Genomic DNA, 115343 nt, shown 5'->3' on the forward strand with positions numbered 1-115343 from the left:
CTACGTTTATTCCCGTGCACACATCGAAGCCCAGTATCTGGCCTTCGCCGATGCTCTGGCCGGCATGCCGCACCTGGTATGTTTCGCCGTAAAGGCCAACTCCAACCTCGGTGTACTCAACGCCCTGGCACGCCTGGGTGCCGGCTTTGACATCGTTTCCGGTGGTGAGCTCGAACGCGTGCTGGCCGCTGGCGGCAGCGCCGACAAGATCGTTTTTTCCGGCGTCGGCAAGACCCGTGAAGACATGCGCCGCGCCCTGGAAGTGGGGGTGCACTGCTTCAACGTCGAATCGACCGATGAGCTGGAGCGCCTGCAACTGGTCGCCGCCGAGATGGGTGTCCGCGCGCCGATCTCTTTGCGCGTGAACCCGGACGTTGATGCTGGCACGCACCCGTACATTTCCACCGGTCTCAAGGAAAACAAGTTCGGCATCGCCATTGCCGACGCCGAGGATGTGTACGTACGCGCGGCCCAACTGCCGAACCTGGAAGTGCTGGGCGTGGATTGCCACATCGGCTCGCAACTGACCACCCTCGAACCTTTCATCGATGCCCTCGACCGCCTGCTGGCGCTGGTCGACCGCCTCAGCGATTGCGGCATCTACCTGCGTCACATCGACCTGGGCGGCGGCGTCGGCGTGCGCTACCGCGACGAGGAGCCGCCGCTGGTGGCCGACTACGTCAAGGCGGTGCGTGAACGCCTCGACGGTCGCGACCTGGCCCTGATGTTCGAGCCGGGCCGCTACATCGTTGCCAATGCCGGCGTGCTGTTGACCCGGGTCGAATACCTCAAGCACACCGAGCACAAGGATTTCGCCATCGTCGATGCGGCGATGAACGACCTGATCCGCCCGGCGCTGTACCAGGCCTGGATGGACGTCACCGCGGTGCGCCCTCGCGCTACCGCCGCCCGCAGCTACGATATTGTCGGCCCTATCTGCGAAACCGGCGACTTCCTGGCCAAGGGTCGGGAGCTGGCGCTGGAAGAAGGCGATCTGCTGGCCGTGCATTCGGCCGGGGCCTACGGGTTTGTCATGAGTTCCAACTACAACACTCGCGGCCGCTGCGCCGAAGTGCTGGTGGACGGTGATCAGGCGTTTGAAGTGCGTCGCCGCGAGACGGTAGCCGAGTTGTTTGCCGGCGAAAGCCTGCTGCCGGAGTAAAACCATGCTGCTGCGTTTTACCAAGATGCACGGCCTGGGCAACGACTTCATGGTCCTCGACCTGGTCAGCCAGCACGCGCACATCCTGCCCAAGCATGCCAAACAATGGGGCGACCGGCACACCGGTATCGGTTTCGACCAGTTGCTGATCGTCGAGGCGCCCAACAACCCGGACGTGGACTTCCGTTACCGGATCTTCAATGCCGATGGTTCGGAAGTCGAGCAGTGCGGCAACGGCGCCCGCTGCTTCGCCCGATTCGTGCTGGACAAGCGCCTGACCGCCAAACGGCAGATTCGCGTCGAGACTAAAAGCGGCATCATCGAACTGGATGTGCGCAACGACGGCCAGATCGGCGTCAACATGGGCGCCCCGCGCCTGGCACCGAAGGACATTCCGTTCGAAGCGCCGGCCCAGGCCTTGAGCTATCAGTTGGAGGTCGACGGCACCACGGTGGAACTGGCGGCAGTATCCATGGGCAACCCCCATGCCGTCTTGCGAGTCAACGATATCAACAGCGCGCCAGTGCATGAGCTGGGGCCGAAGATCGAAAATCATCCGCGCTTCCCCGCGCGGGTGAATGTCGGTTTCCTGCAGGTCATCGATCGCCACCGTGCGCAATTGCGCGTCTGGGAACGCGGTGCCGGGGAAACCCAGGCGTGCGGCACCGGCGCCTGCGCGGCGGCAGTCGCCGCGATCAGTCAGGGATGGATGGATTCGCCTTTACTGATCGACCTGCCCGGTGGACGCTTGTCCATCGAATGGGCAGGCCCCGGCCAACCGGTGCTGATGACCGGCCCGGCAGTACGCGTATACGAAGGACAAGTTCGTCTTTGAGTGAGTCAAACCCATGACCGACAAGCCACAGGTTCCAGCCCCGCAGCCCGACGAATCCCCCAGCCATCCGGACGCCGCAGCCGTGGCCGCGTACCTGGAGGCTCACCCGGACTTCTTCGTCGAGCATGAAGAACTGCTGGCGACGATGCGCATCCCCCACCGCCGCGGCGACACGGTGTCGCTGGTCGAGCATCAGATGAAGATTCTGCGCGAGCGCAACATCGAAATGCGCCATCGTCTTTCGCACCTGATGGACGTAGCCCGGGATAACGATCGGCTCTTCGACAAGACCCGTCGCTTGATCCTGGCGCTCATGGATGCCAACACCCTCGAAGACCTGGTGATGAGTGTCGAAGACAGTCTGCGCCAGGATTTCCAGGTGCCTTTTGTCAGCCTGATCCTCTTTGGCGATAACGCCATGCCAGTGGGGCGCTGGGTAACCCACGCCGATGCACAGACAGCCATCGGCGGCTTGCTCACGGAGAACAAGAGCGTCAGCGGCAGCCTGCGCGAACATGAGCTGGACTTCCTCTTCGGCGAAGAACAGCGCAAGCAGATCGGCTCCACCGCTGTCGTCGCCATCGCCCACCAGGGCGTACATGGCGTGCTGGCCATTGCCAGTCGTGATCCGCAACACTACAAAAGCTCGGTGGGCACGTTGTTTTTAAGCTACATCGCCGAAGTCACCGGCCGGGTCCTGCCGCGCATGACTGGTTCACTGCGCTCGGTACGCTGATGATGGAACGGCAGCTGGACGCCTACTGCGAACACCTGCGCAGTGAGCGCCAGGTGTCGCCCCACACGCTGTCGGCCTATCGCCGCGACCTGGAAAAAGTATTGGCCTGGTGCCAGAAGCAAAACATCGGCAGTTGGGCAGCCTTGGACATCCAGCGCCTGCGCAGCCTGGTCGCCCGCCTTCATCAACAAGGGCAATCTTCCCGCAGCCTGGCGCGACTGTTGTCAGCAGTGCGAGGCCTGTACCACTACCTCAACCGCGAAGGGCTGTGCGATCACGACCCCGCCACCGGCCTGGCACCGCCCAAGGGCGAACGCCGGCTGCCCAAGACCCTGGACACCGACCGGGCCCTGCAATTGCTGGAAGGCGCCGTCGAGGATGACTTCCTGGCGCGACGGGACCAGGCGATTCTCGAATTGTTCTATTCCTCCGGCCTGCGGCTTTCCGAACTGACGGGGCTCAACCTGGATCAACTGGACTTGGCCGACGGCATGGTCCAGGTGCTGGGCAAGGGCAGCAAGACACGTTTGCTGCCTGTTGGCCGCAAAGCCCGTGAGGCCCTGGAGCTGTGGCTGCCGTTGCGGGCGCTGACCAACCCGGCCGACGACGCGGTATTTGTCAGCCAGCAAGGCCGGCGCCTCGGTCCGCGGGCGATCCAGGTGCGGGTCAAGGCCGCCGGTGAACGCGAGCTGGGACAGAACCTGCACCCCCACATGCTCAGGCATTCCTTCGCCAGCCATCTGCTGGAGTCTTCCCAGGACCTGCGCGCCGTCCAGGAACTGCTCGGCCACTCGGACATCAAGACCACACAGATCTATACCCACCTGGACTTCCAGCACCTGGCGACGGTCTATGACAGTGCCCACCCCAGGGCCAAACGAATCAAGGGCGACGAATCATGACCATCGAGCTCATCACTTTCGACCTCGACGACACCCTATGGGACACCGCCCCGGTGATCGCCAGTGCCGAGGCCGTCTTACGCCAGTGGCTGACCGACAACGCCGCGAACCTGGGCAGCGTGCCGGTGGAGCATCTTTTTACCATTCGCGAGCAAGTGTTGCGCGAAGAGCCCGGCCTGAAGCACCGCATCAGTGCACTGCGCCGACGAGTGCTGTTCCGTGCCTTGCAGGACGCCGGTTATGACCAGTGGCAAGCCTCGGAGCTGGCGGACGAAGCGTTCGAAACATTCCTGCACGCCCGTCACCAATTGGAAATCTTTCCCGAGGTGCAGCCTACCCTGGAAATTCTGGCCAACCATTTCGCCCTCGGCGTGGTCACCAATGGCAACGCCGATGTACGTCGCCTGGGACTGGCGGATTATTTCAAGTTCGCCCTGTGCGCCGAGGACATCGGCATCGCCAAGCCTGACGCCCGGCTGTTCCACGAAGCCTTGCAACGCGGCGGCGCCACGGCGCAAACCGCCGTGCACATTGGCGATCATCCGGGTGACGACATCGCCGGCGCCCAACAGGCCGGCTTGCGGGCAATCTGGTTCAATCCGGCGGGTAAAACCTGGGATGCCGAGCATGTACCGGATGCAGAGATTCGCAGCCTGACCGAGCTGCCGGGGTTGCTGGCGGGGTGGCATAGCCAACCCTGAACCGCCTGTTTTGTGGCCACCAGAACTCAAATTGTGGGAGCGAGCCACGGCGCCTGGCCTGAAGATTTTTATAGCCCATGAAAAAGCCCGCAGCGACGGCGGGCTTTTTCAGCAAGCAAGAAGCAGATGCTCAGATCGGGCGGCTGCCGTACTTGTTGTCCGGTTTCTTGGGCGGATCCGCAACAACGTTGGCCTCCACTTCCTGCACTTTACCGCCTCGGGCCAGGAACTCCTCCATGGCCTTGGCGAGCGCATCACGCTCCTTGTTCTTGGCCTCTACGCTCGGCAACTCGTCGACCGAAACCGCCGCCTTGGCCTTGCCTTTGGCGGTTGGCGCCGGTACATCGGCCCCATCGTCGTCGGCGACGTCTTCAGCCGCCGCTTCCAGGCCTTCTTCGGTCTCGTCTTCGTCACCTACTTCGAGGTCGTCGTTTTCCAGATCATCGTCGCTCATGTTCTACCTCATGACTTGCGAAAAGCAGATTAGTTATAGCCCAGCTTCGCCGTCTGTCGAAGGCTGCCAGAAAAAATTCAACATCCGCCGGCAATCAGCGGTTACTCCCCATCACCGTACAAAGTGGCGAGGACTTTACGAGCACCGCCATGATCACGGTGCTCGCCCAGATAAACACCTTGCCAGGTACCCAATGCCAACCGTCCCGCCGTGACCGGCAGACTAAGCTGACACCCCAGCACGCTGGCCTTGAAGTGCGCCGGGAGGTCGTCCAGGCCTTCGTCGTTGTGCTCATAATCGGCGGTTCCTTGTGGGATCAGCCGATTGAAAAATCGTTCGAAGTCTCGACGCACCGCCGGATCGGCGTTCTCGTTGATGGTCAACGAGGCCGAGGTATGCTGCAGCCACAGATGCAACAGACCGACACGACATGCCCGGAGTTCAGGCAGGCCGGCGAGCAACTCGTCCGTTACCAGATGAAAGCCCCGAGGCCTTGCCCGCAGGGTTATCAGCGTCTGTTGCCACATACAGATCTCCGCACGTTCGGCGCGCATTCTAGCGCGCTCTGGGAAAAAACAAAGGGCCTAATACGCCTGCTTTGGTGTAAGCCGATGGCGGTAGAAAAACCCATGTCGCGTACATAACAAAAGACGTCGGAAAAACCGGTACATCCTGTGAGCAATGACAAACTCCAGACAAAAAAATGCCCGGCGAACCGGGCATTTTTTTTATTGCGTGTACTTACAGATTGTAGCCACGCTCGTTGTGCTGGGCCAGGTCCAGGCCGACCGCTTCTTCTTCCTCGGAGACACGCAGACCCATGACGGCGTCCAGGACCTTGAGGATGATGAAGGTGACGATCGCGGTGTAGATCACCGTGAAGCCTACACCCTTGAGCTGAATCCACACTTGCGCGCCGATATCAGTCACGGTGCCGAAGCCACCCAGGGCCGGCGCTGCGAACACACCGGTCAGGATCGCACCCAGGATACCGCCGATGCCGTGCACGCCGAAGGCGTCCAGGGAGTCGTCATAGCCCATTTTGCGCTTGAGGGTAGTGGCGCAGAAGAAGCACACCACGCCCGCCGCCAAACCGATGACCAGGGCGCCCATCGGGCCCACGGTGCCGGCAGCCGGAGTAATCGCCACCAGACCCGCCACCACACCCGAGGCAATGCCCAGTGCGCTTGGCTTACCGTGGGTGATCCACTCGGCGAACATCCAGCCCAACGCCGCAGCAGCGGTTGCAATCTGGGTAACCAGCATTGCCATACCGGCGGTGCCGTTGGCCGCGATGGCGGAACCGGCGTTGAAGCCGAACCAGCCTACCCACAGCATGGCCGCACCCATCAAGGTGTAACCCAGGTTATGCGGTGCCATCGGGGTAGTCGGGAAGCCCTTGCGCTTACCCAGTACCAGGCACGCCACCAGGCCAGCAATACCGGCGTTGATGTGCACCACGGTGCCGCCAGCGAAGTCCAGCACACCCCAGTCCCACATCAGGCCGCCGTTGCCGGACCAGACCATGTGCGCAATCGGTGCATACACCAGGGTGAACCACACGGCCATGAAGATCAGCATGGCGGAGAACTTCATCCGCTCGGCGAACGCGCCGACGATCAGGGCCGGGGTGATGATGGCGAACGTCATCTGGAAGGTGATGAACACCGCTTCAGGGAACAGGCCAGTCAGGCTACTAGGCGTGAGGCCCGCCAGGAATGCCTTGTTCAGACCGCCGACGAACGAATTGAAGTTGACGACGCCCTGCTCCATCCCCGTGGTGTCGAACGCAATGCTGTAGCCATAAATGACCCACAGGATGCTGATCAGACCGGTAATGGCAAAGCATTGCATCATCACGGAAAGAATGTTTTTCGACCGAACCATACCGCCGTAGAACAGCGCCAGGCCGGGAATAGTCATGAACAGTACAAGAATTGTGGCAGTGAGCATCCAGGCAGTGTCGCCGGAGTTCAGGACTGGGGCTGCCGCTTCTTCTGCCATGGCCAGGCCAGGCGTTACGAAGGACAACAGGGCTCCTAGCCCTGCGAATTTACGCAGAGTCATATTGTTTTCTCCTGGGGCGTTGGGTTTGGCGGCTTAGATAGCGTCGGTATCGGTTTCGCCGGTACGGATGCGAATAGCCTGTTCCAGATTGACCACAAATATCTTGCCGTCACCAATCTTGCCGGTATTGGCAGCCTTGGTGATCGCCTCGATAACCCGGTCCAGATCCTTGTCGTCAATGGCGACATCGATCTTCACCTTGGGCAGGAAATCAACCACGTATTCCGCGCCGCGATACAGCTCGGTGTGACCTTTCTGCCGACCGAAGCCTTTGACCTCAGTAACGGTAATGCCCTGCACGCCGATTTCGGACAGCGACTCGCGCACGTCGTCCAACTTGAACGGCTTGATGATGGCAGTGACTAGCTTCATGAAACTTTCTCCCGAATTGGTGGACTTGCCCCAGGAAAACAAACCCGACTCAAGTCTAAGCGCAGTGCCTGGCTTTGTAACGCATCGTCGGCCCAAGTTGCCCGACCGGTGCCAGCTAACCACTCTGACGAAGCTCCCCGCCTCGCCGGCTGCACTGCATTCGTCACAGCGACTGCATCAGTGCATGGGTCATCAGCCACTAAGCAGAAACCTTGCCATCTGTGCCCAAACCTTCTGATTTCAGTCTCTTACCCACTGTGCCGGCTCGCGCCGCACCCCGAACAGGAACAATACGCACAACAACAGTGCGGCGATGCCCGGTCCAGTGCGCGAAAAGCGTGCACTCCTTGCTCGCCAATTGAATATAGACGCTGCGTGATACACTGCCCTCATCGTTTTCAGGACACCTGCCATGCTTGCGCCCAAAGACCTCCTCGACGCCCTCAGCGGCCACGCCTCCCGCCTGTTGAGCGGCGACACACCCCTGCCCAAAAGCGAAATCGAAAGCCAGTTCAAGGCCCTGCTACAAAGCGGGTTCAGCAAGCTGGATCTGGTCAGCCGGGAAGAATTCGACAGTCAGATGGTCGTACTGGCCCGGACCCGGGCGCGGTTGGAGAGCCTGGAGGCGAAGGTGGCGGAGTTGGAGGCGAAGATAAATCCTCCTACCGAATAAAATCCCCAGCAGGAGCTGCTGAAAGCTGCGATTTTTTGTCTCGCTCCCCTGCAACGCTTTTTTGCCGAGACCTCAAGCCGACTAGGTCAGCCACTCGCGGCTCGCTGAGATTGACCTTGGGCCAGCGCAAGCGGCAACTCCAGGGTAAAGAGCGCGCCCTTGCCCGGCCCCGCGCTCTGCACTGTCAGCTCGCCGCCCATCTCATGCGCAGCCAGAATGCAACTGTGCAGTCCAAAGCCGTGACCGTCGGCGCGTGACAATGACCAGTACGACCTGCACCTCCCGCAACTCGTCATTGACCTCGACAGTTGCTGTGGGCAGGGGATCTTAAGAGCCGCAAAGAGAATGGCAGGGTGAAGGTCCTGCGCAGATGCAGGGCTATACGGAACGTCTCGCAAAGTTGGCGTTCCAGTGCACAAGGCGTAGGTATTCTGGTGGTGCCGGGGAGGTCCCCATCCCCCGTTCAAATGATCATGTACGGCAAGCTAAACAAGATGCCTTCAAGTGGCCTATCGCCATTGCATTTTTACACTGTCGTGCTATACACCACGGGTGAACGTACTGCTTGCTATTGAACACAGGTTTACGATCATGCTTCAAACTACATGGAAGCACGGGTAGTGGACTAATGCTAGTCGACCCTACGAGTCTGGTAGCGTTTGGAACGTCAAAAAAGTAATCACGGAGATTCAATGACTCTACCTGACGATTTTTCCCCTGATAAGTATTTAGAGTTACACCCCGATGTGCTGAAGGCTGGATTAGATCCAGCGCTGCATTATTTGAAGTTCGGCATACCGGAAGGACGAGCGTACAAGGGTGACGCACGTTACGTTGAAAAAAAATACAATCCATTACATCCGAAACTTGCCGAGACCTATAATCACGATGGTCTAGCGTCCATACACAACCATGACTTCATGATTGATCCCGCATTCAGGGCCGCCTATGGTCGGGGCGTAGCTGCCGTCGGTATGGATTACAAGTGGTTCTGGAGAGTTCATGTTGGGCTTTGGGCCGCGAGATCTGCTGCGAAACTCACAGGCGACTTCGTGGAGTGCGGTGTCAATCGTGGATTTCTAAGTTCCGCTATTATGTATGACCTGGACTGGAACAATACCAACAGAGTCTTTTATCTCTTAGACACTTTTGCTGGCATCGATGAGCGTTATCTCTCAGATGAAGAACGGGAGGGTGGTGTGTATGAGCGTAACTGCAGAGAGATAACCTCTGGTTTCTATACAACCAACCTCGATTCAGTGAAACAAAACTTTGCAGAGTGGCCAAGAGCAACCATTATTCAGGGCAGCATTCCTGACACCCTCCCCCAAATCGATTCGACCCAGATTGCATTCCTGCACATTGACTTGAATTGCACGATTCCTGAAGTGGCTGCTATTGATTACCTGTGGGAACGCCTGGTACCGAATGCCTTTATTTTGTTGGATGATTACGCCTATTTTGGCTATCAGCCGCAAAAAGAAGGCATGGATCAGTGGGCCAAAAAAATGAATTTGTCGATTTTGAGTTTACCTACCGGTCAAGGTCTGTTGATCAAGCCTTGAGCTCGTACGAAGGCTGCCCCCTTACACCTCACCGGCACGTTTCCGACGCCAAGGTTAAGGGGGGCAGTTTTTCTGCGCGTCGTTCATTCGTAACATTCGGTCCATATTTGCCGGCTACATCCCCACGCTAACTCGCCATACCACTACTACCCTTTCAAAACCGCAGGACGCGGTTTTTGCCCCCACCAAAGGAACCATTCATGTCTCTGGCCATTGTCCATAGCCGCGCCCAAGTGGGTGTGGAAGCGCCTGCCGTTACCGTTGAAGTCCATCTGGCCAATGGCTTGCCATCGCTGACGATGGTCGGCTTGCCTGAAGCGGCGGTGAAGGAAAGCAAGGACAGGGTACGCAGCGCGATCATCAATTCGGGCCTGAATTTCCCGGCGCGGCGCATCACGCTGAACCTGGCGCCGGCGGATCTGCCCAAGGACGGCGGGCGGTTCGACCTGGCGATTGCCCTGGGGATCCTGGCGGCCAGCGTACAGGTGCCGACCCTGATGCTGGACGATGTGGAATGTCTCGGGGAGTTGGCGTTGTCCGGCGCGGTGCGCCCGGTGCGCGGTGTGTTGCCCGCGGCGCTGGCGGCGCGCAAGGCCGGGCGTACGCTGCTGGTGCCGCGAGCGAATGCCGAGGAAGCCTGTCTGGCATCGGGGCTGCAGGTGATCGCGGTGGATCATCTGCTTGAAGCGGTAGCCCACTTCAATGGCCATACCCCGGTGGTGCCTTATGTTTCCAACGGGCTGCTCTCGGCGAGCAAGCCCTATCCTGACCTGAATGAAGTACAAGGCCAGGTCGGGGCCAAGCGCGCATTGCTGATCGCCGCTGCGGGAGCCCATAACCTGTTGTTCAGCGGACCACCAGGCACCGGCAAGACACTGCTCGCAAGCCGTTTACCGGGGTTGTTGCCGCCACTGGCTGAAAGTGAAGCCCTGGAGGTCGCCGCGATTCAGTCGGTCGCCAGTTGCGTACCGTTGAGCCATTGGCCGCAGCGCCCGTTTCGTCAACCGCATCACTCGGCGTCCGGCCCGGCGCTGGTGGGTGGCGGCTCAAAGCCGCAACCGGGAGAGATCACCCTCGCCCACCATGGCGTGCTGTTTCTCGATGAACTGCCGGAGTTCGACCGCAAGGTTCTTGAGGTCTTGAGGGAGCCGCTGGAATCGGGCCACATCGTGGTTTCGCGCGCTCGTGACCGGGTGCGCTTTCCGGCGCGTTTCCAGTTGGTGGCGGCGATGAATCCCTGCCCCTGTGGATACCTTGGCGAGACCAGTGGCCGATGCTCGTGTACGCCGGACATGGTGCAGCGCTACCGCAATAAACTCTCCGGCCCCTTACTGGACCGCATCGACCTGCACCTGACCGTCGCCCGGGAAGCCACGGCGTTGAGCCCAAAAAGCGAATCCGGTGCGGATACGGCTACCGTAGCCGAGCAAGTGGCCGAGGCCCGCGAACGCCAGCAAAAGCGCCAGGGCTGTGCCAACGCGTTCCTGGATCTGCCGGGTTTGCGTCGGCATTGCAAGTTATCCACAACCGATGAAACCTGGCTGGAAACCGCCTGCGAACGACTGACCCTGTCGCTGCGAGCTGCCCACCGCCTGCTCAAGGTCGCCCGTACGCTAGCGGACCTTGAGCAAGCGGATCGAATCAGTCGGGAGCACTTGGCCGAAGCATTGCAATACCGGCCCGCCACGCCCTGATGGGCATCATGGCTTGCTCAGGTCCACCAGCGGCGTATTTCGTACTTCGGTTTGCTGGGCGCCCTGGATTTCATCGATACGTTTGAGGGCTTTATCCACGGCACCTTTATCCGCCAACAGGCTGTAGTGGATCTGGAACTGCTTGTGCTCTTTTGGCGCGATGGTGGGCACCAGGCCCAGTGGCCGTTGATACCGGCGGTTATAGGAAAAACTGGTGCCCGGCTCCAGCCCGGTCACGTAACCCTGACCTTGGGTATCGGTGTTTTTCCACAGGGAGAACACGGGGAGCGTGCCGGTGTTGAAGCCCACCGATACACCGAGGCTACCGGCCTTGTTGTGCAGCACGGTGAGGGTGTCGCCCTTGGCATCGGCATAAGGCACGACGTTGTAGACGGTTTCGTCGTAGTCCTTGGTTGGCCCTCGGTAGGTTTGCCAATCCGCCAGATCGCCCTTGGCCTTGTCGTTGAACGGCGAGACCTGCTTGACCGGCGCCGCGAAGCGAGCCCCCTGCTCCAGGAACGGTGTACTGAAATTGCTGTGGTAAAGCGCTTGGTATTCCTTCGGATAGTCGCCGTTGTTGGTCAGCGTGTCCTTGAGTGCGAAGCTCACGCTGCCGGGCTCGGTCAGCAGTTCGGTTTGTACCGAGAAATCGACTTTCTTGAAGGCTTGCTCCTTCAGCTCGCCCCGCAGAGTAATCGCATAAGGCGGTTTTTCATCGATGTGCAGCGTCACTTTGTTGGCCGGGATGTTGGCGGCGCGGCCATGCAGCGTCAGCAGCTCGCCGTTGTCCATGCCGGGATGGCCGACCCATTCGTAGCCACAGCGGGTCACCAGCTCGTTGAAACCTTCGAGCCAGCCCAGTCCGCCGCGACCATTGAGCTCAATGAACGACGGATTGACCACTTCCTTGACCGGCGAATCCCAGCCCATACGCACTTCACCGACCGAGGCCTGCAGCACGTTCATGCCCCGTGTTGGGACGACCGAGAGCTTCATCGTGCCGTTGTCGATATCGACGATGCTGACGCCTTCCTGCCGACCGCCATGCAGGGTGCGCATTGTCACGGAAAAGGGCTTGTCGGTTTTCACGCCTAGCTGCTGGCTGGTGATTTTCCAGGGCTGAGCGGCTTTATCGGTGTCGAGCAGGACGTAATCCCAGGCCATGGCGTGGGACGTAGCGCCCAGGGCGCTGAGGGCAATGACAAGTTTGAGCGGAGTCATAAGGGCAGCCTTTTCTTGGAGTTGTGCGGTTTTTATAGACTTGAAGAAACGTTTCAGCAAGCTTAAAAACAGCGATAACCTTGAAAAACGCAAACGCCCGTTCGCCGCCAAGCCTCTGTGGGAGCGAGCCTGCTCGCGATAGCGGTGGGTCAGTGGCGGGGATGTCGGCTATGCCGACGCCTTCGCGAGCAGGCTCGCTCCCACACTGATCGGGGGCTGGCCGCAAAATCTTCGTTCGCCGCCAAGTCCCTGTGGGAGCGAGCCTGTTCGCGATAGCGGTGGGTCAGTGGCGGGGATGTCGGCTATGCCGACGCCTTCGCGAGCAAGCTCGCTCCCACACTGGTCGGGGATGGCCGCAAAATCTTCGTTCGCCGCCAAGCCCCTGTGGGAGCGAGCCTGCTCGCGATAGCGGTGGGTCAGTGGCGGGGATGTTGGCTATGCCGACGCCTTCGCGAGCAAGCCCGCTCCCACACTGGTCGGGGATGGCCGCAAAATCTTCGTTCGCCGCCAGCTTCTGTGGGAGCGAGCCTGCTCGCGATAGCGGTGGGTCAGTGGCGGGGATGTCGGCTATGCCGACGCCTTCGCGAGCAGGCTCGCTCCCACACTGGTCAGGGATGGCCGCAAAATCTTCGTTCGCCGCCAAGCCCCTGTAGGAGCGAGCCTGCTCGCGATAGCGGTGGGTCAGTGGCGGGGATGTTGGCTATGCCGACGCCTTCGCGAGCAAGCTCGCTCCCACACTGATCGGGGGATGGCCGCAAAACCTTCGTTCGCCGCCAAGCCCCTGTGGGAGCGAGCCTGCTCGCGATAGCGGTGGGTCAGTGGCGGGGATGTCGGCTATGCCGACGCCTTCGCGAGCAGGCTCGCTCCCACACTGGTCGGGGATGGCCGCAAAATCTTCGTTCGCCGCCAAGCCCCTGTGGGAGCGAGCCTGCTCGCGATAGCGGAGGGTCAGTGGCGGGGATGTTGGCTATGCCACTGTTGTCGCGAGCAAGCTCGCTCCCAGAGGGATCTGGGGTGAACTTGCTCGCGATGAGTCTGCAGGACGCCTCAGCGGAACCGGTCAACCTCTTTGCGCAGGTCCTGCGCCAGTTTTTCCAGTTCCTTGGCGGTGATCGCCAGGTTCGAGACCACTTCGCGCTGTTCGCTGTTGGCCATGGCGATGCTTTGCAGGTTGCTGCTGAGCAGGGTCGCGGTGCTGCTTTGCTCCTGAGTGGCGGTGGTGATCGCCGCGAATTGCTGGCCTGCCGAACGGCTTTGCTCGTCGATGCGCGCCAGGGCCGAGGCCACATTGGCATTGCGCGACAAGCCTTCTTGCATCAACAAGTTGCCTTTCTCCATCGTACTGATGGCGTTACCGGTTTCCTGCTGGATGCTATTGATCATGCCGGAAATTTCGTCAGTGGCCTGACGGGTACGGGACGCCAGGCTACGAACTTCGTCAGCCACTACGGCAAAGCCCCGACCCTGCTCACCCGCACGGGCGGCTTCGATGGCCGCGTTGAGCGCCAGCAGGTTGGTCTGCTCGGCGATCGAGGTGATCACCCCGACGATGCCGCCGATTTCCTGGGAGCGCTGGCCCAAGGTGTTGATGACCGTGGCAGTGCTGTTCAGTGCGCCAGCAATTTGCTCCAGCGACGAGGATGCTTCATCCATCGACGTACGACCGATGCGGGTTTGCTGGGCGTTATCCTGGGCCAGGCGTTCGGTATTGCCCATGTTATCGGCGATGTTCAACGAGGTCGCGCTGAACTCTTCCACTGCGCCAGCCATGCTGGTGATTTCGCCGGACTGCTGCTCCATGCCCTCATAGGCCCCGCTGGACAACCCGGACAGGGCCTGGGCGCGGCTGTTGACCTCTTGCGAGGCCTTGCGGATATGTTCGACCATGGTCGACAGGGCCTGGCTCATCTGGTTGAAGGCACGGGCCAACTGACCGATTTCGTCGTGGCTCGACACATTCAGACGCACGCTCAGGTCGCCGGCGCCCAGCGCCTCGGCCTGGCGCACCAGATCGCCCAGCGGGGCCAGTTTGCTGCGCAGCAGCCACACCGCCGAGCCCACGGCCAGCAACATGGCCAGCAAGCTGCCGATAGCCAGTTGCGTACCGACACTCCAGGTCACGGCGCGAATCTCGGCTTTCGGCATGCTCGCCACCACCGCCCACGGACCGTCCTCGAACGGCACGGCAACGCTGTAGAAATCTTCAGCGGTATCGCTCCAGAACACACCTTTGCCTGGCTTCTTGACCAACTCCTTGATGGTCCCGGTCGCCTTCTCCAGCGCCTGCACACCCGCTGGCGGAACCAACCATTTGTTTTGCTCATCCAGTACCGCCAGCGAACCGGTCTGACCGATACGGAAGCGCTTGAGGTTCTCGAACTGGGCGTTCTGTGCGTCGGTGTAATCGAATCCCACATACAACACGGCAATGATCTTACCGCTGCTATCGCGTACGGGGGTGTACTGCGACATGTAGAAGCGCCCGAAAAGCAGGGCCCGCCCAATGTAGCTCTGCCCACTCATGACCGGGGCATAAGCCGGGCCGGCACGGTCGAGCAAGGTGCCGATGGCCCGCGTACCGTCCTGCTTGGTCAAGGAAGTGCTCACGCGGATGAAATCGTCGCCGCTGCGCACGAACACCGTCGCCACCCCGGCGGTCGTCTGCTTGAAGTCATCAACTTCCTTGAAGTTGTTGTTCAGCACTTCGCTACCCAGTCTCAGGGTTGGAGCCTGCACGCCTGCCACCGCGACCGGCTCATCCGGGTGCACGCTCAGGCCCACGCTGAAGCGTTTATCGAACAGCCCGCTCAGACGCTGCGTGCTTTCACGCAGGGTGCCATGAAACGTATTGAGCTGGTCGGCCATCAGGCGCGCTTCGCTGGCCAGGTGTTCTTCACGGGTCGCGAGGTTGGCGGAGTCCAGCGAGCGCAAGGCAAAGACGGTGCTGCCGGAGATCACGATCGCCAGTATCACGGCAAGGGCGAGGCCCAGCTGTGAGGCGATTCGGGCACGAGGTTGAGACATGACGGCTCCTGGCCAAGTGACCGGATCATCCTGATCACGTCGCACACTCGGCAATTTTATTCGGGTGATATGTAGGCAGTCCCTTTCTAATACGAAAGTACTACTTCCACACATTCGGCGGCGAAACCGAATACTTGAGCGCTTTGGAAGGAATAATGCCAAGTGGCTAGCACGGGAGCTTCAACGATTCAGCCCAGACGCTTTACGTCGGGTAATTGCATGGCCTTCACTTCGCCCTGGAGAAAATCGCTCAGACGGCGCAAACGTTCACCTCCTGGACGGGTTTTCGGCCAGACGAGGTAATAGTGCTCGCCGCTGGCGACGGCGGTAGGCCATGGCAGGCTCAAGCGCCCTTGGGCCACGTCCTCGGCCACCATCAACAGGTCACCCATGGACACGCCGTAGCCGCGCGCCGCCGCGATCATGCCCAGTTCCAGCGTATCGAACACCTGCCCGCCCTTGAGCGAGACCTGATCGGACAGACCCATGCGCGAAAGCCAGTTGCGCCAATCACGACGGTCCGGCGTGGGATGCAGCAATTCTGCGCTGGCCAACCGCGCCACATCCCAGGGCTGGTCGTTCAACAGGTTCGGTGCACCTACCGGGATCAGCTCCTCGGGAAACAGCAAGCTTGCCTCCCAGTCGCTAGGAAAATGCCCGTTGCCCAGCAATACCGCGCAATCGAAAGGCTCGGTGTTGAAGTCCACTGAATCGACGTCCATCCAGGCGCTGGTCAGTTGCACTTCATTGCCGGGCTGAAGATGCCGGAAGCGACTCAGGCGCGCCAACAGCCAACGCATGGTCAGCGTGGACGGCGCCTTCATGCGCAGGATGCCATCTTCGCCATGCAAGGTATGGCAGGCCCGCTCCAGCGCCATGAACCCCTCACGCACGCCTGGCAGCAGCAACCGCGCCGCTTCGGTCAACTGCAGGTTGCGACCACTGCGCTGGAACAGCCGGCAGGCAAAGTGCTCTTCGAGTGTACGAATATGCCGACTGACGGCACTTTGAGTAATCGACAGTTCTTCGGCCGCCCGGGTGAACGAGCTGTATCGCGCCGCCGCTTCGAATGCCCGCAACGCATAAAGAGGAGGGAGACGACGAGACATCGGGAAAAGCTCCTATGGCGATATTTACGCACCCTATCAGAAAGCTCTCAGCATGAGTTTTAATCATGCCAGTGATCGCTTTTATCCTTTTGTGCAAACCGCTGAGAGCGCCGAGAATCGCCGTTTTACAGCCTTGTTTGAACATGGAGTGTGATGATCATGCGGCATCCGGTGCGAATCGAACTGTGGGCTATCCTGCGGCTGGCAGGGCCGTTGATTGCCTCGCAGTTGGCGCACATGCTGATGGTCCTGACCGACACCCTGATGATGGCGCGCCTGAGTCCCGAGGCCCTGGCAGGCGGCGGGCTCGGAGCGGCGACCTATTCATTCGTGTCGATTTTCTGCATCGGTGTGATCGCCGCAGTGGGCACATTGGTGGCGATTCGGCAGGGTGCCGGTGATGTCGAAGGCGCCACCCGACTGACTCAGGCCGGGTTGTGGCTGGCCTGGTTGATGGGGTTGGTGGCCGGGCTCCTGTTGTGGAACCTCAAGCCGGTACTGTTGCTGTTCGGCCAGACCGAAACCAATGTCCTGGCCGCCGGCCAGTTCCTGCTGGTGCTGCCATTCGCCCTGCCCGGCTATCTGAGTTTCATGGCCCTGCGCGGCTTTACCAGCGCCATTGGCCGGGCTACCCCAGTGATGGTGATCAGTCTCGGCGGCACGGTGGCCAACTTCCTGCTCAATTACGCACTGATCACCGGCATGTTCGGCCTGCCAAAACTGGGCCTGATGGGAATCGGCCTGGTCACGGCCATCGTCGCCAACTGCATGGCTCTGGCCCTGGCCTGGCATATTCACCGGCATCAAGCCTACCGCGCTTATCCGTTGCTCAATGGTCTGTCGCGGCCCAATCGCCAGTACCTCAAGGAACTGTGGCGCCTGGGTCTGCCCATTGGCGGCACTTACGCAGTGGAAGTCGGGCTGTTCGCGTTCGCCGCGCTGTGCATCGGCACCATGGGCAGCACGCCATTGGCAGCGCACCAGATCGCTCTGCAGATTGTCTCGGTGGCATTCATGGTCCCGGCGGGAATGTCATATGCGATCACCATGCGCATCGGCCAGCACTATGGCGCCGGGCAACTGCTGATGGCACGGCTGGCCGGTCGGGTCGGAATTGGCTTCGGCGCAGCGGTCATGCTGGCGTTCGCGATGGTGTTCTGGTTGCTGCCAAACCCATTGGTCGGCTTGTTCCTGGACCACGACGATCCGGCGTTTCGCGGAGTAATCGAGCTGGCGGTGAGCCTGTTGGCGGTAGCGGCGTGGTTCGAGCTGTTCGACGGTGCGCAAACCATTGCCATGGGCTGTATCCGTGGGCTCAAGGACGCCAAGACCACCTTCCTGGTGGGCCTGGGCTGTTATTGGCTGATTGGCGCACCGGCGGCATGGTGGATGGCCTTCCATCTGCACTGGGGCCCGACCGGCGTCTGGTGGGGCCTGGCCCTTGGCCTGGCCTGCGCGGCAGTGAGCCTGACCCTGGCATTTGAGTGGAAGATGAAGCGAATGATCCGCAGTGAGCCTCTGCGGCACCAGGGCTTTGAAACTGTCCAGGCCGACTGAAATCCCATGCGGGAGCAGGCTCGCTCCCACAAGGCTTGGTGTCAGCCGATTTCCAGCACCGACTGCTGGCTGCCGTCAAACGTCAGGTATTCCACCAGCTCCGCCAGGGGCAACGGCTTGCTGATCAAAAAGCCCTGCACCTGGTCGCAGCCGTAACCGCGCAGCAAATCCAGTTGCTCCCGGGTTTCCACGCCCTCGGCCACCACTTCCAGGTTGAGGTTGTGGGCCAGGTTGATCATCGCATGGACCAATTTGCGATTTTCCTCGCGCTGCTCCATGCCACCCACGAAGCTCTTGTCGATCTTGAGCAAGGCGATGGGCAGGCTGTTGAGGTGCACGAACGAGGAGAAGCCGGTGCCGAAATCGTCCAGGGAAAAGCGCACCCCCAGGCGACCCAGGGCGTCCATGGTCTGCTTGACCAGTTCGCTGCGGCGCATGACGGCGGTTTCGGTGAGTTCGAATTCCAACCACTGCGCCTCGACACCGCGTTCGGCGATCAGGCGGCTCAGGGTCGGCAGCAACTGGCTGTCCTGGAACTGCCGGAACGACAGGTTGACCGCCATGTGCAGGGGCGCCAATCCCCTTTCACGCAGCGCCTGCATGTCCCGCAATGCCCGGGAAATCACCCAGTAGCCCAGCGGTACGATCAGCCCGCTCTGTTCGGCCAGTGGCACGAACTCACTGGGTGGCAACAGCCCGCGTTCGTTATGACGCCAGCGCACCAGGGCTTCGAGGCCGACGATGGTGCCGCCATCGAGGCTCAGCCGGGGTTGGTAATGCAACTCCAGCTCGTCGCGCCGCAGCGCCCGCCGCAACTCGCTCTCCAGGTCGGCGAGGCTGCGGGCGTTACGATTGATGCGTTCGTTGAAGATATGAAAGGTGCAGCCCTGGGTGCTCTTGGCCTGCTGCATGGCGATATGGGCGTGCCACATCAGCGGGTCCGCGCCGGCCTGAGCGCGAGCGTGGGCGATCCCCAGGCTGCAACCGATCAGCAGGCTTTCGCCATCGACCCAATAGGGTTCGGCCATGGCTTCGGTGATGCGCTCGGCCATCCACTCAGCCCGCTGAGGCGCCCTGCGGGTGTCGATCAGCAGCGCAAATTCGTCGCTGCCCAAGCGCGCCAGTTGATCGCCGGCTTCGAGCGAACCTTTGAGCCTCGACACTACTTGCAGGATCAAACGGTCACCGGCCTGGTGGCCGAGGGCATCGTTGGCATGACGGAAGTTATCCAGATCCAGATGCCCGAGCGCCAGGCCACGGCCTTCGTTCTCAGCCAGGCGCGCTGCCAGCAGGGTTTGGAAGCCCTGGCGATTGGCGATGCCGGTCAGCGGATCCTGTTCGGCAAGCCGCTGCAGCGTGTTTTCCAGCACTCCGCGCTCGCGCACATGGCGCAGGCAACGGCGCAGAGTGGCGCCATCGAGCACATCACGTACCAGCCAATCGCTGACACCATCAGGTGCAGTGGTGGGCTCGTGCTCGAGCAACAGGACCGTCGGCAAACGGCAACGACCGGGTGCCGGCTGCAACGCCGCGACGGTCAGCAGCACCGCGTTGTGGTTGTCTTCGAACAGGCTGCTGACCGACTCCCAGCTCGGGGCACTGATCAACACGACCGACGGCCCCATGGGGGCCAGGCACTCGCGCAAAATCGCTGACCATACCGGCTCTTCGGCCAATAGCAGCAAACGCAAGGGTTCGACAGACGTTGACAAGCTGACTCCCTAGACTCTGCAAGGTAATAGGCGCAGGGCATTATGACCTGCTGACCGCTAATGACCAATGCCAATGGTTCTCAAACACTTGCTTCAGACGGCTTTTCTTACCCTCGAAGCCGAACGCTGGACGCCCATTCGCCCCACATCCTGCGTGAAAGTAACAAAAGCGGCAAATGACAATGCAGTGTTGCGTCACAAGTCGGACAGAGCAGCACAATTCTGTGAGCCTGTTAAAATGCCGGCCCATTTCGCAAACGACTCCCTGACCCTGTCATGTCCCGACTCAATCCCCGGCAGCAAGAAGCCGTGAACTATGTCGGCGGCCCACTTTTGGTGCTCGCCGGTGCAGGCTCCGGCAAGACCAGTGTGATCACCCGCAAGATCGCGCACCTGATCCAGAACTGCGGTATCCGCGCCCAGTACATCGTCGCCATGACCTTCACCAACAAAGCCGCCCGGGAAATGAAAGAGCGGGTCGGCGGCCTGCTGCGCGCCGGTGAGGGCCGTGGCCTGACGGTCTGCACTTTCCACAACCTGGGCCTGAACATCATCCGCAAGGAACATGCACGGCTGGGCTACAAGCCGGGTTTCTCGATTTTCGACGAGACCGATGTCAAGGCGCTGATGACCGACATCATGCAAAAGGAATATTCGGGCGACGACGGCGTGGACGAGATCAAGAACATGATCGGCGCCTGGAAAAACGACCTGATCCTGCCGCCCCAAGCCTTGGAAAACGCCCGCAATCCCAAGGAGCAGACCGCCGCCATCGTGTACGCCCATTACCAGCGCACGCTCAAGGCGTTCAACGCGGTGGACTTCGACGACCTGATCCTGCTGCCGGTCAAGCTGTTCCAGGACCACGCCGACATCCTCGAGAAATGGCAGAACAAGGTCCGCTACCTGCTGGTGGATGAATACCAGGACACCAATGCCAGCCAGTATCTGCTGGTGAAGCTGCTGATCGGCATCCGCAACCAGTTCACCGTGGTGGGCGACGACGACCAGTCGATCTACGCCTGGCGTGGTGCGCGGCCGGAAAACCTGATGTTGCTCAAGGAAGACTACCCGTCGCTCAAAGTGGTGATGCTGGAGCAGAACTACCGCTCCACCAGCCGCATCCTGCGCTGCGCCAACGTGCTGATCTCCAACAACCCCCACGAGTTCGAAAAGCAACTGTGGAGCGAGATGGGCCACGGCGACGAGATCCGCGTGATTCGCTGCCGCAACGAAGACGCCGAAGCCGAGCGCGTGGCCATGGAAATCCTCAGCCTGCACCTGCGCACCGACCGACCGTACAGCGACTTCGCCATCCTGTATCGCGGTAACTACCAGGCCAAGCTGATCGAGCTGAAATTGCAGCATCACCAGATCCCCTATCGCCTGTCGGGGGGCAACAGCTTCTTCGGCCGTCAGGAAGTAAAGGACCTGATGGCTTATTTCCGCCTGATCGTGAACCCGGACGACGACAACGCCTTCTTGCGAGTGATCAACGTCCCACGCCGGGAAATCGGCTCGACCACCCTGGAAAAACTCGGCAACTACGCCACCGAGCGCAAAATCTCGATGTACGCCGCCACCGACGAAATCGGCCTGGGCGAGCATCTGGACAGCCGCTTCACCGACCGTCTGGCGCGCTTCAAGCGCTTCATGGACAAGGTGCGCGAACAGTGCGCCGGCGAAGACCCGATCTCGGCGCTGCGCAGCATGGTCATGGACATCGACTACGAGAACTGGCTGCGTACCAACAGCTCCAGTGACAAGGCCGCGGACTACCGCATGGGCAACGTCTGGTTCTTGATCGAGGCGTTGAAAAACACTCTGGAAAAGGACGAAGACGGCGACATGACCGTCGAGGACGCCATCGGCAAACTCGTGCTGCGGGACATGCTCGAACGCCAGCAGGAAGAGGAAGACGGCGCCGAAGGCGTGCAGATGATGACCCTTCACGCCTCCAAGGGCCTGGAATTCCCCTACGTGTTCATCATGGGCATGGAAGAAGAAATCCTGCCCCACCGCTCCAGCATCGAAGCCGACACCATCGAAGAAGAACGGCGCCTGGCCTACGTCGGTATTACCCGCGCACGTCAGACGCTGGCCTTTACCTTCGCCGCCAAGCGCAAGCAATACGGCGAGGTGATCGACTGCGCCCCGAGCCGCTTCCTCGATGAGCTGCCGCCGGACGACTTGGCCTGGGAAGGCAATGACGACACACCGACCGAGGTCAAGGCCGTTCGCGGCAATAGCGCCCTGGCCGATATACGAGCGATGCTCAAGCGCTAGAATCGACTACTTTTTACCGAACTTTTTACCAAATCCAGGGGCGCCGAAGGCGTCATTAAAGGAGGCTTGATGGAAGCCCTGCACCAGAAAATTCGTGAACACGGCATCGTACTTTCCGATCAGGTTCTGAAAGTCGATGCTTTTCTGAACCACCAGATCGACCCGCAATTGATGAAGCTGATCGGCGACGAATTTGCCGCGCTGTTCAAGGACTCGGGCATCACTAAAATCGTTACCATCGAAGCCTCGGGAATTGCCCCGGCGATCATGACCGGCCTGAACCTGGGCGTTCCGGTGATTTTCGCCCGCAAGCAACACTCTCTGACCCTGACGGAGAACCTGTTGTCCGCGACCGTGTATTCGTTCACAAAAAAGACCGAAAGCACCGTGGCCATCAGCCCGCGCCACCTGACCAGCAGCGACCGGGTACTGATCATTGATGACTTCCTGGCCAACGGCAAAGCCTCCCAGGCGCTGATCTCCATCATCAAGCAGGCCGGCGCCACCGTGGCAGGCTTGGGGATCGTGATCGAGAAATCGTTCCAGGGTGGACGTGCGGAGCTGGATGCCCAAGGCTATCGCGTTGAATCGTTGGCCCGGGTGCAATCGCTGGCCGGTGGTGTCGTGACCTTTATCGAATAATCGCCCTGCATCCCTGTGGGAGCGAGCCTGCTCGCGATGAGGCCGGCACATCCAACACCAATGTTGACTGACAGTCCGCCATCGCGAGCAGGCTCGCTCCCACAGGGGCTTTGAAGTGGCCGTTAAGGCGCGGTGATCTTGAGACCAGCGAGCAACAAGCGCTGGCCCAGCTCTTCTTTCAGCCCTTCGGGGCTCGCCAACTGCATCCGCTCCAAATGCTCGGGAAACTCCGACGGCGGCGGCGCATCCAGCGCAGCCTTGCCCAGCTCCAGCATTTCGGTGAGTTTGAACTTGCTCTTGAGCCAGTTCAGCGCCCGCAACAGGTCCCGCTCCACCCCGTCGAAATCGCTGCCCAGCGGATACTCCGGGAACAAATTAGGATGCCGTGCCTGGATGGCCTGCAAGCGTTCCGAGGTGTTCTCGGCGAAGCGCGGATCGAGGCGAAAATCCTTCGGCAACTTGCCGGCATTTTGCGCCTGCTCGATCAGCTCCGGCTGGAAGCGTGAGTCGCTGATGTTCAGCAGCGCCTCGATCACCGCGGCATCAGTCTTGCCCCGCAGGTCAGCGATACCGTATTCAGTCACCACGATGTCTCGCAAGTGTCGGGGAATGGTGCAATGGCCGTATTCCCAGACGATGTTCGAACTGATCTCGCCCCCCGCCTCGCGCCAACTGCGCAGAAGCAGAATGGAGCGCCCGCCCTCCAGCGCATGGCCCTGGGCAACGAAGTTGTACTGCCCGCCGACGCCGCTGAGTACGCGACCATCTTCCAGTTGGTCCGCCACCCCGGCGCCCAGCAAGGTCATGGTGAAAACCGTGTTGATAAAACGTGCATCGAGTCGCTGCAGGCGCTTGAGTCTTTCCTGGCCGTACAGCTCGTTGATGTAACTGATGCGGGTCATGTTGAATTCGAGGCGCCGACTCTGGGGCAACTCGCGCAAGCGTTCGTAAAAACTGCGAGGGCCGAGGAAGAATCCGCCATGGATGCAGATGCCATCGGGTTGCGCCGCCTCGTCGAGGGTGCCGGCGTTGGCTCGTTCCTGGGTCGGCTCGTCGGGATAGACCCTGCGCCGGATAATTCCGGCCTCTGCCAGCACCAGCAAGCCGTTGACGAACATTTCGCTGCAACCGTACAACCCTTTGGCAAAGGGTTCGACCCCGCCCTCACGCTCGATCAACTGCGCCCACTGGCTGAGATTCAGCTCCGCCAGCAACGCCTGGTAAGCGGCATTGTCGGCTTGACGCGCCAGCAGCGCCGCCGTCAACGCATCGCCCATGGAGCCGATGCCGATCTGCAACGTACCGCCGTCACGCACCAGGGCACTGGCGTGCAGGCCGATCATATGATCCTGAAACCCCACCGGCATGTTCGGCGTGGAAAACAGCGTGTGGCTGTCCTTTTCGTCGATCAACAGGTCGAACGTGTCGATGCCGACTTCCGCATCACCGGGCATGTAGGGCAGATCACTGTGAACCTGGCCCACCATGAGGATGGTCTCCCCCGCCGCACGCCGCTTGGCGACCATCGGCAACAGGTCGAGGGTGATGTCCGGGTTGCAACTCAGGCTCAGGCGGTCAGGATGCTGCGCATCACTGGCCACCAGTTGCGCGATCAGGTTCAAGCCAGCGGCATTGATGTCCCGCGCGGCGTGGCTGTAGTTGCTGCTGACGTAATCCTGCTGGGCCGACTCGCTGTGCAACAGGCTGCCCGGTTGCAGGAAGAATTGCTGGACGTGGATGTTGGCCGGCAGGCTGTCACGGTGCAGATCGGCCAGGTAATCCAGTTCCGGATAATCGCCAAAGACCCGTTCGATAAAGGGCTCGAGAAAGCGCTTCTGCAAACCATCGCCCAGATTGGGTCGGCCCAGGCTCAGAGCGGTGTAGATGGTCAGTTGTCGCTCAGGCAGTTGCGCGATACGCCGGTACAGGGCGTTGGCGAACAGATTGGGTTTGCCCAACCCCAGGGGCATCCCCAGATGAATGTGCGCTGGCAGGCGCGCGAGTACGTCATCCACCGCCTGTTCGATTGAACACAACTGCACCATCCGACCCTCCGGGACATTCCATGAATGTGGGTTGGACCGAGCTTGCCGGGTCTTGGTTGCGATGAACAGCCTTTGTAAAACCACCGGGCACAAAAAAGCCGCTCGTAAGCGGCTTTCTTGTGGAAGATGCTGGCTATTACAGACCCGACATCTCTTTGATCGCGCCCATGAGCTCTTCATCCGAGCAATCGGCGCAGGTGCCTTTAGGCGGCATGGCGTTGATGCCAGTGATCGCCTTGGCCAGGATGCCGTCGAGGCCGCCCTGATGATCGGCGCGCTCTTTCCAGGCAGCCGTGTCGCCGATTTTCGGAGCGCCCAGCAGGCCGGTGCCGTGGCAAGCATTGCAGTGTTTTGCAATAACATCCTTCGGCGTCTTGGCTCCACCGCCGCCAGCCGAAGCCACGACCTCCATGCCCTTGCATTCCTGCCCCTGAACGCAGACCTGGCCGACCGGTTCAAGGCGCTTGGCGATTTCGTCGTTGGGCGCTGCTTGGACACTGGCTGCCCATAGGGCCAATACGGTTGCTGGTGCAGCCAGCATTTTCATAATTAGATTCACGCGTACACCCTCAATGGTGGCTAGTCACGCCTGCGGCCACGGTTTGCAGGCGGGCGCAAGTATAGCGGGAAGGCCGTCACACTGAAACAACCCCAAAGTCGCAAGGGTCTTGTTTGTCATGACAGCTCATCCTTCGGGCGCCTTTGCCGTCCGGGCACGGCGCCTCTTTTCCTAGAAATTGGCCGGTGTGGCTGCGCTGATCAGTCGCGCCGGCGCATCGAACGGATTACGGAAACGGTGTGGCTTGGTGCTCTCGAAATAGTAGCTATCGCCCGCTTCGAGTACGAAGGTTTCGGCGCCGACCACCAACTCCAGCCGCCCTTCCACTAGAATCCCGGTCTCTTCGCCCTCATGGGTAAGCATCTCGTCACCGGTATCGGCGCCAGGCGGGTAGATCTCGTTGAGAAAGGCAATCGCCCGGCTGGGGTGCGCCCGGCCCACCAGTTTCATGGTGACGGCACCGTCGGAAATGTCGATCAGTTCATTGGCTTTGTAGACGATCTGAGTCGGTTTCTCCTGCAGAATTTCTTCGGAGAAAAACTCGACCATGGACATGGGAATCCCGCCAAGGACCTTACGCAGCGAGCTGATCGAGGGGCTGACGCTGTTTTTCTCGATCATCGAAATGGTGCTGTTGGTGACGCCCGCGCGCTTGGCGAGTTCACGCTGGGAAAGGCCTTTGAGTTTACGAATGGATTGCAGTCGTTCACCGACGTCCAATGCTGGAGCCTCCAGGGAATCAGGTTGTGTGGAAAGTGAGCGTTATCATGGCGACAGCGTTCAGTATTTACAACACTTTGACCTCAATCCCGTGCGGTGAAGCGACTTTCGGTAGATTGCGCTTTGCGTCAGCCCCCGGAATAGAGCCGTGGAACCCGGCGCAGGTTGCAGAAAATCTGATAAGGAATCGTGCCGGCCGCCTTCGCGACATCACTGGCCAGGATAGTCTTGCCCCACAGCTCCACGGTCGAACCGAGCCCGGCGTTGGGGATATTCGTCAAGTCGACACACAGCATGTCCATGGAGACCCGACCGACCAGTTGACTAGGCTGCCCGTGCACCAGCACCGGCGTACCGTTCGGCGCCTGGCGCGGGTAACCGTCGGCGTATCCCATGGCAACCACGCCGACCCGCGTCGGTTGCGCGGTGACAAAACGGGCGCCATACCCCACCGGCTCGCCGGCGGGCAATTCACGCACGCTGATGATCTTGGACTCCAGAGTCATGACCGGCTGCAGCCGCGCAGCGACGGCGTTGGCTTCCTCGAAGGGGGTCGCACCGTACAGCATGATGCCTGGCCGCACCCAGTCGCTTGGTATCTGCGGCCAACCCAGCACTGCCGGGGAGTTGCGCAAACTGATCTGCGCCGCCAGCCCCTGGCGGGCCGCCTCGAACACGGCCAGTTGCTCGGTGCTGCTGGGATCGTGCAGTTCATCGGCGCGGGCGAAATGGCTCATCAACACGATCTTCGCCACCTTGCCGCTGGCCAGCAGTCGACGATAGGCCGCCTGATAATCCGCCGGATGCAGCCCCACCCGATGCATCCCCGAGTCGAGCTTGAGCCAGACCGTAATCGGCTTGCTCAGGGTCGCGTTTTCAATCGCTTCGAGCTGCCACAACGAATGCACCACACACCAGAAATCGTGTTCGACGATCAGCGACAGTTCATCGGCCTCGAAGAATCCTTCCAGCAGCAAGACCGGCCCACGAATCCCGCCGGCCCGCAGTTCCAGCGCTTCTTCGATGCAAGCCACGGCAAACCCATCGGCCGTGTCCTGCAAAGCCTCGGCGCAGCGCACTGCGCCGTGCCCATAGGCATCGGCCTTGATCACCGCAAGAGCTTTGGCCCCCGTCACTTCGCGGGCCAATTGGTAGTTGTGACGTAAGGCTTGAAGGTCGATCAGAGCACGGGCAGGACGCATGGCGGCAGGCTTCTAGGCGGACTAGGTAAAAAAAACGGCGCTGGCTGACGGCATGAACCACCAACAGCACCGCAAGAGGGATCGTTTTCCGGGTTTAGGGCAGCGCTGCCACGACGGACAGCTCCACCAGGATTTCCGGTTCGCACAGTTTGGCTTGCACAGTGGCCCGGGCCGGCGCGACGCCCTTGGGCAGCCATTTGTCCCAGATCGCGTTCATGCCTTCGAAATGGGCGTCGATGTCTTTCAGGTAAATCGTCACCGACAACAGATGATTTTTGTCGGTCCCGGCCAGGTCCAGCAAACGCTCGATATTGGCCAGGGTTTCACGGGTCTGCTGTTCGATACCGGCACTCATGTCGTCACCAACCTGCCCGGCCAGGTAAACAGTGCCGTTGTGCAGGACGACCTGACTCATGCGGTCATTGGTGAGCTGGCGCTGGATTGACATGTTTTGCAGACTCCTGGTGTTTACTGCCATAACGGGAAATATCGAGGCCTTCGGCGCTGATCTGTGGTTTTTTCTTCGCCATCAGGTCCGCTAGCAAGCGCCCGGAACCACAGGCCATGGTCCAACCGAGGGTGCCATGGCCGGTGTTCAGGAACAGGTTCTTGAACGGGGTGGCGCCCACGATCGGTGTGCCATCCGGAGTGGTCGGACGCAGACCGGTCCAGAAACTGGCCTGGGCCAGATCGCCGCCCTGAGGATAAAGGTCGTTGACGATCATCTCCAGGGTTTCCCGCCGACGCGGGTTGAGAGACAGGTCGAAACCGGCAATTTCAGCCATGCCGCCCACTCGGATGCGGTTATCGAACCGGGTAATCGCGACCTTGTAGGTTTCGTCGAGAATGGTCGAGGTCGGAGCCATCGCCGGATTGGTGATCGGCACCGTCAGGGAATAACCCTTGAGCGGATACACCGGTGCACGAATGCCCAGCGGTTTGAGCAATTGCGGTGAGTAACTGCCCAGGGCCAGGACGTAGCGGTCGGCGGTTTCCAGCTTGCCGTCGATCCAGACGCCGTTGATGCGATCACCGGCGTAGTCCAGGCGCTGGATATCCTGGCCAAAGCGGAATTCCACACCGAGTTTCACGGCCATTTGCGCCAGACGCGTGGTAAACATCTGACAGTCGCCAGTCTGGTCATTGGGCAGACGCAAGGCTCCGGCCAGGATGTCGGTGACATTGGCCAATGCCGGCTCGACGCGGGCAATGCCTTCACGGTCCAGCACTTCGAAGGGCACACCGGACTCTTTCAGCACGGCGATGTCTTTGGCCGCACCATCAACCTGAGCCTGGGTACGGAACAATTGAGTGGTCCCCAGACTGCGGCCTTCGTAGGCAATCCCGGTTTCGGCGCGCAGTTCGTCGAGGCAGTCGCGGCTGTACTCGGACAGGCGCACCATGCGCTCCTTGTTCACGGCATAACGATTGGCGGTGCAGTTGCGCAGCATCTGCGCCATCCACAGGTACTGGTCGATGTCAGCGGTGGCTTTGATCGCCAGCGGTGCGTGGCGCTGCAACAGCCACTTGATGGCCTTGAGTGGCACACCTGGTGCGGCCCACGGCGAGGCATAACCCGGCGACACCTGGCCGGCATTGGCAAAACTGGTTTCCATGGCTGGCGCCGGCTGACGATCAACCACCACGACTTCAAACCCGGCACGGGCCAGGTAGTAAGCACTGACGGTACCGATGACGCCGCTACCTAAAACCAGAACGCGCATGTTGAAGCCCTCATCGCGGATAACCGCTGACGTTTTGTTGTACAGACCGTAATGTGCGCAGTTTAGAAAAGATCAGGCAGTGCTTTTCACTATATAAATGCCTATATTTGGCGAGAATTCTCGGCAAAAACCCTTTTCATGGAGGAGCATCACCTGTGCGGACCAACACTCAGACCAAACGTGAGCTGGACAAGATCGACCGCAACATCCTGCGCATCCTCCAGGCGGATGGACGGATTTCCTTTACGGAGCTTGGGGAAAAGGTCGGCCTCTCCACCACGCCCTGCACCGAGCGGGTTCGTCGCCTGGAGCGCGAGGGAATCATCATGGGCTACAACGCCCGGCTCAATCCGCAGCATCTGAAGGGAAGTCTGCTGGTGTTCGTCGAAATCAGCCTCGACTACAAATCCGGCGACACCTTTGAAGAATTCCGGCGCGCGGTGCTGAAATTGCCTCACGTGCTCGAATGCCATCTGGTGTCAGGCGACTTTGACTATCTGGTGAAAGCGCGGATTTCCGAGATGGCTTCGTACCGCAAGCTGCTGGGCGACATCCTGCTCAAGCTGCCCCACGTGCGCGAATCCAAGAGCTACATCGTGATGGAAGAAGTGAAGGAGAGCTTGAACCTGCCGATTCCGGATTGAGGGGCGTTCTTGGCTACACCAATACCTGCCGGGTGCTGGCCATATATTCGTGAATCTGCTTCTCGACCCGCGGATGAATCAGTTCCACCGGCCGCCGGCCATTGGGACACGGCAAGGTCGCCGTGGTGCCGAACAACCGGCAGATCAGCGGCCGCTCGTCATAGACTGTGCAGCCATTGGGTCCCAAGTGCACACAGTCGAGCGCTTCCATGGCCGCGTCCTGTTCGGCGCGAGTCTTGCGTGGCAAGCGGGCCATTTCCTCAGGCGAGGTGGTCACTGGCCCGCAGCAGTCATGGCAGCCCGGTACGCACTCGAACGAGGGAATCTGTTGGCGCAGCGTGCGGATTTTTTGACTGTTGCAGCTCATCGAAGCGGCTACCGAGACGGGACAAGGCAGGATTCTGCACGAAAAGCCCTGTCCCAGACAGCGCCAACCGACCGGTGTTGCCCATGGACGAATCCCCGGCTTATGCTCCGTAAAATTTCTCAAACACAATAATCAGGATTACGCACATGAACGCCCGTGTTCAGCAACCTGTCCCGAGCCATTCGCACGCCGCCTCTTACTACGCCGCCAGCAGCTTGCCGCAACCGGATCATCCGCTGCTGCAGGGCGAGCTGGTGGCGGATGTCTGCGTGGTAGGCGGTGGGTTCTCGGGGTTGAACACAGCGATCGAACTGGCCGAGCGCGGCATGAGCGTAGTGCTGCTGGAAGCGCACAAGATCGGCTGGGGGGCCAGCGGGCGCAACGGCGGTCAACTGATTCGCGGCGTCGGTCATGGCCTCGATCAGTTCGCCCCGGTCATCGGTGCCGACGGCGTACGCCAGATGAAGCTCATGGGCCTTGAGGCGGTGGAAATCGTCCGTCAACGGGTCGAGCGCTTTCAGATCCACTGCGACCTCACCTGGGGTTATTGCGACCTCGCCAACAAGCCAGGCGACCTGGAAGGTTTCGCTGAGGACGCCGAAGAGCTGCGCAGCCTGGGGTATCGCCATCAGACCCGGCTGCTGCAAGCCCACGAAATGCACAGTGTGGTGGGTTCGGATCGCTACGTCGGCGGCCTGATCGACATGGGCTCGGGCCATTTGCATCCGCTGAACCTGGCCCTGGGCGAAGCCTGCGCCGCGCAGCAACTGGGGGTCCGGCTGTTCGAGCAATCGGCGGTCACGCGCATTGATTACGGCCCGGAAGTGAAGGTGCACACCCAACAGGGCGCGGTCCGGGCCAAGACCCTGGTGCTGGGCTGCAACGCCTACCTCAATGGGCTCAACCCGGAACTCAGTGGCAAGGTCCTGCCCGCCGGCAGCTACATCATCGCCACTGAACCTTTGAGCGAGGCTCAGGCCCAGGCGTTGTTGCCGCAGAACATGGCGGTCTGTGATCAACGGGTGGCGCTGGATTACTACCGGCTTTCCGCGGATCGACGCTTACTGTTCGGCGGAGCCTGCCATTACTCGGGTCGTGACCCGCAAGACATTGGCGCGTACATGCGTCCGAAAATGCTCAAGGTGTTCCCGCAACTGGCGCAGGTGAAAATCGACTTTCAATGGGGCGGGATGATCGGCATCGGCGCCAACCGCTTGCCGCAGATCGGTCGACTCAAGGATCAGCCCAACGTGTACTACGCCCAGGCCTACTCCGGCCACGGAGTGAATGCCACGCACCTGGCCGGCAAGCTGTTGGCCGAAGCCATCAGTGGGCAACAGAGTGGTGGTTTCGATCTGTTCGCCCAGGTGCCGCACATGACCTTCCCGGGCGGAAAGCATCTGCGCTCGCCACTGTTGGCACTGGGGATGCTGTGGCATCGGTTGAAAGAGTTGGTTTAAAGCGCCCAGCGCTACTGGTGACGCTATCGCGGGCACGCCTTGCTCGCACAGATTGAGAGAGGGCTGTAAGAGCAAGGCGTGCCCGCGATAGCAGTTTCAGGCCCGGTACCGCTTCAAAGCCGCCAGAACGGCTTCAAGCCCTCCTCCCGCGCCTGCTCTCGGCTCAGCCCGATATCACGCAACTGTTCCGGTGTGAGCTCCAACAAGGCCTTGCGTGTATGCAGACGACGCCAGAACAGGGCCCAGCGGCTCAGGCTGGACGGGGCACTGTGCAACATCGCATTGCGTAGCTCCTTTTCCTGCCCCGCCGCCAGTTCCTGGCTGTGTAACGTCAGCCGCACATCGCTCAAGCCGTTCATTTTGATCGCTCCTGTTTACTTGGGTAGCCAGAGCTTTCATGATGCGCGGACGGCCATAATCAATACAGATTCAAACAATGTGTTTTCCATGCATACAGATTGCGGCTTTTCGACACTGAATTGTCTTTTTCCGCCGCAACTGTATTGGTTACCGTTGTCCACTTCATCGAGAGCGCGCCATGACCCTTTATGTGAACCTCGCCGAATTGCTCGGCACCCGCATCGAACAGGGCTTCTATCGTCCCGGCGACCGGCTGCCGTCAGTGCGCGCGCTGAGCATGGAGCACGGTGTCAGCCTGAGTACGGTGCAGCAGGCCTATCGCGTGCTGGAGGACAGCGGGCTGGCGATGCCAAAACCCAAATCAGGGTATTTCGTACCGGCCAGCCGTGAACTGCCGGACCTGCCGGTAGTGGGTCGCCCAGCCCAACGACCGGTGGACATCTCCCAATGGGACCAGGTGCTGGAGCTGATACGCTCGGTACCACGCAAAGACGTGGTGCAACTGGGCCGAGGCATGCCGGATATCAACTCGCCGACCATGAAACCGCTGTTGCGCAGCCTCGCGCAGATCAGCCGCCGGCAAGACATGCCGGGCCTTTATTACGACAACATCTACGGCAACCTCGCGCTGCGCGAACAGATCGCTCGCCTGTCGCTGGACTCGGGTTGCAAACTGGGAGCCGGCGACCTGATCGTCACCACGGGCTGTCACGAAGCGCTGTCGGTCAGCATCCGCGCCACCTGTGAACAAGGCGATATCGTCGCGGTGGACTCCCCCAGCTTTCACGGCGCCATGCAAACCCTCAAGGGCCTGGGCATGAAGGCCCTGGAAATCCCCACCGATCCGCTGACCGGCATCAGCCTGGAGGCCCTGGAGCTGGCGCTGGAACAGTGGCCCATCAAGGCCATACAGTTGACGCCCAGTTGTAACAACCCGCTAGGCTACATCATGCCCGAGGCCAACAAACGCGCGTTGCTGACCTTGGCGCAGCGCTTCGACGTGGCGATTATCGAGGACGATGTGTATGGAGAACTGGCCTACACCTACCCGCGGCCCCGCACGATCAAATCCTTCGACGACGATGGCCGCGTCCTGCTCTGCAGTTCTTTTTCCAAGACACTGGCACCGGGTTTGCGAGTGGGCTGGGTCGCACCCGGCCGCTATCTGGAACGGGTGCTGCACATGAAATACATCAGCACCGGCTCCACCGCACCGCAACCGCAGATAGCCATTGCGGAGTTTCTCAAGGGCGGGCATTTCGAACCGCATTTGCGGCGGATGCGCAGCCAATACCAACGCAATCGCGACGTCATGATCGACTGGGTCAGCCGCTATTTTCCAGCGGGTACTCGCGCCAGCCGCCCGCGCGGCAGCTTTATGCTCTGGGTCGAACTCCCCGAAGGCTTCGATACACTCAAGCTTAATCGGGTCCTGCATGACCAGGGCGTGCAGGTGGCGGTCGGCAGCATATTTTCCGCCTCGGGCAAGTACCGCAATTGCCTGCGCATGAACTACGCTGCCAAACCAACGGCACAGATCGAGGACGCCGTCCGCAAGGTCGGCGCCGCGGCCATTGCGTTGTTGAACGAAACCCGACTCGACGCCGTCTGAGCTTTACTCAGGGAAGCAGCACCCACAAGCCGATCAACGCAAACAAGCGGAACGAGCCTACGTGAGACCCAGACCCATCCTGCCTGTGCTCCTGCTAGTCGCCTCGCTGCTGGGCGGCTGTGCCAGTTTTGACATCACCCGCGAACCTTCCCAGGCGCTCCCGGCAACCGAATCTTCGTTCGGACGCTCGGTACAGGCCCAGGCCGCTCCACACGAGGGACGCTCGGGTTTCCGCCTGCTATCTGACAGTACCGACGCCTTCTCCGCCCGGGCCGAGTTGATCCGCAACGCCCAAAGCAGCCTGGATTTGCAGTACTACATCGTTCATGACGGCATCAGCACGCGAATGCTGGTGGATGAATTGCTCAAAGCCGCCGACCGCGGCGTACGCGTGCGCATTCTGCTGGATGACACCACCAGCGATGGCCAGGATCAGATCATCGCGACCCTCGCCGCTCATCCGCGGATCCAGATACGCCTGTTCAACCCACTTCATCTGGGGCGCGCCACCGGGGTAACCCGCAGCCTCGGGCGGCTGCTCAACCTCTCATTGCAACACCGGCGCATGCACAACAAGCTCTGGCTGGCGGACAACAGCATGGCCATCGTCGGCGGTCGCAATCTGGGGGATGAATATTTCGACGCCGAACCCAACCTGAACTTCACCGACATCGACCTGCTTGGCGTTGGGCCGGTGGCCGAACAATTGGGGCACAGCTTCGACCAATACTGGAACAGCGCCCTGAGCAAACCCATCGAACAATTCCTGTCCCGTCGACCAACCCCCAAGGATCTGGCCAACAGCCGCCTGCGCCTGCAAGAGTCACTGGAGCAGACGCACAAGGAAAATCACGCGCTTTACCAGCAGTTGACCTCCTACCGGACCCAACCGCGCCTGGACATCTGGCGCAGGCAATTGATCTGGGCCTGGAACCAGGCGCTGTGGGATGCACCCAGCAAAGTCCTGGCCAGGGATGAGCCTGACCCGCAGTTGTTGCTGACCACGCAATTGGGCCCGGAGCTGACGGGGGTCAGTGAAGAACTGATCATGATTTCGGCCTACTTCGTGCCCGGCCAGCCAGGGTTGGTCTACCTGACCAGCCGGGCCGATGCCGGAGTGGCGGTGAGTCTTTTGACCAACTCCCTGGAGGCCACCGACGTACCGGCGGTGCACGGCGGTTACGCGCCGTATCGCAGGGCTTTGCTGCAACATGGGGTGCGGCTGTACGAATTGCGTCGCCAGCCCGGGGACACGGGTGGCAGCCCCCATTTGTTCTACAGCAAGTCCTACGGCGAATCGGACTCCAGCCTGCATAGCAAGGCGATCATCTTCGACCGGAAGAAATCCTTCATCGGCTCGTTCAATTTCGATCCGCGTTCAGTGCTGTGGAACACTGAAGTGGGGGTCTTGGTCGACAGTCCCGAACTCGCCGGCCAAGTGCGCGAACTGGCCTTGCAGGGCATGGCACCGGCCCTGAGTTACCAGGCCCGCCTGAAGGACGGGAAGCTGATATGGACCACCGAAGACAACGGCCAACTGCATGACCTGGACCGCGAACCCGGCAGTTGGTGGCGCCGCTTCAACGCCTGGTTCGCCACCACCGTTGGGCTGGAGCGAATGCTGTAGAAGCCCCGGGTTCAGCACGTTTCCCAAGGCTTCACTTTGTTCAGGCAGGTTGCGTGGCGCCAAACGCCCCTTGGCGCAACAACAGAACCACCAAGCCGAAGGCTCCCGCGGCCATGAACAAGGGCAGCGCATGCCCACTGATCCATTGACTGCCCGCCCCCGCCGCCAGTGGGCCAATCAGGCAACCGATCCCCCACAACTGGGCAATATGGGCGTTGGCCCGCACCAGTGCATCGTCGCGATAACGCTCGCCGATCAGGATCAGTGACAAGGTGAACAACCCGCCTGCGCTGGCGCCAAACAGCACCCACAGTGGCCAGATCAGCAAGGTATCGATCAGCAGTGGAACCGCCAGGCTCGACAGCATCAGCGCCACCGCACAGCCAGTGAACAACGACCGGCGCGACAGGCGGTCCGCAAGGGCGCCAATGGGCAACTGCAACAAGGCATCACCGACCACTACCGTGCTGACCATCGCCAGCGCAATGTCGGCGCTGAAGCCCTGACGCAAACAGTAAACCGGCAGCAAGGTCAGGATCATTGCCTCGAACGCCGCGAACAACGATACCGCCCAGGCGATTGCCGGCAACCCACGACAAAACGCCCATAGATCCTTGAAAGTGACGCTGCAGGCTTCACTGCTGGGCGCACCGCTGCGTCCCAGCAACAGCAACGGCGAAACCAGCAAAAGACCGACACCCACCCAAAAGCCATAATCGTGATCAGTCCCCAGCGCGCCCAGCAGCAAGGGACCAGACAACTGACTCAGGGCGTAGCTGCTGCCGTACAACGCCACCAACCGTCCGCGCCATTGTTCGATCACCAGTTGGTTGATCCAGCTTTCACCCAGAATGAACACCAGGGTCAGAACGACGCCGATCATCAGCCGCAGCACCAACCAGACCGGATAACTGGGCAACAGCGCCAGCAACCCGATGGACACCGCCCCACCCCACAGGCACAAGCGCATCAACGCCGCCGTGCCGAACCGCGCCGCAAGCCGACTCGACACCTTGGCCCCGACCAGCACCCCAACGGCCGGCATGGCGGCCATCACCCCGATAGCAAACGAACCATAACCCCAGCCTTCCAGACGCAGCGACACCAGCGGCATGCTCACGCCCAGCGCCAAGCCGACACTCAGGACAGATGCCAACACGGCGAAATAGGTCGCCCAACGCATTTCCACGCTCCTGTGGATAGTTATCGATTTTCAGGCCCCACAAAACACTGTGGGAGCGAGCCTGCTCGCGATAGCGGCGCAACATTCAACAGAGTCGTCGACTGTTACACCGCTATCGCGAGCAGGCTCGCTCCCACAGGGGACCAGCACTGCATGCAGCCCCGAACAGGATCCGGGGCCGCCCCTGTCAGAGCTTGATCCAGGTCGCCTTCAGCTCGGTGTACTTGTCGAACGCATGCAGCGACTTGTCGCGGCCGTTACCCGACTGCTTGAAGCCGCCGAACGGTGCGGTCATGTCGCCGCCGTCATACTGATTGACCCAAACGCTGCCAGCACGCAGCGCCTTGGCGGTCAGGTGAGCCTTGGAAATGTCCTTGGTCCATACCGCCGCGGCCAGGCCGTACGGCGTGTCGTTGGCGATCTGGATGGCCTCCTCGGCGGTATCGAAAGCGATGACCGACAGCACCGGACCGAAAATCTCTTCCTGGGCGATTTTCATGGCGTTGCTCACCCCGTCGAAAATCGTCGGCTCGACATAGGTGCCGCCGGTTTCTTCGAGGATCCGCTTGCCGCCGGCCACCAGCTTGGCGCCGTCGCTGTGACCGGCCTCGATGTAGGACAGCACGGTGTTCATCTGCTGGGTATCCACCAGGGCGCCGACATTGGTGGCCGGGTCCAGGGGGTTGCCAGGTTTCCAGCCCTTGAGCGCTTCAATCACCAGCGGCAGGAAGGTGTCCTTGATGGAACGCTCCACCAACAGTCGCGAGCCGGCGGTGCAGACTTCGCCCTGGTTGAAGGCAATGGCACTGGCGGCGGACTCGGCGGCGGCTTGCAGGTCCGGGGCATCGGCGAACACGATGTTCGGGCTCTTGCCGCCGGCTTCCAGCCAGACACGCTTCATGTTGGACTCGCCCGAGTAAACCATCAGTTGCTTGGCGATTTTGGTGGAACCGGTGAACACCAGGGTATCGACGTCCATGTGCAGGGCCAGGGCCTTGCCAACCGTGTGGCCGTAGCCCGGCAGCACGTTCAGCACGCCTTTCGGAATGCCGGCCTCAATCGCCAGTGCGGCAATGCGGATGGCGGTCAGTGGGGACTTTTCAGAGGGCTTGAGCACCACCGAGTTACCGGTGGACAGCGCCGGGCCGAGCTTCCAGCAGGCCATCATCAGTGGGAAATTCCACGGCACGATAGCGCCTACGACGCCCACCGGTTCACGGGTCACCAGGCCCAACTGATCGTGGGGGGTCGCGGCCACTTCATCGTAAATCTTGTCGATGGCTTCACCACTCCAGCTCAACGCTTGAGCTGCACCGGGAACATCAATATTCAAGGAGTCGCTGATCGGCTTGCCCATGTCCAGGGTTTCGAGCAGCGCCAGTTCTTCGGCGTTCTGCTTGAGCAGGCCGGCAAAGCGAATCATGGTCGCTTTACGCTTGCTCGGCGCCAGGCGCGACCAGACACCGGAGTTGAAGGTGGCACGGGCGTTTTCGACGGCGCGCTGGGCGTCGGCGACGTCGCAACTGGCGATCTTGCCCAGCACACGGCCATCCACCGGGCTGAGGCAGTCAAAGGTTTCGCCGGACACCGCATCGGTGTATTCGCCGTTGATGAAGGCACGGCCTTCGATGGTCAGGTCGCGGGCGCGTTGTTCCCAGTCGGCACGAGTCAGGGTGGTCATGCGAGTGTCCTCCTCTTATTGAGTACGAACGCCACGCGATGCGCAGCGCTCCACGAATTCTGCCCGGCCGGCCTGTTTTCGGCGCTGTTTTCGGCGCGGGGCACCCGCCACCCTAAACCAGCGGCTGGTAATGTTTCAATATATTTGACACAACGCTGGCAAACGGCCTTGCGATGTTCGTTTTAATAAACATAGACTTTGGCTCTTCCAGCCATTCGCGCCGTCATTACCGGAGAATTGCCGCATGAGCATCCAGGACATCGTCGATTTCAGTCAGGCCAGTACCACCGCCGAACGCTATCGCCCGGACGCAGCCAAGGTACTCAAGGGTGATCCCGAACAAACGGTGTTCAACCACTACAGCAGCCCTTGCGGGCAAATGAATGCAGGCGTGTGGGAAGGCGCGGTCGGCCAGTGGACGGTCAACTACACCGAACATGAATACTGCGAGATCGTCCAGGGCGTTTCCGTGCTGCGGGACAATGATGGCAATGCCAAGACCCTGCGGGCCGGCGACCGCTTCGTGATCCCCGCGGGGTTCACGGGCACTTGGGAAGTGTTGGAGGCGTGCCGCAAGATTTATGTGGTGTTTGAACAGAAGGTTTGAGGATTTGCATCGTTAGACCTGGCCTCATCGCGAGCAGGCTCGCTCCCACAGGGAATGGTGCTTGCCTGGAACTCGAGCGTTACGCAGCGCCAATGTGGGAGCGAGCCTGCTCGCGATGAGGCCCCAACAGGCAACAAAAATCCGGCAACAAAAAAGGCCCGTATCTTGCGATACGGGCCTTTTTCGTAAGAAGGGAAAAATCAATTACTTGATTTTGCCTTCCTTGTAGATCACGTGCTTGCGAACAACCGGATCATATTTCTTGATCTCGATTTTGTCCGGGGTAGTACGCTTGTTCTTGTCGGTAGTGTAGAAGTGACCAGTACCGGCGCTCGAGATCAAACGAATCAATTCACGCATGATTAGCTCCCTTAAATCTTGCCATCGCGGCGAAGTTCGGCGAGCACGACACTGATGCCACGCTTGTCGATGATACGCATGCCTTTGGCAGATACGCGCAGACGCACAAAACGTTTCTCTTCTTCAACCCAGAAGCGGTGATGCTGCAGGTTCGGCAGGAAACGACGACGGGTTTTGTTGTTTGCGTGGGAAATGTTATTCCCAGTCACCGGACCCTTACCGGTAACTTGACAGACTCTCGACATGCCTCAGCCCTCTAAAACCACATGCCCAACCCGGCATGGGTTGGCCGCTTAATCTCTCAGTCATTTGGCGCCAGGCGCCGCGTTTCTTTAAGGGTCTTACCGGCTACACCTACAGTGAAGGAACCGGGCCCCTAGAAAAGAGCGCTGCTTTATACCAGAAAGACCACAGTGCAACAACTGCCGGTGTGATTTGTCTTCGTTGGAAAGCGACGCGTAACGCCCCCGAACGGCTGGGGCACAGGCTGGCGCCGCCTTTGACCGCTCGTCGCTGCAGGCCGGTTTTTTTAACCGATGCCGAGCTTGATTCGTTAATACAGCGCCGCAGGGTGCCGGAAAATGCAAAAAGGGGATAGTCATTTTCCAACGAGGCCACTAGGGTAGGTCTTTTCCAGACTGCACATGCAGATGGGCCTTCGACTTGCACAGGAAACCGACCATGCGCCTCGCTGCCCTCCCACTGTTGCTCGCCCCTCTGCTGATCAGCCCGCTGGCCCAGGCCGCCGCCCTGAGCGTTTGCACCGAGGCCAGCCCGGAAGGATTCGATGTCGTTCAGTACAATTCGCTGACCACCACCAACGCATCCGCCGACGTGCTGATGAATCGCCTGGTGGATTTCGACACCGCCAGCGGCAAGGTCATCCCCAGCCTCGCCGAGAGCTGGGAAGTCTCGTCCGATGGACTGACCTACGTGTTCAAGCTGCGCCCCCAGGTCAAATTCCACCGGACCGAATACTTCACGCCGCGCCGCGATCTGACCGCCGAGGACGTCAAGTTCAGCTTCGAACGCATGCTTGACCCGGCAAACCCTTGGCACAAAATCGCCCAGAGCGGTTTCCCCCACGCCCAGTCCATGCAGCTACCGAGCTTGATCAAGAAAATCGACGCGCTGGACCCGCTGACCGTGCGCTTCATCCTCGATCATGCGGATTCGACCTTCCTGGCCACCTTGAGCATGGGCTTTGCCTCCATCTATTCGGCCGAATACGCCGATCAGCTGATGAAAGCCGGCACGCCAGAAGCACTCAACAATCAGCCCATCGGCACAGGCCCGTTCATTTTCAACCGGTTCCAGAAAGACGCTTCGATTCGCTACAAGGCCAACCACGACTATTTCGCCGGCAAGCCCCAGGTGGATCCGCTGATCTTCGCCATCACGCCGGACGCGAATGTGCGCCTGCAAAAACTGCGGCGCAACGAATGCCAGATCGCCCTGTCACCCAAGCCGCAGGACGTCCAGGCCGCCAGGCAGGAGCCGACGTTGAAAGTGGCGCAGACCGACGCCTTCATGACCGCGTTCGTGGCGATCAACAGCCAGCACCCGCCCTTCGACAAGCCCGAGGTTCGACAAGCCGTCAACCTGGCCTTCGACAAGGCCAGCTACCTCAAGGCCGTTTTCGAGGGCACCGCCGAAGCGGCCAAGGGCCCCTACCCTCCGAACACCTGGAGCTACGCCAAAAACTTGCCCGGTTACGCCCATGACCCGGCCAAGGCCCGTGATCTTCTGGCCAGGGCCGGTTTGAAGGACGGCTTTCAGACCACCATCTGGACCCGCCCTTCCGGCAGCCTGCTGAACCCCAACCCCAGCCTGGGCGCGCAGTTGCTGCAGGCCGACCTGGCGCAGATCGGCATTCAGGCCGAGATTCGCGTGATCGAATGGGGCGAACTGATCCGTCGCGCCAAGGCCGGCGAACATGACTTGCTGTTCATGGGCTGGGCCGGTGACAACGGTGACCCGGACAACTTCCTCACGCCGCAGTTTTCCTGCGCGGCACTCAAGTCCGGCACCAACTTCGCCCGTTATTGCAACCCGGACCTGGATAAAGTGATCAGTGCCGGCAAAACCACGAGCGAGCAGGGCGTGCGCACCAAACTCTATGAGCAGGCCCAGGCGCAGATCCAGCAACAGGCCCTGTGGCTGCCCCTGGCGCACCCGACCGCGTTCGCCCTGACCCGCAAGGATGTGCAGGGTTACTCGGTCAGCCCGTTTGGGCGGCAGGATTACTCCAAGGTCAGTATCAAGTAACCACTGCCAGCCCCCCCTGTGGGAGCAAAGCTTGCTCGCGATGACGTCGTTACATACAACACTTCTGTTGGCTGTAAAACCGCTATCGCGAGCAAGCTTTGCTCCCACAAGGGATTATTCAAGCCTGACCGTGGCTACATCCACCCATACTCCGCCATGGACAGCGGCTCACCATCGCCGACGATGAAGTGGTCGAGCACCCGCACATCGATCAACTCCAGTGCTTCCTGAAGCCGCTCAGTGAGTACCCGGTCGGCCTGGCTGGGCTCGGTGTTGCCGGAGGGGTGGTTGTGGCACAGGATCAACGCTGCGGCGTTATGGGCCAGGGCGCGCTTGACCACCTGCCGGGGATAGACACTCGCACTGTCGATGGAACCGCGAAACAGCGCCTCATACGCCAGCACCCGATGCCGGGAATCGAGGAACAGACATCCAAACACTTCATGAGGCTCGTGACGCAACATGGCCTTGAGGTAGTCCCGCACGGCCAGCGGGCTCTCCAGCACCGATTCCCGCCGCAAATTTTCGGCCAGATGCCGACGCCCCATCTCCAGCACGGCCTGCAACTGCGCGAATTTCGCCGGGCCCAGCCCCAGATGTGCGTTGAAGGTACGCAGATCAGCCTCGAGCAAAACCCGCAGGCCACCAAATTGATGCAGCAGATGTCGCGCCAGGTCCACGGCGCTTTTACCCGACACACCCGTGCGCAAGAAAATCGCCAAAAGCTCGGCGTCCGAAAGACTCGCCGATCCCAACTCCAGTAACCTCTCCCGTGGCCGCTCGGCCACCGGCCAGTCGCGAATACTCATAGCATCTCCCTGATTGTGGGCGCCGCTGTTCCGTAGCGGTCGCTGTGATATCGTAGCCCATCTTTTTTGCAGGCGATTTGCACCCAGGCAGGCTGCTGCCGAGGGGTTCGTCCTGCACTGACCATTGAAATCGAAAGGCAGGCCTATGCAGCGGCTGTATCGGAAACGCATCGTTCTGGGCGTCGGCGGCGGCATTGCCGCCTACAAGAGCGCCGAGCTGGTCCGCAGGCTTATCGACCAGGGCGCGGAAGTACGGGTCGTCATGACTCGCGGCGGCAGTGAATTCATCACCCCGCTGACCATGCAGGCCCTGTCCGGGCACCCGGTCCACCTGGATCTGCTCGACCCGGCGGCCGAAGCCGCCATGGGTCATATCGAACTGGCCAAGTGGGCCGACCTGGTGCTGATCGCCCCAGCCACGGCCGACCTGATCGCCCGCCTGGCCCAAGGCATCGCCGATGATTTGCTGACCACCCTGGTGCTCGCCACCGACGCCGTGGTTGCCCTCGCCCCAGCCATGAACCAGGCCATGTGGCGCGATCCGGCCACCCAGGCCAATCTGCAATTGCTCCAAAGCCGCGACCTGAAAGTCTTTGGCCCGGCTTCCGGCAGCCAGGCCTGCGGCGATGTCGGCATGGGACGCATGCTCGAAGCCAACGACCTGGCCCAGTGCGCCGCCGACTGCTTCCAGCGCCAGGCGCTGACCGGCAAGCATGTGCTGATCACCGCCGGACCGACCCAGGAAAACATCGACCCGGTGCGCTACATCACCAACCACAGCTCCGGGAAAATGGGCTTCGCCCTGGCCGAAGCCGCCGTGGAAGCCGGCGCCCGGGTTACGCTGATCACCGGCCCCGTGCATTTGCCAACCCCTGATCGGGTGACCCGCATCGACGTGGTCAGCGCCCGGGACATGCTGGCGGCCTGCGAAGCGGCTATCCCGTGCGACCTGTTCATCGCCTCGGCGGCGGTGGCGGACTACCGCCCCGAAGTAGTCGCCCCGCAAAAACTTAAGAAAGACCCTACGAGCGGCGACGGCCTGCTACTACAAATGGTGCGCAACCCGGACATTCTCGCGACCATCGCCACCCGCCCGGACCGTCCGTTCAGTGTCGGCTTCGCCGCCGAAACCGAGCACCTGCTCGATTACGCCGCGCGCAAGCTCAAGGACAAGAACCTGGACTTGATCGTCGCCAACGACGTCGCCAACCCGAGCATTGGCTTCAACAGCGAAGAAAACGCCTGCAGCGTGATCGACCGCCAGTTGCATGCCACCCTTTTCGCCCAGACCAGCAAGAGCAAGATTGCCCGCCAGCTGATCACTTTTATCGCCGAACGGCTGAACCAGGTTTAATTGACATGCACGCTCTACAAGCCAAGATCCTCGACCCTCGCATCGGCACCGAATTCCCGCTGCCGCATTACGCCACACCGGGTTCCGCCGGCCTCGATCTGCGGGCCATGCTCAAGCAGGACACCGTCCTGGAGCCCGGCCAGACCCTGCTGATCCCAACCGGCCTGTCGGTGTACATCGGCGACCCGGGCCTGGCTGCGTTGATCCTGCCGCGCTCGGGCCTGGGCCATAAGCATGGCATCGTACTGGGCAACCTGGTGGGCCTGATCGACTCCGATTACCAAGGCGAACTGATGGTGTCGTGCTGGAACCGTGGTCAAACGGCATTCAACATCGCCGTGGGCGAGCGCATCGCCCAACTGGTGCTGGTACCGGTGGTCCAGGCGCACTTCGAACTGGTGGAAGAATTCGACGAGAGCCAGCGCGGCGCTGGCGGCTTCGGGCATTCCGGCAGCCACTGATCCAGCAGTTTCAGGCCGGGCGTCTCGCCCGGCCCATTTATTAAGCTTCTGTTTCAGGACGAAAAATGCCCACAGGCTGGCTGCAGGGTTTCCCACTTGGAATCAATGTATTAGGCGATAGAGGCGAGGTAACGCTGTCTCATGGCACTTTCCCACCACGAACTCTCTGCCAAAAACGCCGTCATACCCTTCAGTTTGAGCCTGCCGACGCGAACCGTCGGCCTGTCCAGTCATCTTCCTGATAGAGCGCCCCGCCCATGAACACCCCAGCCGCAATCGCCCCAATTTTTCCTGATAGCATCTTCCGCGCCTACGACATCCGTGGCGTGGTACCGGAGACCCTCACCGCCGAAACCGCCTATTGGATCGGCCGCGCCATCGGCTCCCAGAGCCTGGCCCAGGGTGAACCGAACGTGTGCGTCGGTCGCGATGGTCGCTTGTCCGGCCCCGAGCTGGTTGAACAATTGATCAAAGGGGTTGCCGACAGTGGTTGCCATGTCAGCGACGTGGGCCTGGTGCCGACGCCAGCGCTGTACTACGCCGCCAACGTGCTGGCCGGTAAATCCGGCGTGATGCTCACTGGCAGCCACAACCCGTCGAACTACAACGGCTTCAAGATCGTCATCGCCGGCGACACCCTCGCCAACGAGCAGATCCAGGCCTTGCACACCCGCCTCAAGACCAATGACCTGAGCAGCGGCCAGGGCAGCGTCACCAAGGTGGACATCCTGGGGCGCTACAACGATGAAATCGTCAAGGATGTGAAGCTCGCCCGCCGCCTGAAAGTGGTGGTCGATTGCGGCAACGGCGCGGCCGGCGTGATCGCCCCACAACTGATTGAAGCCCTGAACTGCGAAGTCATTCCGCTGTTCTGCGAAGTGGACGGCAACTTCCCCAACCATCACCCGGACCCGGGCAAGCTGGAAAACCTGCAAGACCTGATCGCCAAGGTCGAGGAAACCAACGCCGACCTGGGCCTGGCCTTCGACGGCGACGGCGACCGCGTGGGCGTGGTCACCAACACCGGCAGCGTCGTGTTCCCGGACCGCTTGCTGATGCTGTTCGCCCGTGACGTGGTGGCGCGCAATCCGAACGCCGAAATCATTTTCGACGTTAAATGCACCCGCCGCCTGGTGCCGCTGATCAAGGAATACGGCGGTCGCCCACTGATGTGGAAAACCGGCCACTCGTTGATCAAGAAGAAAATGAAAGAGAGTGGCGCCCTGCTGGCCGGCGAAATGAGCGGCCACATCTTCTTCAAGGAGCGCTGGTTCGGTTTCGACGACGGCATCTACAGCGCCGCACGCCTGCTGGAGATCCTCAGCAAAGAGAAATCCACGGCCGAAGAGCTCTTCGCGACCTTCCCGAACGATATTTCTACGCCGGAAATCAATATCCATGTGACCGAAGAGAGCAAATTCAGCATCATTGATGCACTGCACGACGCTCAATGGGGCGAAGGGGCCGAACTGACCACCATCGATGGTGTGCGGGTCGACTATCCCCAAGGCTGGGGCCTGGTTCGCGCATCCAACACCACGCCGGTGCTGGTGCTGCGTTTCGAAGCCGACAACGAAGCCGAACTGCAGCGCATCAAGGATGTGTTCCACACCCAACTCAAACGTGTTGCACCTGATCTTCAACTACCGTTCTGATTTTTGAAGCACCACCGGAGCCCTGAATGACCCTCGAACGCGAAGCCGCCGCCAATACCGCCAAGGTCCTGTCCGAAGCGTTGCCTTATATCCGACGCTATGTCGGCAAGACCCTGGTGATCAAATACGGCGGCAACGCGATGGAAAGCGAGGAGCTGAAAACCGGCTTCGCTCGCGACATCGTGCTGATGAAGGCTGTGGGCATCAACCCGGTGGTCGTTCACGGTGGTGGCCCGCAGATCGGCGACCTGCTCAAGCGCCTGTCGATCGAGAGCCACTTCATCGACGGCATGCGCGTCACCGACGCGCAGACCATGGATGTGGTGGAGATGGTCCTAGGCGGCCAGGTCAACAAGGACATCGTCAACCTGATCAACCGGCATGGCGGCAGCGCCATCGGCCTGACAGGTAAAGACGCCGAGCTGATCCGGGCGAAGAAACTCACCGTCACCCGCCAGACGCCGGAGATGACCCAGCCGGAAATCATCGACATCGGCCATGTGGGCGAAGTGGTCGGCATCAACACCGACTTGCTGAACCTGCTGGTCAAGGGCGACTTCATCCCGGTAATCGCGCCCATCGGCGTCGGCGCCAACGGTGAGTCGTACAACATCAACGCCGACCTGGTGGCGGGCAAGGTTGCCGAAGCACTGAAAGCCGAAAAGCTGATGCTGCTGACCAACATCGCCGGCCTGATGGACAAGACCGGCAAGGTCCTGACCGGATTGTCGACTCAACAGGTCGATGAACTGATCGCCGACAGCACCATCTACGGCGGCATGCTGCCAAAGATCCGCTGCGCACTGGAAGCGGTCCAGGGCGGCGTTGGCAGTTCCTTGATCATCGACGGTCGCGTACCAAATGCGATCCTGCTGGAGATCTTCACCGATACCGGCGTGGGTACGTTGATCAGTAATCGCAAGCGGCCCTGATACCTGAAACGCGAAAGATCGCGACCTTGACAGCTGCATAGTGGAATTCGAAACACGAAGTCCATTTTGCGCTGGCAAGGTCGCGTCTTTTTTGCGGATAAGAAAAGAGCTGGGTTATTCCCTTTGAGTTTCAGCAAAAAAGCTTTTTCAACGAACGCTGAAAACCTCGATCTCAGTGAAATCTGTAGACGATTTTCACCATAAAAGCTATTTTCAGCATTCGTTGAAAAGGTGCCCGTCAATGAAATCACTCGAAACAAGCTCAAAAGAGGCTCTTCAAGACCTCCTGAGCAAAGTACCGATCATCGAGATAAAAAGCTTCAAGGCCACGCCGCCAACCAAAACCTGGGCTCCCGACTTCATTGTTGAAATCGACGCCTCGGGAAAATCATACTCCCTGGCCTGCGAGATTAAAGCCAGTGGGCAGCCCAGATTTGTAACTGCAGCCATACTCCAGCTTCGTGACTACGTGAGAGAGTGGGACATAGAGGCCACGCCTATCGTGATAGCCCCCTATCTTTCGCTTGCTGCCAGACAGGCATGCCGGGAAAAAGGTGTCGGCTATCTGGATCTTGAGGGCAACGCCTGGCTTTCGTTCGACGGCGTATTCATCGACCATCAAGTCGCAGAAAAACCTCCCTCGGAGCACAGGGGGCTGAAGTCCCTCTTCAAGCCAAAATCAGCGCAGATTCTCCGTACGATGTTGCGCGACCCCGATCATGCATGGCGGGTTGTAGAGCTCTCCGAGGCGGCCAACGTGAGCTTGGGCCAAGTCAGCAATGTGCGCACGGCCCTACTTGATCGAGAATGGGGACGAGCAACACGCGATGGATTTTTCCTGTCCGATCCTCAATCACTTCTGGATGCATGGGTCCAAGTCTATGAGACTCCATCCGGGGAGCGTAAAAAGTTCTACACCACCCTACGCGGCAGCGCCCTGGAAAATGCGGCGCGGAGCTTGATGGGCGAACAGGGCAATGGGCGCACGGTTTTTTCTTCATTTTCCGCCGCACAATGGCTCGCCCCCTATGCCCGAGCGAGCACGAATTACTTTTATGCGGACAGTGAAGGACTGGAAAAATTAATCTCAGCTCTGCATCTGGTACCCGTCACCAAAGGTGAAAATGTGGTGATCACCCTACCCAAGGACGAAGGGCTTCTTTTGGATATCGTCGAGGCGGCGCCCGATGCAATATGCACCAACCCTGTTCAAACCTATTTGGATCTAGCCATTGCCGGAGAGCGCGCAAAGGAGGCAGCCGAATATCTACGCCAGGAAAAACTGACATGGGCCCGTTAGTGCCGCAGGAGCCTCAATCGGCCTCGGATTATGAAGACAGGACGACGACTGCTGTAAAAGCGGTGCTCGTCGAAATGGGCCAGATTCTGGGTAGCTTCAAAGGAAAGTTCGCAGTGATCGGCGGCGCAGTGCCATGGCTGCTCCTTGCAAATGACGATATGCAGCATGTCGGTACGCTCGATGTCGACTTGAGTCTTGATGCAGAAGCACTTGGCGATGGCGAGTACGCGACTCTGGTCGAAGCCTTGATGGGCAATGGGTACGAGCAACGAGGAGCACTACGACGCTTCCAACTCGTTCGCCAGGTTCCCGTGGATGATGGGGGGGCCCCAATCGATGTGATCGTAGACTTCTTGATGCCACGCGACGCCGCGATCATTCAAAATAAACCGCCCATTCTGAGCGACTTTGCAGTTCAACGTGCCGATGGTGCCGACCTGGCAATGCGGTTTTATCAGATGGTCGCAATTGAAGGACCTATGCCTACCGGGGGTACAAATCGAGTCGAGGTTGCCGTGTGCTCCATCCCGGCATTGCTCGCGATGAAAGGCTATGCCCTCAATGGCCGACACAAGCAGAAAGACGCCTACGATATTTATTATTGCGTTCGCAATTATCCGGGCGGCATAGCAGCGCTCGCGCAAGAGTGTCGACCCGTACTTGAAACCGGAAGTGGCGAGCAAGGCTTCCTTTACATCTGCCAAAAATTTGATATTGCCAACGGTTATGGCCCGACGTCCGTAAGGCGTTTCGTCGAAGACAGCCAGATCCTTGAGGATCGGACTCCGGATCAATGGCAGCAGGATGCTTTCGGGCAAGTGGATGCCTTACTGCGTGCCCTTCACTTAAGGGAGTGAAGATCCACCGTAAATAAAAAGACCCCGCTCAACCTGGTTGAGCGGGGTCTTTTTTGTCTCGCTCCCACAAGGGGATTGCGCAGGTTCTTAGACGCCGAACTGCGCCCGATAAGCCTCAACCGCCGGCAAATGCTGCTTGAGCTGCGGGTCGTCGGCCAAAAACTCCAGCACCTGGGTCAGCGACACGATACTGACCACCGGAATGTTGAAGTCACGCTCCACTTCCTGGATCGCCGACAACTCACCGTTGCCGCGCTCTTGGCGATTCAGGGCGATCAGCACACCGGCGGCCTTGGCGCCTTCCTGGGAACCGATGATCTGCATCACTTCACGAATGGCGGTGCCGGCGGTGATCACGTCGTCGATGATCAGCACTTCACCGGTCAGCGGCGCGCCCACCAGGCTGCCCCCTTCACCATGAGCCTTGGCTTCCTTGCGGTTGAAACACCAGGGCAGGTCGCGGTCGTGGTGTTCGGCCAGGGCGACGGCAGTAGTGGCAGCCAGAGGAATGCCTTTGTAGGCCGGGCCGAACAGCACGTCGAACGGAATGCCGCTTTCGACAATGGCCGCCGCATAGAAACGGCCCAGTTGCGCCAGGGCGGCACCGGTGTTGAACAGGCCGGCATTGAAGAAGTACGGGCTCGTGCGGCCGGACTTGAGGGTGAACTCACCGAAGCGCAAAACGCCGCGATCGATGGCAAAACGAATGAAATCGCGCTGATACGCCTGCATGAAAAAAGCCCCAAATACCACGGATTTAGCTAAATAGGTACACGCCGTGTATCATACACGCACGTGATTTTTGGGGCCATTTATGCGGATCATCAGTGTGAACGTCAATGGTATTCAGGCTGCAGTGGAGCGAGGGTTGCTCAGTTGGCTGCAAGCACAGAATGCCGACGTCATCTGCCTGCAGGACACCCGCGCCTCCGCCTTTGAACTGGACGATGCAGCCTTCCAACTGGATGGTTACTTCCTTTATGCCTGCGATGCCGAAGTCCCCGCCCAGGGTGGCGTGGCTTTGTACTCGCGGCTGCAACCGAAGGCTGTCATCAACGGTCTCGGTTTCGAGACGGCGGACCGCTACGGGCGCTACCTGCAGGCCGATTTCGACAAGGTCAGCATCGCGACCTTACTGCTCCCTTCGGGGCAGAACGGCGATGAAGATTTGAATCAGAAATTCAAGTTGATGGACGACTTCGCCCGTTATCTGGATAAACAGCGGCGCAAACGTCGCGAGTACATCTATTGTGGCTCGCTGTACGTGGCGCAACAGAAGCTGGATATCAAGAACTGGCGCGACAGCCAGCAATCCCCGGGTTTCCTGGCGCCGGAACGGGCCTGGATGGACGAGATTGTCGGCAACATGGGCTATGTTGACGCCCTGCGGGAAGTCAGCCGTGAAGGCGACCAATACAGCTGGTGGCCAGACAACGAACAGGCCGAGATGCTCAACCTCGGCTGGCGTTTCGACTACCAGTTGCTGACGCCTGGTCTGCGCCGCTTCGTGCGCAGCGCCCGCCTGCCGCGCCAGCCACGGTTCTCGCAGCATGCGCCACTGATCGTGGATTACGACTGGACGCTGACGATCTGAGTGTCGTTTCGCAGCCACAAAAAAACCGACAGCCATGTCGGTTTTTTTGTGGACAACCCTTTCTACTGTGGGAGCGAGCCTGCTCGCGATGGCGGTGGGTCCGCCAACATTTGTGTTGAATGATGAACCGCTATCGCGAGCAGGCTCGCTCCCACAAGTGCTTACTCGTTGATCGTTATTTGACCAGCCGCCAGGTAAACGGATACCGATACGGCTGCCCTTCATTGGCCTTCACCCCACCGATGATGGTCAGCACCAGCGCACCGATAGCCACCAACCCGAACAGGAAGAAGCCGATCACCACGATCATCAGGAGCAGACTGATCGCTGAGGCAATTGCCACAGTGATCTGGAAGTTCAGCGCTTCCTTGCCTTGTGCATCGATGAACGGGTCAGTCTCGCGCTTGAGCTGCCAGAGCACCAGCGGGCCGATCAACGTACCGAACGGAATCCAGATGCCCAACAAGGCGGACAAGTGACAGAACATCGCCCATTGGCGCGCCTCCTTGCTGGGCTGGGGCAGTAGGGTTTGCTCATCACTCATGACGTTCTCCTTGTCTGAAGCGCGAAACGATCAGTCAGCCAGTGCGGCTTTTTGCAGTTCGAAAATCTCGTTCATGCCTTTCTTTGCCAATTCCAGCATAGCGCTCAATTCTTCCGGCTGGAACGGCGCGCCTTCGGCGGTGCCCTGGATTTCGATGAAGCCGCCAGCGCTGGTCATGACCACGTTCAGGTCGGTCTCGGCGGCGGAGTCTTCCAGGTAGTCCAGGTCCAGCACCGGCTCGCCCTGATACATGCCCACGGAGACCGCGGCGATCATCTGCTTGAGCGGATCGCCGCCCTTGAGGCCGCCACGCTTCTTGATCACTTTCAAGGCATCGGCCAGTGCGACCATGGCGCCGGTGATGGACGCGGTGCGAGTACCGCCGTCAGCCTGGATCACGTCGCAATCGACATACAACGTCACGTCACCGAGCTTGGACATGTCCAGCGCGGCGCGCAGCGAACGGCCGATCAGACGCTGGATTTCCAGGGTACGTCCGCCCTGCTTGCCGCGGCTGGCCTCGCGCTGGTTGCGCTCACCGGTGGAGCGCGGCAGCATGCCGTATTCGGCGGTCAGCCAGCCTTGACCCTGGCCCTTGAGGAACCGTGGCACACCGTTTTCGACGCTGACGGTGCAGATGACTTTGGTATCACCGAATTCGACCAGTACAGATCCCTCGGCGTGTTTGGTGTAGTTGCGGGTAATGCGGATCGAGCGAAGCTGATCGGCAGCGCGACCACTTGGACGTTTCATAGGGAACACCTGTACAGAGGACGGAAAACTGCCGAGCATTATAGAGCCGTGGACCGCCATAGGGCAGTTTAAACATCGCGCAGTTCCAAAAAACCGCTGCCACAAGCCAGGCCCCTTTGCCCCCAGACCGACGAGCCGCAGCGCTTTGTCACATGCACGGTTTGGGGCATGCACCTCACTGCGCTACAATCCTGCGCCTTTGCTGCCCTTCGGCTTTTATCCACAGATACCAGGCGCTACGACTACCCGTTGCGTCCGCCTGCATTGCGAGGAATCTCCATGGTGCACAGCATGACCGCCTTCGCCCGCGTCGAGAAAGCAGGCATCCAAGGCACGCTGAGCTGGGAACTGCGCTCGGTCAACAGCCGCTACCTGGAGCCGCACCTGCGCCTGCCCGAATCCTTTCGCGACCTTGAAGGCAGCGTGCGTGAAGCCCTGCGCCAGGGCCTGTCCCGGGGCAAGCTGGAATGCACCCTGCGCTTCACCGAAGAAAGCACCGGCAAGGCCTTGCAGGTGGACCGCGAGCGCGCCGCGCAACTGGTGGCTGCCGCCGAAACCGTCGCCAGCCTGATCAAGCACCCCGCGCCTCTGAACCCGTTGGAAGTCCTGGCCTGGCCCGGCGTGCTGGTAGGTGATGCGATCGACCCGCAGGCCCTGAATGCCCAAGCGCTGGCGTTGTTCAATCAAGGCCTGAAAGAACTCAAGGCCGGCCGCGAGCGCGAAGGCGCGGAACTGGCCCGGTTGATCGACGAGCGCCTGACTTCCATAGAGGAAGACGTCGTCACCCTGCGCGAACTGGTCCCGCAAATGCTCGCCACCCAACGTCAGAAAGTGCTCGACCGCTTCGTCGACATGAAGGCCGAGCTGGACCCGCAGCGCCTGGAACAGGAAATGGTCATGCTCGCGCAAAAAAGCGACGTGGCCGAAGAACTGGATCGCCTGAGCACCCACATCATTGAAGTTCGCCGGGTACTCAAATCCGGTGGTGCGGCCGGTCGCCGCCTGGACTTCCTGATGCAGGAACTCAACCGCGAAGCCAACACACTGGGCTCCAAAGCCTTCGACCCGCGCAGCACCCAGGCTGCGGTCAACCTCAAGGTGTTGATCGAGCAAATGCGCGAACAAGTGCAGAACATTGAGTAAGGCTAACCCGACATGACCCACAGCACCGGCACTCTCTACATCATTTCCGCGCCCTCTGGCGCCGGCAAGACCAGCCTGGTCAAGGCGCTGATCGACGCCGAGCCGCAGATCCGCGTCTCGGTCTCGCACACCACCCGCGCCATGCGCCCGGGCGAAGTGGACGGGGTGAACTATCACTTCGTCGACCGCGAACAGTTCGTGAAAATGGCCGAGCACGGGGACTTCCTCGAGCGCGCCGAAGTCTTCGGCAACCTCTATGGCACCTCGCAAAGCTATCTGCAGCAAACCCTGGACGAAGGCCACGACCTGATCCTGGAAATCGACTGGCAGGGTGCCGAGCAGGTCCGCAAGCTGATGCCCCAGGCCCGTTCGATCTTTATCCTGCCACCGAGCCAGCAGGCCTTGCGCCAGCGCCTGACCAATCGCGGCCAGGACAGCGACGACATCATCGAAGGCCGGATGCGCGAAGCGGTCAGCGAAATGAGCCACTACGTCGACTACGATTACCTGATCATCAACGACGATTTCGCCCACGCGCTGGACGATCTGAAGGCGATTTTCCGCGCCAGCCAGCTGCAGCAGAAACGCCAGCAGCAACGTTTCGGTAAATTATTGGCCGAACTGCTGGGCTGAACAGCCCTTCCCAAAACCGCTGCGACGGCTTTACATTGGAGCTTGTAGCGGGTCGAGGGGCTGGTCAAAAAATCAGCGCTTCCCTAAACGCTGGCGTTTTTTTAAACTGTTGAGTCCGCTCGCCCAACCGGGCAGCGCGCATATTGCATTCGCTCCGAGGAATACCATGGCCCGCGTAACCGTTGAAGACTGCCTAGAACACGTGGAAAACCGCTTTGAGCTGGTCATGCTCTCTACCAAGCGTGCCCGTCAACTGGCCACCGGTGGCAAAGAGCCGTTGGTCCAGTGGGAAAACGACAAGCCTACCGTGGTAGCGCTGCGTGAAATCGCCGAAGGCCTGATGAGCTACGAGTTCATCGCCAACGCTGAAATCGTTGAAGACGAACCGCTGTTCGCAGCGTTCGAGGACGAGTCCAACGAGGCGGTCTAAGCCTATGCCTGGTCGACGTAGCACGGCGCGGGGTCACAGCAAACGGCAGGAGTCATTATCATGCCGAGCATAGACGCCCTCGCCGATCGCTTATCGGCCTACCTCGGCACGGACCAGGTCAACTTGGTCCGCCGAGCCTATTTCTACGCCGAACAAGCCCACGACGGCCAGCGCCGCCGCAGCGGCGAGGCGTACGTCACGCACCCGCTTGCGGTGGCGAACATTCTTGCCGACATGCACATGGACCATCAGAGCCTGATGGCGGCGATGCTGCATGACGTGATCGAAGACACCGGCATCGCCAAGGAAGCGCTGCAAGCGCAGTTCGGCGAAACCGTGGCCGAACTGGTCGACGGGGTCAGCAAACTGACCCAGATGAACTTCGAGACCAAGGCCGAGGCCCAGGCCGAAAACTTCCAGAAAATGGCCATGGCCATGGCGCGCGATATTCGCGTGATCCTGGTCAAGCTCGCCGACCGCCTGCACAACATGCGAACCCTGGAAGTGTTGTCCGGTGAAAAACGCCGGCGAATCGCCAAGGAAACCCTGGAAATCTATGCGCCCATCGCCAATCGCCTGGGCATGCACGCGATCCGCATCGAGTTCGAAGACCTCGGTTTCAAGGCCATGCACCCGATGCGTTCGGCGCGGATCAACCAGGCCGTCAAGCGCGCCCGGGGCAACCGCAAGGAAATCGTCAACAAGATCGAAGAATCCTTGAGCCACTGCCTGACCATCGACGGCATCGAAGGCGAGGTCAGCGGCCGACAGAAACACCTCTACGGCATCTACAAGAAGATGCGCGGCAAGCGTCGGGCCTTCAACGAGATCATGGACGTCTACGCGTTCCGGATCATCGTCGACAAGGTCGATACCTGCTACCGCGTATTGGGCGCTGTACATAATTTGTACAAACCATTGCCTGGGCGCTTCAAGGACTACATCGCGATTCCCAAGGCCAACGGCTACCAGTCGCTGCACACCACGCTGTTCGGCATGCACGGCGTACCGATCGAAATCCAGATCCGCACCCGTGAAATGGAAGAGATGGCCAACAACGGCATCGCCGCGCACTGGCTGTACAAGTCCAGCGGCGACGAACAACCCAAGAGCACCCACGCCCGGGCCCGCCAGTGGGTCAAAGGCGTGCTGGAAATGCAGCAGCGGGCCGGCAACTCCCTGGAATTCATCGAAAGCGTGAAGATCGACCTGTTTCCGGACGAGGTCTACGTTTTCACGCCCAAAGGTCGGATCATGGAGCTGCCCAAAGGCTCCACGGCGGTGGACTTTGCCTATGCAGTACACACCGACGTCGGCAACAGCTGCATCGCGTGCCGGATCAACCGCCGCCTGGCGCCGTTGTCCGAACCGCTGCAAAGCGGCTCCACAGTGGAAATCGTCAGCGCCGCCGGCGCGCGGCCAAATCCGGCATGGCTCAATTTCGTGGTCACCGGCAAGGCCCGCACGCACATCCGCCACGCCTTGAAGCTACAACGCCGCTCTGAATCCATCAGCCTGGGCGAACGCTTGCTCAATAAAGTCCTCAACGGCTTCGACAGCTCCCTGGACAAGATCCCGGCCGAACGCGTGCAGATCATGCTCAGCGAGTACCGCCTGGAACTGATCGAAGACCTGCTGGAAGACATCGGCCTGGGCAATCGCATGGCCTACGTCGTCGCCCGCCGCCTGCTCGGTGAAGGCGAACAGCTGCCTAGCCCCGAAGGTCCCCTGGCCATTCGTGGTACCGAAGGCCTGGTGCTCAGCTATGCCAAGTGCTGCACGCCGATTCCTGGCGATCCGATTGTCGGCCATCTGTCCGCAGGCAAAGGGATGGTGGTGCACCTGGATAACTGCCGCAACATCAGCGAAATCCGCCACAACCCGGAAAAATGCATCCAGCTCTCCTGGGCCAAGGATGTCACCGGCGAATTCAATGTCGAGCTGCGGGTCGAACTGGAGCACCAGCGTGGCCTGATCGCCTTGCTGGCCAGCAGCGTCAACGCCGCCGACGGCAATATCGAAAAAATCAGCATGGACGAGCGCGATGGCCGCATCAGCGTCGTCCAACTGGTGGTCAGCGTGCACGACCGCGTGCACCTGGCCCGCGTGATCAAGAAGCTGCGCGCCCTGACTGGCGTCATCCGCATCACTCGTATGCGCGCATAGCTCCCCATCCATTACAAGGAGTCATAAATGACCAAGACCGTTATCACCAGCGACAAAGCCCCGGCCGCCATCGGTACATATTCCCAGGCAATCAAGGCGGGCAACACCGTGTACATGTCGGGCCAGATCCCGCTGGACCCGAAAACCATGGAACTGGTAGAAGGCTTCGAAGCCCAGACCGTGCAGGTGTTCGAGAACCTCAAGGCCGTGGCCGAGGCTGCCGGCGGTTCGTTCAAGGACATCGTCAAGCTCAACATCTTCCTCACCGACCTGAGCCACTTCGCCAAGGTCAACGAGATCATGGGCAAGTACTTCGACCAGCCTTACCCTGCCCGCGCCGCCATCGGCGTAGCAGCCCTGCCGAAGGGTTCGCAGGTTGAGATGGACGCCATCCTGGTCATCGAGTAACACGCCCGGCGCAGCCTCCCCCCGCTGCGCCGTTTTCGTTTAAGGATTCCACCATGCGCAAAGCGCTTGCTCTTTCGCTGGCTGCCCTGCTGTTGGGCGGCTGCGCCAGCGACCCTGCCGACCGTGATATCAGCGGCACCTGGATCAACCAGGCGGCAATCGACGCCGCCGCCAAGGGCGGACCGCTGCGCGAGGCGCTGCAGGCCTATGGCCCGAACCTGGAATGGGACGTCAACACCCGAGCCGGCCAGGCGCGTTACACCAACGGTTTCGAGAATGTCGAAGGCAAGCTGCTGGGCGAAGAAGACGGTGCGTGGAAAGTCGATTTCTACGGCAGCTCCGCCAGCGAACTGCAACGCGACGGCGACCAGTTGAACCAATCCGCCACCGAGAACGAGCCGCAGCAAGTGTTCGAGCGCGCCCAGGTCCAGGTGCCCGAGGGTGCGCCGCTGGGCGCCAGTTTCGAACGGGCGCTGTATACCGCTTATCTGGGCGGCACCTGGAACATCGTCAACGGCCCTGGCCAGGGCGCCAGCGTGCAGTTCCAACCCGACGGCCAGGTCAGCGGACTACCAGGCGCCGACCGCTACGCCCTGTGCCTGGCCGGCGACTGCGCGTCCATGAGTGGCGGCAACGACAACATCTGGCTGCAACAGAACGGCCAGGGCAACACCTGGATCTTCTCCCGCGACGGCAAGAAGCTGGAAATTTTCCAGACCGTGAATGCTGCACTGGCGGATGAAATGCCTTCGTTCACGCCGGGTGACCGGCAGTGGGTGTTGGAGAAGCAGTAAGTCGGACTCCCTGTGGGATCGAGGCTGTGGGAGCAAAGCTTGCTCGCGATGACGTCGTCACAGACAACACCTCTGTTGGCTGTAAAACCGCTATCGCGAGCAAGCTTTGCTCCCACCGTTTGTTTTTGGGGTGCTTAAAAGATCAGCAGCGCCCCTCCAGAATCGCCGCATACCCCTCACGAAAACTCGGATACCGCGGTGTCCAGCCCAGGGCCTTCGCCCGTGCATTGCTGCAGCGCTTGCTGCCGGCGCGGCGGACGCTGGCGTTTTCGGCCCATTGGGTGACGCCCATGTAATCACGCAGCCAACCCACCACCTCGGCCAGCGCGGCGGGAGTGTCGTCGACGCCGATGTAGCAGTCTTCCAGGGGCTTGCCCTGGTGGTCGGCTTCCAGCAGGAAGGCCAGCAGGCCCGCCGCGTCGTCGGCATGGATGCGGTTGGCGTACAGGGGCGGGTCTTCCACCACGCTATAGCCCTGGCGCACCTGGCTCAGCAACCATTCGCGGCCCGGACCATAGATCCCGGTCAGACGCACGCGGCTGGCCGGGATGCCGCTGTCGAGCGCCACCTGTTCAGCTTCGAGCATCAGCCGGCCGGAATAGCCACCGGCCACGGTGGGCGAGGTTTCATCGACCCACTCGCCACCCTGCTGCCCGTAGACGCTGCTGCTGGACACAAAAAGCAGTCGTTTTGGCTGTTGCCCGTGCTGCTTCAGCCAGCTCAACACATGCTGTAAGCCTTGGACATAAGCCGCGCGGTAACCCGCCTCGTCATGCTCGGTAGCAGCGACGCTGTACACCACGTAATCCAGTGGACCGGTGGGCCAATCAACGGGACATTGCTCGTTGAACAAGTCCCCCGCCACCCCGACAACCCCGGCCGGCAGCTGCGAAACCGTACGGCGCAAGCCGTAGACCTGCCACTGCTCGGCCCGCAACTGGCTCGCCAGGCGGCCACCGATATCACCGCAGCCGGCGATCAAAACAGAAGGCGCGGACATCAAAATCTCCTCTCGTAAAGCCGCAGACTAGCTGCCAGAGGGGACGAGCGGCTAGCAATGCAGGAAAAAAAGATACTGTATTACTTTTGTTAACAAGAATTACTTGCAATAATGCGAGCCAGTTTTGTTCTCGGCCCACGAGGCCTGGAAGAACATCAACCTTCTTTTTCTCTCAGGTCCGGCCAGCATGACACGCTATCTCCCCTCCGCTTCGCCAACCAACCGACCTCGCGCCTGGAGTGCCATGGCAGCCCTGCTGCTCAGCCTGCTGCTGGCACCCACCGCCGCGTTCGCCGATGCCCAAGCGCCAGCCACGACCCCGGCCACCGCACCCGCCGCCAGCCAGGCGCCGGTCGATGCCGCCGAGCCTGTAGCGGCTCCTCAGGCCAGCGAGCCGGCCCAGGCTGTCGAAGCCGACGCCGCAGACGCACCTCAAATGCTCGAAGCCGACAATACCTTGGGCATGTCCCACGATCTGTCGCCATGGGGCATGTACCAGAACGCCGACATTATCGTGAAAATCGTCATGATCGGCCTGGCCATCGCCTCGATCATCACCTGGACCATCTGGATCGCCAAGGGCTTCGAGCTGATGGGCGCCAAGCGCCGCTTGCGCGGTGAAATCGCCAACCTGAAAAAAGCCACCACCCTCAAAGAGGCCAGCGCCTCTGCGGCCAAAGAGGGCACCCTGGCCAATCTGCTGGTTCACGACGCCCTCGAAGAGATGCGCCTGTCGGCCAACAGTCGTGAGAAGGAAGGCATCAAGGAGCGCGTGAGTTTCCGCCTCGAGCGCCTGGTCGCAGCCTGCGGTCGCAACATGAGCAGCGGCACCGGCGTACTCGCCACCATCGGTTCCACCGCGCCGTTCGTCGGCCTGTTCGGCACCGTGTGGGGCATCATGAACAGCTTCATCGGCATCGCCAAGACCCAGACCACCAACCTCGCTGTCGTGGCGCCCGGCATCGCCGAAGCCCTGCTCGCGACGGCTCTGGGTCTGGTCGCGGCGATCCCGGCGGTGGTCATCTACAACGTGTTCGCCCGCTCCATTGCCGGTTACAAGGCCCAGGTCTCCGACGCTTCGGCCGAAGTCCTGTTGCTGGTCAGCCGCGACCTCGACCACCTGCCACCCGAGCGTGGCTCGCAACCGCACATGGTGAAAGTGGGGTAATCGGCCATGGGCCTGCATTTGAAAGAAGGCGCAGACGACGATCTGGCCGAGAACCACGAAATCAACGTCACGCCGTTCATCGATGTGATGCTGGTGCTGTTGATCATCTTCATGGTGGCCGCTCCGCTCGCCACCGTGGACATCAAGGTCGACCTTCCGGCTTCGACGGCCAAGCCTTCGCCGCGGCCGGAAAAACCGGTATTCCTCAGCGTCAAGGCTGACCAACGCCTGTTCTTGGGCGAAGACGAGGTCAAGGCCGATAGCCTCGGCGCGACCCTCGACGCCAAGACCCAGGGCAAAAAGGACACGACGATCTTCTTCCAGGCGGATAAAGGCGTGGATTACGGCGACCTGATGAGCGTGATGGACGCCCTGCGCGCCGCCGGATACCTGAAGGTCGGCCTGGTCGGACTTGAGACGGCGCCCAAGAAATGATCACGACGCGCCAAAAGCTGACGCGTTACAGCGGTAGCCTGGCCGTGGTGCTGGGCGTGCATGCGCTCGCCATTGCCCTGGCGCTGAACTGGACGTCAAACCCGCCCATTGAATTGCCGCCCCAGGCAATGATGGTCGAGCTGGCGCCGGTTCCGGCCCCACCACCGCCCGCACCGCCTAAAGTCGTCACGCCACCGCAGCCTCCGGAGCCGGTCGAAGAACTGCCGTTGCCTAAAATCGCCGAAGCCGAGAAACCGGAGATTTCGGTGCCCAAGCCGGTCAAGCCCAAGCCTAAACCGCCCAAGCCCAAACCCAAGCCCGTGGAGAAAAAGCCGGAACCGCCCAAGGAAGAACCGTCGGAGCAAAAGCCCAGCGATACTCAACCGACCAAGGCACCGACCGAGAAATCCGCGCAACCGGCGCCTGGCCCATCCCCCGCGCAAATGGCGGCCAAGGCCAGTTGGCAAGGCACCTTGCTTGCGCACTTGGGCAAGTACAAGAAATACCCCGCCAGCGCCCAGTCGCGCGGCAAGGAAGGCTTGAACCGTTTACGGTTCGTGGTGGACGCCGAAGGCAATGTGTTGTCCTTCGAGCTGGTGAGCAAGTCCGGCAACGCCGCCCTGGACCGGGCGACCCTGGAAATGATTCGCCGCGCCCAACCGCTGCCCAAGCCACCGGCCGACATGCTGGTTAACGGCTCCATCGAAATCGTCGCGCCGTTCGTGTACTCCATCGACAAGCGTCGGCGTTAACCCATTGGCAAGCCCCTGTTACAGGGGCTTATTGTTTCTGGTGAAGGGAATGTATCTGTAGAGCAAGGGGGCCTGTGGGAGCAAAGCTTGCTCGCGATACAGGCGCCTCGGTTCCAGAGAGGACCGCGTTAGCTTCATCGCGGGCAAGCCTTGCTCCCACAAATAATCCATATGCGTCGTTAAATCCCCTCACCATACCCACATTAGGCAGTGTCACACCGCGCCCCCAGTCTGATAACGTGCGTCTATCGATTGCAGCCGGTATGCTTGGCTCGCAACTTCACGGACGCTCGCCATGACCCTCACAGAATTACGCTACATCGTCACCCTCGCCCAGGAGCAACATTTCGGCCACGCCGCCGAGCGTTGCCATGTCAGCCAGCCGACGCTTTCGGTGGGCGTGAAAAAGCTTGAAGACGAGCTCGGCGTGCTGATTTTCGAGCGCAGCAAAAGCGCCGTGCGCCTGACCCCAGTGGGCGAAGGCATCGTTGCCCAGGCACAGAAAGTCCTGGAACAGGCTCAGGGCATCCGTGAACTGGCCCAGGCCGGCAAAAACCAGCTGACCGCCCCACTGAAAGTCGGCGCCATCTACACCGTCGGCCCGTACCTGTTCCCGCACCTGATTCCGCAACTGCACCGGGTCGCCCCGCAGATGCCGTTGTACATCGAAGAAAACTTCACCCATGTGCTGCGCGACAAACTGCGCAACGGCGAACTGGACGCGATCATCATCGCCCTGCCGTTCAACGAAGCCGATGTCCTCACCCTGCCGCTCTACGACGAGCCGTTCTACGTGTTGATGCCGGCCCAGCATCCGTGGACCCAGAAAAAATCCATCGACGCCGGCCTGCTCAACGACAAGAGCCTGCTGCTGCTCGGCGAAGGCCACTGCTTCCGCGACCAGGTGCTGGAAGCCTGCCCGACCCTGACCAAAGGCAGCGAAGGCGCCAAGCACACCACGGTGGAATCCAGCTCCTTGGAAACCATTCGCCACATGGTCGCCTCGGGCCTGGGCATTTCGATTTTGCCGCTCTCGGCGGTGGACAGCCATCATTACGCCCCTGGCGTGATCGAGGTTCGCCCACTGACGCCGCCCGTGCCGTTCCGCACCGTTGCCATCGCCTGGCGCGCCAGCTTTCCGCGACCCAAGGCCATCGAGATCCTCGCTGACTCGATCCGCCTGTGTTCCGTGGCCAAGCCGCCCACTGCCAAGTAAGCCCCGGCCATGACTGAGCTGTCGAAAGTGCCGGTCACGGCACTCAAGGGTGTCGGTGAAGCCATGGCCGAGAAGCTGGCCAAGGTTGGCCTGGAAAACCTTCAGGACGTGCTGTTCCACCTGCCGCTGCGTTACCAGGACCGCACCCGCGTCGTGCCCATCGGGCATTTACGTCCGGGCCAGGACGCCGTGATCGAAGGCACCGTCAGCGGCGCCGACGTGGTCATGGGTCGGCGCCGTAGCCTGGTGGTGCGCCTGCAGGACGGCACCGGCGGGCTGAGCCTGCGCTTCTATCACTTCAGCAATGCGCAAAAGGAGGGCCTCAAGCGTGGCACCCGCGTGCGCTGCTACGGTGAAGCGCGGCCCGGTGCGTCCGGGCTGGAGATCTATCACCCGGAATACCGCGCCATCACCGGCGACGAGCCGCCGCCGGTGGATGAAACCCTGACCCCGGTCTACCCGCTCACCGAAGGCCTGACTCAACAGCGCCTGCGCCAGCTCTGCCAGCAAACCCTGACCCTGCTCGGCCCCAGCAGCCTGCCCGACTGGCTGCCCAACGAACTGGCCCGGGATTATCAACTGGCGCCGCTGGCCGATGCGATTCGCTACCTGCACCATCCGCCGGCCGATGCCGATGTCGACGAACTGGCCCTGGGGCATCACTGGGCCCAGCACCGGCTGGCCTTTGAAGAGCTGCTGACCCATCAACTGTCCCAGCAACGCCTGCGCGAAAGCCTGCGTTCCCTGCGCGCCCCGGCCATGCCCAAGGCCAGGGATCTGCCGGCCCGTTACCTGGCTAACCTCGGCTTTAAACCCACAGGGGCCCAGCAGCGGGTCGGCAACGAAATCGCCTACGACCTGAGCCAGCCCGAGCCGATGCTGCGGCTGATCCAGGGCGATGTGGGTGCCGGCAAGACCGTGGTCGCCGCCCTCGCCGCGCTCCAGGCCCTGGAAGCCGGCTATCAAGTGGCGTTGATGGCGCCCACCGAGATTCTCGCCGAACAACATTTCATCACCTTCCAGCGCTGGCTCGAACCCCTGGGGATCGAAGTCGCCTGGCTGGCCGGCAAGCTCAAGGGCAAGAATCGCGCAGCCGCCCTGGCGCAGATCGCCGAAGGCGCACCGATGGTGGTCGGCACCCATGCGTTGTTCCAGGACGAAGTGCAGTTCAAGAACCTGGCTCTGGTGATCATCGACGAACAGCACCGCTTCGGCGTGCAGCAGCGCCTGGCGCTGCGGCAGAAAGGCGTGGGCGGGCGGATGTGCCCTCACCAATTGATCATGACCGCCACGCCGATTCCGCGGACCCTGGCCATGAGCGCCTATGCCGACCTCGACACCTCGATCCTCGACGAACTGCCTCCCGGACGCACACCAGTCAATACCGTGCTGGTCACCGACACGCGGCGCGTCGAAGTGATCGAGCGCGTGCGCGGTGCCTGCGCTGAAGGGCGACAGGCCTATTGGGTGTGCACGCTGATTGAAGAATCGGAAGAGCTGACCTGCCAGGCGGCCGAAACCACCTATGAAGACCTCACCGCCGCCCTCGGCGAACTCAAGGTCGGGCTGATCCACGGGCGCATGAAACCCGCCGAGAAAGCCGCCGTCATGGCCGAATTCAAGGCCGGGGCGCTGCAATTGCTGGTCGCCACCACGGTGATCGAAGTCGGGGTCGATGTGCCCAATGCCAGCTTGATGATCATCGAGAACCCCGAGCGCCTGGGTCTGGCACAGTTGCACCAGCTACGCGGCCGCGTCGGCCGGGGCAGTGCCGCCAGCCATTGCGTCTTGCTGTACCACCCGCCGCTGTCGCAGATTGGTCGCCAGCGCCTGGGCATCATGCGCGAAACCAACGATGGTTTTGTCATCGCCGAAAAAGACCTGGAATTGCGCGGACCCGGTGAAATGCTCGGCACACGCCAGACCGGCCTGCTTCAATTCAAGGTAGCCGACCTGATGCGCGACGCCGATCTGCTCCCCGCCGTACGCGACGCCGCCCAGGCGCTGCTGGAGCGCTGGCCGGAGCATGTCAGCCCGCTGCTGGATCGCTGGTTGCGTCACGGGCAGCAATACGGCCAAGTGTGAGCACGCTCTCAGTTTCTGGGCGCGCCTGCCCGGCAAGCTGGTTATACTGCTGAACTTGTAGGAAAACGGATACAGACCATGACAGAAGCTGCCCTCGTCCCCGAAACCCCGCACGCTCCGTCTGTTATTCGGCTGTTGCTCGAGAAACTGGGCATCGGCTTTGACGAAGTAATCGAACGACCCGGCCTGAACCCCGCCCGTAAAGTGCAGGCCGTTCTGTTGCACGATGCCGTTGGCGCCCTCATGGTGCTGTTTCCGCAAAGCCAGCTGCTGGACCTCAACCGCCTGGCCGAACTCACCGGTCGCAAACTCACGGCGGTGCCTACTGACCGTCTGGAGCGCATGCTCGGCAAACATAGCCTGAGCCTGCTGCCCGGCCTGCCGGCCCTGACCAGCTCCCCTTGCCTGTATGAAGAAAGCCTGCTGCGCGAGCCGAAGCTGCTGATCAACTCAGGCGAACCGGGGCTGCTGCTGGAAGTGACCAGCGAAGCCTTCAAGAGCATGCTCACCAAGGCCAGTGCCGCGACGTTCGGCGAAGCCGTGAGCAACATCACCCCCAACCTTGATCGCCCGCACGACGACCGCGCGGAAATCACCCAGGCTGTGCAGGCGTTCACCGCCCGACGTATCCAGCAACGGCTGGAAGAAACCATCGAAATTCCACCACTGGCTGAAACGGCGCAGAAGATCATCAAGCTGCGGGTCGACCCGGACGCCACCATCGATGACATCACCGGCGTCGTGGAAACCGATCCGGCCCTGGCCGCGCAAGTGGTGAGCTGGGCTGCCTCGCCGTACTACGCCTCGCCCGGCAAGATCCGTTCGGTGGAAGACGCCATCGTCCGGGTACTGGGCTTCGACCTGGTGATCAACCTGGCGCTGGGCCTGGCCTTGGGCAAGACCCTGAGCCTGCCCAAGGACCACCCGCAACACACCACGCCGTACTGGCATCAGTCGATCTACACCGCCGCCGTCATCGAGGGCCTGACCCGCGCCATGCCGCGCGCCCAGCGCCCGGAAGGCGGCCTGACCTACCTGTCCGGCCTGCTGCACAACTTCGGCTACCTGTTGCTGGCCCACGTCTTCCCGCCGCACTTCTCGTTGATCTGCCGGCACCTGGAGGTCAACCCGCACCTGTGCCACAGCTATGTGGAGCAGCACCTCTTGGGCATCAGTCGCGAGCAGATCGGTTCATGGCTGATGCGCTACTGGGACATGCCCGACGAACTGGCCACCGCCCTGCGCTTCCAGCACGACCCGCACTACGACGGCGAATACGCCGCCTACCCGAACCTGGTGTGCCTGGCCGTACGCCTGCTGCGCGCCCGTGGCATTGGCTCGGGTCCCGACGAGGAGATTCCCGACGCACTGCTCGAACGCGTCGGCCTGAGTCGCGACAAAGCCAATGAAGTGGTCAGCAAAGTGCTGGAGGCTGAGGTGTTGTTGCGCGAACTGGCTTCGCAGTTCAGCCACGGTTGAATAGGATCTCCCGGTAACTGCAGGTGAGTGAAGCTCTTGTGGCGAGGGAGCTTGCTCCCGCTCGACTGCGCAGCAGTCGCAAAACCAACTGACGCGATCCGCCAGGAAGGCCGCATCAACCCATTTTGGGGCCGCTTCGCAGCCCAGCGGGAGCAAGCTCCCTCGCCACAGGGTAAATCACTAGGCTTTAGCCTTTTTCGGCTTCAAATACCGCATCAACCCCTGAAACCAGATCACCAGCGCCGGGTTGCCCTTGATCTGGATCGACTTGTCCTGAATCCCGGTCATGAACGCCAACTGCTTGTTCTTCGCCTGCATCGTGGCAAAGCCATAAGCCGCGTCCTTGAAGGCGATGGCGAACGCAGGTGTCGGGTAAGTGCCGGACTGGCTGGTGATGCGCTGGTCTTTCACCGTGAAATGCCGGGCGACCTTGCCGTCCAGGGTTTGCAGTTGAAACACCAACTCCTTATCGCCCAACTGCTGCTGGAACGCCGGATTGGTCCGACTCGCCCTGCCCATCAACAACCCCAGCATCCACAGCAGAAAGCGAAATTTCATGGGCACGGCCTCGTGAGAAAGATGAATGGCGGGGGCAGTTTAGCGATTCCACAGCGGAACGCCATCATCGGATCGCTTTGACGGAAGATGGATGAGTTTTCTTGCATGATGACCGCCAAGTCACCTTTTCACGTTTTCGTTTCCTTTCAGGTTCCTAGGAGATTTCCTTCAAAACGCCGGGCTGTTCATGAACTAGGCAGTGCTTCCGAGCGCCGCTAACCTTTGTCCGTCATCGCAAAAAACGGTGATACGGACGTGCAAGTCCGGCTGGTACCCAATCGGTTATAGCTATTGACCGAGCATTTTTTTATGCTCGCGCCCGTTATGGCGATTGTGCGTGGGAGACCTTCGGGTCTGCCGGCGGTACCGGACCGGTCTTGCACACCTACGCACAGTTGCCACCTCTTCGAATGCAAGCGAAAGGATGCCAACCCAACTCTGGTACATAAATATGGTCAAGCCTTCACCAAATCCGCCGCAAAGCGGCCATAAATCCCGCGTCGAAGCCCTCGCAGAAAAAAAGCTCGAAGATGCCGCCACCCGCGCCCTCGATTACTACCTCAAACCCCAGCCCTCCCCACCGTCCGAACCTGACAAAAACCAACTCTTCATCGTCTCCCCCCACATCGACACCGAAACCCTGCTGGCCAACGCCTCCGAAGACCTGCTCTCCATCAGCACCATCGCCGCCGACCTGGCCGACGACGTGGACGACTCACGCCGCTGCGTAGCCCTGGCGATCAGCCGCATGGCCGATGGGGTTCAGTTGCTGGTTGAACGGGCGTTGGATCATCTGGAAACGAAGGAGATGGCGGCGCCTGGGACCAAGGGGTAGCGCTTTGCTTTGATGCAAACTGTGCCGACGCCATCGCGAGCTAGCTCGCTCCCACAATTGGATCGGAGTACGGCCGGGAGAACCAGGTCGGCTATAAGGCCGCCTTCGCGAGCTAGCTCGCTCCCACAATTGGATTGGAGTACACCCGCAAGAGCCAGGCCGGCTATATGGCCGCCTCGCGAGCAAGCTTTGCTCCCACAGGTTCTGCTCAAACAAGTCTGATGGGTGTACACCCGCCAAAGCCAGGCCGGCTGTCAGGCCGCCTCGCTTTTGATTTTGATCTGGGGGCCCCGTTAACCACGCTGGCCGAACGCAGGTATTGCGTAGTGGGCATCCCGGCATGGATGCCGGGATAGCCGCGCTGGGCCATGGATGGCCCTTCGCGGCGGGCCCACGGAGCAATGCCGGAGTGAGGGCACACCGAGCCTAAGCGAGGTGCCGAGTGGTGGGGCAAAAGCGCTTTGGTTACTTTCGCCTGGGCCGGCTTCCGGATTTTCGAAAGTGACCCGCCGTAAGGGCGGGACCATAAGCCGCCGGGAGTGTCAGATTTTTTGTGTGCGGGCCGGTAACGGCCTGCCGTTAGGCAGACCTTCATTTACCACGTCGGCCTGATGAACCGATCCCCGTACAGGATCGCGAACTGATTCATCGCACTTTTCCAATCATGGGCCGCACTGCCCCAGTTTGCTGTGATATTGCGCAAGCCCAGCCAGATCAGCTTCGTGGCAGCATCATCGGTTGGAAAGTGTCCCCTCGTTTTGATGATCTTTCGCAGTTGAGCGTTGATGCTCTCGATTGCGTTGGTCGTGTAAATCACTTTCCGGATGGCGGGTGGGAAGACAAAAAACGGGATAACTCGATCCCAGGCGCGTCGCCAGGCAGCCACGACGGTCGGGTACTGCTTGCCCCACGGCCCGGTTTCGAATGAGTCCAGAGCCACTTCGGCGGCCTCGGCGTTGATCGCTTGATAGATCGGCTTGAGAGCCTTGGCCAGCTCCCGACGTTTGTCCCAGGCTGCATAGTCGAGGCTGTTGCGGATCAGATGCACGATGCAGGTTTGCAACGTCGTCTCAGGAAACACCGCGCTCAGGGCTTCTGGCATGCCTTTGAGGCCATCGGTCACGGCAATCAACACGTCTTCGACGCCGCGTGTCTTGAGGTCATTGAAGACCTTCATCCAGAACTTGGCGCCTTCCGTTGTCTCGATCCAGATGCCCAAGATATCGCGGGTTCCGTCCGGTAGTACGCCCAAGGCCAAGTAGATTGCCTTATTGCGGACCAGACCTTCTTCCCTGATTTTGACCCGCAGCGCGTCGAAGAAGATGACCGGGTACATCGGCTCAAGCGGTCGTTGCTGCCAAGCGCCGATCTCTTCCATCACCGCGTCGGTGACTGAGCTGATGAAGTCGTGCGAGACATCCGTACCGTACTGTTCCAAGAGAAATGCGCGAATCTCGCGAACCGTCATGCCCCGAGCGTACATGGCGATGATCTTGTCATCGAAACCGGTAAAGCGCCGCTCATGCTTGGGAATCAGAATCGGCGCAAAGCTGCCATCGCGATCTCGGGGAATCTCCAGACGAAGCGGACCGTCGTCTGTCAAAACGGTCTTGCCACTTTTACCGTTGCGCTGGTTATTAGACTCCTCAGGGCGCTCCGCGCCCTGAGGATAGCCAAGATGGTGGCCCAGCTCTGCGCCCAGGGCTCGCTCGATAAGCGCCTTCTTGAAGGCCATCGACGCATCCTGAATCGCCTCGGCAGTCATTGGGCCTTTGACGAACTGATCAATCAGCTCCTTCGGGATCGAAGGAAGCTCGGTTTTGGCCTCCAAGGCCGTCTTCTTTTTGGTTGGCATACATGCACCTCTTCAGCATGTTATGCCCGAACACAAAATTTCTGACAGTCCCGAGCCGCCGTTACCGCAGCAATGGATATGTACTCAGCCAGAAGAATACAAGGCCGTCTCACCCCCAACGCCGAGGCTCCCCAACCAACTGCCCCTGCACCCCAAACAACCCCATCTCCCGAATCACCGCCAACTCCCCCTCCGTCTCAACCCGCTCGGCAATCAACGGCAAGTCAATACTGTGAGCAGCACGCTGGATCGCTTCAATAAACAGGCGCTTGTCACTCTCCTGATCAATGGCACGGATATAGCTGCCATCGATCTTCAGATAAGCCAACCCCAACCGCGACAAGTTGCCAATCATGCTGAACCGCCCACCAAAACGCTGCAGGCTCAAGGAAAAACCAAGCTCGCGCAGTTGCCGAGTCAACTGCTCCAGCACGGCTTGCTCCGGCAGTTGCTCTTCACCAATCTCCAGGGTCAAGCGCGGCCCAAGGTTGGAATGCGCCCGCAGGATCTCGAAGATTTTGTTCAATGCCTGAGGATCAGCCAGGGTGGCAGAGGACAGGTTCAACGCTAAGGATTGCTCATGCCCGGCCATTTGCTTGAGCACCTGTTCGAGCATCAAGCGGTCCAGACGCGCGGTCCAACCAAAGCGCTCCAACCAAGGAAGGAAGCGCCCGGCGGGGATGGTCTGGCCCTGCTCGTCCAGCAGCCGTGACAGCACTTTGTAATGCAGCACCACCTGGGTGTCCTGGGCGGCCACCACCGGCTGGAAGTACAGCTCGAAGCGCTGATTGCTCAAGGCCTGGTCGAGTAGATTGTGCCAGGCATGATGATCGTCACCGACGCTGGCCGAGGCGCTGTGGTCCAGGCAGGCCCAACCCGGTTCGCCCTGGCTTTCGGCCTGGGCAAGGGCCTGGTCGCCGAGCTGGAGCACGGCTTGCGGCGAGTCGCCATGGACGAATGGAGCCAGTCCGATGGAGGCCACCGAAGCCACATCGGTCGCACCGGTGGCATGCAGGCTGGCCAAGGCGCTTTCGAGGTTCTGCGCCAGTTGCAGCGCTTCCTCGCGCACCAGCCCCGGCGCCAGCACGGCGAACTCCCCACCGCGGATGCGCGTCACCATGTTGTGGGTTTCAGGGTAGCGGGCGCATTCACGCTGTAATTGTTCGCCCACGGCCTTGAGCAACTGGTCGGTGCGCTGCCCGCCCAGCCGCTGGTTCAACCCGGCCAGGTCCTTGACCCGCAGCAACAGCAGATAACCGGAACTGGCCTGCTCGGGGTTGCTCACCCGGGCGTGGAGCTGCATTTCGAAATACCGCCGGTTGGCCAGGCCCGTGAGATTGTCCTGGTAAGACTCGACCCGTAGTTTTTCGCTACGCTCGGCCTGCTCCTGAAACAGCGCCTTGAGCTTCTCGACCATCTGGTTCATCGCCTGCACCACCCGGCGCAGTTCGGGCGTGCGCGGCAACTCCGGCAGGCTCAGGAACTCGCGACGGGCGATGGCATGGGACTGGTGCACCATGTAATCCAGCGGCTTGAGCTGACGACGCAGCAGCAAGGCCCCCAGCACCGCGCTCACCGCGCCGCACAGCAGCAGCCAGCCCAGACTGCCCAATGCGCTCTGCCACAGCTTGGCGAGGGCGAACATCGGGTGGCTGACCACTTCGACCCGCGCCGCCTGTTCCCAGCCACGGCTGACAATCGCATCGCCACCGGCCGGCTCCAGGCCGATGAGCTTGATGAACCATTGCGGCACGTTGCCGGCGTCGGGCGTGCCGGTACGCTCGACGAGGGTTTGGTCGGTGGCGACATCGACCACACGGATGGTTGCGTAATAGCCACTGTCGAAAATCGAGCTGACCATCAACTCCACCATCGCCGGGTCGTCGATGTTCGGCGTCAGGGACAGCGCCAGCGCCGTGGCCGCGTCCTGGGCGTGGGAGCGCAACTGGTTGACGTACTGGGCCCGCGAGCTTTCCAGACTGACCATGAAGCTGCCGCTGAAGGCAACCACCAGGAACAGACAGATAGCGATCAACAGCTGTTTGAACAAGGACATCTGAGCGCGCGCTCCTAGTTAGTCGTCTCGACCGGAAAACCTTCGGCCTGCATTTTTTTCAACACATCCTGCCACCGGGACAGGCGCTTGGTGTCACCCACTTTCTTGTTGCCCTTGGCGCCTGGCAGCCACAATCCCTCGGCATTGAAAGAGTAGACCGGCAACAGATCGGTCCGCTGGCTGGCCGGCAGGATGCCGTCGATCAGGCTGTCGAGTACCAGCGGCATGGCATCGGGGGTTGCGTAGTAAGTGAGCACCATGTGCGCACGGTTCTGCCGCAACGCCTTGACGTAAGTGATGCGCAGCTTGTCACTGGACACCCCCAGACGACGCAGGCTGAAGTACTTGGCAATGGCGTAGTCCTCGCAATCCCCGGCCCCTTTCCACAAGGCCTGGATCGGGGTCTCCCAGTAATCGACCTGACGCCACAGGTCGATGTCTTCGACGTAGCGCACCCGTTTGTTGAAAAACAGGTTCACCACCTTGAGCTGCTCAAGCTCCGGCGTCTGCTTCTGGGTCGCCAACAATTGCTGCCAGGCATCGATTCGTTGCTGCCCTTCGCCCAACGGCCCATATAACGCTTGCGCCCGCCGGCTGATCTGCGCAAAGTCCCAGTCAGCCTGCAGGCCGCCCAGCATGAGGCCGGTCAGCAACAATGCCGAACACAGCCAGCGCAAGGACCTGGGAACAGGGAAAGGTGCAGCCAAGGGAAATACGTCCAAAAAGGGCCGTGGGAAATGCGTTGGATGGTGAAGCCTGGCCCGGCAAAAGACAATGGCAAGGTGCGATCACCACGAGCAGACTAAACTTTAGTTCAGGAACCGGGGCCGCGAGGTTTTGACGGCTTGGCAATCTGTAACTACTGTTGGCTTGGATCCAATTTTTGTTACTACCAGTCAGGGTGCGTTGTCGTGACACAGAAGCCCAAACCGCTAAGCACTATCCAGGTCAACGGGCCCATTCCCGCTGCCCAGGCCCGCTCAATCATCGAAGAATCCCTGCGCGAGGCCATACTCGACGGGCGCCTGCCCTGCGGCACCGCCCTGCGCCAGCAGGAACTGGCCGACCTGTTCGGCGTCAGCCGCATGCCGGTACGCGAGGCCTTGCGCCAGCTCGAGGCGCAATCACTGCTCAATGTGGTTCAGCACAAAGGCGCCGTGGTAGCCCCGTTGATCACCAACAATGCGATCGAAACGTACGCCCTGCGTTCGGTCCTTGAATCTTTCGCATTGCGCCTGTCCATTCCCCTCCTCGATGCCGAGGACCTGGCCATGGCCGCCCATTACATCGAGCAACTGGAAGCCCAGACCGACCACGCTGAAATCGGCAGGCTCAACCGGCTGTTTCACATGTCGCTTTATCACAAGGCACCCAACAGCAAACTGCTGGACCTGATCGAGCGCGAGCTCAATGAGGAAGAACGCTTCTTGCGCTTCCATCTGTCGTCCATGGGCTTGGGCAAACTGACCCAGGACGATCATCGCGCGCTGCTGGAGGCCGCTACGGCGCAGGACATCGACAGAGCGGTTGCCCTGCTGGAGCTGCATCTGGAAAAAGCCTGCGTCACCATCCGTCGCTATCTGGAACAACAACCAAGCCGTTGACCTGCCCCCCGCGCCCCGAGGGGCGCATCACTTTCTTACACATCCCTCCTACACGGTTTCTCGCCCGCCCGACGAGGCCGCAGCGTAGCCGCGCCCTGTCGCCCCCATCAGTTCAATGGCACTGCCATCGATTTGGGCCCACTCTTGCGTTTGTCGATTAAAAAACAGACCTGAAGAAGTCAGCGCCTGGCCGCAGCCAGGCGAATCGAAGCCAACACGCAAGGAGCACCGCCCAACCGGCGGGATGATCGGAAGTCCGTCCGATGTCCCCCCCATAAAACAACAACTTCTTATTTCCCTGTCCCCTGAAGTGCTCCGAGTGAGGCATTCACTCAACTTCTTCGATTCTGATACTTCTCTATCGGAAGGAGCGGCTTCGCCTGAATAAAACTTATATTAAAAGTTTTAATACCCCTCTTCGCGCCCAATAAATAACCCCATTTAAATAATTAAAAAAACACTTGCCGCTTACTTGTTCGGTGTATTAGCTTTTTATCCGTCGAGTTGTTATCGACCGCTTACATTTATGGCTTAGGTCCGAAAAACCTTGCCCGCACGCCATGAATGCGCAGTTAAGACGAGCACTTCAATACTTTCGAAACTTATGGACTCCGGTTCAGGCACCCGCTCGCTTTTATTAAAGCCCGGGTGGCTTTTCCGAACAAACATCATTGATGAGGACGTTCCGATGCAGCCAACCAAAGAACAACTATCTCTGAAAAAACACGCCCTTGGCCAACACCCGGTTTTTTCTGAAATAACATCAATCGATCTGCTGCGCCGCTTTATGCAAAGCCATGTTTTTGCCGTGTGGGATTTCATGTCACTGACCAAACGGCTGCAACGGGAGCTGACCTGTGTCCACTTGCCCTGGTTACCGCCGGCCGACCCACACGCTGCACGTTTGATCAACGAAATCGTCCTGGGCGAGGAGTCGGATGACCGCCCCGGAGCCGGCTATTGCAGCCATTTCGAACTGTACCTGGACGCCATGCGCGAGGTTGGCGCCGATACTCGCGCCATTGAGCAGTTCATCACCTTGCAACAGGAAGGCGTCAGTCCCGAAACAGCCTTGGAGAGCGTCGAAGTGGAGCCGGCGGCGGCCCGGTTCGTCCGCCAGACACTGCAAACGGCGCTGCACGCACCGGCCCACAGCGTGGCCGCCGCCTTCGTGCATGGCCGCGAGAGCGTCATCCCGCAGATGTTCCAGCGCATGCTGGACGCTTGGGGCATCGGCCTGGATCAGGCGCCGACGTTTCGTTATTACCTGCAGCGGCACATCGAAGTGGATTCCGAGGACCACGGCCCGGCAGCGGAAAAACTCTTGGCCCGACTGATCGATGGCGACCCGCAGCGCGAAACCGAGGTGCTGGCCGCTGCACTCGCCGCCGTCCAAAGCCGCACCGCGCTGTGGGACGGGTTACGCCAGAGCATGGCCCAACCGCTTGCGCAGGTGGCGCCATGAACGCTGTCGAATACCAATCCTTCGCCGACGCCTGGGAAAGCCGCGCGACCATCCGCACCCGGCCACGGCGCCGGGTCGAAGACGACGACAAGTTGATCTTCCCCATGAGCCGTCAGCCTCTGGTGCACAGCCAGACCTTCCTCAGCCACTGCCCGCAACTGCGCGATTTTGTGCTGGTGCAGAGCCTCTACAAGTTCATCAACGATGTGGTGATCTTCGAGACCGAGCTGGTGGACCACACCGCCCGGCGCATTGCCAAGAACAGCTTCGGCATCGAGTTCCCGTTCGCCTGCCGCTACGACGCAATGACGGTGGTAGTAGACGAGGATTATCACGCACTGGTGGCGATGGACTTCATGCAGCAGACCATCGACATGACTGGCATTGCGCCTATCCCGTTGCCCGATCAGATCGAGCTCAGCCGCGCCATCCCGGCGACGCTGGCCCAGGCACCGGAGCATTTGCTCAGCGCCGTGGAGTTGATCTGCATCGCCATTGCCGAGAACACCGTGACCAACGAGGTGGCGGCATTCGCCCGGGATGATTCGGTCAAGGCGTCGATCAAGGGCCTGATGGCCGACCACTTGCTGGACGAGGGACGGCACTCCGGATTCTGGACGCGCCTGGTGCAAATCTACTGGCGCAGCGCGCCCGAAGCTGACCGCGATGCGATTGCGCGACTGATGCCCGGCTTCATCAGCCAGTACCTGGCGAGCGATCTGCAACAGGCGTTCGATTTCCAGCTGATCGCACACCTGCCCGTCGACGAATCGGTGCGCCAGTCATTGCGCGAAGAGGCCAGTGCGCTGGCGTATCCCATCAATCGTTTTCACCCGTTGGTGGGCAATATCACGCGCTTTTTTCGCAGCAGCTCGATGCTGGCGTCCCCCTGCGTGCGTGACGCCCTGGCCGACTACCTGACCCCATGAGGATCCGCCCATGAGACGCCTCGAAATTGCCGTGTCTGGCACAAGCCAGGCCATGACCGACCTGGCCCAGGAGCTCGAACTGCACGGCCACGGTGTTGTGCATCTTGAATCAGCGAACCACCACACAGCGGTAGACCTGTTGATTGATGACGGGACGCTGCCCTGCACCCTAGACGCCCGCTCAAACCTTCAGGTGCGTGTGGCGCTCCAGGCTTTTCCCGGCCAGGCATTGCCACAGCCGGTGGTGGTTTTCCGCGACAGCGCGCATCGGCCGTTGTCCCAGGAAGTGATCGCCCCGCAAGGCTGCGGCAACGGCCAGTCTTTGCGACTGCGCGCCTTGGCGGCGGTGGTCGAGCACGGTGCGCGACTGGTCAGCCAGCTTTCCCGGGACGAAGCCTGCTTCGATCACTGGCCGACGGTGCAGACCGACGCCTGCGATGAATCGTTGCAGGGACTGGATGTGTTGGAGCCGCTGGCCTTCGAACACCACCTCAATCGGCCCGCGGTGCCTTGGCTGCTGGCTGCAGCCGAAGTGCCGGTCATGCATGACATCGAGCAGCGCATGCTCAATGACGGTACGCAAGCGGCCCTGTGGGTCGACGGTCAGCTTGTCGACTACAAGTCCTTGCGCAGTCTGGCGTTGCGCTTGCAGGAGCCGATGCTCAAGCAACTGGCCGGGGCAAAACCTGGAGTGATTGGTGTCTGCCTGCCCAAGTCCGCACAGTTGTACGCAGCTATCCTGGCGGTACTGGGTTGCGGGGCGGTGTACCTGCCGCTGGACCCGCAGCACCCCGCGCAACGACGGCGCTTTATCCTGGAGAACGCCAACGCCGACTTACTGCTGCACGACGGTGACAGCGACCTGGGCGAGCTGTCGCTGCCGACGCTGGATGTACGCAAGCTGCCTTCACCCAAACCCGGCATCCCAGCCTCGCTGATCCGCCGCGTGGTGGACAGCGACGAACCGGCCGTGGCGATCTACACGTCCGGCACCACCGGCCAACCCAAAGGCGTGCTGCTCAGTCATCGCAACCTCAGCCATTTCTGCGCCTGGTATAGCGACTATGTCCGCTTACAGCGTGACAGCCGGGCATTGCAGTTCTCCACCATCAACTTTGACGCATCGCTGCTGGATATCCTGCCGACCTTCATCCAGGGTGCGACGCTGGTGGTGCCCAGCGAAGACCAGCGTCGCGACCCGCAGCAACTGTTGGCGCTGATTCAGCAACAGCATGTCACTCATGCTTTCCTGCCGCCCGCGCTGCTGAGCGTGATGCCGCTGGATGCACCGTTGGGGCTGGAACACCTGATTACCGGCGGCGATGTCTGTGAGCCGTTCGTGATCGAGCAGCTCGCACCGCAGTGCAGTTTCCACAACATCTACGGCCCCACCGAAACCACGGTGCTGGTCACCACCCGGCAATTCGGTGTCGGTGACAACAACCGCAACCTCGGTGTGCCCATCGCCAATGGCCGGGTGCTGATTCTGGATGAGCAGCTGCAACCGGTGCCCCAAGGCACACCGGGCGAGCTGTACATCGCCGGGCCTGGGGTCGGCCTCGGCTATCTGAACGACCCGGCGTTGACCGCGAGCCGCTACCTCAACCTGACGCTGCCCGACGGGCCAACGCTGCGGGTATATCGCACAGGCGATATCGCCCAATGGACCGACCACGGCATCGAACTGTGTGGTCGGCGCGATAACCAGGTGAAGATCCGTGGCTTTCGGGTCGAACCCGAGGAAATCGAGCATTGCCTGCGCGACAGCCAGTTGTTTCGCCAAGTAGCGGTGGGGGTCGATGACCGACGGCGGATCCTGGCGTTTCTGGTTCACCCTCGGGAAGAGCGGGCCGACGCCGCCCTCCAGGCTTTGCGCGAGCATGTACAAAACGCGCTGCCCAGCTACATGCACCCGGCGGCCTACGTGCAATTGCCCAGCCTGCCCTACACCAGCAATGGCAAAGTCGATCGCCGGGCCTTGCTCGCCAAGGCGGTGCAAGTGCAGGTCGGCAGCCATCGGCGCCAGCCGCAGAACGTTCTGGAAACGCAGCTGCGGCAACTGTGGGCCGAGTTGCTGGAGCTGCCGGTCGACGACATCGCCACCGATGAAAGCTTCTTCAATCTCGGTGGCCATTCGATCCTGCTGTCACAACTGTTGCTGGGGGTCCGCGAAGCCTTCGGGCGCAGCCTGTCGATCAATCGCTTCATCGAAGCACCTACGCTGATCACGCTGGCGAAGTTACTGGACGATCCTGCGCAAAACAGCACATCGACCCTCAGCCCCCAGGCCTTGATCGATGCGCAAGCGGAACTCAACCTCGATCCCCTGCCTGTCAGCCGGTGTGGTGATGTGCACAAGGTGGTGGTGACCGGCGCCAACAGTTTTCTTGGGGTACACATCGTCGAGGCCTTACTGGCCTGGGGCGCCACCGAAGTCGCGTGCCTGGTGCGCGAATCCGGCGGACAAAGCGCGGCCGAACGCTTTGCCCAGGCCCTGCGGGACAATCGGCTGAACCACCTGGACCTGAGCCGCGTCAGTGTCTACGCCGCCGACATCACCCAACCGCAATTGGGTTTGCCAGACGACGTCTATGCCCGCATCGACCGCACCTTCGGCGCGTTGGTGCACAACGCCGCCCACGTCAATCATGTGCTCGACTACGAGTCTTTGGCGCGGGACAACGTGGAGCCGATCTTCGAATGCCTGCGCCTGTGTGAAGGGCGCAGCAAAAAGATCTTCAACTTCGTCTCTACGCTGTCGGCGTCCAGTGCGCTGGATGCCGACGGCCAGGTCCTGGAGCAGCCCGCCGCAGAGACGCCGCCGATCTACATCAAGAACGGCTACAACCTGTCCAAATGGGTCGGCGAACGGATCCTGCAGCGCGCTCGGGATCGCGGGGTGTGGGTCAATCTGTTTCGCCCCGGCAACATCAGTTTCAACAGCCTGACCGGGGTCTGCCAGCCCCACAAGAACCGGTTGATGCTGATGCTCAAGGGCTCGATCCAGCTCGGTCAGGTGCCGGATCTGTCCCTCAACTTCGACCTGATGCCGGTGGACTTCCTGGCGCGCTTCATCGCCTTCCACACCAGTCGTTATCAGCCGACGCAGGCGGTGTTCAACCTGCACAACCCCGAACCCTTGAGCTGGGACGCCTATGTGGCGTCGTTTCGTGAAAGCGGCCGGGAATTTTCCCTGGTCAGCGTCGCCGACTGGCAACGGCAACTGGGCCGGGTCGATGCCGACAATGCGCTGTTCGGCGTACTGGGTTTTTACCTCAACGGTTTCGAGGAAGACATCGGCGACATCTCGTTGATCAACCACGCCAACGCTCGGGCCGGCGTACGGCAGATGGGTGCCCGCTACCCGGAAAAATCCCCGGCCCTGCTGCGCCGTGGTGCTGATTACCTCAAGGCCATCGATTTCATCTGAAGCACCCCTCAACTGTAAAAAAAGGAGCAAGACCATGAATGCACTTCAACCCGACACCTTGATCAAGAACCCCCACGCCTGCGAGGTCGAAACTTCAGTGGAAGTACCCGCCAACGCGGCGAGCGTCTGGGCAGTGGTGGGCAATTTTGCAAGGTTCGATCGATTCATCCCGGCACTTGAGCACATCGAAATGACCGGCGAGGGCGTGAGGTCCCTGCGCAAGAAGTTTTTCCGCGACGGGCAGAACCTGGTGGTGGAACAGCTCAACAGCCATGATGACCAGGCCATGCACATGACCTGGACGCTGATCTACAACACCCTGGGCATCGATAACCTGTGGGCGGCAATGCGCGTCGAGCCCCTGGCGGACAACCGCTGCCGCGCCACCTGGACCATCATCGCCGACCACACCGATGCCCATACCCCGTCCGGCTTCCGAGATTTCCTGCAAGGGTTTGCCGATGAGGCGATGGGGAATGTGCAAGTGATGTTCAAGTAAACCTTGTGGGAGCGAGCCTGCTCGCGAAAGCGGTGGGTCAGCTGGCGATGATATTGGCTGTGCTGTCGCCATCGCGAGCAGGCTCGCTCCCACACTGATTTCGGTTGGCAGCAAGATCCAGTCACACCGCCAATCCCCTGTGGGAGCGAGCCTGCTCGCGAAAGCGGTGGGTCAGCTGGCGATGAGGTTGGCTGTGCTGTCGCCATCGCGAGCAAGCTCGCTCCCACAGTTTTGGTTCCGGGGTGGGCGCAAGATCCAGTCACACCGCCAATCCCCTGTGGGAGCGAGCTTGCTCGCGAAAGGGGTGGGTCAGCTAGCTGATGATGTTGGCTATGCCGCCGTCTTCGCGAGCAGGCTCGCTCCCACACTGATTTCGGTTGGCCGCAAGATCCAGCTCCACCGCCAATCCCCTGTGGGAGCGAGCTTGCTCGCGAAAGCGGTGGGTCAGCTGGCGATGAGGTTGGCTGTGCTGTCGCCATCGCGAGCAGGCTCGCTCCCACACTGATTTCGGTTGGCCGCAAGATCCAGTCACACCGCCAATCCCCTGTGGGAGCGAGCTTGCTCGCGAAAGCGGTGGGTCAGCTGGCGATGAGGTTGGCTGTGCTGTCGCCATCGCGAGCAAGCTCGCTCCCACAGTTTTGGTTCCGGGGTGGCCGCAAGATCCAGTCACACCGCCAATCCCCTGTGGGAGCGAGCCTGCTCGCGATGGCGGCGGCACGGTTGGCGGTGAGGTCGGCTGAGATCAGATCTTGAAGCTGTCCACCAACTGCTTCAGCCGATTGGCCTGTTGCGACAGGGCATCGCAATCCTTCAGGGTTTCATTGAGGTTGGCGACGCTTTGCTGGTTCAGCAGGTTGATGTGGCTGACATCCATGTTGAGGGTTTCCACCACGGCGGTCTGTTCTTCGGTGGCCGCGGCCACCGACTGGTTCATGCCGTCGATTTCACCGATGCGCTGCGTCACGCTGACCAGCCGCAGACCCGCCTGGTTGGCCACTTCCACACTTTCTTCGCTGGAAAGCTGGCTGGCGTTCATCGTCGTCACCGCTTCACGGGAACCGACCTGGAGCGAGGTGATCATCTTGTGGATTTCTTCCGCCGACTCCTGGGTGCGGTGCGCCAGGTTGCGCACTTCATCGGCCACCACCGCAAACCCGCGCCCGGCTTCACCGGCACGGGCCGCTTCAATGGCAGCGTTCAGCGCCAGCAGGTTGGTTTGCTGAGAGATGCCCTTGATCACGTCCAGGATGTGCCCGATGTTGTCGGTGCTGGCGTTCAGGGTTTCGATCTGGGTGCACGAGAGGCTGATCTTCTGTGACAGCTCGGTCATGGCCTGGATGGTTTTTTCCACCACCTGGCGTCCATCATCGGCTTGCTCGCTGGCACCACTGGCCTGTTGCGAGGCGTCGGCGGCATTGCGGGCGATTTCCTGGGTCGCGGCGCCCAACTGATTGATGGCCGCTGCCACGCTGTTGGTGCGGGCGCTCTGTTCGTCGGAGCCAATGAGCGAGGCATTGGACGAAGTCATCACCCGCTGCGACAGGTCATGCACTTGCCGAGTGGCGGAAGACACTTCCGAGATCGACGCGTGAATCCGCTCCACGAATTGGTTGAACGAGCTGCCCAGCTCACCGAACTCATCCTTGCCCTGGACCACCAGACGCCGGGTCAGGTCGCCTTCACCTTGGGCGATGTCCTGCATGGCGCGCCCCATGGTGGTCAATGGACGCATCAACACCTGGATCAACAGGCTCAGCAACAACGCAATGGCCGCCACCGCCACAAACATCGCAATCAGCGCCGAGGTACGGAAATGGCTCAGCGGTGCGTAGGCCTTGTCTTTGTCGATCGACAGACCGATGTACCACTGGGTATTCGGCAGGCCCGCGACGGGGGTAAACGAAAGAATGCGGTCCTGCCCATTGAGCTCAACCTCCTGGATACCTTTCTCGATGCGCACTGGCGTACCGGGGTAGATGTCCTTGAGGTTCTTCATCACCTGGTCCTTGTCCGGGCTGACGATGACCTGACCGTCGCCGCTGACCAGAAACCCATGGCCGATGCCGCCGAAATCCACGGAGTTGATGATTTTCACCAGGGTTTCCAGGCTCAGGTCGCCCCCCACCACACCGAGCAGCTCACCGTTGTGCTTCACCGGCAGGGCGATGGTCACCACCAGGCCGCCGACCGCAGCCAGGTAGGGCGGGGTCAGCATGGTTTGATCGATGGTGACTGCCTGTTTGTACCAGGGGCGCTGGCGCGGGTCGTAGCCGTCGGGCATTTTTGCGTCAGGGCGCTGGGTGAAGACGCCGTTGGCCTGACCCACGTAAGTGAACTGGAAATTCGACGTCAGCGCCGGCTGATCCACCAGCCCCGGCAGATCGGCACCCGCGCCCTGGTGCGCAATATTCTGCGCCAGGTTTTCCAGCACCAGCACCCGGCCGCTCATCCAGTTCTGGATGCTGCTGGCCGTCAGGTCGCCGGACTGCTGGATGGAGGATTCGAGACTGCTGCCAATGGTTTTTCGTTGCAGGTAGTCGTTGTAGAGCGTGAACAGGGCAAAAGCCAGAACGACCACACCAGAGGCGGCCAGAAGGATTTTATGGCTGAACTTCAGATTCATCGACAGGCTTCTTATGCAGGGAGTGGGGGTGCATTCCGGTTGCAGCATTCATGTCACAGCGCGGGCGGACTTGTGATCTGCTCCACTTTGGTGCACGCATATAACGCTGTCGGCAAAAGTTAAAAAAATATGAGCCCTTTAAACAAATGGGCGACGGAAGGACACGGTGCGTCGAACGGTGGTTGCAAATTCACTGACCCCTGATGACAATGCGACCTATTATCATTTGCGACATCCAGGCCTTCGCGTTCATGTCATCTCCCGAGTTTGCAGTACAGACGCTCTACAGCAACCATCACGGCTGGCTTCACACATGGCTGCGCAGCCGCTTGGGCAATGCTGCCGACGCAGCGGACCTGGCCCAGGACACTTTCGTGCGCCTGCTGCAACGCACCGAACGCCTGGAGCTCAAGTCGCCCCGCGCCTTTCTACGCACCATCGCCCAAGGCCTGGTGATCGATCATTGGCGCCGGGAAGAAATCGAACGCGCTTACCTGGAATCCATCGCCCACCTGCCACCCGCCCAAGCCCCCGACACCGAAGCCCAGGCCTTGATCCTGGAGCTGCTGGAAGCCATCGCCAGAATGCTCGAGGGCCTGAAGCCGAAAGTGCGCAGGGCATTTCTGTTGGCCCAGTGCGAAGGCCTGACGTACAAGCAGATTGCCGAGCAGATGGGCATTTCCTTGCGCTCGGTGGAACGATACGTCGCCGATGCGCTGTATCACTGCTATGTGTTGCGCTATGAAAGCTGAGCCTGTGGATAACGTGTTGAATCGACGCAGCGGCCCATCCCAACAGGTAGTCAGGCAAGCGATCAACTGGCTGCTGCGCCTGCGCAACCATGCTGCCAATCCGGCCTTGCGCCAACAATGCGAGGTCTGGCGCGCCGCCCATCACGAACACGAATTGGCCTGGCAGCGGGTGCAAGCGCTGCACAGTGAGTTGACCTCGAACCTGCGGGCGGTCCCCGGCGCCCACGTCGCTCTCGACACCCTGGAAAACAGCGCCCAGCGACTCGGTCGGCGCCAGGCCTTGAAACTGTTGTCGGGGGTGGCGCTGATAGGCTCCGCCGCCTGGCTGGGCAAGGACCTGGGCTGGCAGCCGTGGAGCGCGGATTTCGCCACTGCCACCGGCGAACATCGAGGTTTCCAGTTGCCCGACGGTACGCGGCTTGAACTGAACACTGACAGCGCCGCCGACCTGGACTACACGACCGAGCATCGCCTGATCAGCCTGACGCGAGGTGAAATCATGCTCACCTGCGGTCGCGATCCCGCGCGGCCGCTGCTGGTGCGCAGCCGACATGGCCTGTTCGAAGGGCTGGACGGGCGCTTCGTGGTGCGGCAGGACAATGCCTGCACACGCCTGAGCGTCACCCGTGGCAGGGTCGCGATCCTTTCACACCGTGGCGCCGATGGTGCCCCGCTACAGGTGAGCGCCGGGCAGAGCTATCTGCTCAGCTCATCGACAGCGACCATGGCGCCGCCGCTGGATATGGACATCGGCGCCTGGGCGGAGGGTTTGCTCGTGACGCGCAACATGCGTCTGGAGGACTTCCTCAACGAGGTAGGACGTTACCGCCAGGGCTATCTGAAATGCGCCGCGTCGATTGCGGACCTGCGCTTGTCAGGCGTTTTCCGCCTGGAAGACACCGACAGGTTGCTGGCCGTCCTGCCGCGCACGCTCCCCGTTCAATTACGCTATCGAACCCGTTGGTGGGTCACGGTGCAGGAATCGGTCTGATTTTTTTTGGCGGGTTTTGCGCGCAAGTCCGGCTAGGACAGTAAGCAACGCTTATCTGCCCTTAGCGACTCCAACGGAAACCCACAATGACTGAGTGCGTAAACCTCAACACCCCCTTTGGCTGCTCCTCGCAAACAGGCCTGTTGCGCCATGCCATCCGTGCTGCACTGTTCTGCACGGTGTTGAGTGCGGGCGCCGTGCCAATGTTCGCCGTCGCGGCGCAAGACGGTGTCACCACCGCGCGCCAGAGCTACAACATTGCCGCCGGCCCCCTGAGCGATGTGCTGAACCAGTTCGCTCGTCAGGCCGGCATCACCCTGGCAAGCACTCCGCAGCAGACGAGCGGTATCCAGTCCCCGGGACTGCACGGCGAGTATTCGACGGACCAGGCCCTGAGCCATCTTCTCAGCGCTTCAGGCCTGACCGCCGTCAGCCCGGATGGCAGCAGCTATGTGCTGCAAACCGAGGCCTCGGGCGGCACGTTGGCGCTGCCGACCACCGACATCAAGGGGTTTGCCCTGGGTAACGCCTTGGGCAGCATGGCGGGCTACAACGCCACCCACAGCCAGGTCGCCACCAAGACCAGTACCGCCCTGCGGGAAACCTCGCAAAGCGTCTCCGTGGTCACCCGCGAGCAAATGGACGACCAAGGCGCGCAAACCGTCTCCCAGGCCATGCGCTACACCCCAGGGGTATTGACCAACCCCTACGGCGCGACCCATCGCTACGACTACGTGGCGATGCGCGGCTTCAACGATGGCTCGGTGGACAACATCTACCTCGACGGCCTCAAGTCCATGGGCGACAGCGGCACCTACAGTTCCATGCAAGTCGACCCGTACTTCCTTGAGCGGGTCGACATTCTCAAAGGCCCGTCCTCGGTGCTCTACGGGCGTAGCTCGCCCGGCGGCCTGGTGGCACTCACCAGCAAGAAACCGCTGTACGAGGCCTATCACCAAATCCAGGCCACGGTCGGCACCCAGGGCCAACGCGGCATGGGCTTCGACTTTACCGGGCCGGTGGATGATGACAAACGCATCGCCTATCGCCTGGTGGGGCTGGCGGATACGTCCGACACGCAGTTCGACCACACCAAGGAAAAGCGCTTTGCCCTCGCCCCCACGGTGAGCATCGACTTTACCGAAGACACGTCGCTGACGCTTCAGGCCTACCTGCAGCACGACCCCGACGGTGGTTATCACGGCGGCATGCCGGCCGACGGCACCTTGCATCAGCGCAACGGCAAGCGTATCTCGGAAAATTTCTTCGAAGGCGAGCCGGGCGTCGATGGCTATGAACGTGATCAGCAGTCGCTCGGCTACCAGTTCGAACACCGTTTCAACGATGTCTTCACCGCCCGGCAGAACTTCCGTTACCTGGACTCCCAAGTCACCAATGATCAGGTCTACGCCTACGGCTGGACCACGCCGACCAGCAACGAGCTGAACCGCTACTACACCGGTGCCGAAGAAAAACTGCATTCGTTCATCGTCGACAACATGCTGCAGGCTGAATTTTTCAGCGGGGCGACCAAGCACACCGTGCTGATGGGCGCTGACTATCAGCGGCGCAAGACCGTGGTGGATTGGACCAGCGGCAGCCTGGCCCCGATCAACGCCTTCGACCCGGTCTATGGCAACTCGGCTATCACCTACTTCAGCCCCACCAGCTACCTGCGACGCCTGGAACAGACCGGTGTCTACCTGCAAGACCTGATCGAGATGGATAAATGGCGTTTCTCCCTGGGCCTGCGTCAGGACTGGGTGAAAACCTCGGATGAAAACCGCATCGCTGAGTTCGGCCGCCCGGAAGGCACCGAGATCAACGACAAACGCAGCAAGCTCACAGGCCGCGCCGGGGCGCTGTACCTGTTCGACAACGGCCTGGCGCCGTACGTCAGCTACTCCGAGTCGTTCAACCCCAACTCCTACGCCGACAGCGCCGGCAACCCGCTGTCGCCGACCGATGGCAAGCAATGGGAACTGGGCCTGAAGTATCAGCCACCGGGTACGGATGACCTGTACACCGCCTCGCTGTTCCGCATCGACCAGGAGAACCTGGCGACCAAACTGCCCCAGGAAAACTTCTACCGCGCCGTCGGTGCCGTTCGCTCCCAGGGCCTGGAACTGGAAGCGCACCTGCAACTGACCGAGCAGTTCAAAGTGCTGGGCAGCTACACCTTCACCGATATCGAATATTCGAAATCGATGATCAGCACGTTGAGCACCACCACCGACATCATCGAAAACAAAGGCAACTCACCGACCCAGGCCCCACGCCACATGGCTTCGGTGTGGGCGGACTACAAGTTCGACAGCGGCGCGCTCGATGGCCTGCGACTGGGCGGTGGCGTACGTTATGTCGGCTACAGCTGGGCCGATGCGGAAAACACCATGAAGGTGCCGTCCTATGCGCTGTTCGATGCGTCGGTGGGGTATGACCTGGGCAAGGTCGGCTTGAAAGGTGTGGACGTGCGCCTGAACGCAAACAACCTGACCAACGAAACCTACGTCGCCTCCTGCGCCAGCTTGAGCTACTGCTACCTGGGCGAAGAACGCAACGTGGCGGCGACGGTGAGTTACCAGTTCTGACCCGTTCTCTTTGGTAACTCATTCTCTGTGGCGAGGGAGCTTGCTCCCGCTGGACGCGAAGCGGCCCTGTTTTTTTGGGGCTGCTGCGCAACCCAGCGGGAGCAAGCTCCCTCGCCACAAGGTTCGGCTTTTACTTCTCGAACCTGTTTGCGTCAAACCCGCACCGCATCCCCTTCCTCCCGCACCACACCCTCTTCCCGCACAAACCGGTTCGCCCGCCCAAACGTGCCGAAATCATTGAACCGCACGCCCATCTCACGCATCACTTTGTGGGCCACCGGCACCGTCATCTGGCGGATGTAGAACGGCTCTTTGACCACGAAATGATGGACCCCGTGGCTACTGCCGAAGTTGAAGCAGAACGCCTGCAATGGCCACAGCCACCAGGGGTTGAGCACCTGGGTTTGCTGGATGACATTGCCCGGCTCGATGTCGCCGTAGTAATGCATGTTCGAGCTGATGAAATGCAGGCAAAAGGTGCGCAGCACGTTCGGGCCGATGATCACCACCGCTGCGATATCGATCACGTGCATCACTACCAGCGTGGTTGCCGACCAATCAATTGACGTGCCAAGCAGATAGGCGACAGCGTTGGCCCCATGGAAACCGAGAAACACGTACCACGCGCCCCAGTGCAACAGCGCCAGCGGGAAATACACCTTCAGCGTGCGCTTGAGGATGCTGCGCTTGTGCGCCCAGGTCTTGGCCCGCAGCAGGCGAATGAAGGCCGACATCACGTTGTCGCCCACCATCAGCAAGCGCGCCAGCCCCCAGGGCTCGCCATTGGTAATGGCCCGCTCTTCCAGGTCGGCCTCGCTGCCGGACACTTTGTGATGATTGAGGTGCAAATGGCGGCGGATCCACGGGTTGATGGTGCTGGGCCGCGCCAGCCAGACCAGGCCCATCATCAGGTTGTGGGGTGCACGTTGCTTGCGAAAATACATGCTGTGAATCAGGTCGTGTTCCAGCTCGTGGGTCAGTGAAGCGAAAAAAGCGTTGAGCAGCAGGCATGCCCAACCGGCCAGGTGACCGTTGATGTAGAGCAGCGCCGAACCGACCATCCCGGCCAGGGCGAACGCCAGGATGCCCGCGCCCAACGCATCCTGATGACGCAGGATCGGGTAGCGCTGGCGCAGTTCCTCGCCTCGGGCCAAGACCACCTGGCGAATATGGGCCGATCGCTGTTGTGCATTCAATCGCTCGGGGCTTGCGCAAGTGCCGTGCATGGCTTACATCCTCTTCTATCGATGTGCTCATCCTGCCGGGCGATGCCCCTTAGGGTGGTAGCCGTAAACGCCAACCTGTTGACCGCAAGCGCCAATCGCCATGACTGAACCCACCTCCCTCGCCAGTTGGACCCGCGCCCTGCGCAAACAGCTTGATGCGTTGGGCCTGGACAGCCATGCCCTGTGCCTGGAGGCCGGGCTCGATCCGCAGTTGATGGACGACCCGAATGCCCGTTATCCGCTCTCGGCCACCACGCGCCTGTGGGAACTGGCCGTGCAGGCCAGCGGTGATCCGGCGATCGGCCTGCGGGTTTCGCGCTTCGTCAGTCCCACCACGTTCCACGCTCTGGGTTATGCCCTGGTGGCCAGCGGCAGTTTGCGAGAAGTGTTTGAGCGAATCGTGCGTTACCACCCGGTGGTCAGCGATGCGTTGATGCTGCAACTGAGCCGCTGCGAAGACCGATACCGCTTCACGCTCGACGTGCCCCAGGGCCGGGCGACGCCGGCCTTTGAAGCCATCGATGCGTTCGCCGCGATTTACGTGCGCACGTGTCGCAACCGACTGGGCCGCGATTACGCGCCGCTGGCGGTGTACTTGCGGCGCCCGGAACCGACGGACCCCGGCCCCTGGCATAAAGTGTTCCGTTCACCTGTGTATTTCGGCGCCGAGCAAGATTGCCTGGAATTCAACCTCGTCGATTTCGACAGCCACCTGGACGACGCCAACCCGGAGCTGGCTGAACACAACGAGACGGTACTCAAGCGCACCCTCGCCCAGCTCCAGCCGCTGACCTGGGAGCGCAAGGTGCGAGCCGCTATCGAGGCCCAACTGCCCGAAGGCGAACCCAGCGCCGAGCGTATCGCCCAGGCCATGCACCTGAGCCTGCGCAGCCTGCAACGGCATTTGGCCGATGAAGGCTGCCGCTTCGACACGCTGCTTAACGAATGTCGGGAAAACCTGGCACTGCTGCACCTGCGCGACCCACAGTGCTCACTGAGTGAAGTCGGTTATCTCCTGGGTTTTGCCGATGCCAGCAGCTTCAGCCGGGCGTTCAAGCGCTGGACCGGAATGACCCCGGGGCAGTTTCGGGACGGGTTGCGCTAGGGGTTTGCGTTGGCTGGGCCGGCCCTATCGCGAGCAGGCTCGCTCCCACATTTGATCTGTGGCATACACAAATCCCTGTTCGAGAAGGCGATGGGTCAGTCGATGCCGGGCTTGAGGCTGCGAGCGAGCCCAGCCGTCCATACTTCGATCATTGCTTCGCCGGTCGCCCTGAACTGTTGATTAGCGCCCATATAACGGCGCATCTCGGCCATGGCAAGGTCCATCCCATGAATGACCTGCTCTATCAGTTCCTTGCAACGCTTTTCGGTCAGGTTGCAGGCCGATCGACCGAATTGCATGAGCATCTTGTGTTTGGGCCAGGCTTTTGAGCCGCCCAGCAACAGCGCCATGTTGTCGTTGCGGATATACACCGCAGTGGTGACGATGTCATAGGCTGGCGCGAGCCGGATGGTCGCATCAACGCCGCAATGCCCATACAGCACACCGAAATTTTTCAGATGCGCGTCGCCATTTTTCAGGCCCGCCGAGAGGGCAACGATTTTGAACAGAGACTCCAGTGCCTGATTGAGCAAGTGCGGCGAGACAAATGCCTTGATCTGTCGAGCCGCCCCTTCATAGGAACCGTCATATTTGGTCCTGGACGGAGAGCCGTTGAGTACACAGAAGTCCTCAAAGCCCAGATACTCCCCGGTATCCGCCATATCAAAGCGTTTGATGATTAGAAATTTGCCGCGCTCACTCAGCTCGAACTCCGGTACCTCAAGCCCCGCGTGCCGCGCAGCTCGCATGCAAAAAAATTCATTCGCCGCCAGTTCCGGAAATTCGTCAGCCCGAAATGCCTTGATCAAATGCGTGGCGCCCCGGTGGGTCAAGCGATCAACTGTCGATGCACTGTCACGTACCAGCACCTTGGGTTGTACCCCGGAAACCCCCGAATACTGTCCATAGGTGTGCAGCAAATCGTCGAACAAACCTTCAGCCCCGTCGTGCACCAGCAAATCCGCCAGGCTGGTTTCGGGTGGTCCAGCTTCTGCCCGCAAAGGACCGATGCCAACGCGCCCCAATTGATGAGGCCCCACAATGGCAAGCATGGCGAAGTCGTCAAATCCGCGCACCGCCTTGCTGAAGCGACGAACCAACTCATCACGCAAAGCACCTTCCGGCAAGTTCATTTCAAAGATCGGCAGGACCCCTGATTCCCAGGTGTAGCTTTCAAGACGCACGGGCATGGTCAACGAGACAGACTGCTCCTCACTCGTGGTTGCGGCATAAGTAAACACGGAGTTACTGCGCTGTTGGCCTCGTCCCAGAATGCCAACAGGCGTTTCGCCGACGCAGACCTGCAACCTGTCCAGACCTTGCTCGTCAGCCATGGAAAGAGTCCTTCTTCAGGGAGTCGAGCGTAGGACGCTTCGATGGACGGGCAACAGCTGTCAGCTCATAACCGAAGCCATTGAGGATCGCTTCGACCTTGCGGATCCCGACTTCAGCAATCGTATTGTTTTCGATGCCCGAGATCGTGGCACGGCTCATGCCGTATTGCGCGGCCAATGCATGTTGAGAGAGGTTATGTTCCTTGCGCAGTCTCCTGAGCAATTGGCCAAGGGTTTCCATCATTGTCTCCGCATTGTATACAGTGCAATATTGGCACAAACACATAATTTGCACTGTATTTAATTCAAATACCACACCAGGGTAGCTTATTCACATATCCTGTGGAGGCTTCAGGTCGGCTTCAGATTGTGGTCAATGCCCGCAACCGCTCGATATCCAGGATTTCAATCTCACCATAAGCCAGTTGCACAATGCCCTGGCCCTGCAAGTCCTTGAGGATCTGGTTGGTGGTCTGGCGCGACAGTGAGAGCATGAGCGCCAGTTGCTCCTGGGGCAGTTGCAAGACCCGTCGCGCCGGTTCGATTTCGCCGTAGCCTTCGGCGATCATCAGCAGGCGATTGGCAACACGTACCGGGGCGGGCATCAGGCTCAGGTGTTCGAGATTGATGAAGGTCAGGCGCAGTTTGTGGCTCATCAGCCGCGCAATATCTCGCCAATAGACCGGATGTGCTTGCAGAAACGCCATCAACGGCGCCTGAGGCAAGTGCAGCAAGGTGCACTGGCCCACGCTCACCGCGTCATGGGTGCGCGGCTGGCCATCGAACAGGCAGATTTCACCAAACCAGTGGGGCGCTTCCACCACACTGAGCAGCGCTTCCTTGCCCTGTTCGTTCACCGCGCCGATCCGTACCGCGCCCTCCAATACGGCGTACATCCCGCAGGGTGGGTCACCGCGCTGAAACAGCCGATGCCCCGGCACCAGGCGGCGCACCCGCGACATGCCCAACAGACTATTCTGTAACTCAGCGGGCAAGTGGCTGTACCAGTGACCGGCCAACAGGTGCGAGTGCCAGGGATGGGTATTCATGGAAACTCCGGGACAAGTGTCGGCTAACTGACAGAACGCCTCGTGGAACCCGGGCATCATGCAGGCATCACCTCAGGAGGAACAACAATGAAAAGCCTCGTTGATCATCTCAGTCAATACGCTGCCTACCACCGCGACCCACGCAACATCGCCACGCACTTCATCGGTATTCCGCTGATTTTCGTCGCCGTCGCCGTACTGCTGTCACGGCCGGGTTGGCCGGTGGGCGCGCTCCTGGTGTCGCCGGCGCTGCTGATAGCGGTAGCCAGTGCCTGGTTCTATCTGCGCCTTGAGTTGCGCCTGGGGGTGCTGATGACGGTACTGCTGGCCCTGGCGCTATGGCTGGGCCAGGTGCTCGCCGCGCAAAGCACCTTGGTGTGGCTGGGAAGTGGCCTGGGGATGTTCGTGGTGGGCTGGGTGATCCAGTTCGTCGGTCACTATTACGAAGGCCGTAAACCGGCGTTCGTCGATGACCTCACCGGGTTGATTGTCGGGCCGCTGTTCGTGGTGGTGGAGGCGGGTTTCCTGCTGGGGCTTCGTGGCGAACTGAAGCGGGCCATTGAAGAACGCGCCGGGCCCGTGGCCTTGCGTCACCAACGCTCGGCCGTCTGAATCTGTGGGAGCAAGGCCTGCTCCCACAAGAGTCAGGCCTTACCGCTCAAGTTACAGCGCACCAAACTCGACCCGTATCGTCAGCGCGCCGGTGTTATCTTTCAAACCAGACCCATGTTGCCCGGTCAGGTCATCGTTGATGCACAGTTGCAGTTCCCCTTGCTGGTCGCCCGGAACCTGCGCCAGATCCCCCACCAGGAACGGCGTTCCATCGTTGCCCACACGACCGATCAAGGCGCCTTCGGCGGCACCGGGCAAGGCATAGCTGCTGTAGTCGATGTGCCGCGAACCGCCCTTTCCATCGACATTGCCGCCCTGCGGGCTGGCACACCATAACCCACTGACGTAGCGAACCACGCGCGGTATCAACCCGTTGATCTGCACTCCAGTGCCCTGCCAGGCGATGTTGGATTGGACCGGCATGGTCACCGCCTTCAGGTCGTTGGCCACGGTGTCCCCGGCCTGGAACGACAGCGCCGCAATCGTCAGGCTCGGGTTCGAGGTGCCCGTGCTGGGGAACACGCCATCGCCCACCAGAAACAGGTTCTTGTGGTCCCAACTGCGCTGGTATTTGTCCACCACCGACTTGGCTGGATCATCGCCCATGCGATAGGTCCCCATCAGGTGTCCGGCGCCCTGGAAGCTGTAATCTTCGCCTTTGTAGTTGAAGGTCCCTTTGCCAATGGGTGCTGTCAGTTCCACGGCGCCAAGCAGGTCCTTGATGATGTGGCTCGCCAGTATCTTCGCCTGCCTGAAACCTTCCTTGGTGTAATCGGACAGGTCGTAGTGGATTTCCGGCCGAAGAATGCCGAGCCCGTCCTTGTAGTTATCCGTCGAGGGCACGATGTAGCTATTGGACTGGTCGGGATGGTCTTCCACCTGTTCCACCAGGAAGCCGATCCGAAACTGGCGGATGAACAGTTCGTTGAGTTTTTTGATCAGTGCCGTGCCGTAAAGCGCTTCAGTGGGCGGCGCCGGTGTCTCTTTCGCCGGCAATGGATTGGTGCGACTTATGTTCTTCCCGTCGATAAAATCGGCCACGGTGACGTAAGGATCGCCAACCGGCCAGTTCCAGCCTTCATTGCCGATTTCGATGCGCCATGCCGCTCGCTGGCTGCGGAAGGCACCGTCACGCAGGCTCTCGATGCCCGCCGTGGACACCGGGCCACGATATGGGAAAACCGTCTTGCCTTCCGGCATCAGCCCCCACGCCAGGTAAATCGGATGGTCGGACAGGCTGCGTCCCACCTGCCCGCTGCTGTTGGCCACACCTTTGGGCCAGTCCGGGGTTTTGGAGTTGAGCAACAATTTAGGGGTTTCGATGGCATGGGCCGCGATCACGTAACGCTGCCCGATGGCCACACCGTTTCCCGTCTTCGGTCCCTCGCCAAGCTGATATTGAATGAATTCGATGCCATTGATGTTCTTGTCCGGGCCCACGGTCACTTTGCTGGCCACGGTCCGGTACATGACCCGGACGTTGCCGGTGGCCCGGGCCTTGTTCATGGTCACCGTGGCGTCGTACTTGGCCTGGATCGGGCAGATCGGCGTGCAGTTGGTATTGCCGGCACACACCCGGCGCCCGGCGTAGGGCTGGGAATTGCGCCCCGCCGGGGTCGGACTGACCACCAGCGGCAAGCCGTCGAACGTCTGCCCGGTCACGGCGCTGACAAAACTGCCGTCAACCAGTGACAGCGGAATGCTGTGCATCGGGAATGAATAGCCCTCGGGAAAGGTCATGCCCAGATAAGCCTGGTCGGCGACATTGGCCGACACACCGATTTCCGCCTCGGCCCGGCAATAGGCACTTTGCAGATCGTCGTAGCCGATCGGCCAGTCCACCCCGACGCCGTATTTGCTCTTCAGACGAAAATCGTTCGGCACCATGCGCAGGCACGTCCCGACCCAATGCCAGGTCGTCCCGCCGCCCACCCGTTCGTAGGTGCTGTTGAAGGGCAACGGGCCTTTCTGCACCAGGTAACTGATTTCCGGTTTGTCCCACCCCAGGATCAGATCGGCGATGGTTGCCCGCGGGGCATTTTCCTTGGTCGGATCCCGCGGTGTGTCCAGGGTCGATACCGGAGGATAGGGCGACTCCGGGGTTTTCAGGGTCGCCGTGTAGAAGCGCTCCAGATACTGCGTACGATTGGCCGGAATCTCCGGGCCCGATTCGAGCACCAGCACATCCACGCCAGCCATGCCCAACTGATAAGCGATGATGCTGCCGGCCAGGCCCGCCCCAACGATGACCACCTCTGCTTGTTCGGTACTCATGACGAAGCTCCTTGCTGCGCGTTGGCGGCTACCCCGGTGTAATCCTCAAGGCTGGGCGGCGTCGTGTTCCAGTAGCCGAAGAACATCTCGCTGTAGCCCATAGGGTGAGCCTGGGCGGCTTTCCAGGCCCATCCATTGATATAAGCCTGGTCGGACACCACCGTCTGCTCATCCTTTTTGAAACTCGCCGCGTCATACGGTTGGTACCAGACGCCCAGCAACCACAGCTTCATGATCGAACGCGCGGCTTTGGCGGTCTGCGTGTCGGCCGGTAGCGCTCCGTCCATCAATACCGCTTGGGCGATCTGATCCGGGGATTGATTGTCCCCCGCCAGGTTGGCGTATTGAGTCAGCAATGTACTGAGCACATCAGGCGTGATTCTTGGCGTGATGAATTCAAGAAACAGCGGAGGCAAACCCACCTGGTCGATCGCCGGTGCCAATCGCTCAGTGGAAATGCCAGTCAGGACCGATGAAAGGCCTACGAAATTTTCCAGATCACTGCTCATGCTTGACTCCTTGTCCAGTCGTGGACTGCGCGCGTTCGAGCAAATAGGTGAAATCCGCGAAGCTGGTGCGCGGCGATTCGGTGACATGGGTTGCCGCATTGCCATGACACGCCATGCAACTGGAAGACGCTTGGGGCACGGTGCCCTGGATGTAGGTTTCCAGTGTGGCGTTGGCCAGGAACAACGGGGCTGGATTGCCCAGCGGGTTGGCGGCTGATATCTGACAGTTGGGCTGTGGTGCCGACGGCCACTGGGTACTGATCAATTGATAGTTCGCCCAGACGCTCTGTGGGTTGACCGTACGCAACAGGGCTTGATAGGTGGCGTTCAGGGTTTTGGTGGCTTCGGTCAGCGGTATCTCACGCACGATCTGCGAGGGTGTTGCCTTGACCGCCGGGTTCCAGGGCCGGGGCGGCGGCTGGTTGATATCGCTTTGGCTGGCAGCGTTGTAGAACAGATAAGGTCCCACCCGTTGGGCCGGGGGGGTGGTCTGTTCGGGTACGTTTTTTACATGTTCAAAGGTCGACCAGACCCACTGCGCGGCGCTGTCGGTCTTGTGAACGATGTGCAGTCCCACCAACCCCACCGATTCGGACTTGCACGACTCCCCGACAATGGGTCCTTTGCTCGGGTCGCTGTTTCCCGGTGTATAGACCAGCGCATCGACGGTGTGAAAATCCTGCGGACGATCATTGGCGCCCAGCACTTTCCACGATGCTTTTACCATCAGCGCGCCGACGTCCTGTGTCTTGGCCGAGCCGCAACTGAAAGCCACGGCGTTGGTCGGGTTTGCGGCAAAAAACTTCTGCTGGCCTTCGATGCTGTACAGACCATTGTCGACAATGGAATTGAACATCGATCGGTTGACCACGATTTCGTTGCGCGTATAGGCCCCGTTCTGATCCACCAGCGGGCCGCTCTCGAAAGGCTGGATAAACTCATCCAGCACATCGGGTACCTTGCCCATCTGCTGCAACAGGCGCCCGGACTTGAGCGACTTGCACGCTTCGGGAATCGTCGCCGGCGCATCCCAGGCCAACGGCGCCTGACCCTTGGCCCGGAAGATCTGGTAGCTCTCTTTCCAGCTTTCCCACACCGTGGCCCCATCCTGTTTGCCGATGGGAGTGCCGGTATTGGGATTGCCGTTGTCCAGCGCCGGCCAGTTCAAGGCAATGAAGGTCTGCCATGACAGGTCATCGAAATCGCGCTGAAGGCTGGCCAGCGTGGGATGTTCCTCGGCAACCGTGACATCGAAGGGTATCTGCGGTGACAACGAGGGGGTGGCGCTGACGGATGGGCTCAATAAAACGCTTAGCAAGGCACAGCCAAACGGGCCATGCCGACTGACTTCCATTCTCATGCTTTATCTCCTTGGCATCAGGGCGCCAGGAGATAACACCGGTCCGTCATTGGACTCTTACTGCCTCCTGGCAAGTCAGAGTCTAGGTAGGGTTTGGTTCAAGGCCAGGTGCAGAAGTAGAACCGATCGAAGCAAGGCCAAGCGGGGTTATTCGGATTCGGCTCGGGGTGTCAGTGAGGGCGCCATCGCGAGCAAGCTCGCTCCCACAGGAGACTGGGGCTGGGCCGCAGATGTTGTGGCCGACACCGCTCCCACAGGTTTTTTGGGTTGCCCACAGACTTGTGGTCAAGCCCATTCCACTGTGGGAGCGAGCCTGCTCGCGATGCTTTTGATCTTAAAGGTTTGAGACTTTCTGCCAGACCTTCGGCTTGAAGAACAGCGTCTCGCCCTTCGCCAGGCCCACCAGGCTGTCGTGGTCCTTCACCACTTCAGCTTCGATCAGCTCGCTCTGGCCTTCCACCTTCAGGGTCACCCGGGTGGTGGCGCCCAGCGGGCGAATGTCGCGCACTTCGGCGGCGTGGTGATCCTCCAGCTCCGAACGCGACAGCGAGACTTCATGGGGGCGGAACAGCACATGTCGATCCTCACCCAAGTGCAGGCGGTTCGAGTCGCCGAGGAAGTGATACACAAAGTCGCTGGCCGGGTTTTCGTAGACATCGCCCGGTGAGCCAATCTGCTCGATCACACCCTTGTTCATCACCACGATCCGATCCGCGACTTCCATGGCCTCTTCCTGGTCGTGAGTCACGAACACCGAAGTCAGGTTGATGTCCTCGTGCAACCGTGCCAGCCAGCGCCGCAGTTCCTTGCGTACCTTGGCGTCGAGGGCGCCGAAGGGTTCGTCCAGCAGCAACACCTTGGGCTCCACCGCCAGGGCGCGGGCCAGGGCGATACGCTGGCGCTGGCCGCCGGAAAGCTGTTCGGGGTAACGGTCGGCAAGCCAGTCCAGTTGCACCATGTTCAATAACTCGTGGACCTTGGTCGCGATCTGGCTTTCGTTCGGGCGTTGGTTCTTGGGCTTCATGCGCAAGCCGAAGGCAACGTTGTCGAACACCGTCATGTGGCGGAACAGGGCATAGTGCTGAAATACGAAACCGACGTTGCGATCACGCACGTCGTGGCCGGAAACGTCCTCGCCGTGGAACACGATGTTGCCCTGGTCCGGGGTTTCGAGGCCGGCGATGATCCGCAGCAAAGTGGTCTTGCCGCAACCCGACGGCCCCAGCAGGGCCACCAACTCGCCGCTCTGGATGTCCAGGCTGATATCGTCGAGGGCCTTGAAGGCGTGGAAATTCTTGCTGACGTTACGAACTTCGATCGACATGACTTATTCCTCCGCGGCGCTGGCGCGCAGGCGGTTGATTCGGTTTTCGCTCCACTGCTTGAGCAGCAGGATGAAGAGCGCCAGGATCAGCAACAGGCTCGCCACAGCGAACGCGGCCACGTGGTTGTATTCGTTGTAGAGGATCTCGACGTGCAGCGGCAGGGTGTTGGTGACCCCGCGAATGTGCCCGGACACCACCGATACCGCGCCGAATTCGCCCATGGCCCGGGCGGTACACAGCACCACGCCATAGATCAGCCCCCACTTGATGTTCGGCACGGTGACATGCCAGAACATCTGCCAGCCATTGGCACCCAACAGGCGCGCGGCTTCTTCTTCCTGGGTGCCCTGCTCCTGCATCAGCGGGATCAGCTCACGGGCCACGAACGGCACGGTGACGAAGATCGTCGCCAGCACGATGCCCGGCAGCGCAAACACAATCTGGATGTCGTGATCCGACAGCCACGGCCCGAACAGGCCCTGGGCACCGAACATCAGCACATAGACCAGGCCGGCGATCACCGGCGACACCGAGAACGGCAGGTCGATCAGGGTCACCAGCATGCTCTTGCCACGGAATGAATATTTGCTCACGCACCACGCGGCGCTGACCCCGAACACCAGGTTCAGCGGCACCGAGATCAGCACCGCGATCACCGTGAGCTTGAGCGCCGACAGCGCATCGGGTTCGAAGATTGCGGCGAAGAACGCCCCCAGGCCCAGCTTCAGCCCCTGGGAGACCACGATGAACAGCGGCAGCAGCAGGAATAGCGCAAAGATCAACCAGCCAAGACCGATCAGGACTCGCCGCGATGTTGCACTGCCGCGGCGGGCGGCGTTGGTGGAGGCCGCGTAAATAGACGATTGGGACATGTTCGCGCCTCCTTATGGGGTTTCGATGCGCCGCTGCAGCAGGTTGATCAGCAGCAACAGGACGAAGGAAACCACCAGCATCAGCACGCCGATGGAGGTGGCGCCGGTGTAGTCGTATTGGTCGAGCTTGACCATGATCAGCAGCGGCAGGATCTCGGTTTTCATCGGCATGTTGCCGGCGATGAAAATCACCGACCCGTACTCGCCCACGCCACGGGCAAAAGCCAGGGCGAAGCCGGTCAACCAGGCCGGCAACAACGCCGGCACAAGGACGTGGCGGAACACCTGCCACGGCTTGGCACCGAGGCAGGCGGCGGCCTCTTCGACTTCACGGGGGATATCGGCCAGCACCGGCTGCACCGTGCGCACCACGAACGGCAGCGTCACGAAGGTCAGCGCCAGGGTGATGCCCAGCGGGGTGTAGGCGATCTTGAAACCCAGGTCGGTGGCAAACTGGCCGACCAGGCCGGTCGGCGCATACAACGCCGTCAGTGCAATACCCGCCACGGCGGTGGGCAAGGCGAACGGCAGATCGATCATTGCATCGATGATCTTGCGACCGGGGAAGGTGTAGCGCACCAGCACCCAGGCCAACAGCGTACCGATCACACCGTTGATGATCGCCGCGCACAGAGCAGTGCCGAAGCTGAGCTTCAAGGCCGCCAGCACCCGTGGCGCGGAGATGATCGCCCAGAACTGTTCCCAGGTAAGTTGGGCGGCATGTACGAACATTGCCGCCAGTGGTATGAGCACAATCAGACTGAGGTACACCAGAGTGTAGCCCAGCGTCAGCCCGAAGCCGGGTATGACGGGGGATATGCGACGCGACATAAAGGTCCTTGGTTGAGAACGCGCAAAAACTGTGGCGAGGGGATTTATCCCCGTTGGGCTGCGAAGCAGCCCCAAAGCAGCCGACTCAATTCACCTGAGCATAAAGACATGCCAGATTCAGGGCCGCTTCGCGCCCCAACGGGGATAAATCCCCTCGCCACAGATTCAGTGTCCGGCCTTAGCTTGTAATCAGCTCATTCAGGCCTGCCCAGCTTACTGCGCCTGATAGATCTGGTCGAAAATGCCGCCATCGTTGAAGAATTTCGGCTGGGCGGTTTTCCAGCCACCGAAGTCCTTGTCGATGGTTACCAGGTCCAATTTCGGGAACTGCCGGGAGTACTTGGCGGCCACGTCCTTGTCACGTGGACGATAGAAGTTTTTTGCGGCGATTTCCTGGCCGGCCGGGCTGTACAGGTGCTTGAGGTAGGCTTCGGCGATCTCCAGGTTGCCCTTTTTCTCGGCATTCTTGTCCACTACCGCCACCGGCGGTTCGGCGAGGATCGACAACGACGGCACGACGATGTCGAACTTGTCCGCGCCGCCGTCTTCTTTCAGCGCCAGGAAGGCTTCGTTTTCCCAGGCCAGCAACACGTCGCCCTGACCGTTGTTGACGAAGGTAATGGTCGAGCCGCGGGCGCCGGTGTCGAGGATCGGCACATGCTTGAACAGTGCTTGAACGTATTGCTTGGCCTTGGCTTCGTCACCACCGTTGGCCTTGAGGCCATAGGCCCAGGCGGCGAGGAAGTTCCAGCGAGCACCGCCGGAGGTCTTCGGGTTCGGGGTGATGACCGACACGTCATCCTTGATCAGATCGCCCCAGTCCTTGATGCCCTTGGGATTGCCTTTACGCACCAGGAAAACGATGGTCGAGGTGTACGGTGTGCTGGCTTCCGGCAGGCGTGTTTGCCAATCCGCCGGCAGGGACTTGCCCAGCTTGGCGATTTCGTCGATGTCGCCAGCCAGAGCCAGGGTCACCACGTCAGCCCGCAGGCCATCGATCACCGCCCGACCCTGCTTGCCCGAGCCACCGTGAGATTGCTGGATCTTCACGCTATCGTCCGGGTGCGCTTTCTTCCAGAAACTGGCGAATTCGGCGTTGTAATCCTGGTACAGCTCGCGAGTCGGGTCGTAGGACACGTTAAGCAACTCGTAATCCTTGGCAAAAGCGGAACCTGCAAAAACAGCGCTGGCCAAGACGGCCAAGGCATAACGGCGAATTGACGGCATGGTGAAAACTCCTGGAATTCCGGTTTTTTTATGTTTGTGAAGTGTTGGTCTTCAACCCGGTTTGTGGCTCGGCTGCTGCAACCGGAATTTTTCCTTGCGCTCGATCTGGACGACTTGCGCGTTGTGCACAGTGATTTCCACCGCGCCAAAACGAAGGTCCCGCAAGGCATTGAGGATCTCGCGCAACAGAGTTGCTTCGTCCTGACCGTCAACGCTGCGTAGAGATGCGCTCATGCTATTGCTCCTTGAATGCCTGGAAGTGGGCGGCACCGTTTGTGGCGTAGGAGCAATACTAGATAGGCGTAGATATTCTTAAAAAGACTATTTAAGAATTTTTATATAACCAAAAACACAAGCAGCCGATGTGCAAAGGCAATTAATTGATTGCGGGCGCGCGATCCCAATCCAGCTGCTGCGCGGCAACGGGTCGTCCGAACCAGTAGCCCTGCCCCATCCCACAGGCATGTTCCAGCAGGAACGCTGCCTGCTCGCGCTGCTCGATGCCTTCGGCTTGCACTTGCATACCCATGCTGCGGGCCAGGGCGATGATTACCCGGACAATCGCTGCGTCGTCCTCATCCCACGGCAACCCAGCCACAAAGCCCTGATCAATCTTGAGCTTCTGGACAGGCAGGCGTTTGAGTCGCAGCAGCGACGAATAACCGGTACCAAAATCATCGATAGCCAGTCGCACCCCCAATTCCCGCAGACGGTGCATTTGCTCCAGGGCCACCTCCGGATCGTCCATCACCGCGCTTTCGGTCACTTCCAATTCCAGACAGGCCGGGTCCAGGCCTGAAACGTGCAGCACCCGCGCGACCTGTTCGTACAGCTCGCGACGGGCGAACAGCCGACTGGAAACGTTGACCGCGACAAACGATAACGCCACCCCGACCTCCTGCCATTGACGCATCTGTCGACAGGCCTGCTCCATGACCCAGGCATCGATTTGGGCGATCAGCCCGGTGCGCTCGGCGATGGGAATGAACTCGGCCGGCGAAACCAGCCCGCGCTCGGGATGTTCCCAGCGCACCAAAGCCTCGACACCGATCAGGCGGCTGGTCGCCAGATCGTGTACCGGCTGGTAATGAACCCGCAGCTCCTGCTGCTGGAGCGCGCGTCGCAGTTCGAAGGCGATCTCGACCCGTTGTTGGGCATGAGCGGTGAGTTCTTCGGTATACAGGGCGTAGCCATCGCGCCCGGCACTCTTAGCCTTGAACAAGGCGGAGTCGGCATTGCGCAGCAGTTGCCCCGCGCTGAGGGCATCCCCGGGAAACAGGCTGATGCCCACGCTGGCATTGATGAACAAGAGCTGGTTTTCGAGGCGCAACGGTTCTTTCAGGGCATCGATAATGCGCTGGGCCAGCACCGCCGCCTGCGCCGGCTGCGAGCAATTTTCCACCAGCACCGCAAACTCGTCGCCCCCCAGCCGGGCCAGGGTCACGCCGGGCGCAAACAACCCCCGGAATCGCTCCGCCACGCTTTTGAGCAATTGATCGCCAACGTGATGCCCCAGGCTGTCGTTGATGTTCTTGAAATGGTCCAGGTCCACCAGCAACAAGGCGCAGCCGCGTTTGTGCAACTGCGACGACGCCAGCGCCTGCTCGGCGCGATCAGAAAACAGCAGGCGATTGGGCAGACCGGTCAGCGGATCGTGGTGGGCCAGGTACGCCAGTTCGTGCTCCGAATCCTTGATCGCGCTGATGTCCGAAAACACCGCGACGTAATGGCTGACCTGACCGTTATCGTCGCGAACGACGCGGATCGTCTGCCATTGCGGGTAGATCTCACCGCTTTTACGTCGGTTCCAGATCTCGCCGCTCCACTCGCCACGGCTGCCCAGGGACGCAAACATCTCCTGGTAGAAATCCGCCCCATGACGGCCAGACTTGAACAGGTTGGGCCGCCGGCCCAACACCTCATCCCGGGCATACCCTGTAATCGTCATGAAGGCGCGATTGACGTGCACGATCAGGCCGTTCGGGTCCGTCACCAACACCCCTTCGCGCGTGCAATCGAAGACGGCGGCGGCCTGGCGCAAACGTTCGCCGTCGGCACGGTGTTCGCCTGTTCCGAAAAGCCGGGATATCCGCACACCCGCCAGGAAAACCAATCCGGCGCTGACCAGGACCCAGGCATATCCGTTGATCAACTGCCAGCGAAGCTGATCGGCAGATTGATCGAAAAAGCTGCTCAATAAATAACCAACCAGCTGCAGCCAGACGACCGACAGCACGAGATAAAGCAGCGCTCCACGCATGGCGCTGCGGTGATAGACGGTCATTCGGCGATCCATGTCCCCACAAAGAGGTGGGAATTATAGAGTAAGAAACATCCTGCCACTGTTATCTGAAAGGCCGACTGGTTTTATCTGTGCGGCAGGTGATAATGCAACGGCTGTTTCTATCTTTATCGAGGGCCCTATAGCCTATGTGGTACGAAGGTTTTCTTGGCTTGTCGCCCTGGTCACTGGTGGCAGTCACCCTGCTGATGACCCATGTCACGATCATTGGCGTCACGGTCTACCTGCACCGTTATTCGGCTCATCGCTCCCTGGAGCTCAACGCCGGCCTCAAACATTTCTTCCGCTTCTGGCTGTGGTTGACCACGGCGCAGAACACCCGCGAGTGGACCGCCATCCACCGCAAGCACCACGCCAAATGCGAAACCGTCGATGATCCCCACAGCCCAGTGATCAAAGGCCTGTCCACCGTGCTGCGCAAAGGCGCCGAACTCTATCGCGCCGAAGCGGAAAACCCCGAAACCCTGCGCATCTACGGCAAGAACTGCCCTGATGACTGGATCGAGCGCAACCTCTACAGCCGCTTCCCACTCATGGGCGTGGCGATCATGGGCGTCATCGACCTGCTGCTGTTTGGCACTATCGGCATCACCATCTGGGCCATCCAGATGATGTGGATTCCAGTCTGGGCCGCGGGCGTGGTCAATGGCCTGGGTCATGCCGTGGGCTACCGCAACTTCGAATGCCGCGACGCGGCGACCAACCTGGTGCCCTGGGGCATCCTGATCGGTGGCGAAGAACTGCACAACAATCACCATACCTACCCCAATTCGGCCAAGCTGTCGGTACGCAAATGGGAGTTCGACCTGGGCTGGGCCTGGATCCAGGTATTCAGTTTCCTGCGCCTGGCCAAGGTCCAGCGCGTCGCGCCAATCGCCCACCGTGTCGAGGGCAAGGGGCATCTGGACATGGACACCGCCATGGCGATCCTCAACAACCGTTTCCAGATCATGGCCCAGTACCGCAGGCTGGTCATCGCGCCGCTGGTCAAGCAGGAACTGGAAAAGGTCGATCACTCGGTCCGCCACCAATTCCACCGGGCCAAACGCCTGTTATCGCGGGAAACCAGCCTGCTGGATGAGCGTCACCATGCGCGCATCCAGAGCATGTTGGAACACAGTCAGGCGTTGAAGGTGATCTACGAAAAACGCCTGGCCTTGCAGCAGATCTGGGCCAAGACCAGCAGCAACGGCCACGACATGCTCGCGGCCATCAAGGAATGGATCCACGAAGCCGAGGCCAGCGGCATCCAGTCCCTGCGCGACTTCGCTGACCAGCTCAAGACCTACTCGCTGCGGCCTGCAACGGCCTGATAAGCAACCCCGCCAGCCGGCGGAATGCTGTTCACTTAAAAAGATGGCGCTTCTCCTTGAGTGGGGAAGCGCCTTTTTTTGGGGTTTTGTGTGCTAGTGTCGAGCTATGACCCATTATTGCCTCACCTCGACTACCACCACCACGACCGCTGAAAGCGGAGCGTGCGAGGTATCGTGAGCCAATAGCAGACGAACTTCAAAGGCCCGCCAGCGATGGACAGGGCCTTTTTTACGCCCTTGTGTCGCTGGCTCAAACGCAAGGAGATGCACTCATGTACGCCCTATTGATACTCGATATCCAAGTCGGGCTTGTTCACGGCCCGGAAAAACCATGGCGCTGCGAAGAGTTGTTGGCAACAGTGAATACCCTGATGGACAAGGCACGCAACGCTGGCGCCCCGATTTTTCTCGCGCGCCACATTGGGCCCGATGGATCTCCAATCGGACCAGGCAGCCCGTTGACGATGGTTGCGCAGGAACTGAAGCTTCTGGGTGAAGAGGTAGTATTCGAAAAACGGCGGCCAAACGCCTTTGAAATGACCGACCTGGCGGACAATTTGCGGTCTCTCGGGGCTACCGGCGTGGTGATTACTGGCATGAAAACCCAATACTGCGTCGATAGCACCTGTCGTGCTGCTCGTGATCTTGGCTTCGACGCGGTACTTGTCGCCGAAGGCCATACCTGTTCAGACACGCCCGTGATGAAAGCCAAGGACATCGTTGCTCATCACAATGCGACTCTTGAAGGGCCGTTCTGCCGACTAGTTCGGGCTGAGGAGTGGAGCTTCCAGCAGAGCCGAAACTAAGGGAATGCACATGGCTTGCCGGCCACAAGATGCATTGCCGGCACGCTCATGACATTGCTCGCAACCGACTTACCACCAGGACGACTCAGCACCCAAGGCGTCACGCAACTGCGCCGCAGTAATGCAGCGCTGTCCCGGATCAAACGTCAGCGCCAAGCGCAACGCCGCCCAGCAACGCCTGGGCAAATTGCGCGGAGCTTTGAGTTCGCGCTCCATGCGGGCGTCTCGAGCTTGGGTTGAAGGTAAACGGCGGAACGGGTGTTTGCCGCTCGCCAGCTCATACAGTAAGCAAGCCACCCCATAGGCATCGGCCCCCTCTGACAACGGTGCGCCGTCAAGCAACTCAGGGGCGGCGTAGCTCGGGGTCCAGGCGTTGAGGCGGTCTCGACTCAGGTTTGGCAGACCCTTCAACGGGCCCTCTTGCGCCAGGCCCAAGCCGAAATCGAACAAACGCACCCCCTCCTCGCTGAGCATGACGTTGCTTGGCTTCATGTCCCCGTGCAACACGCCCCGGCTGTGGGCATACGCCAAGGCGTCGAGCAGCGGCGCGGCGATGGCTTGCAGTTCATGCCAGGGCAAACCCAGCGGCCGCTCGCAAAGCAGTTTGTCCAAGGTCAAGCCGCGCATCAGTTCCATGGTGATAAAAGCCCGTCGATGGTCAGCGTCCACTTCGAAGGTGTATGGACGCAACACGTTCGGGTGATGCAATCGTCTGCTCAGGGCGAACTCGCTGTAGAGCAGCGCGCTGGCGTCAGGCGAGCCATCGAATTGCTCACTGAGCATTTTCAACGCAACGTATGGATCGGGATCACCGTATTGTTCGTGTAGCAGGTCCCGTACGCGATACACGAGCCCCATGCCTCCTGCTCCGAGCAGGCGTTCTAGGCGATAGCGACCGGCGAGCATTTGCGGTAGTCGCTGATACGACGCTCGCCCGATGTCATCGAAGGAGACGCACCGAACAAGGCGGAATTCGTGACATGGCGTCCCTCCCCACCTATTTCGCGCCGCTTTCCCACCAAGCTACGCATCCTTGCGCCTTTGCCTACAACTACGCCAGAATCCGTCCGCTTGTGCGCCTTGCCTCCGGCCTCTATCGTTTTCCCTGCCACTGCCCATCAGTGGTCGGGTTTAGTAGCCCTGGAATTTGCATAATGGCTGCATGAGTCTCATCAGTCAGGCATTGCCTGCACTTGATGGTGGCTGTGCGCATGGCGCCTTCGGGCGCGCCGGGCTTTTATGCATTTTCCACCGGTCTACTAACTTGCGCACAGCCGCCCCCCTTCCGTTTAGTAGCGAGATGGTTGCGGCCTACTACAGGAAGAATGCAGATGTTCAAGCCTACCCCGAATCCGCCAGAGGCGGACCAAGCTCCCCCGCGCACCAGATCCAAAACCAAAAAGCACGACGACGCCGCAAAGCGCGCCCTGGATTTCTATCTGTTGCCAAAACAGACGAAGCCCGAAGACGCCCCTAAACCGGGCCAGCTGTTCACCGTCGTAAAAGACATCGACAACGAATCCCTGCTGGCCAACCTCAGCGAAACCCTAGCTTCGGCCGATGCAATGGTCAGCGATCTGGCCTTCGAACTGGAAGGCTCACGTCGTCACTTTGCCCTTGGCATTCAGCAGCTGATTGAACTGAGTTCGTTGCTGGCGAACCGGGTGCTGGATAACGTTGATCCGCGATAGCAAACCATCCGATATCAAACCCGACGTGTGTCGGGTTTGATGTATTTGCATCTGACTGCCGCTTTCCTAGCGAGCCTGTTTCATTTCCTCACTGGACTGCGCTTTCGTTTTGCTGCATCACCTACAGACGCCAAGCAAACGGCCCAAGCACTAACGACTATTGACTCTCGTCTGCTATCGGCCAAAAGCGGACAGTAGACATATTGATGGCATTATGATATTTCAAAAGAGATATCTGCCAAGCCTTTGCATTTGAAATGCTTCAAGATCGACCTGATGGGTCAGCTCCCGCGAAATTAAATACTGGGTTGCATCCTATCGAGGCAGGTTGAGGTTACTCGCTGTTTCTAATCATGCTGCAAAACATGCACGGGCGCGCATCGATCTACCCCGTGACAGCTTTCAATAAGGGTATCAAGATGAACTATAAGGAATTAAAACTAGAGTTTGAAAGCAAGAACATACCTTTCGACACGCCAGCATTCTATGATCATGAGAATTTTATGGCAGAGGAGCAAAGGGATAGCGACTACCTTAACAACCACGCCTTGTTTGTCGCTTCAAGACCATACACCAGCGAATATTTAAATGAAGCAAGATCTAAAATAGTAAAAATCGTTGAGACGCTACACGCCCATCTTGTTGGCAATGGAAGGCAGGGCGCCTGTATCGACATCTCATCAATCCTCATGAGATGCTTAGAGCTAGAGGGGGTTTGGTGTGCATGCTTGAGGGGGAGCGTAAGCCTAACCTTCCCGGAGCATAGCGATGAGGGGGATGCACACTTCTACTCTATTACGAAAGACCAAAATTGCACTCCCGGTCACTACTGGGTGTACGCTCCACCATTTAAGATTATTGACATTACCATCCAAGAGCAGCCGTACGGCGACTCAAAAAAACGTTTCATACCCTCCTTTATCCTCGCCGAAGCAGCTGAAGAAGCCAAACCGGAAGTTGAGGACATTTTCAGCCCCGAGGCATCTCGCGAAATCGCCCACACTTACAGAATCGCAAGAGAAAATCAAATAAACCACTATTGTAGATCGCTGGAAAAATTAGAGAAGCACTTCCCGACCCAAAGGCTCCAAACAGAAACTGGAGCCACGATCAAATATATTCCACTAGCCGCTCATGCATCGGCAGAGAAGCTTGAAGGTTTTGGCAATTTTGACTTTAACGGACTCACGCCCTACGAATTTTATGAAGCATTCATTAAAGAGTAGTTTCAATACCATATATTCGAATAGGCACATCAGTAATATGTGCTCCGTTCACCCGTCACAATCGCCATTCCGCAGAGAACCAGAAGCTAACCGACAGCTGCCATCCTCAAAGGGCGGGTTGTCCCACCTCAGATACGACTAGGAAACCAGTACAATGCTGGATCACCCCCGCATAGCGGGTCTAAGACACCCGACCATGCGGTCCGTGTTGCTTGGCGTGCAAACACTCAGGCGAGCGCCTTCACCTTTCCATAAAGATCATAGAGATGCAGCGCTGACATATCCAAGATAGGCTCATACATAAATGAGTTGAGATGAATATTCTCCGGGGTCATTAGATTGACTTGAGACAGCACCATCAACTGCTCCCCACTGCCGGGAAACATCGAAGAAAATTTGCTGTACAGCTCAAATGTCTGATTGCTACTTATCGCATCCACAAAAGCTGTGTCATTGATTTTAGCGATCATAAATTCCTCAGCCTTGAGTCGAATGCCGATTGACAAGATAACTTTCGACTCAAGTTCGACATCATCATTCGCCGCAGCAGCTAGAGCATCGGCCTCGCTAAATATAAGCTGGATTACGGAATCGGCCGGATTTGGTAAAGACAAATTCGGCTGATCCAGCAACGTAGCTTTGAATGTGTCCTCTAAATTTTTGACTGTAAGCGCTGCCGTGTCTGCCTTGACGTGCAGCAAAGACGTCAGCATGAGATAGTGTTGACTAGCCACCCCGTGACAGTACTCCGCCAGATTACGCACGAATGGGATGCTGGCTACAAGATAAGCTGTATTATTTCCCAGGCCTGCTTTCCATGTTGTGAAGGGGTTCTTCTGATACTTCTCTTCCACAAAAGACAGCACACCTTGACTTTTTTTTGCAAACAGCCTGCGGCTTCTAGCGATTTGCAGACGACTGCTAATAGTACGATGGAAGTCAAAATTATGCGTTAGAAAAATCAGCTTAAAAAATGACACTCTCGAAATTTCGTTAAAATACTCGATTATTGCATATTTGTTCTTATAGTCGAAAGAGTCTGCAATATCGTCAATTACAAACAACGTCTCTTGACTTGCCTCACGCCTTGCCTGCACTTCGAACAATACGTTCAGAATATATAGAGCACGCTTCTCCCCTTGGCTGAGCACTTGAAGAAGTTTTTCCTCTTCGACGCCACAAGAGCCTTGCCCGTCTTTGAACTCAAAGGCAACCTTTGGTGCTTCGCCCTTTAAAATGACATCTTGCTGATTTTGTACGACCAGCTTAAAAGGGACGAAAAATCTTTCGTTAAACTGAGAAACTACCGCAGCCCACTTCGTTTTCTCTGCATCAGCTTGACGGGCAGTCTCCGCAATCACGTCCTTCGCCGAAGCGTACGCCGCAGCAAATACGACCAGAGCTGACTGTGCAACATTGAAATAGGCGTTCCAGATTTTTTTCCTGAAGCCTTCAAAATCACCTAGCTCGGCAAGAACTTCCGGATGAGCGCCTAGATAATCACGAAACTTTTTCAACTCCGAATTCTTTTGGAGCTGCTTATCAACAGCTTCAAATTTTGCAGATAGCTCTTTATCACCTAGAATTCGTTTCTTTTCAGCACCGACTAACTCTTCTAGTTCTTTAGCTGAAGCGACCTCAAGCCTTTCTCCGCCATTCGATATACTCAGCGCGTGGTTCGCTTCAAAAAAGCCGTTACTTTGCAGACTCTTTGAAACGTCGCTGGCACCTGAGTGGTTAAATTTCTTGCTAAGCAGCGGGGAGTTCTCCACCAACTCTTGATACTTCTCCATATACTCTTGCAGCTGATCATGCAACGTACCAGCTTTGAACGCCGCTATCGTTTTATCATTAAAAATTTCGGTATATACCAGATCGGAAAAGCGAATATCGCCATCTAGATGGCCTGCTATTTCCGAAAAGAAATCAAATGAATTTTTGAACTGAAACACGTCTTTTATTTCAGCATCCGGATTGGATCTTCCTGGCCAACCCGAGGCGTCCTTCAAAGCTTTCAAGACCGCATCATGAGTTGTCGCGATATTTCGAATCGCCTCCTCATATTCGTGTCTCAACTGCTGGTTGACCAAGAGAGTTGAAGTGCCTGCTCCAGCATAACGTTCAACGTACGGTTTGATTACAAATATTGATTCTGGTGGTAACGCCGTAGCTGGTGCCGAATAAATTATCCTGCTGGTTTGCCGTGCTGGGAATATCAGATCTTGGCTCTCGCGCCCTTCTTGAGCATCTAGAAAAGTCCGCGCCAATGAGGTTTTCATAAACCCATTTGGGGCATATACAGAAAAGGCAGAACCTGCTGGGACTTTTCCACCCCCTTTAAACGTTAACTTTGCATCAAGCTTTTGAATTCCATAGCAGTTTTCAATTTTTATATCCAAGACGTCCATATCTGTTTCTCCATCCTATGATGATCCTTGTAGTGCTGACAGTATCGATTTGCCAGCACGCTGTCTACGCGCCGCTAGGCTACGCATCGTGGGATTTTATACCTCGCAGATCATTCCGCAGGACACCCCTAAGTCAAACATCAGAATGCACCCAATCGACGTATCCTGGATCGAGAAGACCGCGTTCCACCTGTCCAATCGTCTTGTTGGTGTAGGCGGGACAGAAGGACACGAAATCAGGCAATGCATGCGGTCGTCTGACCGATTCGAGAACCGGCGCACCTCACCTTGCCGGAACGCGCACTGCCCATTCAGAACGATAAAGCTCTTATGCGCCACGGCGAGTCTCAGAGGCGTGAAGTAGTAGAGGCGAACACGCACGCAACCTACCCTCTCCCGCTGTCTAGAATGTCGTGCAGCTCAATCCACGGATGCTTGGATTTCTCATCGCTAACCTCGCATGCACGGGCATGAGAAAAGGGCTTCTCACAATCTTCCAGTGCCTGGCTTCAAGGCAGCCAGTGCATACCGCCCGCCCGGCAACAATCATCCACCTGACATTCCATCTCTCAGTTTTTTGCTCGCTATCCATAACCCGATTCCTGCCCCGCGCGCTTCGACGAGCTGAGGATACGGTAGCTTTTATACGCTCGGAGCCATACCCATCAATTGATGGTAACGCTGCTGGGATGAACGCCAGATGCACCGCAGTGAGTCTGCATCCATCACCGTCTGCAATCGGCCCAGAGTGTGTAAAAACGCTTCGCCAAAATTGAGGTGTGCGCGTCTACGTGAAATCTGAAATTTATTGGCACGTCAGCAGATGTGGATTTTGCGTAGAAGCGCGATTTCCAGTCCGGATTTGAGTACCTGTCGCGCTGAAAAACGTTTTTACACAGCCTCGGCCAGAAGCGGTCAGTCACAAAACGGCTGAATCGCATCGGGTACCCGATTTGCGCGTGGTCCTGAATCCTGAACGGGGTCGCGTCTGAGCCCGCACGGAGAAGGTTGGTAGAAGCACTACACTAAACGGTGTAGCTCCTTAGAAATTGCGATAACGGTCAGGCTTGGGAGCCTTTCGTGCCAGCAAAGCGAGGTGCCGATGGGAAGCTATGCTCAATTGATCACTGAAAAAGCTGACGACCCTATATTGTCAGCGGCAGCTATCTACCCACATCTGGCGATCATTATCTGCTGACTGTCTTATGTCTGCTGTGCTTCAGCCTCACTCCGCCTAATCTAGGAACGCAAATGAAATGGAAGAGCAGGAATCTAAGAGAACTCGCCCACATTGTTTGTGGCGACTCTGAGCACTTTCGGTATCGTTCAAGCAGTTACATCACTGAGTTCTTTCAAGATTGTGACTTAGATTACACCCACGACGGTTCAACCCGCTGGGCATGGGTTGCAAGCAGACTGGAGGAGGTGTTGGCTCTCCCGCATGCTAGTCCTTCGGTTCCACCTGATGCTTTCATTCGGATCATCCGTGCAACTCTCGACAAGGGCGACGCGCAGGAGGGCGATCCGGACAGGAGCAGAGCGCTTGCCGCGCTTAACGCTGTGCTGGTGCGCGAAGGTTGGGAAGCGTTCTTCGACGAACACGGCCTCGGCCAGTTGCGCCACAATGCCACTAACACCATTGCGCAGATGGCGAACCCGCATCGGCCGCTTACACCAGCGGAGATGGAACGCCGAGAGCTACTCACCACATACCTCGACAAGTGCTCTGAAGATGAGCTGATCGAGGAGGTACTGCTGCCGTTATTCCGTCAGCTTGGGTTTCATCGCGTAACCGTAACGGGTCACAAAGATAAGGCGTTGGAATATGGCAAGGACGTGTGGATGAAATACACCCTGCCGACTCTCCATGTCCTCTACTTCGGTATCCAAGCAAAAAAGGGCAAGCTAGATTCAGCGGGCGTAGGAAGACCTGGTTCATCGAATGTCGCAGAGATTCACAATCAGGTGAACATGATGCTTGGCCACGAGATTTTCGATTCGGAACTGAATCGACGAGTCTTGGTTGACCACGCATTCATCGTCGCGGGCGGCGAGATAACAAAACAGGCAAGAAACTGGATAGGCAACAAGCTAGATGCCACGAAGCGCTCTCAGATCATGTTTATGGACAGAGACGACATACTCAATCTTTTCATTGTTACGAATCTGTCATTACCAAAGAGCGCTTTGTCTCTTCCGAAAGTTACAGCCACCTTCGACGATGACATACCGTTCTGAAGTGCAGCTTTTTCAGAACCGTGAACAAAAAAAAGCGAAACCATTAATTTGGCTTCGCTTTTTTATTTTTTTACGTGGCCTATTTACGCTCTTTCTTTACACGGAGCCGGTCTGAAACGTAAGTTTAGCTAAGAACTTGCACAGGCTTGCCGTCGACTATCCTGTAGTTCCTTTCAATGATTTTTATCGGGTTCGACGTGAAACTTTCTACCGTTGTGATCTGAGTGATGTCCGATAGGTCTCCAATATTTAGCTCTAACGCCCCTCGATCATTAAGAGCCTCAGGTTCAGCGCCAAAGCATAGTCTGTACTCTCGTTGCCAAGCATACTCAATGGGTTTGCGAAACAATCCTATCGGGCCGCTGTAGTCGCTGAAATCTTCGTAATCGACCTGGCCGTAGCCACCTTCAAAGAAGGGAGAATTATAAAGGAGAGGGTGGGTCGCGATGGCTTGTGAAAGCCTTTTAGAAAACTCTGCATGGTTCGTAACACGAAGGACATGGGTACCAAACTCTCGGAAACGCTCACTGAATTGCAGCATTCCGTTGTCGAGTCCCCAAATCCGACCGTCATGTCCGGCTGATACAGAACCCAGGCAGTACACCATGACGGTTTCAGGTCGAGGTAAATTCAGGGTCATGATTGTCTCAGGGTTCAATACGATTTCGTCGTGACCTTCAACCTGAAGTGCGAGCTCTCTGACTACCCCATCCCTCATGCCAGAGCTGAGCTTAACGTACACATTTTCAAGCTCGTCCCTTCGAAGTGCAGCGCCGGCTTCACCTTCAAGCTTCGCGAAATAGTCGACGCTATTCATGTAAAGCAGGCCACGCTGCAGCGCCTGTAGTCGATCTAAATTAGCCACCTTGAACAGCATCCAACATTGCTTGTTAGGCATGCGATCAGGTATCGCTTGCATCTGCACTTCACCAGATACCATCTTGCCCCCTATCTGTGCAATCACAGCTTCTAGCTGGGTTTGAATAGTTGTCAACGATTAGTGCATTCCATGTCCCCTATGTCAATTCGCCATAAGGTCAGCATGCATCAAAAAAAACAATAGCCTACGAGAGCCAAGTGCGGTTCGCCATCGAATGGCCGCTTCTGGGCCGCTAGCTGCCAGTCGGAACGAACCGCACAAGCCCGTATGCGCCCTATAGATCCACACGGATAACCACCACACGGCTTCAAAATTTGCCATTTCCCTCCCGAGCGTTCTGTAACCCAGCTGAAAAAATATCAATCTGCCACTACTGTTCTGTCCAATGCTGCCGACACAGGCAGCATCGTTTTTAAATCATAAGGACTTGATGCATGTCTTTTCACACCTTCCGCACCCTCGCTGCACTGACGTTACTCGCCTGCCTCACGCTCACCGGTTGCGCCCATGTTCAACCGCCAGTACCACTGGATCATCAATTCTGGGACGCCAAGGAGCCGACTATCGGCGTGGCGATTACCGTCGTGCCGGAGCCTGTGCTGGCGCTGACCGGCAATCAGGGTCTTCTGGATTTTGCCATCAACAAGGGCGTTAACAGCACGCTCAGCGACAGTGTCGAGAAATGGCAAGTCAAGGACCTCAACACGCTGCCGGACGCCATTGTCGCCAAGTTGCAGGCCAAGGGTTACAAGGCCAAACGAATCGACGAGCCGGTGGATCTGAAGGTCTATAAGGAAGTCAGTTTCCGCGAAGGCTACACGGTCCGCGACCTGACGCCGCTCAAGGCGACTTACGGGGTGGATCGCCTGTTGTTGGTCAACATTCTGGCTACCGGCGCCACTCGCAGCTATTACAGCGTCGTGCCGACCAGCGTGCCGATGGCGCAGGTGGGCGGGCAAGGCATGGTGGTTGATCTGGCCGACAACAAGCTGCTGTGGTTTAAACCTTTTGCCGTTGTGCAGGCCGCTCAGGGTGAGTGGGACGAGCCTAACTACGCCAATCTGACCAACGCCTTCTACCAGGCGATGGATACCAGCCGCCAGCAAATGATCACCCCGTTCGAACAACAATGAAACGGGCGCTGTTAGCGGCCGGCACGCTGGCCCTGCTGGTGCTGGCCGGTTGCGCGCAGAAGCCTGCGCCGCCGGCCGGTTTCAAGTCGCAAGAGGCGGTGACTTACGTCCAGGCCCATGGGGTCAAGGTGGATGTACAACTGCCGCCGGCGTTCGTGGGGGCCAGCACTGTGGTCGACGCCAAGGCCGCGCAGCAGGCCGCGTCGTCGAGCCATAATCTGATCGCCAGTTCCGGCAACACTGCCGGGCTTGCCGGTTTGCTGGTCGCCAGCCTGATCAATACCCAGATGGGCAGCGGCAGCTTGCAGCGGGACGCGGAAAACGCTGCCGCCAAGGAGTCGCGCCCGCTGGCCGACCTGTTGGCGGGCGTGCCGTTGCAGGAACGTATGCAACAGCGTTTCCAGCAGGCTTCGCTGGCGGCCGGCCTCAAGCAGGGAACGGGGCCCGTGACCGCGCGCCTACTGGTCGAACCTAAACTGATGCTCACTCCCGATCGCGGCAGTTTCGTGCTGATCAATCAGGTGCAGGTCCAGGATATTGCCGGTTCGGCGCTGTACCGCATGCGCATCGAAGTCACCAGCCAGCCGATTCGGCGTTGCGGCAGCCGCTGCATTGATGATGGCAGCCTGGATCTGACGCAAGTCACGGCGGTGCTGGACGAGTGCATCGACGAATCGATGCGCGTGCTGACCACCGACCTGATGCTGCCGACCCCTCCGCCAGCCGCCCAGGAAACCTTGCGTTATGTGCTCGATGGTCAGCGCGTGGTCGAGCGCGGTTATCAACTGGCCCACAACGGCAGTTACTGGCGTTATCGCAACCTCTACGGCGCGGTGAAATCAGTGCCGGTGCCGTTCGAGGATGCGCTGACAGAGGCGCAATTGCAGAAGGTATACGGGCGTTAATCTGGGTGGCGCCACCGAGCGGGGATAAATCCCCCCGCCCAACCAACAGGCGGCCATCGCGAGCAGGCTCGCTCCCACATTGGCGGTTTGGGGCCTTCGACGTTCGGGACAAAGCCATAAAAAAAGGGCATCCGACTCAATCGGCATGCCCTTTTTTTCTACCGTTTGCCCCCTAACCGGGGAACCCGCGGCGATTATGGATTGACGCTGTCCTTCAACATTTTGCCCGGCTTGAAGGCGACGGTGTTGCTGGCCTTGATCTTCACCGGCTCACCGGTCTGTGGGTTTTTGCCGGTACGCGCGCCGCGGTGGCGCTGCAGGAAGGTGCCGAAGCCTACCAGGGTGACGCTGTCCTTGCGGTGCAGGGCGCCGGTGATTTCTTCGAGAACGGCGTTGAGGACGCGGTTGGCTTGCTCTTTAGTGAGGTCAGCCTTTTCCGCGATGGCGGCGGCGAGTTCTGGTTTACGCATGAATGAAGCCCCTTTTGACGGTTTTTTTGTTGTTATGTCTGGGCTGTACTCATGGAAACAGCCCCTAAGGCGCCGCAGGCTCTACTCTGCGGCAGACGGGAGTGAGGATGGCACGGGGCCGCAGGCGGCGCCAGTGTCAGGGCGGCCTTTGTCGCGCCGAAAGCAGGGTATTTACGACAGAAGGACCGGCATTTACGCCAGCAGCGCTGGAAGCTCTTTGTTCAGTGCCAGTTTTTCCATCACGGCCGCGCCGGTCAGGGCGTAACCCAGCAGGTTGCCGTTGGCGTCGCGGCACAGGGCCTTGATGTCACTGCCCTGCCCTTCGACGCTCCACACGCCTTCGCTGCCCCGTGGCGGTGGCGAAACCACCAGTGGGCACACCGGGGTTTTCACGGTAATTGGCATGGCACCGTAGCGCACGGCGGTCGGGTTGCCGGCCAGGGTTTGGGCCAGGGCGCGGGCGCAGCTCATCAGCGGCATGACGTACAGCAGGTTCAGGCCGTCGACCTCGGCGCAGTCGCCCAGGGCGTAGATGTTGGCGTGGGAGGTTTTCAGGTGGCGGTCGACCACCACGCCGCGATTGACCACCAGGCCGGCAGCGGCGGCCAGGTCGATGCGGGGGCGCAGGCCGATGGCCGAGACCACCAGGTCGCAGGCGATCACCTGGCCGTCGGACAGGTGCGCCTCCAGCCCGTCGGCCACCCGTTGCAGGCGATTGAGCACCGGCCCCAGGTGGAAACGCGCGCCGAGACTTTCCAGCCCGGCCTGTACCGCAGCGGCGGCCGCAGGGTGCAGCAGGGTCGGCATGACTTGCTCGCACGGCGCGACCAGTTGCACTTCGTAATCGCCCAGGATCAGGTCGTTGGCGAATTCGCAGCCAATCAGCCCGGCACCGAGCAAGAGCACCCGGCGCTTGCCGGCGGCCGCTGCGCGAAAGCGTGCGTAGTCTTCCAGATCGTT

Annotated in this window: 100 protein-coding genes and 4 pseudogenes (2 of these 104 only partly in view); 54 read left to right on the forward strand and 50 right to left on the reverse strand. The window is 59.9% G+C overall.

Annotation, left to right across the window (positions count from 1 at the left end):
* The 5 genes in view from lysA to QOM08_RS27200 are tightly spaced (at most 13 nt apart) and all read left to right on the forward strand, a layout consistent with a single transcriptional unit that may run on beyond the window.
* Positions 1-1162, forward strand: the 3' portion of a protein-coding gene (lysA, locus tag QOM08_RS27180) for a diaminopimelate decarboxylase (protein WP_316912335.1). Its footprint begins 86 nt before the window's first position; 1162 of the gene's 1248 nt are visible here — the last part of the coding sequence; its start codon lies beyond the left edge, outside the window; its stop codon occupies positions 1160-1162.
* 4 nt (positions 1163-1166) lie between these two features.
* The gene (dapF, locus tag QOM08_RS27185; RefSeq protein ID WP_188251443.1) at positions 1167-1997 is read left to right on the forward strand and encodes a diaminopimelate epimerase; all 831 of its coding nucleotides are present in this window, start codon (positions 1167-1169) and stop codon (positions 1995-1997) included.
* 13 nt (positions 1998-2010) lie between these two features.
* Positions 2011-2733: a DUF484 family protein gene (locus tag QOM08_RS27190; RefSeq protein ID WP_047226135.1), complete on the forward strand. Its 723-nt coding sequence runs from the start codon at positions 2011-2013 to the stop codon at positions 2731-2733.
* A gap of 2 nt (positions 2734-2735) precedes the next feature.
* Positions 2736-3635 carry a tyrosine recombinase XerC gene (gene xerC / locus QOM08_RS27195; protein ID WP_076383081.1) on the forward strand — a complete coding sequence of 300 codons (900 nt, stop codon included), beginning with the start codon at positions 2736-2738 and terminating at the stop codon, positions 3633-3635.
* Complete coding sequence (locus QOM08_RS27200) at positions 3632-4336, forward strand: HAD-IA family hydrolase (protein ID WP_316912336.1); 705 nt, start codon at positions 3632-3634, stop codon at positions 4334-4336. Before xerC ends, QOM08_RS27200 begins: the two co-directional genes overlap by 4 nt.
* 130 nt (positions 4337-4466) lie before the next feature.
* Here QOM08_RS27200 and sutA read toward each other — a convergent pair whose 3' ends face one another.
* The 4 genes from sutA to glnK all read right to left on the reverse strand — a co-directional run bounded on the left by sutA (position 4467) and on the right by glnK (position 7229).
* Positions 4467-4790 carry a transcriptional regulator SutA gene (gene sutA, locus QOM08_RS27205; RefSeq protein ID WP_014340827.1) on the reverse strand — a complete coding sequence of 108 codons (324 nt, stop codon included), beginning with the start codon at positions 4788-4790 and terminating at the stop codon, positions 4467-4469.
* Positions 4791-4891: 101 nt separating this feature from the next.
* The gene (locus QOM08_RS27210) at positions 4892-5317 is read right to left on the reverse strand and encodes a secondary thiamine-phosphate synthase enzyme YjbQ (protein ID WP_047226195.1); all 426 of its coding nucleotides are present in this window, start codon (positions 5315-5317) and stop codon (positions 4892-4894) included.
* 214 nt (positions 5318-5531) lie between these two features.
* Positions 5532-6857: an ammonium transporter gene (locus QOM08_RS27215; RefSeq protein WP_047226138.1), complete on the reverse strand. Its 1326-nt coding sequence runs from the start codon at positions 6855-6857 to the stop codon at positions 5532-5534.
* Between the two features lie 33 nt (positions 6858-6890).
* Entirely contained in the window at positions 6891-7229 is a 339-nt protein-coding gene (glnK, locus tag QOM08_RS27220; protein WP_002555808.1) for a P-II family nitrogen regulator, read from the reverse strand.
* A gap of 412 nt (positions 7230-7641) precedes the next feature.
* Between glnK and QOM08_RS27225 the strand changes: the two genes are divergently transcribed.
* Entirely contained in the window at positions 7642-7902 is a 261-nt protein-coding gene (locus QOM08_RS27225; RefSeq protein WP_076383082.1) for an accessory factor UbiK family protein, read from the forward strand.
* An 86-nt stretch (positions 7903-7988) separates the two neighbouring features.
* Here QOM08_RS27225 and QOM08_RS27230 read toward each other — a convergent pair.
* Positions 7989-8156: pseudogene (locus tag QOM08_RS27230) on the reverse strand (histidine kinase); the annotation flags it as partial.
* A 438-nt stretch (positions 8157-8594) separates the two neighbouring features.
* Between QOM08_RS27230 and QOM08_RS27235 the strand changes: the two are divergent.
* Positions 8595-9467, forward strand: coding sequence for a TylF/MycF/NovP-related O-methyltransferase (locus QOM08_RS27235; RefSeq protein ID WP_316912337.1), 873 nt, complete (start codon positions 8595-8597; stop codon positions 9465-9467).
* A gap of 200 nt (positions 9468-9667) precedes the next feature.
* Positions 9668-11161, forward strand: coding sequence for a YifB family Mg chelatase-like AAA ATPase (locus QOM08_RS27240; protein ID WP_316912338.1), 1494 nt, complete (start codon positions 9668-9670; stop codon positions 11159-11161).
* Between the two features lie 6 nt (positions 11162-11167).
* On the opposite strand, the gene QOM08_RS27245 is transcribed toward QOM08_RS27240, so the two are convergent.
* The 3 genes from QOM08_RS27245 to QOM08_RS27255 all read right to left on the reverse strand — a co-directional run bounded on the left by QOM08_RS27245 (position 11168) and on the right by QOM08_RS27255 (position 16515).
* Positions 11168-12382 carry an aldose 1-epimerase family protein gene (locus QOM08_RS27245; protein WP_047226142.1) on the reverse strand — a complete coding sequence of 405 codons (1215 nt, stop codon included), beginning with the start codon at positions 12380-12382 and terminating at the stop codon, positions 11168-11170.
* A gap of 1047 nt (positions 12383-13429) precedes the next feature.
* Complete coding sequence (locus QOM08_RS27250) at positions 13430-15406, reverse strand: methyl-accepting chemotaxis protein (protein WP_316912339.1); 1977 nt, start codon at positions 15404-15406, stop codon at positions 13430-13432.
* Positions 15407-15594: 188 nt separating this feature from the next.
* A complete protein-coding gene (locus QOM08_RS27255; protein WP_047226144.1) occupies positions 15595-16515 on the reverse strand; it encodes a LysR substrate-binding domain-containing protein in 921 nt (306 codons plus the stop codon).
* A 159-nt stretch (positions 16516-16674) separates the two neighbouring features.
* Here QOM08_RS27255 and QOM08_RS27260 point away from each other — a divergent pair, with 159 nt between their 5' ends.
* Positions 16675-18072: a NorM family multidrug efflux MATE transporter gene (locus QOM08_RS27260; protein WP_047226196.1), complete on the forward strand. Its 1398-nt coding sequence runs from the start codon at positions 16675-16677 to the stop codon at positions 18070-18072.
* Between the two features lie 41 nt (positions 18073-18113).
* Here QOM08_RS27260 and QOM08_RS27265 read toward each other — a convergent pair whose 3' ends face one another.
* Positions 18114-19784, reverse strand: coding sequence for a putative bifunctional diguanylate cyclase/phosphodiesterase (locus QOM08_RS27265; RefSeq protein ID WP_047226145.1), 1671 nt, complete (start codon positions 19782-19784; stop codon positions 18114-18116).
* Between the two features lie 276 nt (positions 19785-20060).
* Between QOM08_RS27265 and rep the strand changes: the two genes are divergently transcribed.
* On the forward strand, positions 20061-22070 hold the full coding sequence (rep, locus tag QOM08_RS27270) for a DNA helicase Rep (protein WP_047226146.1): 2010 nt from the start codon (positions 20061-20063) through the stop codon (positions 22068-22070).
* Positions 22071-22139: 69 nt separating this feature from the next.
* Positions 22140-22712 (forward strand): xanthine phosphoribosyltransferase, encoded by a 573-nt coding sequence (locus tag QOM08_RS27275; protein ID WP_047226147.1) that lies wholly within the window; start codon positions 22140-22142, stop codon positions 22710-22712.
* Between the two features lie 122 nt (positions 22713-22834).
* Here the strand turns inward: QOM08_RS27275 and QOM08_RS27280 are convergent, their stop codons facing one another.
* The 6 genes from QOM08_RS27280 to dadA all read right to left on the reverse strand — a co-directional run bounded on the left by QOM08_RS27280 (position 22835) and on the right by dadA (position 28962).
* Entirely contained in the window at positions 22835-24757 is a 1923-nt protein-coding gene (locus tag QOM08_RS27280) for an acetyl-CoA hydrolase/transferase C-terminal domain-containing protein (RefSeq protein ID WP_076383086.1), read from the reverse strand.
* Between the two features lie 136 nt (positions 24758-24893).
* A complete protein-coding gene (locus QOM08_RS27285; protein ID WP_047226149.1) occupies positions 24894-25304 on the reverse strand; it encodes a c-type cytochrome in 411 nt (136 codons plus the stop codon).
* Positions 25305-25487: 183 nt separating this feature from the next.
* Positions 25488-26036 carry a cupin domain-containing protein gene (locus QOM08_RS27290; protein WP_047226150.1) on the reverse strand — a complete coding sequence of 183 codons (549 nt, stop codon included), beginning with the start codon at positions 26034-26036 and terminating at the stop codon, positions 25488-25490.
* Between the two features lie 128 nt (positions 26037-26164).
* The gene (gene alr, locus QOM08_RS27295) at positions 26165-27238 is read right to left on the reverse strand and encodes an alanine racemase (protein WP_047226151.1); all 1074 of its coding nucleotides are present in this window, start codon (positions 27236-27238) and stop codon (positions 26165-26167) included.
* A gap of 94 nt (positions 27239-27332) precedes the next feature.
* Complete coding sequence (locus QOM08_RS27300) at positions 27333-27686, reverse strand: RidA family protein (RefSeq protein ID WP_047226152.1); 354 nt, start codon at positions 27684-27686, stop codon at positions 27333-27335.
* Entirely contained in the window at positions 27658-28962 is a 1305-nt protein-coding gene (gene dadA, locus QOM08_RS27305) for a D-amino acid dehydrogenase (protein WP_047226153.1), read from the reverse strand. Before dadA ends, QOM08_RS27300 begins: the two co-directional genes overlap by 29 nt.
* A gap of 155 nt (positions 28963-29117) precedes the next feature.
* Between dadA and QOM08_RS27310 the strand changes: the two genes are divergently transcribed.
* Positions 29118-29606: an Lrp/AsnC ligand binding domain-containing protein gene (locus tag QOM08_RS27310; protein WP_003206849.1), complete on the forward strand. Its 489-nt coding sequence runs from the start codon at positions 29118-29120 to the stop codon at positions 29604-29606.
* 13 nt (positions 29607-29619) lie between these two features.
* Here QOM08_RS27310 and QOM08_RS27315 read toward each other — a convergent pair whose 3' ends face one another.
* Positions 29620-29973: a YkgJ family cysteine cluster protein gene (locus QOM08_RS27315; RefSeq protein WP_003206850.1), complete on the reverse strand. Its 354-nt coding sequence runs from the start codon at positions 29971-29973 to the stop codon at positions 29620-29622.
* Between the two features lie 146 nt (positions 29974-30119).
* On the opposite strand from QOM08_RS27315, the gene QOM08_RS27320 reads away from it, so the two are divergent.
* Positions 30120-31433, forward strand: a complete 1314-nt coding sequence (locus QOM08_RS27320) for an NAD(P)/FAD-dependent oxidoreductase (protein ID WP_160891372.1) — start codon at positions 30120-30122, stop codon at positions 31431-31433.
* A gap of 113 nt (positions 31434-31546) precedes the next feature.
* On the opposite strand, the gene QOM08_RS27325 is transcribed toward QOM08_RS27320, so the two are convergent.
* Positions 31547-31792 carry a DUF1127 domain-containing protein gene (locus QOM08_RS27325; protein ID WP_047226155.1) on the reverse strand — a complete coding sequence of 82 codons (246 nt, stop codon included), beginning with the start codon at positions 31790-31792 and terminating at the stop codon, positions 31547-31549.
* A gap of 179 nt (positions 31793-31971) precedes the next feature.
* Between QOM08_RS27325 and QOM08_RS27330 the strand changes: the two genes are divergently transcribed.
* Positions 31972-33405 carry a PLP-dependent aminotransferase family protein gene (locus QOM08_RS27330; protein ID WP_047226156.1) on the forward strand — a complete coding sequence of 478 codons (1434 nt, stop codon included), beginning with the start codon at positions 31972-31974 and terminating at the stop codon, positions 33403-33405.
* A gap of 61 nt (positions 33406-33466) precedes the next feature.
* Positions 33467-35032 (forward strand): phospholipase D family protein, encoded by a 1566-nt coding sequence (locus tag QOM08_RS27335; RefSeq protein ID WP_047226157.1) that lies wholly within the window; start codon positions 33467-33469, stop codon positions 35030-35032.
* A 40-nt stretch (positions 35033-35072) separates the two neighbouring features.
* On the opposite strand, the gene QOM08_RS27340 is transcribed toward QOM08_RS27335, so the two are convergent.
* Positions 35073-36215 carry an MFS transporter gene (locus QOM08_RS27340; protein ID WP_047226158.1) on the reverse strand — a complete coding sequence of 381 codons (1143 nt, stop codon included), beginning with the start codon at positions 36213-36215 and terminating at the stop codon, positions 35073-35075.
* A gap of 187 nt (positions 36216-36402) precedes the next feature.
* Complete coding sequence (locus QOM08_RS27345; protein ID WP_047226159.1) at positions 36403-37896, reverse strand: aldehyde dehydrogenase; 1494 nt, start codon at positions 37894-37896, stop codon at positions 36403-36405.
* 244 nt (positions 37897-38140) lie between these two features.
* Here QOM08_RS27345 and QOM08_RS27350 point away from each other — a divergent pair, with 244 nt between their 5' ends.
* Positions 38141-38503 (forward strand): cupin domain-containing protein, encoded by a 363-nt coding sequence (locus tag QOM08_RS27350; RefSeq protein ID WP_076383089.1) that lies wholly within the window; start codon positions 38141-38143, stop codon positions 38501-38503.
* A 204-nt stretch (positions 38504-38707) separates the two neighbouring features.
* Here QOM08_RS27350 and rpmG read toward each other — a convergent pair whose 3' ends face one another.
* Both rpmG and rpmB read right to left on the reverse strand, forming a co-directional pair.
* Complete coding sequence (gene rpmG, locus QOM08_RS27355; RefSeq protein WP_003177274.1) at positions 38708-38863, reverse strand: 50S ribosomal protein L33; 156 nt, start codon at positions 38861-38863, stop codon at positions 38708-38710.
* Between the two features lie 11 nt (positions 38864-38874).
* Positions 38875-39108, reverse strand: coding sequence for a 50S ribosomal protein L28 (gene rpmB, locus QOM08_RS27360; protein ID WP_003229474.1), 234 nt, complete (start codon positions 39106-39108; stop codon positions 38875-38877).
* A gap of 436 nt (positions 39109-39544) precedes the next feature.
* Between rpmB and QOM08_RS27365 the strand changes: the two genes are divergently transcribed.
* A complete protein-coding gene (locus QOM08_RS27365; protein WP_076383090.1) occupies positions 39545-41131 on the forward strand; it encodes an ABC transporter substrate-binding protein in 1587 nt (528 codons plus the stop codon).
* A gap of 134 nt (positions 41132-41265) precedes the next feature.
* On the opposite strand, the gene radC is transcribed toward QOM08_RS27365, so the two are convergent.
* A complete protein-coding gene (radC, locus tag QOM08_RS27370; RefSeq protein WP_047226162.1) occupies positions 41266-41940 on the reverse strand; it encodes a RadC family protein in 675 nt (224 codons plus the stop codon).
* A gap of 145 nt (positions 41941-42085) precedes the next feature.
* Between radC and coaBC the strand changes: the two genes are divergently transcribed.
* The 6 genes and pseudogenes from coaBC to QOM08_RS27400 all read left to right on the forward strand — a co-directional run bounded on the left by coaBC (position 42086) and on the right by QOM08_RS27400 (position 48499).
* On the forward strand, positions 42086-43294 hold the full coding sequence (gene coaBC / locus QOM08_RS27375; RefSeq protein ID WP_047226163.1) for a bifunctional phosphopantothenoylcysteine decarboxylase/phosphopantothenate--cysteine ligase CoaBC: 1209 nt from the start codon (positions 42086-42088) through the stop codon (positions 43292-43294).
* A 5-nt stretch (positions 43295-43299) separates the two neighbouring features.
* Positions 43300-43755, forward strand: coding sequence for a dUTP diphosphatase (gene dut / locus QOM08_RS27380; RefSeq protein ID WP_047226164.1), 456 nt, complete (start codon positions 43300-43302; stop codon positions 43753-43755).
* Between the two features lie 251 nt (positions 43756-44006).
* Positions 44007-45410, forward strand: a pseudogene (locus tag QOM08_RS27385) (phosphomannomutase/phosphoglucomutase); the annotation flags it as partial.
* 26 nt (positions 45411-45436) lie between these two features.
* Positions 45437-46342 (forward strand): acetylglutamate kinase, encoded by a 906-nt coding sequence (argB, locus tag QOM08_RS27390; protein WP_316912340.1) that lies wholly within the window; start codon positions 45437-45439, stop codon positions 46340-46342.
* Positions 46343-46583: 241 nt separating this feature from the next.
* The gene (locus tag QOM08_RS27395) at positions 46584-47642 is read left to right on the forward strand and encodes a type IV toxin-antitoxin system AbiEi family antitoxin (RefSeq protein WP_316912341.1); all 1059 of its coding nucleotides are present in this window, start codon (positions 46584-46586) and stop codon (positions 47640-47642) included.
* Positions 47630-48499 carry a hypothetical protein gene (locus QOM08_RS27400; protein ID WP_316912342.1) on the forward strand — a complete coding sequence of 290 codons (870 nt, stop codon included), beginning with the start codon at positions 47630-47632 and terminating at the stop codon, positions 48497-48499. Before QOM08_RS27395 ends, QOM08_RS27400 begins: the two co-directional genes overlap by 13 nt.
* Positions 48500-48586: 87 nt before the next feature.
* On the opposite strand, the gene pyrE is transcribed toward QOM08_RS27400, so the two are convergent.
* The gene (pyrE, locus tag QOM08_RS27405) at positions 48587-49231 is read right to left on the reverse strand and encodes an orotate phosphoribosyltransferase (RefSeq protein ID WP_316912343.1); all 645 of its coding nucleotides are present in this window, start codon (positions 49229-49231) and stop codon (positions 48587-48589) included.
* Positions 49232-49313: 82 nt separating this feature from the next.
* On the opposite strand from pyrE, the gene QOM08_RS27410 reads away from it, so the two are divergent.
* Positions 49314-50093, forward strand: a complete 780-nt coding sequence (locus QOM08_RS27410) for an exodeoxyribonuclease III (protein WP_003177265.1) — start codon at positions 49314-49316, stop codon at positions 50091-50093.
* 175 nt (positions 50094-50268) lie between these two features.
* On the opposite strand, the gene QOM08_RS27415 is transcribed toward QOM08_RS27410, so the two are convergent.
* A complete protein-coding gene (locus tag QOM08_RS27415; protein WP_047226168.1) occupies positions 50269-50637 on the reverse strand; it encodes a DUF4870 domain-containing protein in 369 nt (122 codons plus the stop codon).
* A 30-nt stretch (positions 50638-50667) separates the two neighbouring features.
* Positions 50668-51390, reverse strand: a complete 723-nt coding sequence (gene rph, locus QOM08_RS27420) for a ribonuclease PH (protein WP_047226169.1) — start codon at positions 51388-51390, stop codon at positions 50668-50670.
* A gap of 279 nt (positions 51391-51669) precedes the next feature.
* Here rph and QOM08_RS27425 point away from each other — a divergent pair, with 279 nt between their 5' ends.
* From QOM08_RS27425 to QOM08_RS27450, 6 genes are all read left to right on the forward strand, one after another.
* Complete coding sequence (locus QOM08_RS27425; protein WP_316912344.1) at positions 51670-52533, forward strand: YicC/YloC family endoribonuclease; 864 nt, start codon at positions 51670-51672, stop codon at positions 52531-52533.
* 12 nt (positions 52534-52545) lie between these two features.
* Positions 52546-53166: a guanylate kinase gene (gene gmk / locus QOM08_RS27430; RefSeq protein WP_047226171.1), complete on the forward strand. Its 621-nt coding sequence runs from the start codon at positions 52546-52548 to the stop codon at positions 53164-53166.
* A gap of 166 nt (positions 53167-53332) precedes the next feature.
* Positions 53333-53596, forward strand: a complete 264-nt coding sequence (rpoZ, locus tag QOM08_RS27435; RefSeq protein ID WP_003177259.1) for a DNA-directed RNA polymerase subunit omega — start codon at positions 53333-53335, stop codon at positions 53594-53596.
* Between the two features lie 60 nt (positions 53597-53656).
* Positions 53657-55762, forward strand: coding sequence for a bifunctional GTP diphosphokinase/guanosine-3',5'-bis pyrophosphate 3'-pyrophosphohydrolase (gene spoT / locus QOM08_RS27440; RefSeq protein ID WP_047226172.1), 2106 nt, complete (start codon positions 53657-53659; stop codon positions 55760-55762).
* Positions 55763-55789: 27 nt separating this feature from the next.
* Positions 55790-56170, forward strand: coding sequence for a RidA family protein (locus QOM08_RS27445; RefSeq protein ID WP_003229509.1), 381 nt, complete (start codon positions 55790-55792; stop codon positions 56168-56170).
* A 53-nt stretch (positions 56171-56223) separates the two neighbouring features.
* On the forward strand, positions 56224-56964 hold the full coding sequence (locus QOM08_RS27450) for a hypothetical protein (protein WP_076383093.1): 741 nt from the start codon (positions 56224-56226) through the stop codon (positions 56962-56964).
* Positions 56965-57106: 142 nt separating this feature from the next.
* Here the strand turns inward: QOM08_RS27450 and QOM08_RS27455 are convergent, their stop codons facing one another.
* Positions 57107-57964 (reverse strand): SDR family oxidoreductase, encoded by an 858-nt coding sequence (locus tag QOM08_RS27455; RefSeq protein ID WP_188251474.1) that lies wholly within the window; start codon positions 57962-57964, stop codon positions 57107-57109.
* Positions 57965-58151: 187 nt separating this feature from the next.
* Between QOM08_RS27455 and exbB the strand changes: the two genes are divergently transcribed.
* The 6 genes from exbB to QOM08_RS27485 all read left to right on the forward strand — a co-directional run bounded on the left by exbB (position 58152) and on the right by QOM08_RS27485 (position 65099).
* The gene (exbB, locus tag QOM08_RS27460; RefSeq protein ID WP_316912345.1) at positions 58152-59132 is read left to right on the forward strand and encodes a tonB-system energizer ExbB; all 981 of its coding nucleotides are present in this window, start codon (positions 58152-58154) and stop codon (positions 59130-59132) included.
* Between the two features lie 6 nt (positions 59133-59138).
* Entirely contained in the window at positions 59139-59567 is a 429-nt protein-coding gene (gene exbD / locus QOM08_RS27465) for a TonB system transport protein ExbD (protein ID WP_047226179.1), read from the forward strand.
* Positions 59564-60319, forward strand: a complete 756-nt coding sequence (locus QOM08_RS27470) for an energy transducer TonB (protein ID WP_076383095.1) — start codon at positions 59564-59566, stop codon at positions 60317-60319. Before exbD ends, QOM08_RS27470 begins: the two co-directional genes overlap by 4 nt.
* 295 nt (positions 60320-60614) lie before the next feature.
* Complete coding sequence (locus tag QOM08_RS27475; RefSeq protein WP_047226181.1) at positions 60615-61535, forward strand: hydrogen peroxide-inducible genes activator; 921 nt, start codon at positions 60615-60617, stop codon at positions 61533-61535.
* Between the two features lie 9 nt (positions 61536-61544).
* Positions 61545-63620, forward strand: coding sequence for an ATP-dependent DNA helicase RecG (gene recG / locus QOM08_RS27480; RefSeq protein ID WP_316912346.1), 2076 nt, complete (start codon positions 61545-61547; stop codon positions 63618-63620).
* A gap of 78 nt (positions 63621-63698) precedes the next feature.
* Positions 63699-65099: an aminoacyl-tRNA deacylase and HDOD domain-containing protein gene (locus tag QOM08_RS27485; protein ID WP_139048872.1), complete on the forward strand. Its 1401-nt coding sequence runs from the start codon at positions 63699-63701 to the stop codon at positions 65097-65099.
* A 180-nt stretch (positions 65100-65279) separates the two neighbouring features.
* Here QOM08_RS27485 and QOM08_RS27490 read toward each other — a convergent pair whose 3' ends face one another.
* Positions 65280-65657, reverse strand: a complete 378-nt coding sequence (locus QOM08_RS27490; RefSeq protein ID WP_139048871.1) for a helicase — start codon at positions 65655-65657, stop codon at positions 65280-65282.
* A gap of 451 nt (positions 65658-66108) precedes the next feature.
* Between QOM08_RS27490 and QOM08_RS27495 the strand changes: the two genes are divergently transcribed.
* Positions 66109-66492 carry a DUF6124 family protein gene (locus QOM08_RS27495; RefSeq protein WP_139048870.1) on the forward strand — a complete coding sequence of 128 codons (384 nt, stop codon included), beginning with the start codon at positions 66109-66111 and terminating at the stop codon, positions 66490-66492.
* A gap of 595 nt (positions 66493-67087) precedes the next feature.
* On the opposite strand, the gene QOM08_RS27500 is transcribed toward QOM08_RS27495, so the two are convergent.
* From QOM08_RS27500 to lapG, 3 genes are all read right to left on the reverse strand, one after another.
* Positions 67088-68347: an IS256 family transposase gene (locus QOM08_RS27500; protein ID WP_139051243.1), complete on the reverse strand. Its 1260-nt coding sequence runs from the start codon at positions 68345-68347 to the stop codon at positions 67088-67090.
* A 109-nt stretch (positions 68348-68456) separates the two neighbouring features.
* Positions 68457-70403 (reverse strand): cyclic di-GMP receptor LapD, encoded by a 1947-nt coding sequence (gene lapD / locus QOM08_RS27505; RefSeq protein WP_316912347.1) that lies wholly within the window; start codon positions 70401-70403, stop codon positions 68457-68459.
* Between the two features lie 14 nt (positions 70404-70417).
* Positions 70418-71041: a cysteine protease LapG gene (gene lapG, locus QOM08_RS27510; protein WP_370695181.1), complete on the reverse strand. Its 624-nt coding sequence runs from the start codon at positions 71039-71041 to the stop codon at positions 70418-70420.
* 273 nt (positions 71042-71314) lie between these two features.
* Here lapG and QOM08_RS27515 point away from each other — a divergent pair, with 273 nt between their 5' ends.
* From QOM08_RS27515 to QOM08_RS27535, 5 genes are all read left to right on the forward strand, one after another.
* A complete protein-coding gene (locus QOM08_RS27515; protein WP_107321456.1) occupies positions 71315-72007 on the forward strand; it encodes a GntR family transcriptional regulator in 693 nt (230 codons plus the stop codon).
* A gap of 688 nt (positions 72008-72695) precedes the next feature.
* On the forward strand, positions 72696-73472 hold the full coding sequence (locus QOM08_RS27520) for a DUF3050 domain-containing protein (protein WP_076383235.1): 777 nt from the start codon (positions 72696-72698) through the stop codon (positions 73470-73472).
* Positions 73469-74401 carry a diiron oxygenase gene (locus tag QOM08_RS27525; protein ID WP_076383234.1) on the forward strand — a complete coding sequence of 311 codons (933 nt, stop codon included), beginning with the start codon at positions 73469-73471 and terminating at the stop codon, positions 74399-74401. The genes QOM08_RS27520 and QOM08_RS27525 overlap by 4 nt, the downstream gene beginning before the upstream one ends.
* Before the next feature lie 10 nt (positions 74402-74411).
* On the forward strand, positions 74412-77831 hold the full coding sequence (locus tag QOM08_RS27530; protein WP_316912348.1) for an amino acid adenylation domain-containing protein: 3420 nt from the start codon (positions 74412-74414) through the stop codon (positions 77829-77831).
* 34 nt (positions 77832-77865) lie between these two features.
* Positions 77866-78330 carry an SRPBCC family protein gene (locus tag QOM08_RS27535; RefSeq protein WP_047230510.1) on the forward strand — a complete coding sequence of 155 codons (465 nt, stop codon included), beginning with the start codon at positions 77866-77868 and terminating at the stop codon, positions 78328-78330.
* 742 nt (positions 78331-79072) lie between these two features.
* Here QOM08_RS27535 and QOM08_RS29230 read toward each other — a convergent pair.
* Together QOM08_RS29230 and QOM08_RS29235 are read right to left on the reverse strand one after the other, a co-directional pair.
* Positions 79073-79858 carry a methyl-accepting chemotaxis protein gene (locus QOM08_RS29230; protein WP_371517439.1) on the reverse strand — a complete coding sequence of 262 codons (786 nt, stop codon included), beginning with the start codon at positions 79856-79858 and terminating at the stop codon, positions 79073-79075.
* Positions 79859-79975: 117 nt separating this feature from the next.
* Positions 79976-81001, reverse strand: a pseudogene (locus QOM08_RS29235) (cache domain-containing protein); the annotation flags it as partial.
* A 203-nt stretch (positions 81002-81204) separates the two neighbouring features.
* On the opposite strand from QOM08_RS29235, the gene QOM08_RS27545 reads away from it, so the two are divergent.
* The 3 genes from QOM08_RS27545 to QOM08_RS27555 all read left to right on the forward strand — a co-directional run bounded on the left by QOM08_RS27545 (position 81205) and on the right by QOM08_RS27555 (position 85287).
* Positions 81205-81705: a sigma-70 family RNA polymerase sigma factor gene (locus QOM08_RS27545; RefSeq protein WP_047230328.1), complete on the forward strand. Its 501-nt coding sequence runs from the start codon at positions 81205-81207 to the stop codon at positions 81703-81705.
* Positions 81695-82696 carry a FecR domain-containing protein gene (locus QOM08_RS27550; RefSeq protein WP_173406326.1) on the forward strand — a complete coding sequence of 334 codons (1002 nt, stop codon included), beginning with the start codon at positions 81695-81697 and terminating at the stop codon, positions 82694-82696. Before QOM08_RS27545 ends, QOM08_RS27550 begins: the two co-directional genes overlap by 11 nt.
* An 86-nt stretch (positions 82697-82782) precedes the next feature.
* Positions 82783-85287: a TonB-dependent siderophore receptor gene (locus QOM08_RS27555; protein WP_316912349.1), complete on the forward strand. Its 2505-nt coding sequence runs from the start codon at positions 82783-82785 to the stop codon at positions 85285-85287.
* Between the two features lie 152 nt (positions 85288-85439).
* On the opposite strand, the gene QOM08_RS27560 is transcribed toward QOM08_RS27555, so the two are convergent.
* Positions 85440-86513: a fatty acid desaturase gene (locus QOM08_RS27560; protein WP_316912350.1), complete on the reverse strand. Its 1074-nt coding sequence runs from the start codon at positions 86511-86513 to the stop codon at positions 85440-85442.
* A gap of 100 nt (positions 86514-86613) precedes the next feature.
* Here QOM08_RS27560 and QOM08_RS27565 point away from each other — a divergent pair, with 100 nt between their 5' ends.
* Positions 86614-87618: an AraC family transcriptional regulator gene (locus QOM08_RS27565; protein ID WP_139048641.1), complete on the forward strand. Its 1005-nt coding sequence runs from the start codon at positions 86614-86616 to the stop codon at positions 87616-87618.
* 95 nt (positions 87619-87713) lie between these two features.
* Here QOM08_RS27565 and QOM08_RS27570 read toward each other — a convergent pair whose 3' ends face one another.
* The 3 genes from QOM08_RS27570 to QOM08_RS27580 all read right to left on the reverse strand — a co-directional run bounded on the left by QOM08_RS27570 (position 87714) and on the right by QOM08_RS27580 (position 90001).
* The gene (locus QOM08_RS27570; protein WP_316912351.1) at positions 87714-88952 is read right to left on the reverse strand and encodes a type II toxin-antitoxin system HipA family toxin; all 1239 of its coding nucleotides are present in this window, start codon (positions 88950-88952) and stop codon (positions 87714-87716) included.
* On the reverse strand, positions 88945-89193 hold the full coding sequence (locus QOM08_RS27575) for a helix-turn-helix transcriptional regulator (RefSeq protein WP_316912352.1): 249 nt from the start codon (positions 89191-89193) through the stop codon (positions 88945-88947). Before QOM08_RS27575 ends, QOM08_RS27570 begins: the two co-directional genes overlap by 8 nt.
* A 121-nt stretch (positions 89194-89314) precedes the next feature.
* Complete coding sequence (locus tag QOM08_RS27580; RefSeq protein ID WP_316912353.1) at positions 89315-90001, reverse strand: Crp/Fnr family transcriptional regulator; 687 nt, start codon at positions 89999-90001, stop codon at positions 89315-89317.
* An 87-nt stretch (positions 90002-90088) separates the two neighbouring features.
* On the opposite strand from QOM08_RS27580, the gene QOM08_RS27585 reads away from it, so the two are divergent.
* A complete protein-coding gene (locus QOM08_RS27585; protein ID WP_047230305.1) occupies positions 90089-90613 on the forward strand; it encodes a DUF962 domain-containing protein in 525 nt (174 codons plus the stop codon).
* A 51-nt stretch (positions 90614-90664) separates the two neighbouring features.
* Here the strand turns inward: QOM08_RS27585 and QOM08_RS27590 are convergent, their stop codons facing one another.
* From QOM08_RS27590 to dibA, 9 genes are all read right to left on the reverse strand, one after another.
* Positions 90665-92887 (reverse strand): GMC family oxidoreductase, encoded by a 2223-nt coding sequence (locus QOM08_RS27590; protein WP_316912354.1) that lies wholly within the window; start codon positions 92885-92887, stop codon positions 90665-90667.
* Positions 92884-93396, reverse strand: coding sequence for a sorbitol dehydrogenase (locus QOM08_RS27595; protein ID WP_173406328.1), 513 nt, complete (start codon positions 93394-93396; stop codon positions 92884-92886). The genes QOM08_RS27590 and QOM08_RS27595 overlap by 4 nt, the downstream gene beginning before the upstream one ends.
* Positions 93386-94756: a cytochrome C gene (locus tag QOM08_RS27600; RefSeq protein ID WP_316912355.1), complete on the reverse strand. Its 1371-nt coding sequence runs from the start codon at positions 94754-94756 to the stop codon at positions 93386-93388. The genes QOM08_RS27595 and QOM08_RS27600 overlap by 11 nt, the downstream gene beginning before the upstream one ends.
* Positions 94757-95090: 334 nt before the next feature.
* Positions 95091-96080, reverse strand: coding sequence for a sulfate/molybdate ABC transporter ATP-binding protein (locus QOM08_RS27605; protein ID WP_139048647.1), 990 nt, complete (start codon positions 96078-96080; stop codon positions 95091-95093).
* 3 nt (positions 96081-96083) lie between these two features.
* Positions 96084-96953, reverse strand: coding sequence for a sulfate ABC transporter permease subunit CysW (cysW, locus tag QOM08_RS27610; protein ID WP_107321447.1), 870 nt, complete (start codon positions 96951-96953; stop codon positions 96084-96086).
* 12 nt (positions 96954-96965) lie between these two features.
* Positions 96966-97784, reverse strand: coding sequence for a sulfate ABC transporter permease subunit CysT (gene cysT / locus QOM08_RS27615; RefSeq protein ID WP_047230311.1), 819 nt, complete (start codon positions 97782-97784; stop codon positions 96966-96968).
* Positions 97785-97997: 213 nt separating this feature from the next.
* Complete coding sequence (locus tag QOM08_RS27620; protein WP_047230312.1) at positions 97998-99011, reverse strand: sulfate ABC transporter substrate-binding protein; 1014 nt, start codon at positions 99009-99011, stop codon at positions 97998-98000.
* A 51-nt stretch (positions 99012-99062) separates the two neighbouring features.
* On the reverse strand, positions 99063-99245 hold the full coding sequence (gene oscA, locus QOM08_RS27625) for a sulfur starvation response protein OscA (RefSeq protein WP_047230313.1): 183 nt from the start codon (positions 99243-99245) through the stop codon (positions 99063-99065).
* A gap of 142 nt (positions 99246-99387) precedes the next feature.
* Complete coding sequence (gene dibA, locus QOM08_RS27630) at positions 99388-101295, reverse strand: phosphodiesterase DibA (protein WP_316912356.1); 1908 nt, start codon at positions 101293-101295, stop codon at positions 99388-99390.
* A gap of 146 nt (positions 101296-101441) precedes the next feature.
* Between dibA and desA the strand changes: the two genes are divergently transcribed.
* Positions 101442-102626 (forward strand): delta-9 fatty acid desaturase DesA, encoded by a 1185-nt coding sequence (gene desA, locus QOM08_RS27635; RefSeq protein WP_076383221.1) that lies wholly within the window; start codon positions 101442-101444, stop codon positions 102624-102626.
* Positions 102627-102898: 272 nt separating this feature from the next.
* Positions 102899-103432 carry a cysteine hydrolase family protein gene (locus QOM08_RS27640; protein WP_076383220.1) on the forward strand — a complete coding sequence of 178 codons (534 nt, stop codon included), beginning with the start codon at positions 102899-102901 and terminating at the stop codon, positions 103430-103432.
* Between the two features lie 69 nt (positions 103433-103501).
* On the opposite strand, the pseudogene QOM08_RS27645 reads toward QOM08_RS27640, so the two are convergent.
* A pseudogene (locus QOM08_RS27645) lies at positions 103502-104347 on the reverse strand (serine/threonine-protein kinase); the annotation flags it as partial.
* 416 nt (positions 104348-104763) lie between these two features.
* On the opposite strand from QOM08_RS27645, the gene QOM08_RS27650 reads away from it, so the two are divergent.
* Both QOM08_RS27650 and QOM08_RS27655 read left to right on the forward strand, forming a co-directional pair.
* Positions 104764-105123 (forward strand): DUF6124 family protein, encoded by a 360-nt coding sequence (locus QOM08_RS27650; RefSeq protein WP_316912357.1) that lies wholly within the window; start codon positions 104764-104766, stop codon positions 105121-105123.
* Between the two features lie 419 nt (positions 105124-105542).
* The gene (locus tag QOM08_RS27655; RefSeq protein ID WP_316912358.1) at positions 105543-106349 is read left to right on the forward strand and encodes a hypothetical protein; all 807 of its coding nucleotides are present in this window, start codon (positions 105543-105545) and stop codon (positions 106347-106349) included.
* 227 nt (positions 106350-106576) lie between these two features.
* Here the strand turns inward: QOM08_RS27655 and QOM08_RS27660 are convergent, their stop codons facing one another.
* Positions 106577-108757, reverse strand: coding sequence for a hypothetical protein (locus tag QOM08_RS27660; RefSeq protein ID WP_316912359.1), 2181 nt, complete (start codon positions 108755-108757; stop codon positions 106577-106579).
* Between the two features lie 1251 nt (positions 108758-110008).
* Between QOM08_RS27660 and QOM08_RS27665 the strand changes: the two genes are divergently transcribed.
* Positions 110009-110995 (forward strand): hypothetical protein, encoded by a 987-nt coding sequence (locus QOM08_RS27665; protein WP_316912360.1) that lies wholly within the window; start codon positions 110009-110011, stop codon positions 110993-110995.
* Between the two features lie 124 nt (positions 110996-111119).
* Here the strand turns inward: QOM08_RS27665 and QOM08_RS27670 are convergent, their stop codons facing one another.
* On the reverse strand, positions 111120-111989 hold the full coding sequence (locus QOM08_RS27670; protein ID WP_316912361.1) for a hypothetical protein: 870 nt from the start codon (positions 111987-111989) through the stop codon (positions 111120-111122).
* A 320-nt stretch (positions 111990-112309) separates the two neighbouring features.
* Here QOM08_RS27670 and QOM08_RS27675 point away from each other — a divergent pair, with 320 nt between their 5' ends.
* Positions 112310-113008, forward strand: a complete 699-nt coding sequence (locus QOM08_RS27675) for a hypothetical protein (protein ID WP_139048653.1) — start codon at positions 112310-112312, stop codon at positions 113006-113008.
* Entirely contained in the window at positions 113005-113913 is a 909-nt protein-coding gene (locus tag QOM08_RS27680; protein ID WP_316912362.1) for a hypothetical protein, read from the forward strand. Before QOM08_RS27675 ends, QOM08_RS27680 begins: the two co-directional genes overlap by 4 nt.
* A 194-nt stretch (positions 113914-114107) precedes the next feature.
* Here QOM08_RS27680 and QOM08_RS27685 read toward each other — a convergent pair whose 3' ends face one another.
* Both QOM08_RS27685 and QOM08_RS27690 read right to left on the reverse strand, forming a co-directional pair.
* Positions 114108-114383 carry an HU family DNA-binding protein gene (locus QOM08_RS27685; RefSeq protein WP_024777879.1) on the reverse strand — a complete coding sequence of 92 codons (276 nt, stop codon included), beginning with the start codon at positions 114381-114383 and terminating at the stop codon, positions 114108-114110.
* A 192-nt stretch (positions 114384-114575) separates the two neighbouring features.
* Positions 114576-115343: the 3' portion of an NAD(P)/FAD-dependent oxidoreductase gene (locus tag QOM08_RS27690; RefSeq protein ID WP_316912363.1), read on the reverse strand. 381 nt of this gene lie beyond the right edge of the window; the window shows 768 of its 1149 coding nt (coding positions 382-1149); its start codon lies beyond the right edge, outside the window; the stop codon is at positions 114576-114578.

The organism is Pseudomonas sp. P105, assembly GCF_032614175.1.
In the GTDB taxonomy this organism is placed as follows: domain Bacteria; phylum Pseudomonadota; class Gammaproteobacteria; order Pseudomonadales; family Pseudomonadaceae; genus Aquipseudomonas; species Aquipseudomonas rhizophila.

Bases quoted from the DNA above. Each gene is read 5' to 3' on its own strand.
- rpmB (WP_003229474.1), bottom strand. From the start codon at position 39,108: ATGTCGAGAGTCTGTCAAGTTACCGGTAAGGGTCCGGTGACTGGGAAT.
- QOM08_RS27400 (WP_316912342.1), top strand. From the start codon at position 47,630: ATGGGCCCGTTAGTGCCGCAGGAGCCTCAATCGGCCTCGGATTATGAA.
- QOM08_RS27650 (WP_316912357.1), top strand. From the start codon at position 104,764: ATGTTCAAGCCTACCCCGAATCCGCCAGAGGCGGACCAAGCTCCCCCG.
- exbD (WP_047226179.1), top strand. From the start codon at position 59,139: ATGGGCCTGCATTTGAAAGAAGGCGCAGACGACGATCTGGCCGAGAAC.
- QOM08_RS27545 (WP_047230328.1), top strand. From the start codon at position 81,205: ATGTCATCTCCCGAGTTTGCAGTACAGACGCTCTACAGCAACCATCAC.
- QOM08_RS27560 (WP_316912350.1), bottom strand. From the start codon at position 86,513: ATGCACGGCACTTGCGCAAGCCCCGAGCGATTGAATGCACAACAGCGA.
- QOM08_RS27495 (WP_139048870.1), top strand. From the start codon at position 66,109: ATGGTCAAGCCTTCACCAAATCCGCCGCAAAGCGGCCATAAATCCCGC.
- QOM08_RS27500 (WP_139051243.1), bottom strand. From the start codon at position 68,347: ATGCCAACCAAAAAGAAGACGGCCTTGGAGGCCAAAACCGAGCTTCCT.
- QOM08_RS27280 (WP_076383086.1), bottom strand. From the start codon at position 24,757: ATGGTGCAGTTGTGTTCAATCGAACAGGCGGTGGATGACGTACTCGCG.
- QOM08_RS27245 (WP_047226142.1), bottom strand. From the start codon at position 12,382: ATGACTCCGCTCAAACTTGTCATTGCCCTCAGCGCCCTGGGCGCTACG.
- rep (WP_047226146.1), top strand. From the start codon at position 20,061: ATGTCCCGACTCAATCCCCGGCAGCAAGAAGCCGTGAACTATGTCGGC.
- cysW (WP_107321447.1), bottom strand. From the start codon at position 96,953: ATGTCCCAATCGTCTATTTACGCGGCCTCCACCAACGCCGCCCGCCGC.
- QOM08_RS27575 (WP_316912352.1), bottom strand. From the start codon at position 89,193: ATGGAAACCCTTGGCCAATTGCTCAGGAGACTGCGCAAGGAACATAAC.
- radC (WP_047226162.1), bottom strand. From the start codon at position 41,940: ATGAGTATTCGCGACTGGCCGGTGGCCGAGCGGCCACGGGAGAGGTTA.
- QOM08_RS27410 (WP_003177265.1), top strand. From the start codon at position 49,314: ATGCGGATCATCAGTGTGAACGTCAATGGTATTCAGGCTGCAGTGGAG.
- QOM08_RS27530 (WP_316912348.1), top strand. From the start codon at position 74,412: ATGAGACGCCTCGAAATTGCCGTGTCTGGCACAAGCCAGGCCATGACC.
- QOM08_RS27605 (WP_139048647.1), bottom strand. From the start codon at position 96,080: ATGTCGATCGAAGTTCGTAACGTCAGCAAGAATTTCCACGCCTTCAAG.
- QOM08_RS27275 (WP_047226147.1), top strand. From the start codon at position 22,140: ATGGAAGCCCTGCACCAGAAAATTCGTGAACACGGCATCGTACTTTCC.
- cysT (WP_047230311.1), bottom strand. From the start codon at position 97,784: ATGTCGCGTCGCATATCCCCCGTCATACCCGGCTTCGGGCTGACGCTG.
- QOM08_RS27580 (WP_316912353.1), bottom strand. From the start codon at position 90,001: ATGAATACCCATCCCTGGCACTCGCACCTGTTGGCCGGTCACTGGTAC.
- QOM08_RS27315 (WP_003206850.1), bottom strand. From the start codon at position 29,973: ATGAGCTGCAACAGTCAAAAAATCCGCACGCTGCGCCAACAGATTCCC.
- dapF (WP_188251443.1), top strand. From the start codon at position 1,167: ATGCTGCTGCGTTTTACCAAGATGCACGGCCTGGGCAACGACTTCATG.
- dadA (WP_047226153.1), bottom strand. From the start codon at position 28,962: ATGCGCGTTCTGGTTTTAGGTAGCGGCGTCATCGGTACCGTCAGTGCT.
- QOM08_RS27555 (WP_316912349.1), top strand. From the start codon at position 82,783: ATGACTGAGTGCGTAAACCTCAACACCCCCTTTGGCTGCTCCTCGCAA.
- gmk (WP_047226171.1), top strand. From the start codon at position 52,546: ATGACCCACAGCACCGGCACTCTCTACATCATTTCCGCGCCCTCTGGC.
- oscA (WP_047230313.1), bottom strand. From the start codon at position 99,245: ATGAGCGCATCTCTACGCAGCGTTGACGGTCAGGACGAAGCAACTCTG.
- QOM08_RS27665 (WP_316912360.1), top strand. From the start codon at position 110,009: ATGAAATGGAAGAGCAGGAATCTAAGAGAACTCGCCCACATTGTTTGT.
- spoT (WP_047226172.1), top strand. From the start codon at position 53,657: ATGCCGAGCATAGACGCCCTCGCCGATCGCTTATCGGCCTACCTCGGC.
- QOM08_RS27595 (WP_173406328.1), bottom strand. From the start codon at position 93,396: ATGAGCAGTGATCTGGAAAATTTCGTAGGCCTTTCATCGGTCCTGACT.
- lapG (WP_370695181.1), bottom strand. From the start codon at position 71,041: ATGCTGGGCGGCCTGCAGGCTGACTGGGACTTTGCGCAGATCAGCCGG.
- QOM08_RS27365 (WP_076383090.1), top strand. From the start codon at position 39,545: ATGCGCCTCGCTGCCCTCCCACTGTTGCTCGCCCCTCTGCTGATCAGC.
- dut (WP_047226164.1), top strand. From the start codon at position 43,300: ATGCACGCTCTACAAGCCAAGATCCTCGACCCTCGCATCGGCACCGAA.
- rph (WP_047226169.1), bottom strand. From the start codon at position 51,390: ATGAAACGTCCAAGTGGTCGCGCTGCCGATCAGCTTCGCTCGATCCGC.
- QOM08_RS27255 (WP_047226144.1), bottom strand. From the start codon at position 16,515: ATGTCTCGTCGTCTCCCTCCTCTTTATGCGTTGCGGGCATTCGAAGCG.
- QOM08_RS27490 (WP_139048871.1), bottom strand. From the start codon at position 65,657: ATGAAATTTCGCTTTCTGCTGTGGATGCTGGGGTTGTTGATGGGCAGG.
- QOM08_RS27675 (WP_139048653.1), top strand. From the start codon at position 112,310: ATGTCTTTTCACACCTTCCGCACCCTCGCTGCACTGACGTTACTCGCC.
- QOM08_RS27330 (WP_047226156.1), top strand. From the start codon at position 31,972: ATGACCCTTTATGTGAACCTCGCCGAATTGCTCGGCACCCGCATCGAA.
- QOM08_RS27565 (WP_139048641.1), top strand. From the start codon at position 86,614: ATGACTGAACCCACCTCCCTCGCCAGTTGGACCCGCGCCCTGCGCAAA.
- QOM08_RS27590 (WP_316912354.1), bottom strand. From the start codon at position 92,887: ATGAGTACCGAACAAGCAGAGGTGGTCATCGTTGGGGCGGGCCTGGCC.
- exbB (WP_316912345.1), top strand. From the start codon at position 58,152: ATGACACGCTATCTCCCCTCCGCTTCGCCAACCAACCGACCTCGCGCC.
- QOM08_RS27620 (WP_047230312.1), bottom strand. From the start codon at position 99,011: ATGCCGTCAATTCGCCGTTATGCCTTGGCCGTCTTGGCCAGCGCTGTT.
- QOM08_RS27550 (WP_173406326.1), top strand. From the start codon at position 81,695: ATGAAAGCTGAGCCTGTGGATAACGTGTTGAATCGACGCAGCGGCCCA.
- QOM08_RS27200 (WP_316912336.1), top strand. From the start codon at position 3,632: ATGACCATCGAGCTCATCACTTTCGACCTCGACGACACCCTATGGGAC.
- QOM08_RS27685 (WP_024777879.1), bottom strand. From the start codon at position 114,383: ATGCGTAAACCAGAACTCGCCGCCGCCATCGCGGAAAAGGCTGACCTC.
- glnK (WP_002555808.1), bottom strand. From the start codon at position 7,229: ATGAAGCTAGTCACTGCCATCATCAAGCCGTTCAAGTTGGACGACGTG.
- coaBC (WP_047226163.1), top strand. From the start codon at position 42,086: ATGCAGCGGCTGTATCGGAAACGCATCGTTCTGGGCGTCGGCGGCGGC.
- QOM08_RS27640 (WP_076383220.1), top strand. From the start codon at position 102,899: ATGTACGCCCTATTGATACTCGATATCCAAGTCGGGCTTGTTCACGGC.
- QOM08_RS27585 (WP_047230305.1), top strand. From the start codon at position 90,089: ATGAAAAGCCTCGTTGATCATCTCAGTCAATACGCTGCCTACCACCGC.
- QOM08_RS27520 (WP_076383235.1), top strand. From the start codon at position 72,696: ATGCAGCCAACCAAAGAACAACTATCTCTGAAAAAACACGCCCTTGGC.
- QOM08_RS27415 (WP_047226168.1), bottom strand. From the start codon at position 50,637: ATGAGTGATGAGCAAACCCTACTGCCCCAGCCCAGCAAGGAGGCGCGC.
- QOM08_RS27210 (WP_047226195.1), bottom strand. From the start codon at position 5,317: ATGTGGCAACAGACGCTGATAACCCTGCGGGCAAGGCCTCGGGGCTTT.
- QOM08_RS27395 (WP_316912341.1), top strand. From the start codon at position 46,584: ATGAAATCACTCGAAACAAGCTCAAAAGAGGCTCTTCAAGACCTCCTG.
- QOM08_RS27485 (WP_139048872.1), top strand. From the start codon at position 63,699: ATGACAGAAGCTGCCCTCGTCCCCGAAACCCCGCACGCTCCGTCTGTT.
- QOM08_RS27475 (WP_047226181.1), top strand. From the start codon at position 60,615: ATGACCCTCACAGAATTACGCTACATCGTCACCCTCGCCCAGGAGCAA.
- QOM08_RS27260 (WP_047226196.1), top strand. From the start codon at position 16,675: ATGCGGCATCCGGTGCGAATCGAACTGTGGGCTATCCTGCGGCTGGCA.
- QOM08_RS27325 (WP_047226155.1), bottom strand. From the start codon at position 31,792: ATGAACGGCTTGAGCGATGTGCGGCTGACGTTACACAGCCAGGAACTG.
- QOM08_RS27655 (WP_316912358.1), top strand. From the start codon at position 105,543: ATGAACTATAAGGAATTAAAACTAGAGTTTGAAAGCAAGAACATACCT.
- QOM08_RS27300 (WP_047226152.1), bottom strand. From the start codon at position 27,686: ATGTCAATCCAGCGCCAGCTCACCAATGACCGCATGAGTCAGGTCGTC.
- QOM08_RS27190 (WP_047226135.1), top strand. From the start codon at position 2,011: ATGACCGACAAGCCACAGGTTCCAGCCCCGCAGCCCGACGAATCCCCC.
- QOM08_RS27570 (WP_316912351.1), bottom strand. From the start codon at position 88,952: ATGGCTGACGAGCAAGGTCTGGACAGGTTGCAGGTCTGCGTCGGCGAA.
- QOM08_RS27425 (WP_316912344.1), top strand. From the start codon at position 51,670: ATGGTGCACAGCATGACCGCCTTCGCCCGCGTCGAGAAAGCAGGCATC.
- rpoZ (WP_003177259.1), top strand. From the start codon at position 53,333: ATGGCCCGCGTAACCGTTGAAGACTGCCTAGAACACGTGGAAAACCGC.
- QOM08_RS27450 (WP_076383093.1), top strand. From the start codon at position 56,224: ATGCGCAAAGCGCTTGCTCTTTCGCTGGCTGCCCTGCTGTTGGGCGGC.
- QOM08_RS27285 (WP_047226149.1), bottom strand. From the start codon at position 25,304: ATGAAAATGCTGGCTGCACCAGCAACCGTATTGGCCCTATGGGCAGCC.
- xerC (WP_076383081.1), top strand. From the start codon at position 2,736: ATGGAACGGCAGCTGGACGCCTACTGCGAACACCTGCGCAGTGAGCGC.
- QOM08_RS27340 (WP_047226158.1), bottom strand. From the start codon at position 36,215: ATGCGTTGGGCGACCTATTTCGCCGTGTTGGCATCTGTCCTGAGTGTC.
- QOM08_RS27235 (WP_316912337.1), top strand. From the start codon at position 8,595: ATGACTCTACCTGACGATTTTTCCCCTGATAAGTATTTAGAGTTACAC.
- pyrE (WP_316912343.1), bottom strand. From the start codon at position 49,231: ATGCAGGCGTATCAGCGCGATTTCATTCGTTTTGCCATCGATCGCGGC.
- QOM08_RS27225 (WP_076383082.1), top strand. From the start codon at position 7,642: ATGCTTGCGCCCAAAGACCTCCTCGACGCCCTCAGCGGCCACGCCTCC.
- QOM08_RS27600 (WP_316912355.1), bottom strand. From the start codon at position 94,756: ATGAGAATGGAAGTCAGTCGGCATGGCCCGTTTGGCTGTGCCTTGCTA.
- rpmG (WP_003177274.1), bottom strand. From the start codon at position 38,863: ATGCGTGAATTGATTCGTTTGATCTCGAGCGCCGGTACTGGTCACTTC.
- QOM08_RS27240 (WP_316912338.1), top strand. From the start codon at position 9,668: ATGTCTCTGGCCATTGTCCATAGCCGCGCCCAAGTGGGTGTGGAAGCG.
- QOM08_RS27350 (WP_076383089.1), top strand. From the start codon at position 38,141: ATGAGCATCCAGGACATCGTCGATTTCAGTCAGGCCAGTACCACCGCC.
- QOM08_RS27345 (WP_047226159.1), bottom strand. From the start codon at position 37,896: ATGACCACCCTGACTCGTGCCGACTGGGAACAACGCGCCCGCGACCTG.
- sutA (WP_014340827.1), bottom strand. From the start codon at position 4,790: ATGAGCGACGATGATCTGGAAAACGACGACCTCGAAGTAGGTGACGAA.
- QOM08_RS27470 (WP_076383095.1), top strand. From the start codon at position 59,564: ATGATCACGACGCGCCAAAAGCTGACGCGTTACAGCGGTAGCCTGGCC.
- QOM08_RS29230 (WP_371517439.1), bottom strand. From the start codon at position 79,858: ATGACTTCGTCCAATGCCTCGCTCATTGGCTCCGACGAACAGAGCGCC.
- QOM08_RS27215 (WP_047226138.1), bottom strand. From the start codon at position 6,857: ATGACTCTGCGTAAATTCGCAGGGCTAGGAGCCCTGTTGTCCTTCGTA.
- recG (WP_316912346.1), top strand. From the start codon at position 61,545: ATGACTGAGCTGTCGAAAGTGCCGGTCACGGCACTCAAGGGTGTCGGT.
- QOM08_RS27250 (WP_316912339.1), bottom strand. From the start codon at position 15,406: ATGTCTCAACCTCGTGCCCGAATCGCCTCACAGCTGGGCCTCGCCCTT.
- dibA (WP_316912356.1), bottom strand. From the start codon at position 101,295: ATGACCGTCTATCACCGCAGCGCCATGCGTGGAGCGCTGCTTTATCTC.
- alr (WP_047226151.1), bottom strand. From the start codon at position 27,238: ATGCGTCCTGCCCGTGCTCTGATCGACCTTCAAGCCTTACGTCACAAC.
- QOM08_RS27320 (WP_160891372.1), top strand. From the start codon at position 30,120: ATGAACGCCCGTGTTCAGCAACCTGTCCCGAGCCATTCGCACGCCGCC.
- QOM08_RS27680 (WP_316912362.1), top strand. From the start codon at position 113,005: ATGAAACGGGCGCTGTTAGCGGCCGGCACGCTGGCCCTGCTGGTGCTG.
- QOM08_RS27525 (WP_076383234.1), top strand. From the start codon at position 73,469: ATGAACGCTGTCGAATACCAATCCTTCGCCGACGCCTGGGAAAGCCGC.
- lapD (WP_316912347.1), bottom strand. From the start codon at position 70,403: ATGTCCTTGTTCAAACAGCTGTTGATCGCTATCTGTCTGTTCCTGGTG.
- argB (WP_316912340.1), top strand. From the start codon at position 45,437: ATGACCCTCGAACGCGAAGCCGCCGCCAATACCGCCAAGGTCCTGTCC.
- QOM08_RS27660 (WP_316912359.1), bottom strand. From the start codon at position 108,757: ATGGACGTCTTGGATATAAAAATTGAAAACTGCTATGGAATTCAAAAG.
- desA (WP_076383221.1), top strand. From the start codon at position 101,442: ATGTGGTACGAAGGTTTTCTTGGCTTGTCGCCCTGGTCACTGGTGGCA.
- QOM08_RS27445 (WP_003229509.1), top strand. From the start codon at position 55,790: ATGACCAAGACCGTTATCACCAGCGACAAAGCCCCGGCCGCCATCGGT.
- QOM08_RS27455 (WP_188251474.1), bottom strand. From the start codon at position 57,964: ATGTCCGCGCCTTCTGTTTTGATCGCCGGCTGCGGTGATATCGGTGGC.
- QOM08_RS27535 (WP_047230510.1), top strand. From the start codon at position 77,866: ATGAATGCACTTCAACCCGACACCTTGATCAAGAACCCCCACGCCTGC.